Source organism: Blautia coccoides (assembly GCF_034355335.1).
Classification (GTDB): domain Bacteria; phylum Bacillota; class Clostridia; order Lachnospirales; family Lachnospiraceae; genus Blautia; species Blautia producta.
In genome coordinates this window covers 303,358-418,700 of record NZ_CP136422.1, presented here as the reverse complement: position 1 = coordinate 418,700, position 115,343 = coordinate 303,358, and the positions used below count along the sequence as shown (strand labels likewise).

The window sequence follows — 115,343 nt, the reverse complement described above, 5'->3', positions numbered from 1 at the left end:
CCTTTCTTCAGAAAAAAGTCCAAAGCTTTTTTCACAGCCTGTTTGAAATCATTCACCACACAGTCGGCTTCCAGCTTCTCGTCTTTTAGCTGAAAGTCAGCACATACTACAGGAAGTCCTGAATCCAGCACAGCTCTGCGGAAGGTCTTCTTCTGGTACCAGAGGGTGGAGTAGCCTACAAAGACAAGTCCCTGATAACCGGCGATCCTGGACGCGTTGGCATCCAGCATGGGCTCAAACACCTCTTTTACCTTGAAACCGTTCTTCTCCAGCTCCATTTTAATGTTCATACGGATCACCTGGTAAAAACTGTCCTCCACTTCCTCTTCCTCACCGTACAGGAGCATGACACCAATGGTACCTCTTGTTCCCTGAATGGCAGAGTATTCAAAACACCGATTGTATCCCAGCTCGCCTGCTGCTTCCAGGATTCTTTCCTTTGTCTTCTGCGACACAGAAAATGTACTGTCATTCTTCAAAACCCTGGATACGGATGCGGCAGATACTCCGGCTCTCTGTGCAACATCCCGTATTGTAGCCATATCCCACCTCTTATTTACTTAATGCCTTTAGTTTAGTTACTATATTTATTATTTAGTAAATTTATTTGTATTCCTTACATCCTCACAATACTCGAAACAATGGAATTTGTCAACAATACATTTGGTTTTTTTCCGTTTTTATTGTGCATATCTGATATTTTTATTACTTTTACATAAATACATCCCCCGTATATTTAGTAAATATATATAAAAGAAATAGGCTGCTTATGGTTAAAAGCAGCCCATTTTTATTTAACTAGTAAATTTATTTACTATATCAATACTCCACCACACCGTAATATCTCCGGTCATCGGGATTGTGGTCTCTCACCACAGAAAAATAGTAGCAGAACCACTCCAGAGGCACGAACATGACAAAGGGTGCCAAATCCGCATGAAGCCCCATGGCAAAATCCGCGTAGTCCAGTACGATGGCTGTGCCTTTCCACCGCTCTACAAACTGCAGTGCCCTCTGCGTAATTGCTCTGGATGAATCTGTGGGCACTAAAAATAAAAACGGAACGCCTGATTCCACAATCTCCAGAGGACCGTGACGGAATTCACCGGCCTGTATTACCGCACCGTGGGACCAGAGAAACTCCATTCCGGTGATAACACCTTCTTTATAGGCAAGGGGTACCATGGAACTGGCTGATACTGTGTAAAAGCCTTTCAGATTCCGCAGAGGTTTTGTCATTTCCAGAGCCTTCTCCTCAAATGTTTCAATGTGGTGTCCCAGCACTTCCGGAAGGCGCTTCATATCAGACAGTATCTGCTCCATGACTTCTGTACTCTCCCCGCGTTCCAGGGACAGCCGGGCGATCAGGGTGTAAAGGGCAACGAGCTGACATTCCCACATGGCTTCCGCGTGATAATCTACCACGTAATCCGCTTCCTGACCCAGTGGATTATCCTCCCGGCGGTCACAGACTCCAACTGTGGTGATCCCCTGTTCTTTGGCTTTTCTGAGGCCTTTTACAATCTCCTCTGTTGTACCTGACTGGGAGATGAACACTGCCAGCATTTTTCTGCCTCCATAGACCGGCATGGAATCTATGAATTCCCATCCGGTGTAGGCATTTACTGCCAGTGTTGTGTATTTGTCCGCCAGGTATTTTGCCGTGCTGCCCGCAGCACTGGAGCTGCCGCAGCCTGCAAAACAGATGCGCTCCACCTGGTTCTCCCTAATATATGTCAGAATGGGGGCTATTTTAGCATCCACTGTCTCCAAAAAATCTGCCACCTCTTTTTTCATATCCGCTGTTACTAAAAAGTGTACCTCTTCTTTGTTTAAATTTAACATGTTCTTTTTCCTGTAACTATTCAGTGCATTTCCTAGTTACTTTTCCTTTCTTTCTCATATTTTTTATCTTGTCCGGAGTAAGGCAAATAGTTGAACACTGCCTTTTGCCATGGAACCTTACTGGCAGTGCAGCATTTTGCTATAACTGCTTCAGTTCTATTTCCAGTTTCACTCTATCTGTTCTCATATAGGCTCTGCAGTATTCCACCACCCTTCCCTGCCTGTCATATGTTTGGAACGTAAAGAGAAAAACACTGCTCCCCTCCGGTATTTCAAGCCATTTTGCTTCTTTTTTTCCTGCTTTTATAATAGTCACTTCCTGTCTGGACTCATGGAGCTGCACACCTCTCTGTTCCATGATCTCATAGAGAGAGGAAGCTTCCGGATTACAGGAGTGCACATCTCCCAGAATATCTGCCGGGACATACGTATATTCCACGGACACAGGAAGATCATCGCCCAGACGGAGACGAACGATCTCATGCACACCTCTGCCCTCTGTCTGTTCCTCCATCCGGGAATACACAGGCGCACAGGACAGCATTCTCCATGTCAGTATCCTGCTGCCCGCCTTTCTGCCCTGCTCCCTCATTGTCTGTGTAAAACCGCAGAGCCGGCACACATCTCCTTTTCTCGGCACAGAGGAAGCAAAAGTGCCGGATCCCCGCTTTCTCTGTATCAGTCCTTCGCTCTCCAGTATGGAAAGTGCCCTGCGTACCGTCATACGGTTTACATAAAACTCTGCCGCCAATTCCCTCTCTGAAGGTATTTTACTGCCCAGAGGGTATTCCCTGTCTTCTATTTTCTTTCGGATAGCCCCTGCTATACGGGGGTACACGAAACGGTCACTGCTCCCCATATTACCAGGCTCCGAAATGGCCGATGGTGAGGGCGGCTTTTTTCGCCCCGGCCTCCATGCAGTTTTTCAGCGGTTCGCCCTTTAGTGCTTTGCTTAAAAATCCGGCAATATAGGAATCCCCCGCTCCAAGGGTATCCACCACTTTTGTACCCGCAATTCCGCTGGTGACAAATTCTTTTCCGTCATAGGCCACGCTGCCGTTTTCCCCAAGTGTGGCGGTTACACAGCCTGCTCCCAGCTCCTTCACCCGTTTCAAAAGCTCCCTGGTAGAGGTATTGTCCTCCCCACAGGAGAAAAAGGCATAATCGATATAGGGAGCCAGTTTTTCTATTTTGGGTTCCCCGTACTTGTTTGAAAAATCATAGGAAATCTTCACTTTATGCGGAATCCTGCCAAGGCAGGTGTCGCATTGTCCCCAGACCGCCATGTGTACGCAGTCAAAATCTGCCAGATACTGCAAGTCTTCATCAGACAACTGAAACCCTTCCAGAACATTCAGGAAATCTTCCCCGAACTTTCTGTCACCATCCAAAAGCTCTATGTATGTGACTGCTGTTTTTCCCTCTTTTCTCTGCATACGGACCGTTTCCACGTCCTGCTCCTTCAGCTTTTCCTGCATCATATCTCCAAAATTGTCTGTTCCGATCCATCCCAGATACGCAGTATCCATACCAAGCTGCCGTCCGTAGACAGCCACATTTACTGCATTTCCGCCGGGATAGGCCCATCCCTGTCTCTCATAGAAATCCACGCAGTTGTCACCGATCGCTGCCAATCTCATATCCTTTCACCCTCCTCCATCCTTAAAATACTGGTAAACCTACACCTGTCGCCTCTTGTGAGGGAGCAGGCATACTCCACCTTTTGTCCATCCTGGTCAAATGCCCGCATTTCCATCACTGCCAGCGCGTCTCCCTGACTGCATTTCAAAAGCTTTGCCTCCTTCTCGTCGGCTGCCCTGACCGTCATGGTCTGTTTCCCCTGTGTCAGGCGGATTCTGTATTCCTGTTCCAAAATACCGTACAGGGAACCGGCCAGGGGCTTGCTTTCCAGTTCGGGAACAAGATACGCGGGGATATGGGAGATTTCCAGGGCTGCCGTCTCCTCGTCTACCTTTCGGAGACGGATGATCTCTGTGATATCCGCCCAGGGAGGCAGGTTAAATTCCTCTGCCAGTGTATATCCCGCTGTGATCACCCGGCAGGACAGCAATTTCGTGGCCACTGTGCTTCCATTTTGTTGTGCCATCTGGGAAAAAGATTCAAAACGTTCCATGTTTCTGAGTATCTTCTTTTTTGCCGCAAATGTCCCGACGCCTTTTACGCTGTACACGATCCCTTCCTCTTTCAGCCGTTCCAGCGCAACACGCACAGTTCCCTTCTGCACGCCAAACTGCTCTGCCAGCTTCTCATTAGAGGGAAGCTGCTGGTCTTCTTTTATATGGGCACTTTCCAGGTATTCCCTGATCCTATCCGACAGGTAAAACTTATCCCGGCGCATGATATCCCTCCTCTCTTTGTATACCAATCATGTGTTTTTCTATACCGCAGACTATACACACAAAAGAGGGGAAGAGCAAGAGCAGATGAAAAATATGGTGAATATGCATAGTAAATGAGATTTTACTTTCCTATATAATATGGGTTGGGGATTTTAGATAATATTTTGTGAGGTGGTAAAAGAATTTACTTATTGAATTGAGTATACCAAAACTGTATACGACAAAAAATCTTGAATTAATTATAATAATTTGTTATGATATAAATATAAAAGAAACAACCGCCCACAAGGGGTTGGCTGAATATGAAGATAGAAACTCCACCCTCTCAACTGCCAAGTATCAGGGTGGTTTTTCTATGTAGCTACTTACAAAACGTAAAAACGAATGTAAGCAATGCCAAAAGGAATAGGCCAAAGGTCATAATATATTCTTTACTTGTTTTATCCGCAAAATGAGTATCACTATTGGCAGTACCAATTCTAGCAGCATTAAAACCGCAGGAAAATTGTACTCCCAGGTCATCTCCCAGTATTGAAAAATATCCCAAAATCTAAAAATCCAGATTCCTGCTCCAAGGATTCCCAAAGCAGAAGCGATCACCGGCAATATCAGACTGGATCTTCTCCTGCTTTTGCTTTTCATGTATAGATAAGCATCAATACACCCCAGCGTGAATCCGCCTGACATCATCCAGTTTCCAATCATGGGAATGTTATAAGCCACAAAAACTGAAGTTGGCCCATCAGCACCTCCTATTATTGTAACATGACTTCTTAAATGCCTATCTATGAAGTCATTAATATATATATCTGTTACAAATCCATATGCTGTATAGACAGCTACTACGACTGCCAAAACCAAAAACAGAAACCGTATTCTGCCCGTCTCTGTCCGTTCCTCTGCATTCCCGTACTTTTTCTTAACCACTCCTGCCGCCAGAAACAAAACCAAGCCCGGCAAAAGAAATTCAAGGCCCCGCATGATCACGTAAATATAAAACGGCGCAGAATTGCTTACATTATACTCAAAAAAATCCGCCCCCACCCTTACGCAGAACCCTAAGACCAAAAGCAGCACAGCACCATAGAACAGTTTATAAATATTTTTCCTGTCCATACCTTTTCCCCTCCACTCAATCCTCTTTCATATATGGAGTATAACAAACCTTTAAATAAAAAGATATATTTTCTTCGTGATGCACAGATATGGAACATCCGCCACAACGCAAAACGGCTGACAGGCAGCCCGCCGTATCAGCCGTTTTTCATTATTCTAAATATTCACCTGTATGGTAAGTATTATATTGTTTTCTGATCTTCACAGTAATAACACCATGACTGTTATCCTGGAAATCATCAATTACATACTTTGTATTCTTGGCATCCAGCTTCTTCAGGTACAAATCGTACTCCGCCTTCACCTCCTGGGGTGTAAATGCCTCAAACCTAATGGTCTGAGATAAACATGCGCTCGTAATCCTCTTCATGGTAAATGACTTCCTTTTCTTTGAATTAATGTAACTGCTCAGTGTACTCTAACAGTGATGAGCTAAACTTCTGAGTCGTTACGATTTAATTTAATTTTACCACTTTAAAAAATTTCATGTAAGCATTTTTCGTCAGTTACTACAATTTCAGCACATGTAATAACTATATTTTGGTCATTATTTGTGTATTTTGTACAATTACGTTTTACTTCACCGAGCTGTACCTCCGAATAAATAATATGCAGTATATGAAATCCATCCTCTGTCAGACCGCTTTCTTAGTAGGTATCTCCGCCTTAGGCAGGACTTTATCATGCCTGTGCATATGAAGGAATGTGCCCACAAGAATATAATAGACATAGACCGCACAACCGTTACTGTATCTGTTCACAGAGAAAAACGGAAAAAACACCTGATCTGTATCGCCAAATCCCATCATAGCCAGTACCGAGTTCAAAACCATCATAACAAACGCGATCAGCACGCCGATACACAGAATATTACAATACTGGTTGGTCAGTTTTTTAATATCATGCAGCATCCACAGGAAAACACCTGCTATAAGCAGTATCATAAAAAATATCCCCCAAATCCCCGCACTGCCAAACATCCGCATCAGGATTCCCGGTGTGTCATCCAGTTCCAGGTATGCCCGGATACTGCGCATTACCAGATGCTCTCTGAAGCCTTTATATATCATTCCCGCTCCAATGAGAGACAGCACCACCGGAACACTCCAGATTTTTATGAGGAATTCCCGTCTCCTGATGTGAAACCATCCTCTTCGCACTGCTATCGTGAGTATCAATACATGGGTCAATATGATCAAAAATGTATAAAAGAACTCCCCTGAGATCAAGCTTAAGAGACATACAAGCCCGGCAATTCCCAATAGCCGGTGTACTTCGCCATATCCCCCTTTCCGGTAATAGAAAGTCAGAACACAAAAACCTGCGGCTGTGCTGAACAGCATACTCTGATATGCCGTATCTGTAACATGAAATCCTGTGCCCTCGAAGGGGCCGCTGAAAATACTCAGTACCAAGAATACGCCGCTGATTATAAAAAAAAGCATCCAAAGCTGATACGGCCTGGAAAAATATTCTCCCCTGTACTTTCCGAAAGAAAACATCAGCAGAAAGAAAATCCCCAGCCCCCGCCACATGATCAGATTTCTTCCCATCTCATCACTCAAACCGAATCCAAAATATATGATCATCAGAACCTGTATCAGCAGATCGATCCCTATAAAAAACAGCAGAAGCTTCACATCCAGCCGAGTCCTGTGCACTTTGTCAAGCTCAATCCCTGTCTCCACCGGATCTCCCATTTCCTCCACTGCTCTTTCCACTGCCTCTTCCTGGCTCAAACCCTTTTTCCGGAAATATTCTGTATCCTCCTCAATATGGCCCAGCAGTTCCAGCCTGATATCCTCCCAAATACTTTTACAGTGGATCTGCGCTTCCACTAGTTTCAGATATTCATGAACCTTCATAGGCCGGCCCTCCCAGTACACGTCTGACTGCCGTCTCGTACGTCTCCCACTCTTCCTTTTTTCCATCCAAATGCCTGTGGCCTTTTTTTGTGATCCTGTAGTATTTTCTGGTCTTTCCGCCTGCTTCCTTCTCATAGGATTCCAGAAATCCCTTTTCCTCCAGCCCGTGCAGAAGGGGATAGAGCGTTCCCGCCTTCAGTTCAAACACATTCTGAGATCTGTCTCTCAGTGTCTCTATCATCTCATATCCATACATTTCCCGCTCTGAGAGAAGCTGAAGAAGCAGAAGCGTTGTGCTGCCTGACAACAGACTCTTGTCCAGTTTGTTTGATTCCATCGCTGTTCCTCCTTTCTGATCATGCTGCTGTAGTTTTCTGTTCCGAATCTCTATTTTTTAAACAAGGTACTGATCAAAGCGATCACAAATATAGGGACCCACATAAAACAGATACCGCATAATACCCGCATTCCGAAAGTCAAACCGGAATCCGCCAGTAACCCCATCCCTATGGAGGCCGACAAAATACTGAAACATAAAGCAGCAATGCTCAATATTATTTTTCCTCTCCTGGTTCTCATAAACATCAGTCCCCCTTTTAAACTTTCTGACAAACTTCTTATGAAACAAAAACTTGTTTCTTTTTCCTTTTCTGTTCAATTTAAATATATAGATTATCTATATATCGTCCATCTATATAATACTACGATATACTCCCTCTGTAAAGGCTTTCTGTCATTTTTTCAGCTTTCATTATTTCAGCCTGTTCTTCCTGTATCCAAGCGGTGTATCTCCCATTTTCTTTTTAAATGCAGTAATATAGTAACTGACTGTGCTGAACCCGGTCATCTCCGCAATCTCCGAAATACTCAAATCTTTCTTATCCAAAAGCTCCAGACTCCGTGAGAGCCGGTATTCAAGCAGGTATTCCCATGGTGTCATATGTATCATCTTTTTAAAGAACCGGCAGCATTCCCCTTTACTGATATGCGCAGAGGCAGCAAGCTGATCCAGCGTAAATTTCTCCCTGTAATGTTCGTGGAGAAAGTTAAGCAGCACAGTTGTACGCTGCTGCTCCTGTATGCTGTAGTCTACATCTCCCCGGTTGTCAAACAAATTCCGGCACATGGTAAGCCACAGCCTTTGCAGCCGTTCACAGATCAACAGCTCCCTGTGATGGGAGGCATCTCCGAAATGGGCAAAGAGCCAGGACAGATCCTCCACCGCTTCCCTCTCCCATGACTTTCCCGTATCTGCAAAATGATAAAATGGCTGCGCCGACGCAAATGTCCGGTAGTATTTCTCATAATAAAAACTGCCTTTATATCCATACAGCATCACAGGGTCAAAAATAATCGTCCGGTATCTGGCACTCTTACCATCACCCTTTTTCAGCGTATGGAGCGCGTCGGGAAATACCAGAAAAGCCTCACCTGCTCCCACTTTGATTTTTCTCTCCAACACCTGTACCCAGGCCTCGCCTTCCAGGATCAGCGATATCTCCACCTGTTTCTGCTGATGCCAGTTCACAAAATTATTGGCATACTCATCCAGATCATCATGGAAAATCTCTGCGGGAAAGGAATATGTGCCAATAGAAAGCGTGGAATACAGCTCCTTGTCCACAGGAACACTTTTTTCCGACATAGGTTTCTCCCTTCTCGTCAATATTTTATAATATTTGATAGATATTTTTAAAGTTTTACACAATAAAAGTTAATATAATTATATCTATAAATATATTTTTTCACAAGGAGCCAATATTGAAAATAAAAGATGATTTTCTTAAATCCCTGCTTTTTATCACATTTCCCATAGTTCTGCAGAGCCTTCTCACTACGGCTGTGGGTTCGGCTGATGTGCTTATGTTGAGTTATGTCAACCAAACATCTCTTTCCGCCGTTTCCCTGGCCAACCAGGTGCAGTTTGTGCTGAATCTGGTCTATGTGGGACTGCGGACAGGCACCACAGCCATGTCATCCCAGTATTGGGGTAAAAATGACACAGCCTCCATCCGTCGTCTCACCCTGGTTGTACTTCGCTTTTCCATGGGAGTCTCTCTGCTCTTCTTTGTTCTGGCCTTCTGCATGCCCAGACAGCTTATGCATATCTTCACGTCAGAACCGGATTTGATCACCACAGGAGCAGAGTATCTGCGTATTATCGCTTTCTCCTATCTCTTTATGGGAGTGTCACAGATTTACCTGTGTATCCTCAAATCCATCCAGCAGGTCGGCAGAAGCGCGGCCATCGGTTCTGTAACGCTGGCGGCCAATGTGATCCTGAATGCTGTATTTATCTTTGGCCTCCTGGGTTTTCCAAAGCTTGGCGTGACCGGGGTTGCCATAGCCACTGTCATTTCCAGAGCAGCGGAGCTTTGCTTGTGCGGACTGGATGCCGGCATCATAAAAAAAATACGCCTCTCCCGGGAGGATTTTCACGACGCCGGAGGTATCCTCAGCAGAAACTTTTTGAAGTATTCCCTCCCCGTTACCGCCGAGGGCTTTGTCTGGGGCGGCGCTACCGCCGTTCTCTCTGCCATAATGGGGCATCTTGGCTCTGACATTGTGGCGGCCAACTCTGTGGCCTCTGTGGTACAGGGACTGGCTACGGTAGTATGTTTCGGGTTTGCCGAGGGCGGCGCTGTCCTGCTTGGCAAGGAACTGGGAAGGAGTAATTACAGTAAAGCTCAAAAAGACGCATCAAAGCTTATGAAGGCAGCTCTCATAAGCGGCCTGGCAGGTGCTGTTGTCATGCTTCTTCTAAAACCTGTGGTGACGGATATTGTCCGTCTCTCCCCTCAGGCCCTGCTGGATCTAAACAGTATGTATCTGCTGCTGGCCTTAAACGCAGTGCTTGCTTCCTTTACAAACACTGCCATCTGCGGCATTTTCTGCGCCGGGGGAGATACACGCTTTGGTCTGTACTGTGATTTTCTGGTAATGTGGGGTTACTCTGTGCTGATAGGACTCTTTCTGGGATTTGTCTGGAAACTCCCCCCGGTTACGGTTTACATAATTATGAATCTGCACGAACTGGTAAAGACGCCGTTTGTCCTGAAACATTATAAGGGGAAAAAATGGCTGAAAAATATAACCATTTAATTTTAAGGAGGAACACTAACTATGACAATGGAAGAAAGAAAAGCAAAAGGACTGCTCTGGACAGACACACCTGAGGCTATGGCAGCCCAGGTTAAGGCTAGGGGGCTGGTTTATGATTTTAACCATACAAGACCTGAGGAAAAAGAAAAAAGAATGGCTCTGCTGCCCCAAATCTTTGGTTCCCTGGGAAAAGATGTATGGATCGAGCCGCCGCTAACACTGGCATTCGGCAAAACGGTCTCCATTGGTGACAATACATATATCAACTCCAATTTAACCTTGGTGGATGATTATATTATAAATATAGGCAGCGGTGTTCTCATGGCCCCTAATGTTACCATCAGCGCTACCGGGCATCCTGTGCACTATAAACTGCGCCCTCACGGGGAGATGTATTCCTTCCCTGTGACCATCGGCGACAATGTGTGGATCGGAAGCGGTACCATCATCATGCCGGGAGTGACCATTGGCAGCAATTCCGTCATCGGAGCCGGTAGTATCGTGACAAAAGATATTCCCGCAGACTGCATTGCTGTGGGAAACCCATGCAAAGTGCTGCGGGAAATTACGGATGATGATTTAATTTATTATTACAAAAACCGACGGGTGGACGGCGAAAACGATTAAGACAGTTCCGTCTGCCTGTACTGTTACAACGGGGAAACTTCAGAATGATCACAGAACATGCACTGCCTGCAAGCATACACCCTGCGGTCCATACCAGCATATCCCTGTCCCGGTAGTCAAGGGCCTGGGTCATGAGCACCCTCACGTCCTCTGCCTTCTCTAATGCCAGTCTGGAAAAAAAGGAGAAATCCGACCAGGCACCCGGGATATAATCATCTGAAAAGTGAAAGCTGATAAGCACCAGTATGCCGATTCCGCCTATCACCGCCACCGGAAAACAAATACTGCAGACTTCCTTCACCCAATTCTTCCATCCGGAGTCCCGGTAAAAACGGTGCAGCCTGACTGCTGACATTACAAATAAAACCCATAGGGGGGCCATAAGGAACAGGCCCCCCAGTCCCCGGAACAAATCTCCCTCTGACTTCACATCCGCATTTCCCGGAAGCAGTCCCGAGAGCATCCGCTCCGCGCCAGATGCCGGCATATTTCTAAACTGTACCTGTACCCTGTTGTATAAGGTTCCGCTCTCCCCCTGTATGACGCAGACAGTATCCCTGCTGTCCAGGATTCCCCTGACCAGATACTGTTTTCCCGCTACTTGTATACTTCCCCCTGTTTCGTCTATATTAAGCGCCTGCGCAAGTTTCCTGCTGATCACACATCCGGCATTGTCACCATCGCTCACCAGACTTCCCCGGCACAGTTTACCGGGCATGATCAAATTCATATTCCCGGCTGCCCTGATCAACTGTGCCTTTGCACTCCGGCCCAGAGACGTATGAACCGCGTTTACCTCCTCCGGCGATTTCCACAGTGTCATATCTTTTATATACTTTCTTTCATCTTCTCCGGCATTCTGCCACCAGGTTTCCATCTGTTCCCTGGTCACAGATGGGCTGCGGTACACAAATCCCAGCTCCCCTGCAGCTTGTTTTTTCAGACTGCTGTAACAGGAAATTCCCATTCCTGCAAAAAGTGCCATGATAACTGCCGCCAGTGTAAGCTTTATTTCATTTTTTCTCACTCTAACCGTACCTGATTTCCCTCCTCCACATATTTACTGGATTCTACTATGATAAGGCTCTTATTGTTTAAAGCCGACTTCACAGCAGCAGATTTATCATCCTTATCCAAAACGGTTACCGGAACAGAAATCGCGGTGTACACCTGTCCCAAAATACCGTCTCTTGCCTCTGCCGTCAGTACAAATGTCTGTCCCTGTACCTGATGCAGGGCGCTCAAAGGTATTACCTGTTCATAAGAACCTGATTCTTTACTTGCCTCATAGGTAAAAGATGTACCTGTTTTCAGCTCTTTTTCACCGGCCTGTCCATACCAGACCATTCCGCCCGATCCTGCCTGTCCCTCCTCTTCCTTAGATGATGTTTCCTGGGCAGATGCCTGTTCAAATCTCTCTGCCTTAACTTCCAGAGTGTCTGTATTTCCTGAAAACTTTATGTTTATTTTATCGCCTTCCTGTATTTTCCCCACGTCCACCTGGTCAATGAGTCCTTTTGCCTCTGCGGCCTGCGATGCGATGATGATCTGCTCTGTCCCTGCAGTCACATCACCTTCTGTCACACCTGCGGATTGGAAAATGCCGGAGGATGCCGCACTTACGATGCCCTCCGCATTTTGGATATCTGTCAGTTTCTTAAGCGCTGCCTGGGCGCCTTCTATATCTACCTGTATCCCCTCCACTGTGAGGGTGTTTGATTTTTTCTTTTTTTCTTCGTTCTGCCTGGCGTTTGCCTCATTTTGGCTTGCCAGCTCATACTGCTCCACTGCCTGATTATAAGAGATGGCCTGGCTGTTTAATGTGTCTGCGGCACTCTGCATTTTATCCTTTGCAGCCTGTACCTCCTGCTCCCACTTTTCATATTCCCCGGCTCCGGAAGAGTTTCCGCCCTGGGATGTTTGCCCCGCTGTATCGGGGCCTTCGCCCTGGTCAACATCCTGACCGCTGTCCTGTGTCTGGCCGCTGTCCTGTGTCTGGCCGCTGTCCTGTGTCTGGCCGCTGTCTGCTGCCGGAGGATCATTTGCCAGGTTTTCATACTCTGCTGCTGCCTGATCATAATCCGCCTGGGCCTGTTCCAATAGTATTTCCGCGTTGTTCAAAGCAATCTGTGCCTGTGCCGTCTCCGGCGTGCGGGCATCCTCCTGGCCTGCCAGCTTCTGCTGCTCCAACTGCAGGTTCAGCTTTTCTATCTCTCTGCTCTTTTCCTCTATCTTCTCTGCCAGGTAATCCATATCCAGTTGAATCAGGGCCTGCCCCGCCTCCACTGTGGTCTGGGGTTTCACAAGGACCTTCTTCACTTTCTGTCCCTCCGGCAGAGACTGGCTGTACTGCTCTTTTGCCGTTACGGTACCGCTGCCTGTCACAAGCTGGGTCAGCACCCCCTTCCCCACCTTGGCCGTCTTTACCTTGGCAACCGTTATAGAGGAGGCTGCCCTTGCAGCCACAGTACAGCACAGCATCAGCACTAAAAAATATATCACTGCTTTTCCCGCTTTTTTTCTCATAACTACTCCTTTAATCCTGATGCCACGATCCCCTGCTCCAAATACTCCTGTCCCCATAAAAAAATAAGCACTGCCGGCAGCATCATCACGATGGACGCCGCAAAGGAACTCCCCACCTGATCCGTAGTGATCTGCGGCAGGTAGAGGGAAAGGGGCAGTTTTGATTTTGTCTTCAGAAATGTCATGGGTGCCTCAATGGCATTCCAGTATTCCAAAAAATTAAGGAGCACTGACGCCATAATGCCGGGCAGCCCCAGCGGCACTCCCACATGCAGAAATATTTTAAACTGTCCGGCTCCGTCCACCATGGCTGCCTCCACAAGGGCATCGGGGATGGAGCGGAAGAACTTCTGCATGATAAATACGGGAAATGCCGAGAAGATCCCGGGCAGAATGATTGCCAAATGGGTATCCATAAGAGAAAGCTCAGAAAGTACCAGATAACTGGATACCATGGTAACCTGGAATGGCATGATCATCAAGATCATATATAATAAAAATAATATCCTGCGTCCCCGAAAGCGGTACCTTCCAAACGCCCACGCTGCCGGCATTCCTATCAGCACCTGCCCAATCAGAACAGGTACCACCTGCTTAACGGAATTCCAGAACATAACAAAGAAATCCGGTGAATCCAGCAGCAGCTCCACATACGGCTTCAGCGTGGGATAGACCGGAAGCAGTTCCAGACGGACTGCCTGCGTGCCTCCTCCCAATACCCCGCCGTAGGATGCCTGGAGCTCCTCAGTCCCCATAAATGAATTGGGGAACATGACAAACACCGGCACCCAGAACAGAAGGCAGAATATGGTAAGCACTGCTGTTCGCACTGTCTTTTTCTTATTCACGATCTTCCTGCCTTTCATTCCACCATTCTACCAACACCAGGATCACACTCACTGCAATTGCCATTAAAACTGCCGCAGCACTCATCTTTTGTATGTCCAGTTTTGTAAACCAGTTGTTGAACAAATGCTGCAGCATATAAATACTTTCATGGGGATAGTCCCCCGCAATCAGATATGCCTCCCGGAATACCCGGAACGCATTTACAAAAGACAGGACTCCGATGAGGAAAACACTGCTTTTCATCTGCGGCAGTGTAATATACCGAAAACACTGAAATGCACCGGCACCGCTGACTCTGGCTGCCTCATACTGCTCCTCCCCAATAGCGGACAGGGCTGCGATCCACAACACAATGTCATACCCCATATTCTTCCATAAGTAGGAACCTACCAGGATCCAAAAAGCGTACCCCGTATTCATCCAATCCTGCCCTGTCAGATGCAGCATTTCCAAAATCTGATTGACTACGCCCTTCTGGTCAAACAGAAGTTTCCAAAAGACCACAACCGATGCCACAGGAATTGCCATGGGCAGGAGAAAACCCGCCCGCAGTATCCTGGCAAACCCGGTAATACTGTTCAGAAAAACAGCGGCCAGAAATGACAGGCTCAAAAGCAAAGGGAGACAGATGCAGAGAAACTGCAGCGTATTGCCAAGGGCCTGCCGGAAGGCACTGTTTTCCAGTACCTCCCTGTAATTATCAAGCCCTACAAACAGTCCTCCCACTGCCTGAAAAAAGGAACGGCGTATCACATCCCCAAAAGGCAGAAGGACAAATGCCAGCAGCCCCAGCAGGCTGGGCATCAGAAACGCGTATGCTGTTTTATTCTGACAGGTAGGTGTCCATTTTCTGTCCAATTGCCTTTGCCGCTTCCGCAGATGTCTCGGTCCCCTCATAACATTTCTCCATTTCCTCCAGGACAGTGTCAAACAGTGTCTGGTTGGGAATAAACGGCTTATCCAGCGTGCGTATCAAGTCCAGATAGATCTGAAGAGTCTGTCCGTCAGCATTCCCATACTCTTCCATAATTTCTTCCCCTGTCTTGAAATCTTTATAGGAGCTGACTATCTGTTCCTTCTGTGCTGTGTCTGTATCCGCATATGCCAACAAATTGCTGAATGCACTCTCCGTAACAGGATAACCGTCCCGTGTGTCACTGCCCTGCACATCGTCGGACATCAGCGCTTTGATAAACAGTTCAGCCGTTTCCTGCTGTTTGGATGACGCATTGATCCCTGCTATTGTATATGGTACATAGCTGCTGTTGACTGCCTTTGGCTGGATTCCCGCTGTATTGATACTATAGGCAGGGTACATCATACTGCTGTATCCCTGAAGCTCATATAAGGATACTGTCCCTTCTTTATATCTGCTAAAATAGCCTGTTGAGAAATATATGTTCCGGTCCCCTGTATCTTCGGGATCATACCCCACGGATTCTTCCAGAAGCTTTGTATCTATATTTTCGCAGATCTGCAGATAGTCATCAATAAACTCTGCCATCTTCTCTTCATCAATACTTCCGTCATCTTTTACAAGTTCCTGGTACATGACAGCAAGCAAAGTCTCTGCAGCATAGGTGTGTACAGCGTCTCCCAACACCTGGACCTGGGGATTCTCACGCAGATAAGAGGTCAGGGCCTCAATGCTCTCAAGTGCCTTGTCAGTGTCATCCTTTGAGGCCATGACAGGTACCCCGATGCGGGCCGGCAGTCCGTAAACCTTGCCGTCTCTTTCCAGTGCTCCCGCCACATTCTCCAGCATACCGCTGTCTTTTACCAGTTCATCCCTCAGACTGCTGATATCCGCCAGAACACCTTTTTCTATATAGGAATCCACAGGCAGACGGTCTAAGATCAGCACATCGGCCCCGTTTCCGCCCAAAAGTTCTGTGTTCAGATTGCGGATATCATCAGAGGTTGGTTTTTCGTGTTCTCCCACTGCATAGCTGTAATCCACCTTTACATCAGGGTTCTGGGTCTGGAACAGGCTGATCGCCTGCTGTACTGTCTTATTTTCTTTTAGCCCATAGACCGTAAGGGTGTCATCCGCTGAAACCGGCATATCCTTTTTATAAGTATAGCGGGCCATGAACAGACCGCCTTTGTCATACTCATTATATAAAGTATAAAAATCATCATCATCCCCACAGAAGAATGACACAACGCTGACTCCCGTTGCTCCCATCTTTCCATAGGAGCCGTCAAGCAGCGTCTCCATAAGATCCCCTGTTTCCTGGAAACGTACGATCCCGCTTCCCGTCAGACAGTACCATGTTCCGTCGGTACCCGGGGTAAGGTTAAAGGATTCTCCTTTTTTTGTAAGCGACGCGCTGCCTGCCTTTGAAAAATCGTCTGTGTTATAAAAAGTAACACTTTTTCCATCCTTTGCCGTCACAGCAAGCCGGTTCGGCGAGGCGCTGATGGTGTTCTGGAAGTTTGACATCATTGGTTCCATATCAACAGAGAAAACCTTTTCTCCGTCTTTATAGATTTCAGCTTGTCCTGTACTGCCGTTTGCTACACACAAACTCCCATCCGCCAGTGCATCCACATCCGTCATGTTTGCAGCAATACCATTTTTATCAGCCTTTGTAAGATTCTCAGGAGTGACATCTTCCCATGTATCTCCGCCCTGGGTATTTTTAAATATATGCCATCCGTAGGGTATCTCATCCGTTGGGTTAATCGGTGCCCCCATTGCGTACACATTTCCGTCCTGTCCATACCCCAGATAATTCATCCAAAAATCAGATGCCACATTAGTCAGGGCGGTTTCCTCCTGCGCATCTGACCATTGTCCATCCTTATATTGATAAGAATAGTATTTTACATCTGAATCCTGGCTGCCTCCTGAAGTATACAAATAGAGGATTCCATCCTTTTTATATGCGCCCAGAGGGGTTTCTCCATCCTGTACAGGCGGCTTTAAGTCCTCCTCCACATAGCGGCCCATGGCCTTTTCCTGATTATCTTTCTTTCCGTTACCTGTTTCCTTTTTTTGGCCTCCGCATCCTGATATCAGCCCTGCTGCCAATACAAGACCCATCCCTGCGGCCAGTATTTTTCTCCATTTCATTTATGATAACTCCTCTCTGCCGGTGCTTCCGGCCCCTTCATCTATCAGCATATCAGGAAAATCTCAAAAAAACTTTTAAGAACTCCATGAATTTTTAAAGATTTTTTTGAGAAATGAATGGTATAATAATACTATTATTCGCAGAACTGCGCTTTGGAGTGTGTTGCACCCTTTTGGTATGAAATGCAATGAATTAAATTTTGGTGCCGGCCGACTCCGGATTTTGCTGCGCATCGCACAGCGTCCCCTTGAGAAATCACCTCCCGGGACAGCAGCCCGTAAATAGTAATTATATAATAACTGCAGGAAGACAAAACACCTTTGATAATAAAAAAATCATTATCACAATATGGAAAGGAATTATTATTAATGCGGATTTTATTGATAGAGGATGACCAGGAACTTTGCCATGTGCTGAAAATTTCCTTAGAAAAAGCGGGATATCAGACAGATATCTGCCTGACCGGAACAGATGCGCTCTATTATGCCCTACAGCCTGTCTACAATCTGATCATTTTAGACCGCATGCTGCCGGGGATGGATGGGCTGTCTCTTTTAAAACTCATAAGAAGTAATGAGATCACAACCCCTGTTATCCTGGCAACCGCCATAGACGCGGTGCCGGAGAGGATTGCCGGGTTGGACTGCGGAGCTGATGACTATATTGTAAAGCCATACGACATTGAAGAACTGATGGCCCGTATCCGAGCACTGATACGGCGCCCCCAGCCTATTGAGGACCACCAAAATATGGAATACGGCGACCTGGTATACAATACCACAACACTGAAGCTGACCTGCGGACCCAATACCCAGCAGCTTTCCCGCAGGGAATCCATGCTGATGGAGTATTTTATGCAGAACCCGGACCAGACCATTTCCAGGCAAATGCTGTATTCCAGAGTATGGGGGCCTGACGGGGAAGTGGAGGACGGCAATCTGGATACCTATATTTATTATCTCCGCAAAATACTGAAAAAACTGAAAAGCCGTGTCCGGGTCTCAACCGCGCATGGCATCGGCTACCGATTGGAGTGTCCGCCATGCTGACTACCTTCCGAAGACGTCTGACCCTGCTCTTTGCAGGAACCACCAGCCTGATCCTGACTGTCATTTTTCTGATCGTCTGGATATACCAGAACCATCTGTATCAGGTTCAGCAGGAAAACCTGTTCCAGAACTATCTGCTGGAACTCTCCAATAAACTGGAGGCAGATATCTATTTTTCAGATAACTGGCTTGCCGTAATGGAGGCAGACAACAAGCTCATCATTCATATAGAAGAAAACAGGACTCCCCTTTTCTTTCCCGGCTCCTGGGAACCGGCTACCAACCGTGATACCCTGATCAAAAAGGCAAAAAAACAGGCGCTCGAGGAAAATGTGGATATCACCCGCTCTCCGCTTTCCAACTCTATGCAGAAAACTTCCGTCATGCATATTCGGGGGGAAGAGGGGGATACCTACCAGGCAGTCGTGATCCAGATGCCCGGCGGCAGCGTTTACAAATCTCTGGTACTGTTGCAGGATATCACGGAACTTGGTGAAAAGAGTCTTTCGCTTGGAGTCTTCTTTTTGTTGCTGGATCTGGCCGGATTCGCGGCCCTTTATCTGGCTGCCCGGCTGATCCTTGGACGTGCCATGAAGCCCATTGCAGAATACCAGCAGAGACAGACGGATTTTATATCTGCCGCCTCCCATGAACTGCGTTCTCCCCTGTCTGTCATCCAGACCAGTGCCTCTGTCATAGAAGAGAATCCGGAACAGACTGCCCCCATGTCACAAATCATACGACGGGAATGCAGCCGTGCGGGAAAACTCATCCGTGACCTGCTGCTTCTGGCCTCCTCAGATTCGGGAACTCTCACAAAAAAACTGGAGGAAGTAGAGGCCGATGCCCTGCTGCTCAGACTCTTTGAATCCTTTGAGACAGTATGCCGGCAGAAGGGGATTTCCCTGCAGCTTCATATGCCGGATGACATCCTTCCCCCTGTTCTCTCTGATTCGGCGTATTTATATCAGCTCTTATCCATTCTGTTGGAAAATGCCATGACTTACGGAAAGCCTCAGTCAGGAGAAAAACAATTAATAGAGCTGGCAGCCTGCCAGTCCGGGCGCCATATTATCTTGTCCGTCACAGACCATGGGCCGGGAATCCCGGATGACCAAAAAGAGGCCGTATTCCGACGCTTTTACAAAGCAGATCCCTCCCGGAGCAAGAAAGAACACTTCGGACTTGGTCTGTCCATTGCCAGTGAACTGGCTCATCAGTTAAAATGCCGTCTGATCCTGGTGGATACTCCTGGCGGTGGCGCATGTTTCCAGATAGAACTGACAAAAACGGGAACCGGCAATTCCTGAAGTGTGTCTTAACTGTCTTCCGGCAGATACTTGGCACACTGGGATATGCTGGTTCCCGTTTTTTGCAGCCCGCTTTATGTATTTCAACAAATAAAAGCTCACATTCATTGCCGACAGATACATCATCACCTTCAACGCTGCCTTCCAATTGAAGCGGCTGGACAGCAGGTCTCTGAATCCCTGATCCCGGAGCATTGTTCTGGCACATCCGAAATCATTGTCCGTCAGCGCAGCCCTCAATCTTTATATTCTACCGGATAATTGTCACATATCTCACGGTACAAAAAGCATTCCCGGTTATGGTCATTTATCATCCCGCAGGCCTGCAGATGAGAATATACGGTGATAGAGCCCAGATATTTAAAACCTCTTTTCTTTAAATCCGTGCTCACTGCGTCGGATAATTCATTTTTCGCTGCCCCTTCATACTGGTGACTCCTGTATATAAGGGCCTTTCCTTCTGTCCAGGACCACAGATATGTATCGAAACTGCCGAACTCTTGGATGATCTGCAGGAATCTGCCGGCATTGTGGATCACTGCCTGAATCTTCCTCATAGAACGGATCATTCCCGGTGTTTCCATGATCTCCTGTATTTTATTGTCATCATATGCAGCAATTTTTTTATAATCAAAATCATCAAAACACTGGCGGAAAATGTGGCGCTTTTTCAGCATCATATTCCAGTTCAGTCCACACTGCATAACCTCCATCATTAAAAATTCAAACTGCTTTTTGTCATCATGAAGGGGAATTCCCCATTCCTCATCATGGTATTTTTGTAACATGCCGTTATCCTCACACCAGGTGCATCTTTCACTCATACTTTCTCCTTCTATCTATCCTTTCCCTGCTTATCTACCCAACAAGCCGGAAAGCGGCTTGAGCGCTTCACTCAATCTTTGGATTGTTTCATTCAAGCTGTCCATATCCAGATTCTCCAATGCGGGAAGAACAGTGTCATTTAACGTCTTTAATGTCTGCTCCACTTCGTTCACCAGGCCGGATAAATTTGTAACTAACACCACACCAACGATGATCAATACAATTGCTATGATTCCAAGCAGCACAGCGATCATTTTTGATACAAGTAATTGTTTTCTGAGAAGATGTATCTGTTCCTCCTCAAATGAAAATTTATTATCATCCATGATATCCCTCCTATCTATACTTCGTTCGCACCCATTCAGCATACCCGTCATTTATCATTCCCGCCGAAAATATCCGCATATCAGACAAACCCGCCAAAAACGATTTTGCATGGTTTTTGCCCGTAACTGTAAAGGCTGTGCACAACTGTCTCTATTAAAATATTTTATCACATTTTATATATACGATGTATACATATGCAGCATTTAAACAAGTTTATTTCTTCCCATATACTGAAAAATATCACCGTCAGTACCCCGCCGGTGATATTTTCCATGGTATTTCACATTACTGAGCATTCTCTTCTGCCAGCTTTTTTAAGGAAATCCGCTCTGTCTTATCCCTATATTTCACTGTGAGCATTTCCTGCCCTGTCAGTTCCATCGGTTCTCCGTCAGCACCCAGAAGGGTACTGCTGTCCAAAAATGTATAGCCGCAGGATACACCCCTGTTGTCCGGAAGATTCCCGGTCTCGTCATAGTGCTCTATGATTTCTATTTCATAATCCCCTTTCCTTTCGGCTGTCAGGGTAAGTCCCGCAAGTTTGGGCTGAAAATCAACAGATACAATGCCATTATCCATCCTTTTATATGTCATTTCCACATTCTCAGAGGACGCCAGCTTCTCCCTGCACGCCTCCTCAGCCAGTTCTTTCAGACTATATTCCTCTGCCTTATCCCCGTACTGTATCTTCAGAACATCCCCCTCTGCAATCTGTTCTTTCTTTCCCTCCGGTGTGAGAACTGTCTCTTCATCCACAAAAGTGTAGCCGCAGTATGCATTTCTGTGGATTGGCTTATTCAGCGGATTCACCCGGGTGGCCCTGACTGTTATCACATTGGTGTCCTGGGATTCTGCCTCTGCGTAGAGACGTATATTTTTATCCTTCGGGACAAAACGAATTGTCACGATCTTACCCACAAATTCCTTGGAAATCTTTACATCACCGGATTTCACGTTCCAGCTCTTTCCATAATAGACACTGAGGCCTCCGAAGATAAGCGCGCATATGAGAACTGTCAGCCCCACAGCCTTCCAGATGGCCTTTTTTATTTTCTTAAAGGGCCTGATCGCTTTCTTGTTTGCCTGGATCATCTCCGGCTTCTGCACTTCCTGTTTCATCTCCTCCAGATACTCCCTGCAGTCCCCGCAGTCCCTCAGATGTTCCTCTATCGCCCTGTCACTCTCCCCGCTGGTGAGTCCGTCCACATAGCTCGGGAGCAAATCCCTGATAATTTCACACTTCATAGCCTTACCTTCCTTTCACAATTTTCTGCTTTGCCCTGTAAAAAGTCACACGGGCCCAGTTTTCATTTTTACCGAATATCTCTCCTATTTCTTTGAAGGAAAACGCACCTGTTATGCGCAGAAGCATCACTTCCTTTGCATTCTCGTCCAATATATGAACTTTTTTAAACACATCCATTTTCTCTTCTCTGATACAAAGCTCATCCTCCGGCCCGGCCTTGTGGGAAACCATACTTTCCTCCAGCATGGATGTGCCCTTCCTCTTTCTCTTGTCCAGTTCCTGATACCACAGATGCTTTGCGATCTGACAGAGCCAGGTAGACACTTTGCAGGTCCCGTCATACTTATGGGCTGAGCGCACTGCCTGATAAAAAGTTTCCTGAGTCAGCTCCTCTGCAGTACACTCCTCACGGCACAGGGTCATCAGAAAACGAAATACCGAGTCTGCATATTCCCTGTATATAACATCCATGTCTAACATCTTTTCCTCACCTCTCTTTACTCATATATCCGGGAAACGGAATATTCGTTACACAGAAAATGTGAAATTTTTCGTAACTATTCAGCAGGTCTGCGCATTTACTGCGCTGACCGTAAGAAAACGTTCAGCAGCCAGGCAAAAATCCCATGGAAAAAGGCAATTTGCATGGATTTTTGCTCGTAACTGTAAAGGTATGAACAGTTACAATTTTTCTTTTTAGATTATATCATACTTTGCGCACGTAAAAAGTACCTTGTATCTTTTGATACAAAGCACTTTTTACCCTGCAATTCTTATGCAGCATTTTATTCTATTTTTACTTCAGAACTGTACAGACTCCTCTCCCAATACCAGGTGATAACCGGTTAAAATACAATCTTCTCCATTCGGCGCAGGGACACCCTGTACATAACATACATAAACACCGCCACACCCAGAATCAGTCCCAGTTCCATGACAAATAACCGCAGTTCGGCCGCGTCCAGATGCATGTCATTGAAATAGATTAACAGCATGGAAAACACCAGCACGATAATACTCCCCGCCGCAGTTGGATACGTGAAAATTCTGCGAAGCTGTCTGCATATGACTCTTTCTATATAAGCTCTGTTCGCCCCCAGTTTCCCCAGGTCGGCGAAAAGCTGCCTGTTGTCCATTGCAATGGTCACACTCCTCACATAAGTCATAACGCCCACAGCGGCCAGAGAGATCACTGCAATGTACACACTCAGAAGCACAAACACAGCCACCATCTGCATGGCATCAGCCTTTGTCAGCACTTTGAAAAAAGGGGCATATTTCCAGTCACTCATCAGCTCCGGGTTATCTTCTGAAAGTCCTGCTTTTCCACTGTAATCATATTCCCTCCCATCTTTCACGGCACAAGCCTCCTCATATGCATCATATAGTGCAAGATGATCGGAAAGCTCCCCCGCATGGTCAATGTATTCCTTTTTCAGCTCTACGGCAAAATCGTATGTGTTATTTACATCCTCTGTACAAAAGAAAACCAGTTTTTCTCTGTCGGATCCTGCTGCTGTCTCCTTAAAGCTCCGGTAATCCTCATCGGAAAGGATAAAGGCAAAAGGATCACTGGTCTCTGTCAGATTATCAAACTCCTCTGTTCCCTGATAAATCAGTTTTCTGTTATCCACTGCCAGCAGACAGTCGGGCTTTACCCATATGGTGGGATGATATCCGCTGGAAACAATTGTTTTATATTCTCCCGGTTCTAGCACAATCTCCCGCCCCGCGATCCTGGAAAAATCAGAGGCCGACACAAAAGAAGCCAATTTTCTGGAATTTAAATCCACATATTTTCCACTGTCCGTCAAATCACGCATTTTATAATCCACCGGCAGCACAACTGCCTCAGCCTCCTCGTATTCCTCTATCTGCACTTGATACTTTTGGGCAAGGCTGAATATTTCTTCCCTTGTGATCTGCTTTTCCTCGGAAGGATAATGCATGGAATAATCGTATGGCGCCCCTTCTCCCCCTGCATAAGCAGAACGGTAATACATTGCTCCCCAGAATGCCGACAAAAGGAGCACGAAGACCAGCAGTGTGATCACACACATATTTTTCGTGGTCTGCCTAGCTGTAAAACGCATCAGATCAGCGGAAACAATATTTTTATAATACTTCTCAGGATTTTTCCCTCTGCCTGTGCGCCCCACTGCGCTCAGCATAAAAAGATAAAGACCCACAGCACTGATACCATAAGTGACATTCCAAAATGAGGGCATAACGAACAAAAATACTCTCATGCAGACTGCAGGTACTGCCATAGCCAGCACAAGTCCTGTAAGTATAAGTAAAACCCCGACTTTTCCTGTCCATGACTTTACCTCCCTTACCATCTCTGTCTTTCTCTGTTCATTCAATATCTCTATAATATTGACCCGCCGGATAAAACGTATCCCCAGAAAAAAGATACAGATGACCAGGAAAAGGGCAAATACAATACCGACTGCCAGTCCCGCTGCACCCACCCGGTATTTCATCCCCACTGAAGTAATAATAAGTGACTCAAACCCTTTCCATATAAGGTAAGAAACAGGCACCGCCAGAACAATCCCGAAGACTGCGTATTTTATGATCACTGCCGCCACTTCCAGGGCAAGGCATCCTCCGAGTTTTCCCTTTCGCTCACCCAATGCCAAAAGTACGCCAATCTCCCTGCTTTTATTCCTGAAAAACAGGTTCGTCCCATAGAAGGTAAATACCGTACATCCCAAAAACGTAACTCCCATCATGAGCCACGATAACTTTCTTGTATCTCCCCCCTGGGGCAGAAGTTCCTGTACCGTGGGAGAAAAATACATAAGTGTAAAGGACGTCACCAGCAGCACAGAAAGAAACATACATATTCCTAAAAGGGTGTACTGGTTCTTATTTTTACGCCGCAGTTTTCCCATAATTTTATTCATTGTCATTAGAATCCCCTCCCAGTACCCGGATCGTGTCCAGAAGCTCATCCATAAATGCTTTCCTGCTGCCCTTATTTTCCAAAATCCCATTCACCTGCCCGTCCTTCAGGACTATCACTCTGTCGCAGAATGAGGCTGCATAGCTGTCATGTGTTACCATAAATATAGTTGCCTGCATAGTATCCCTGGCTTTCAGAAACGCGTCGATCACCGCCCTGCAGGATTTGCTGTCCAGATTTCCCGTAGGCTCATCTGCCAGGATCACCAGAGGGTGGTTCATAAGTGCCCTTGCCACTGCAGTCCTCTGTTTTTCGCCGCCGGATATCTCAGCGGGATACTTCTGCATGATCTTATCAATGCCAAAGATCTGACAGATATTCTCTGCCTTGGACTCCATCTGAGCCACAGGCCGCTCATCAATTATCTGGGGAAGACAGATGTTCTCAAACACAGTGAGACCGTCAAGCAGCATAAAATCCTGGAACACAAATCCCATCTTCCTGTTTCTGACCTCTGCCAGTTCCTCCTCCCTAAGCGCAGATATATCCTGTCCTCCAAGAAGAACTGCCCCCTCATCAAAGGGAACAAATCTTGAAATACAGTTGAGGAGGGTAGTCTTTCCACTGCCGGAAGGCCCCATGACAGCCACAAATTCCCCTCTCTCCACGTCAATTGATATATCCCGGAGAACGGGATACACCTGGTTCCCGGTTCTGTAACTCTTTGATAAATGTTCTACCTGCAGCATAATATTCTCCTTTCGCTGATAAACGCTTTGTCCCATTCAGCATCTCTGCGGTTACGGACAGATGACGTTATATATTTACACCATAAATGGTAATACAAAAGAGAAAAGACTGCATTTGACTCCTTGTAAAGTTTGACATTGATTTTGTAAAGTTCGCAGAAAGAATCGACAACCGCGCCGGCATCCTGTAAAATGCAGATAGACAGAACAAAAGATTTACACAGCAGCTTAGGATTTCAAAGGAGTGGGTCAACATGATCAAAATAGGAATCTGTGATGATGAACAACAGATGAGAAAAACGCTCAGACAGATACTGGAACAGGTCTTACAGCTCCGGGGAACGGATCATCAGATATCTGAATATGGATCCGGTGAGGAACTCACTGCCGGAATCTCTTATCTGGATACGGACATTCTTTTTTTAGATATTGAAATGAAAAACCTAGACGGCATTGAGACAGCAAAACTGCTGCGAAAAAAGGGGATGAAAGGCATTATCATATTTGTGACTGCATATCCTGATTTCGTTTTCCAGGGCTATGAAGTCCATGCCTTTCATTATATTCTGAAACCTTATAGAAAAGAAAAAATACAAGAGGTTCTGAACCAGGCCTTGAATGAACTGGAGTTGTCTAAAGAACAGTATTTTGTGATAGAGCAAAAGGCAAGAATCATCCGCATTCCCCTCACGCAGACAATTGCCTTTTCAAGTGACCGCAGGAAGGTACTGGCCCTTTTGAAGGAAGAGACTATTGATTTTTACGGTAAGATAGATGAGATATACCGGGAACTTCCCACCTGCTTTATACGGACCCATAACCGGTATATTGTAAATCTGAATTATGTGACTACTCTGGAAAAGGACCGCTGCATACTGGGCGCACACTCTTTTCCAATCAGCAGAACCTTTCGGCAGGAACTGGAAACAGCCTTTGCCCGTGCTATGCTGAAATAGCGCAGTTGTGGGGGAGACCCAATAGTTACCACTGAAAAAGAACAGATCAAAACACAGGGAGGAAGAACACATGGACAGTAAAATCATCATAGAAAATGCAGTGCGGCTGGCAAGCATGATCCTGTATGTAATGACCTCAGTCTTCTTCAGCCGAATGCTCTGCTGTCTCCTTCCAAAAAAGCAGGGACGTCACTTTAATATTCTCATTTTTATATCCAGCATTTTCATCCCCGGCATGGTCATTGATCCCAAGGACATGTTCAACGTTACGCTGGCGTTGATCTGGCTTCTGCTGTTAATGCTGTTTTGCTTTCAAGGTTCTGTAATCTCCAAGTTCTCCGTGACTGCCGTCATCTACCCTCTGATCATTGCACTGAATTTTTTATCCTCAGATGTCTCCTTAAGTATCTGGCTTGCCAGTGGGAAGAGTCACCTGGTAGATATGACAGTCAATATCATGGACGGCTGCATTCATGTTCTTTTCTGGTATATTATTTACAAGACATTTTTCAACAGGGTCCGTCAGGCCAGCCGGCTGTACAGTCAGAATACCTGGATCCTTCTGGGGATCATATGCCTGGCCTCCCTTGTGAGCATTACGGTATACATTTATTACCCTCCTGAAGAAACCTATAAAATATGGCCCTGTGCCATTGCCTGTATGGCAACCAATATAGGCAGCCTCTATCTGGCAGGATACTTTGTGAACACCCTTCAGCGGGAGATGGAGCAGGACAATCTGAGGCTTCAACGCGATTATTATGAAGAACTGGAGAGAAACCAAACAGAGATACGCAGATTCCGCCATGATATGAACCATCATCTTCTGGTTATCCGTGATCTGTTTGACCAGGGTGATAAAGAGGCTGCCCATATCTACTTTCAGGAATTAGAATCCCGGATAACACCAAAAAACCGGTGTTTCTGCAAAAACAGCGTCCTAAATGCCGTGTTAAACGCCAAATACACCAAAGCGGAAGACAGCAGTATCGACTGCTTTTTCCACATCGACCTGCCGGAGGTGACAGCCATGGACCAGATCAGTCTGTGCTCCATATTTGCCAACACTCTGGACAACGCCATAGAAGCCTGCCTGAAAATACCTGAGCCGGGAAAGCGAAGCATCTCCGTCAAAGCCAGAATAGCCGAAAATGGTTTTTTCAGTTATGAGATCAAAAATACAAAGATAAATAAAATTACTGTGGAAAAAGGAAGATATATCTCAGATAAAAAACAGAAATCAGAACATGGCCTTGGTCTCACCAATGTACAGAAGTCGGTTGAGAAATACGGGGGAACGCTGAGCCTAACCTATGACGAAACGTCCTTCACAGCAGTCATACTGATCCGGAATGCGCTGTAGCAAACCTTTAAAAATACCGGGCAGTTCTCAACAGGCTGCGGACCATTGCCCCGCAGCCTTTCCTACGAATAGGAATCTCCAAATCTGTTATTCCATATCTCTTCGCAGTCTCTCGATCACAGTTTCCTTCTGCGTCATTCGGTAAATAACAGGCGGAACTATGACACAAACTGCAATAATGACTGCAAACAGGGTCAGGTTGTAAAGGACCGGCATAGAATAGCCCATATTATATACTTTTACACTTTGAAAGACCATATAACTAAGAGGCAGTCCCGCTGCCATGGAAAGTAAGATTGACAATATGCCATAGCCAAGTCCTTCCTGGATCAAAACTTTTTTTACCTGTCCTGAGGTCATCCCAAGGCTCTCCAGAGTAGCAAATTCCCTGGCTCGGTTCTGGATTCCTGCTGCCATCATATTAATATAATTGAGGATAGAAAGCACTGCCAGAATAACCCCCATCCCCACTCCCAGGATTTTTACCTGCTGTTCTGATGCCTTCATCTCCTGATACCTGGACAATTTAGATTCAAAGGATATCTGTTCCTCTCCTCGAAAGACATTTTTAACTGCTTTCTCCGTGTCCCTGTCATACGGTTCCTTATACTCTACCCTTACCAGTTCCGTCAGTATCCCATTCCCCATAAGTTTCTCTGCCAAAGCATTACTCACCAGCAGATTGGGGGAATAGCCTCCTGCAAAGGATGACGGATCGATGGCACGCCCTCCCTCCATCCTGCTCTTTCCTGCTGCCGCAATGGTTATCCTATGCTCCTTTTCCGGCTCCTGGCTGTCCGGAAGGATAAAACGAAGTTCTTTTCCTTCCATCTCCTCCGCTGATACCCAGTAAGGTTCTGTCACAGCTATTTCTCCCTTTTCAAAAGCCTCCTCATCTAAATCTTTCCCCAGGATTTCCTCTATCTTCCGGAATTCCTTCAGACTGATCCCCACAAATCGTCCGTCGAATAAATCGTTCTGTGTATAGGCGTCCTTTTTATATTCTGCCATATCCTTCTCATAATCCCCAGGCGAATATCTGGTCTGATACAGCCTTTTATAATATGCGCCCAACAGCTCCTCCTGGTATGGCACGATCATCTGTGCCGTGGTCACAGGCCTTATCTCCTTCACACCCTTTATAGCACGGATCTCTTCCAGCTTCTCTTTTGTAATAAGAGGGAGCTTCTCCTCCAGAGTTGTCTGGTTTTTAACTGTAATATCACATGAACTGATCTGATTCAGAATATTTTTAGCATCATTTCCCCTGACCACTGCGTTGACACAGAGAAATACGGTCAGCACCACGAAAAAAGATCCAAGGATCACAACTGCCTGTTTCCTGTCCCGGAACATATTCCTGCGGGCCATGTCCTTTAACCCCTTCTCCCTCTCCTTTTCTTTTTTTCTTCCTTCTGTCAGGCCCGTATACCTGACTGCCTCAATGGGAGAGCATTCGCCTGTGATAATGGCAGGTTTCCGGCAGCCTGCTATTACCGTGGCCGCTGAAAACAAAGCCGCTCCTATGTAAATAAGAGGGTGCACAGTGACAATTTTCATTTCTGACATGGAAGGGTCCATTAATCTTACTGCCATAGGAACAATTCCTGCCGACACCAAAACGCCAAGCACCATTCCCACCGGTATGCCGATACAGGAATTCCAAAGCGCCTGGAGATAAACCATCCGTTTTAGCTGTACAGAGGTCATACCCACGGTCTTAAGCTGCCCATAATACCGGATATCTTTGGACACCGATATATACAGCGTATTGTAAACAAAAAGATACCCGCTTATAAGGATCATGAGGAGCAGTCCCCCAAGGCCCGCTGCCATTTTAATAAAATTTTGTATTATCTGATCATCCGCAATGAGCACCTGCCTGTCCTTCATGTTCAGGGAGGTCTGTATGTTCATAATATCTTTTGTGGAATAAAGAGATTTCTTTAAGGTGATCTTTAGTGCGCCCTGGGTAAAATCTGTCTGTCTCACACCGCTTGTCTTGTAAAATGCCTGTGACACATATCCATACTGCTTCCCGGAATAGTCCCTGTAATATCCGCTCAATATAAAGGTTTTCGTCATAATCTGCTGTCCTGGAGCGGCATCTTCCAAATCTGTTCTCTCCGGGTCTTCCGCTAAAGAATAATAGGTAAGAGGCAGTTTCATTCCTATTTTCGGATCTTTGATCCCCATGTCTTTCAATGCTGTAGTGGAAAGTACCAGTTCCTCCTCCTCTTTCGGGTAATTTCCTTTAAAAAATTCATACGCCGGAATGCACTGCTTCTCCCAGCAGGTATCATCCACCCAGTAAAGCCTTGTCTTATCAAGAGATTTGTCTTGGTATTCTTCTGCGATAGCACATTTAACAGCAACTCCTGCATACTTCACAGCATCCATACTTCCTACCATCTCCACCTGCTCTGCACGAGGCTCTGTCAACTCTATGTCATAGTCCATCCCATTCATACGAATGGATCGCTCTGATACTGCGTCCCAGTAACTGATGCCAATCCCCAGCACTGCTGTTATCAAAAAAGTAGTGAGGATAACAGCAAAAACGGTGAGGGCATTCCGTTTCTTATTGGCTCTGTAAGTGATCATTGCCACAGAGGTAATGACTTTCCGACTGTTCACCTTCATCATACAGCATCACCTCCGCAGATTCTACCATCTTCAAGGCGTATGATACGGCCTGCCATCTGAGCGATCTCCTCATTATGGGTGATCATGGCCACAGTCTGCCCTAACTGTTCACTGGACACCTTGATCAGTCCCAGTACATCCTGGCTGGTACTGCTGTCCAGATTCCCGGTGGGTTCATCTGCCAAAATAATGGCAGGCTTTGCCGCCAATGCTCTGGCAAGTGCCACTCTCTGCTGCTGTCCCCCGGAGAGCTGATTGGGCATGGCGAACTTCTTCTCTGTCAAGCCCAGCATCTCCATAATATGTTCCACAAACTTCCTGTCCGGTTTTAAACCATCGAGCTGAATGGGGAGTATAATATTCTCATATACATTCATCAGGGGGAGCAAATTATAATTCTGGAATACAAACCCTATTTTCCTGCGTCTGAATATGGTCAGTTCATCCTTAGTCATACCCGATATATCCCTGCCGTCCACGATCACTTTTCCCGATGTAGGCACATCCAGGCCGCCAAGCATATGGAGCAGCGTGGATTTTCCGCTCCCTGACCTGCCCACAATGGCTATAAATTCACCCTGTTCCACCATTAGGTTGATTCCGTCCAGCGCCCTGACTGTGGCATCTCCCAGCCGGTAATATTTTCTCAGTTCCTCTGTAACCAGTATTTCCATATGAAAAGTCCTCCTTTTGCGGCTGTTCAGCCTGCTGCTGTATCCCCGGATATTTCCCTTAGATCCAAGGCATTCTTGGACAGCCGCTCTCTTGATTCCTTTATAATATAACAGAGAAACCTTTCCACACTCTTTCTCAAATATGACATTTTTGACAGATTCTTAATCCCTTCTCAAGTAAACAAAAAGCTCTGCCCCCACACCCGGCTCTGCTTTTACTTTGACATAGCCGGCCTGTTTTTTTATAATTTCCCGCACAAGGTACAGACCGATTCCTAACCCTTTTTCTCCGGAAACACTGGGAGAGCGGTAAAATCTCCGGAAGATCATCCCCTGTTCTTCCTCTCTGATGCCTATTCCCTCATCCTTCACACGGATACAAAGAAAAGATTCATAGGGGATTGCACAAATACGCACAACAGACCCCACCGGCGAATATTTCACTGCATTGTCCAGAAGGTTTACCAGTGCTTCCACTGTCCATTTCATATCAAAAAACGCCTGCTCTGAAGAAGGTGCCGCTTCTATGACGATCTCCTTTTTCAATGCCTGCATCTCTACAGCCTGGCACGCTCTGGCTATCAACTCGTCAACAGAAGATTTCTCCACATGTACCGTGATCATATCCGTCTCCAGATAAGAGGAGCGCACCAATTCTTTCATAAAAAAATCCAGTTTATCCGCCTGCCTGTGAATCCGGGATGCCATTTCTCCTGCATTTTCAGAAAGCTCCTGTTCCTCCAGAAGTCCTGCGTAGAGCATAATATTAGTCAAAGGAGTACGCACCTGATGGGAAATATCCGAAATCAGCGCTTTCACCAGATTTCTTTCCTTATCCGCCCGGTCGCAGTTCAGCCTGGACATCTCTACCAGTTGATTGAGCCTCTGTGTGACGGCGGACTCTATGGACTCATCATAAGTGTTCTCCTGTATGGTACCTCCGATTGCCCGGTCAAGCCTCTCTAAAACAGTGTCCATCTGTCTTCTGATACGTCTTTGATACCAAAAGGCAAAGCCGGCAGCCCCCGCAAGTGCAGCGCATGCCAGAACAATGGCAAATACTAGTAATCCGCTCATAAGTCATTCTCCCACTGGTACCCTTTTCCATAAACCGTCCTTATATGCTTTGGCTTGGAAGGGCTGTCCTCCAGCTTATCCCTGAGGCGGCGGATTCCCACAGAAAGGGCATTGTCTTCCACATACTCTGTTCCGTCCGGCCATACCCATTCCATCAGACGTTCCCGGGTCAGTATCTGTCCCGGATTAAAAACCAAGAGATACAAAATACGCTGCTCTGTTCTGCTTAAATCTATGGATACCCCGTCTTTCAAAAATTCCATGGCTGCAAACCGAAAACGAAATGGTCCCTGAGCATAGTCAGCCTCCTGTTCCGGAGCTGTTCTGCGAAGCAGGGCACGTATCCTTGCCCGCAGAACCATAGCAGAAAATGGTTTTGTGATATAATCATCTGCACCGCATTCCAATCCCCGTACAATATCCAGCTCCATATCCCTAGCCGTAAGCAGGATGATAGATACTTTGCTGTTCTTCCTTATTTTCCGGCACAACTCAAAACCGCTGCCATCCGGCAGGTTCACATCTAATATGAGCAGGTCAAAAGCCTGTTGGCGCAGCCTTTCTTCCGCCTCTTTTATACTTCCGCAGACCGTGAAGACAAAATCATCGCCCATGAGGGCCATCTCCATACCTGCTGCCAAATCCCCATCATCTTCTAATATCAGAATATATTTCAAGCTGCCTTACTCCTCTCTTGTCTGAAATACCTGCTGTTTCAGCAGCTTCATCGGGCTATAACCTTTTTATGATCCTGGAAATCTCCTCCCGGCTTTCCTCCAATTCTTCCGCGATCGTATCTACGGATTTTCCCTTTTCCAGTTTCCGTTTTACCTGTTCCTGCAGTTTCTCCTTCTGCCCCTCCTCTCTTCCTTCCTGTCTTCCTTCTTCCTTTCCCGCCGCATAAGCTTCCTCACGCTGTACTTCCACATCCAGATCATAATCATATTCCGCTATCAGCATATTTACCACCTCACTGCCTTTCTTCTTCAGATAATCGGCCAGTATTCCTGCTTTCATACATTCTTCTATGGCATTTTTATATGCATCCGAGCTGTCCGTCTGCTGATGTTTCCTGAGGATCTCCACAAACTCACTGTACTCTCTCAGTATTCCGCACCTGTCAAGGATCTCATGCCCTTCCTCCGGATTGATATTGATGACCTTCACACACAGTTCCAGCATGGGAGCTTCCTCCTTCCTGGCATATGTATCCGACAGGTACAGGGTCTTCTCCCTGGACCATGGCTCCTTCCCATTATAAAAAGTATAAAACTCCGGAGTTGGAAGCCTTACTGCTTTTTTCCTGTACCGGTCACGCACCGGGACGATCTGCTCCAATGCACGGCCGATATACAGAAGATCCCTCAGCGGCATATTTTCATTGATTGTCGACTGATGTTCTCCGAACACCATGACCTTATCTTCGATGCCAAAAGATATATCATTGCAGAAATTCATGTAGAGTACATCATCCACTCTGATCTTCCGGACCTTTGTTCCCGCCGGAAGCGGCTCCTCATGCAGTGCGTTGTAAAATGATATCTCATTTTTCTCTGCGGACTCATCCTCAAAAAACAGATCTACAAACACACTGTTTTTGTACTTCAGGTTCTCTTTTGCTGCCATAAACGCCCTCCTTTTGCAGATCATATGACAAAAGGAAGACTTTTTGAAACCATTCAGCAGGCCTTCACGTTTTTGTAAAGGAACTGAACCGTAACGGCCCTTTCTATATCTAAGTATAGAAAAGAACTATAGATTATTCAAGACTTTCCCTTGAAATATGACCACTTATTTAATTGGTTTTGATTTGGTAAAATCGGGGGAATTCCCCAGTTGACAGCCTTTCGGCCGAAAAGCAGAAATCATGATATTATAAACTAAAAATAAACCTATTCTCCATCCGGGCGGCGGTCACACTGCCAAAAACGCTTTAATAGTTCCCGGCTGGATAGATTAACAGTATAACACAGAGAGGTTTTCATTTCAACAGGCAGAACGCAGATATGGAGTGTTTTGGTAACAGTTCAGCCTTCCACTATCCCGCGAGGTGTTGCCTTGCATTTGCAAGGCAATCCCGAGGCAGCCACGCGCCAGACTGCGGTTTTTGCAGTCTGTGTGCATGCTTTTGTTGCTATGAAGCCGGAAGGCTGAATAGTAACGCGTTTTGCTCCATACCTGACTGAATGCCCGTGTATTTTGCCTCATATCTGCGCAAAGACATCTCATACCCTTTAAACAGAAAAGAACTCCGGCGCATACATTACCATTCCATGAAGCGGCTCTGCTTCTCCCTGTAAACTGAGCGCCATAAAATTCTCCCTGGGCACATCAAACGGCGGTTCTATTCCGTAAACATCTGCCGGAACATACCCGGCCTTTGGATAATATCCGCTGCTTCCCAGAACAACAGAAAACTCATATCCCATCTGCGCTGCCAGCTTATGTCCTTCTCTCATTAGAGCCTGTCCCACACCTCGTCTCTGGTATCCCGGAAGGACTGACAGAGGTGCAAGGGCAAGCTGTACGGTACTGTTTATTCTGACCTCAGTAAATAAAATATGCCCTATGATCCTGTTATCGTCCACTGCCACCAAGGAAAGCTCCGGTACGAACGCACTGCTTTTACGCAGTGCCTGTACCAAATCCTGTTCGTTGCCGTCCGCATGCTCAGCACCTGAAAAGGAAGCCTGGATCAGTTTATATACTTCCTGGTGGTCACACGCTCTTTCTCTTCTTATTTCCATTTTCATTCCTCCACTTCTATCTCCAGACCTTCCATGTGGTGTTTTGCCATCTGGTGCCTGGCTTTTCTGATCTCCACTGTATCAAATATAATAGAAAAATCATAGTCCTCTGGATAAAGTTCCGCTGCCGCCACCTTCAGTCTCAGGCGTTTGTGACTGATCAACTGCTTTTCATTTCTGAACTGTACCAGCACACTTCCATTTTTATCCGCTGGTTTTACTACAATTCCAATCTTCCCATCCGGAAGTATACTCACACTGTCTCCTCTGCTAAACTTCCTGACTGTTTCCATGCTGTCTTTTATCTCCACCGCCCTTTTTATGCGGGGGACATGGATTTTCTCCAGCCTTCGGCCATGCTCCTGAATCTCCATAGACTGAATAAATGCGCTGCTCTTATCCCCGTAAGCTTCCCGGGCTGCTGCTGCCAGCATTCCATCCGGAAATCCCAGACGCTTTGCTATATAAAGCGCGCAGCTCTCTCCGGCCTCTCCTACCCGCAGCCTGTACAGCGGCCTTAAACTGTCCCTGTCAAACTCCATCCTTGCATTCTGCACCTCCTCATATCCGTCAGCATACTCTTTTACTTCCGGATAATGGGTGGTAACCAGGAACAGGGCACCGCTTTTTCTCAGCTCCTCCAATATAGATATGGCAATCCCCATTCCCTCCTGGGGGTCTGTGCCCGACCCGAGTTCATCCATGATCACAAGACTCTCAGGCCTCACCCGCTTCAAAATATTCAGCACATTCTTTATATGAGCTGAGAAGGTGGACAGATTGTCTGAAATATTCTGTCCGTCCCCGATATCACATAAAATCTGGTTCTGCATACAAATATCCGCCTCATTACACGGCACATGCAGACCTGAACAAGCCATTGCGCTCATCAGAGCCACGGTCTTAATAGCAACCGTCTTACCTCCGGTATTTGGACCCGTAATGATAACTCCCCTGATTCCTTTACCGATCTGAAAATCCAGAGGGACGCAGCTTGCCTTATCCAGCATAGGATGTCTGGCGCCTTTCAGCTCCATGTACTGTTCCAGATTGATCTTCGGTTCCGTCCCATCCATTTCCAGACTCAGCTTTCCTTTTGCAAATATAAAATCCAGTTTTTCAATGACCCGGATATCTTCCATCAGCTCTGCTTCCCTCTCAGCAGTCATATTGGTGATGGTATATAGTATTTTACGCTCCTCAGCGTCCTCCTCGATCCTGTATATTTCCAGATCCTCCCTGAGATTGGCGACTGTCTCCGGCTCAATGAACAAGGTAGCGCCTGTGGAAGACTGTTCCACCACAGTGCCCGGAACCAGGGACCTGCATTCTTTTTTCACCGGAATACAGAATCTTCCGTTTCTTTTCACTACAAAAGAGTCATTTAAATACTGTCTGTTGGTCTTTAATGCACGCTCTGCCCTCTCACTTACTTTCTCCTCCAGAAATTGTATCTGTTTTCTGATGTCTTTTAAATAAGCAGAGGCATGGTCATCTACCCTTCCGCTCCTGATGCAGCGCTCTATCTCCTCTTGCAGTTCCTCCGGGAAAATAAGATTCCGATTATAGAATGCAAGGCTGATCCGTCCTTCCTCCCCTCTCTGCAGATAAGATTTCAGCCGCCGCACAGCACTCAGGAACATGCCTATCTCCTCGAGCTGCTCAGGCATGAGCATATTTCCTTTTACTGCCTTCTGCAGGTACTCCTCCACATGCTCCATAGCCGGAATAGGCGGAGTCCCTGACAGTTCCAGCATGGCTCTGGCCTGCGTGGTATCACGAAGCTGCTTTCTCAGATCCGTCTCTGACAGGATAGGCTGCATTTCCAAAATCCTTTCTCCCGCCTTTTCCGTAGATGTACATTCTCTTAATTTTTCTAATATATTATAATATCCTATTGTTTCTAATGATTTATTACTCATGACTTTCCTCTCTAAAAAAATAACCACAGATACATACGCCCGAACGGGTATACGACTTCTGTGGCCTTCCATGAGAAGAAAAGAAACGGAGATACAGAAACAATCCCCCTGCCAAAGGCAGCGGATAACCGTATTCTTCCATTCATCCCAATATATTTGAAGTGTATGATAAGGGTTCGTAAGCGAATGTATCAGCCATCAGGGTACACTGATACAAGGATAGGGTATCTGAAAAAACGATATACTATCCCTACAGATTATTCGATTATTCTGTAATCTCCACTACGGAAACCCTCAGCACAAAGACACCTCATTTCTTATCTGTTATTTACTCTTCTTGCATTATAACCGCCACACGCAGTTTTGTCAAACATGAAACCGGTCATAAGCGCTGTAACAATCCCGGCACAGAATCTCCTCTCCCTGCAGATGCATCATATTCTCCGCAGCTGTCTCGCCGCAGCGGGAGCAGACAATAGATTTAAAGATCCTGGCTTTTTCCGGCAGAGTAATCCTTGTCTCCTTAACATCAAACATTTCCCCAGGACTGCACGCCTGATAATACCGAAAGGATTCTCCTTTGTCAAGCCCCTCAGGGCGAGGCTTCAAAACAAGACGCACGGATTTCCCTGTACTCCTTCTGTAAAAAGAAAATGCCTGCTTTCCACACATATGAAAAAGTAAATTTCCTTTCCCCACACTACAGCCCAGGATCACCTGAATGGCGTCCACACCGCAGGCATCATTTTCCGAAATACACACAATCTGTTCATCCTCAGATACACAAAGTCCGTCCTCTGTCTTGATCTCTAAAAGCTCAATAGCATAAAGTGCCGCCTTGTAACCAATAGTCAGACCCCCGCATTCATGGCCATGAAACTCCACGCATTTTTTCCAAATTTTATCCTTCATCTTTACCCCTTTCTCTGTGACGCTCCTTATTTTCCGCCCTATTGTCTTCTATCTGGAGTATCCTGCGCCTCGGCCCCGCATCCTCCACCTTCACTCTCTGTGTAATTAAAAATCCCACTGCCGCAAATATCACACAAAGCCCCAGCGTAGTTTTCAATCCAATCCTGTCCATGAGAAAACCACCTGCCAGATTACCTACACAGCTTCCCACACCCACTGTCACCATACCGAATATTGTCTGCCCCACGACTCTGTCCTTCTCCTTCAGTTCCTGATTGATAAAGAACACAGACACAGGTGTAAAGATTCCAAAAGAAAGGGACTGGAGTGCAAATCCCAGAAAAGCCACCGCCAGATTCGGGGCCAGAAAAATCACCAGTGGACGCAGGACAAAGAATACACTGCTCAGCTTCAGCAGCTTCTTGCAGGATACCTTACGTATCAAATAATTGCACAAAAACATTGCCGGCATCTCACTGGCTGCGCAGAAAAATGCCGCTATCCCGAAGGTCCCGTCTGTACCGCCCAGTTCCCGTACAATATTGATCATATAGGTACCCAGGATGGAACTGGTCATATAGCAGATTCCAAATCCCGCCACAAACAACAGCAGCGGCCTGTTTCCCTTGAGTATTTCAATAACACTGCTGGATGGCTCCTGTTCTTCCTTCACCGCAGATGACTCCGGTTCCTGCATGGATACAACTACTGCAAACAGCAGAAGCTCCATGCCCGCAAAGGCAAAGGTAAGGATTCCCGGAAAAAAGTGTTCCACAAGCTGCCCTAAGACTACAGCACTGACTGCATAGCTCACTGACCCAAGCCCTCTGGAAATACAGAAATTCACCTCATAGCCCTGGTTCATATACTCCATTCCCATGGCAGTGATCAGAGGGGTAATGGAGTTATACAGGGTATTCAGCACAAGATACAGCCCCACTATTGCCATTTTGGGAAGGGGGACTGTTCCAAGGACCAGATATCCCGACGTAACTGCCAGAATAATCAGAAGAATCATCTTCTTCAAACTCAGTCCCCGGACCTTTCCCACCAGACCGGCCAGGAACGGCTGCATCCATATGCTGATAAATGCCGCTCCGCCTACGGACATGCCTACAAGCGTGTTGGACAATCCCTTGTACTGAAGAAACACAGTTGCAAATCCCATGATCGCGCAGCTTGAAACCCAGTAAAAACACTGAAGCAGTGTATATTGATGACGCACCTGCACACTTTTTATCCGTCTCATCTCTTCTTTATCCTTCCGAATATCATGCATCGCTCATAACTGTCTGGTACCCTGACAGTCATGAATAAAAATCTATCTTTCACCTTTTATATACCAAATGCAATCAATCGTCAATAGAAAAAAGAACTAAAGAAATAGAGAAATCTTTGGTAGTTTAACGAAGAGAATCTGTCAGCAGAAATCAAGACAGCTCCTCTTCGTTCATCAAAATTACCTTGGCCGTATTATATAAAGCAGTCGCCTGTTTTTCCATCAGTTTCTGGAATGCGGCTTTGTCGTGCTTTTTAACTCTTTTTATCAGTAATAGGTTCATATTCATCCCCCTTTGCGGAGTCCGGATTTCCTGTTTGTTTGTGCACTGATTAGATGAGGAAGAAAGCTTTTTTCTCCGGCTGGGTACGCTGTTTTTTTTAATGGCTCTATGTCAATAGTTGGGGTGGGATTCTTTGAATCCCGCTCCTTTACTACATTTAGGGCCATTTTAATGTTTGGGTCTATAATTCATGTTTTTGGGCATGCCAAATAAGCCTCTTGCCAGTCGTCCGTTTTTTAGATAGAGCAGTGTATAATTCTTGTACGGAATCTATTAAAGTTACGTATTCCGAAAGATAGTCTTTTTAGCACCTTGATTTTATTATTGTAACCTTCAGTAGGACCATTTGTATATTTGTATTTAAAAGCATTTAAAATACCTTCTGACCAGTTTCTATAAGTTTTTGCACAGTTCTCAAACTCGGGTATTCCTGATTTCTCTGCAGACTTAACCCACTCCCAGAAAGCTGTTCGCTGATAGGAGTACTTCTCGCTCTGGCATATCTCATAAAACCATTCCTTAAGAGTATGAGCCAATCTCAAGTCATCGTTATAAAGTAGCATAAGATCGCACGCTTTCTTGTTTTCATCCTTAAGCTTAGCATATCGAGTAAGAATTAACTTTCGGCTGCGTTTATAGTATCTTCTGAGGTTTACAGGCATTGTTTTCTGGAGCCTTTTCCTCACATTTTCAATTGCCCAAGTTACATACCGGATGAAATGATATTTGTCTATAATGATTGTGGCATTAGGGAAGTAAGCTCTTGCTAAGTCTACGTAGGGCTGCCACATATCACAGACAAAGAACTTCACACGGTGGCGCTCAGCTCGGTTTGTTTCTCTGAAATAGGAAATCAAATGGCTCTGCGTTCTGTCCGGTAGGATATCAAGAATACGGTGTTTCTTGGCATCTAAAAGAATACATTGGTACTTTCCGGCGTCTGTATTACCCTTAAATTCATCAATTGATATACACTCTGGAAGAGAGGGTGTAGAATAATTAATGGTGTCCAAAAGTCGGGTAACGGTGTTAACTGAAACATTTGTTGTATCTGCAACGGACTTTATACTCACAAGATTTCTAAGTAGGTCAATTATCTTGTAGGATAAACGTAAAGTCTGCCGTTGATAGGAAGGTAGAAAATGATATTTCTCCATAAATCGTTTACCGCATTTACAGACATATCGCCTTTTCTTAAGTATTAAATATGTATGTTTCATTTGGAACGGTAGATCCTTAATCTTTTGATACCGATAATCATGAATGCGTTTGGTTTGGTTGCCGCACTCAGGACAAGTCTGTAAGGAAGGATCTGTTTGAATAAAAATCTTTACATAATGATCCGCATGCACAACTTTTTTTATTATAACCCCTTCTAAATCTAAGAGATTTTTGGTACAATTAGAGTGCATTTTTGAAACCTCCTTTAAAATGTTAGTTTTGGATGACCGGCATTTTGGGGAGGCTTCTTTTATTTTATAACAAAAAATGAATGTTGAAAATACGTTATTCACATACCCCAACATTCATTATAGAACCTTTTTAATAACAGAAAAACCCCGGAAACCTTACGGTTCCGGGGCATCTTATGCTTGGACACAATGTACCTTACGGTACTCTATATTTATATATTCGTACTACTCAGTGATTACTCGATGATTGTAGCAACACGGCCTGAACCAACAGTACGTCCACCTTCACGGATAGCGAAAGTAAGACCCTGGTCCATAGCGATCGGGTGGATCAGCTCGATTGTCATCTCTACGTTATCACCAGGCATGCACATCTCAACACCTTCCGGTAAGTTGCAGACACCTGTTACGTCTGTTGTTCTGAAGTAGAACTGCGGACGATAGTTGTTGAAGAACGGTGTATGACGGCCACCCTCGTCTTTTGTCAGAACGTAAACCTGAGCTGTGAATTTTGTATGGCATTTGATTGTTCCCGGTTTAGCAAGAACCTGTCCTCTTTCGATTTCAGTTCTCTGAACACCACGAAGCAGTGCACCGATGTTGTCACCAGCCTGAGCCTCGTCTAACAGTTTACGGAACATCTCGATACCTGTTACAACTACTTTACGTGTCTCTTCTTTCAGACCAACGATTTCAACTTCTTCAGATACGTGAAGAACACCAGCCTCTACTCTACCAGTAGCAACTGTACCACGACCTGTGATAGAGAATACATCCTCTACAGGCATGATGAACGGTTTGTCTGTGTCACGCTGAGGATCCGGAATCCAGCTGTCAACTGCAGCCATCAGTTCCATGATCTTGTCGCCCCACTCGCTGCTTGGATCTTCCAGAGCTTTCAGAGCAGAACCCTGGATGATCGGTGTGTCATCGCCTGGGAAGTCATACTCGCTTAACAGCTCACGGATTTCCATGTCTACCAGCTCAAGCAGCTCTTCATCGTCAACCATATCACATTTGTTCATGAATACAACGATGTAAGGAACACCTACCTGACGAGACAGCAGGATGTGCTCTTTTGTCTGAGCCATAACACCATCAGTTGCAGCAACAACCAGGATAGCGCCATCCATCTGAGCAGCACCAGTGATCATGTTCTTTACATAGTCAGCATGGCCTGGGCAGTCAACGTGTGCGTAATGTCTGTTCTCTGTTTCATATTCAACGTGAGCAGTAGAGATTGTGATACCACGTTCTCTCTCCTCCGGAGCTTTATCGATATTAGCGAAATCTACTGCTGCGTTTCCTTCTACTCTCTCAGAAAGAGTTTTTGTGATAGCAGCTGTCAGAGTTGTTTTACCATGGTCAACGTGTCCGATGGTACCAATGTTACAATGCGGTTTGCTTCTTTCAAATTTAGCTTTTGCCATTTTGAATTTCCTCCTTATTCACATGCGCCCCGTCTGGGCAATTTTATGATTTTTTGTTGCCTCATAACGAGGCGGTTGGAATATCAATATATTCAACCTGCTATCCTTGATTATATTGCAAATCAAGGATATTTGCAAGTTTTTAATTATTATTTTCCTGTTTTTACTGAAAGTACCTTTTCCTGTACGGATTTCGGAACCGGCTCATATTTCTCGAAGAACATGGAGTAGTTACCACGGCCCTGTGTTCTGGAACGCAGGTCTGTTGCGTAACCGAACATCTCAGCCAGAGGAACGAATCCGCGGATCATCTTGCCTCCGCCAATATCATCCATACCTTCGATACGTCCACGACGGGAGTTGATATCACCGATAACATCACCCATGTAGTCTTCCGGAGTAGTAACCTCTACTCTCATGATAGGCTCCAGGAGAACCGGAGCTGCCTTCGCCATAGCTTCCTTGAATGCAAGAGAACCTGCAATATGGAATGCCATCTCGGAGGAATCGACCTCATGGTAAGAACCGTCATAAACGTTTGCGTAAATACCTACAACCGGGAATCCACCCAGAATACCAGCTCTCATAGCTTCTTCGATACCCTGTCCTACAGGCTGGATGTATTCCTTCGGAATAGCACCGCCCACAACTGTGCTCTCGAACTTGAACAGTTCTTCGCCGTTGGCGTCCATAGGCTCGAATCTAACTTTACAGTGACCGTACTGTCCACGACCACCGGACTGTTTTGCGTATTTACTGTCAACATCAGCATTCTTGGTAAAGGTCTCTTTGTAAGCAACCTGAGGAGCGCCAACGTTAGCCTCTACTTTGAATTCACGAAGCAGACGGTCTACGATGATCTCCAGATGCAGCTCGCCCATACCAGCGATGATAGTCTGACCTGTTTCTTTATCTGTGTGAGCACGGAAGGTCGGATCTTCTTCGGCAAGTTTTGCCAGAGCTTCACCAAGTTTGCCCTGTCCGGCTTTTGTCTTAGGCTCAATAGCCAGCTCGATAACTGGTTCCGGGAATTCCATGGATTCCAGGATAACCGGGTGCTGTTCATCGCAGATTGTATCACCTGTTGTGGTGAATTTGAATCCGATCGCTGCAGCGATATCACCGGCATATACTTTATCCAGTTCCTGTCTCTTGTTGGCATGCATCTGAAGGATACGTCCAACACGCTCTTTTTTGCCTTTTGTCGCATTCAGTACATAAGAACCGGAGTTCATAGTACCAGAGTAAACTCTGAAGAATGCCAGCTTACCAACGAACGGGTCAGTCATGATCTTAAATGCCAGAGCTGCGAACGGTTCGTCGTCGGAAGAATGCTTCTCAACTTCGTTTCCGTCCATATCCTGACCTTTGATAGCCGGGATATCTGTAGGAGCAGGCATAAATTCAAGAATAGCATCCAGTAATTTCTGAACACCTTTATTTCTGTAAGCAGTACCACAGCATACCGGGATTGCTGCACACTCGCAGGTTCCTTTTCTCAGGGCTGCTTTCAGAGCTTCAACGGTAGGTTCTTCACCTTCCAGATACTCCATCATTAAATCATCATCTAACTCGCAGATCTTCTCAACTAACTCTGTGTGATACAGTTCTGCGTCATCAGCCATATCCTCCGGGATATCTGTGATGGAAATGTCCTCGCCCTTTTCATCATTGTAGATGTAGGCTTTCATTTCAAACAGGTCGATGATTCCTTTGAATTCATCTTCTTTACCGATGGGCAGCTGAAGACAAATTGCATTTTTACCTAAACGAGTCTTGATCTGTTCTACGGCACCGTAGAAATCTGCACCCAGGATATCCATCTTGTTGATGAATGCCATACGGGGTACATTGTAGGTATCTGCCTGACGCCATACATTTTCAGACTGAGGCTCAACGCCGCCTTTTGCACAGAAGACACCAACCGCACCGTCAAGTACACGTAAGGAACGCTCTACTTCTACAGTAAAGTCAACGTGACCTGGGGTATCAATAATATTGATACGATGTTCCAGTGCGCCTGGTTTGCTTTTACAGTTTTCCTGTAAAGTCCAGTGACAGGTGGTAGCGGCGGAAGTAATTGTGATACCTCTCTCCTGTTCCTGCTCCATCCAGTCCATGGTAGCAGTTCCTTCGTGAGTATCGCCAATTTTATAGTTAACACCGGTATAATATAAGATACGCTCTGTAAGAGTGGTCTTACCGGCATCAATATGTGCCATAATACCAATGTTTCTGGTTCTATCTAACGGATATTCTCTTCCAGCCAATGGATTTTCCTCCTCTAGAATCGATAGTGAGCAAATGCTTTATTTGCCTCAGCCATCTTATGCATGTCTTCTTTCTTCTTAACAGATGCACCTGTATTGTTGGAAGCATCTAATAATTCATTAGCCAGTCTGTCTTCCATTGTCTTCTCTCCTCTTTTACGAGAATACAGAGTGATCCAACGAAGAGCTAATGCCTGACGTCTTTCAGGTCTTACTTCGATAGGTACCTGATAGGTAGCACCACCGATACGTCTGGCTTTAACTTCCAGAACCGGCATGATGTTGTTCATTGCTTCTTCAAAAACTTCGATTGCCGGTTTACCGGCTTTTTCCTCCATTTTAGCGAACGCACCGTATACGATCTTCTGAGCTACACCCTTCTTACCATCTAACATAATGTTATTGACAAGTTTGGTAACCACTTTGTTTCCGTATAACGGATCTGCTAAAACGTCTCTTTTTTGAGTATGTCCTTTACGTGGCACGTTACTTCCCTCCTTAATCATTATCAAAATTACGGACAAACGTTTTGCCCTTAACGATTAGATCATCGGTACTCACACAACTATTTTGTATGTCCGTACTCGGTAAATCCTATATAGAAACCCGCAGCCACAACCTGGGTCTATGGAATCCCGGTACAAAATCAGTCTTAATAGTTATATCTGTGACTTCAAATGATTCTAATTAATTATTTTTTCGGTCTCTTAGCACCGTATTTAGAACGGGCCTGACGTCTGTTGGCAACGCCTGCAGTATCAAGTGTACCACGGATAATGTGGTATCTTGTACCTGGTAAGTCTTTTACCCTGCCGCCACGGATAAGAACAACACTATGCTCCTGAAGGTTATGTCCTTCACCTGGAATGTAGCTTGTTACCTCGATTCCGTTGGAAAGACGAACTCTGGCGATTTTTCTAAGAGCAGAGTTAGGCTTTTTCGGTGTAGCAGTTTTAACCGCTGTACACACACCTCTCTTCTGCGGAGAAGACATATCTGTGGTCTTCTTCTGTAAAGAGTTAAAACTCTTCTGAAGCGCCGGAGCTGTGGACTTCTTTACGGAAGTCTGACGTCCTTTTCTTACTAACTGATTGAATGTTGGCATTCCATTTCACCTCCTGTATTATTTCTCTTCTACATTATTATAGAAGAAATGAGTGGCTGCCAGTTATTCATTGTCATGAATAAATGTTTTTACGCGCAAAAAAATTGCGTTTTATGCACGCTCTCTCATTATATCCATGTAAAATGGTGCTGTCAAGGAAATTTTTCAAAAAAATACAATTTTATAGGTATTTCCCGCATAATCTCTGCACCGTCACCGTCCTTTCGGGTGTTTTACAAAATAAAATACACAGAACAGCCAATACAGGATCATGGATAGTCATATTTTTTCATTTTTAACCGCAGTATGCGCTCCACAGAGGCATCGATCCTCTCCTGGCTCAAATCGCCACTCCTGACAGCATCCAGCACACCACGGTAGGCAGCCTTGAAATCTTCGGGCATCAGGAGCATGTCCGCACCGGCCTGGAGTGCCTTTACAGAAGCCTCGGCAGGACTGTACACTCCGGAAACAGCCTTCATATCCAGGGCATCTGTGATAATGAGGCCGTCATATCCATACTTGTCCCGGAGCAGGCCGGTCAGCACTTTTTCCGAGAGAGACGCCGGGGTATCATCTCCCAGGGATTTGGGTATGGAGATATGGCCTGCCATGATAAGATCCGACTCTGCCTTTATCCCTTCTATAAAAGGAATCATCTCTTTCTGCTCCATCTCCTCCAGGGTCTTGTCCGTATAGGCGCGTTCTTCATGGCTGTCCTCCACAGTACCTCCCAGTCCCGGGAAGTGTTTCAGACAGGCTGACACTCCGTTGTCCTGCAGTCCTCTGACCACCTGCGCCGCCATATCAGCAGTCAACTGGGGGTCTTCCCCAAAAGAACGGTCTCCTATAACAGTATTGCCAGAATTGGTAATTACATCCGCATCCGGTGCAAAATCTATATTAAATCCTATTTCTTTCAAATAGGATGCTAAGTTTTTTCCCACATCATAGGCCCGGGAAGTATCCCTACTGTCCCCTATGGCTCGCATACTCTCATATCTGGTAACGGAGAAATTCTTATTCCCTGCTACCCGGGACACCTCTCCGCCCTCCTCATCTACACCCAGAAACACAGGGACACCTGCAATTTCCTTTGCATAGTTCTGGGTTTTGGACAACATTTCTTTAAGCTGGTCCGGCCCCTGGATATTCCGGGAAAAATATATGATCCCTCCTACAGGGTACTGCTCATAAGCTTTCTTCGTATCCTCACCGGCAACGGTGGCTGCATCTACCTGGGTGATAGCCTCAGGTGTTACGAAAAAAAGCTGTGCCGCTTTCTCCTCAAGGCTCATGGATTTCACCTTATCCTTAACCTTCTGCGGCACATCCGGCGATACATAAACCTGGGCCGGCCCTGTATCCGCCGCCTCAGGTTCCGCCTGTACTGAACCTGCCGCGTCCACGCTCTCTTCCGCCTTTTCCCCGCCGGGGGTCCCATGTGCGGATGCTGTCTCTGTTCTCTGGCTTTCTGATTTTAAGGTAATGACGATCAAGACAATAGATAAAACTACGATGATGACTCCCATGGGAACCAGCATCCATAAAGGTGACTTTCTTTTTTTGTTCATACTTGTCCTCCTTTAAAAGACTGCATAACCTGAATACAAAAACCGCCCCTCCGGTCATTTTCCGGAAAAGCGGTCTTTTGTATGTTTTGCAAGTAACTGTAAAGGTACTAAACGGTTACATCCTGCTTTATTCTTCTGTCAATTCGGCTTCTTCTTCCTCCTCGGAAAGTTCCACCTCATCCACCTCATCTGTCAACTGGAGAACTTCCTCTTCATCCTCAGCCGGAAGTACATCCAGTGCTTCCGCCAGTTCGAGTTCATCCTCATCATAATCTTCTTCATCCTCAGCCAAATCTGTATCCAGCTTGATGTTGGAGTAGCACTTCATTCCTGTTCCCGCAGGAATCAGTTTACCGATGATAACATTCTCTTTCAGACCGATCAGTGGATCGATCTTGCCCTTGATGGCTGCTTCAGTCAGAACCTTTGTGGTCTCCTGGAAGGAAGCTGCGGACAAGAAGGAGTTGGTTGCCAGAGATGCTTTGGTGATACCCAGCATTACCTGTTTTCCGTCTGCCGGTTCTTTGCCCTCTTCTATGAGCTTCTCGTTCTCTTCCTCGTAGTCCAGAACGTCAACCAGGGTACCCGGCAGGAATTCTGTATCTCCGTTGTCCTCGATGCGGATCTTCTTCAGCATCTGGCGAACGATAACCTCGATATGCTTATCATTGATCTCAACACCCTGCAGACGGTATACACGCTGTACTTCCTGGATCATATAATCCTGAACAGCACGAACGCCCTTGATCTTCAGAATGTCATGAGGATTGACACTACCCTCTGTCAGCTCATCACCGGCCTCCAGATACTGTCCGTCCTGAACCTTGATACGAGAGCCGTAAGGAATCAGGTAAGTCTTGGAGTTACCGTCCTCATTATCTGTAACGATGATTTCACGTTTCTTCTTTGTATCCTTCAGTGTTGCAATACCTTTGATCTCTGTGATGATTGCAAGACCTTTCGGCTTCCTTGCCTCAAAAAGCTCCTCCACACGGGGAAGACCCTGTGTGATATCGCCGCCGGCAACACCACCGGTATGGAAGGTACGCATGGTAAGCTGTGTACCTGGTTCACCGATAGACTGGGCTGCGATAATACCTACAGACTCACCTACCTGAACAGGCTCACCGGTTGCCATGTTGGCACCGTAGCATTTTGCACACACACCGATATGGCACTTACATGTGAGGATAGTACGGATCTTAACGGAATCATAAGATTTGCCATCCTCTTTCACTCCCTCATTGACCACACGTGCGGCGCGCTTTGGAGTGATCATATGGTTTGCCTTGACGATCACTTCGCCTTTGGCGTTCTTGATGGTCTCACAAGAGAAACGTCCTGTGATACGTTCCTGAAGACTTTCAATCTCTTCTTTTCCGTCCATGAAGGCTTTTACCCACATACCCGGAATCTCGCCTCTGTCTTCACAGCAGTCCACTTCCCGGACGATCAGATCCTGGGAAACGTCAACCAGACGTCTTGTCAGGTAACCGGAGTCAGCGGTACGCAGGGCTGTATCAGACAGACCTTTACGTGCACCATGAGCGGACATGAAGTATTCCAGTACGTCAAGACCCTCACGGAAGTTTGACTTGATGGGCAGCTCGATGGTGTGACCTGTCGTATCAGCCATCAGACCACGCATACCGGCAAGCTGTTTGATCTGCTTATCGGAACCACGGGCACCGGAGTCAGCCATCATAAAGATGTTGTTGTACTTATCAAGTCCTGTCAGCAGGGCTTTGGTAAGCTCATCATCGGTCTTCTTCCATGTCTCAACTACTTCTTTATATCTCTCTTCCTCCGTGATAAGACCACGTTTGAAGTTCTTGGTGATAAGGTCAACCGTATCCTGTGCCTTTTGGATCATCTCAGGTTTCTGAGGCGGCACTGTCATATCAGAGATAGATACGGTCATGGCAGCTCTGGTTGAGTATTTGTAACCTGTGGCTTTGATCTTATCCAGCACCTCTGCGGTTCTGGTAGCGCCGTGGGTATTGATTACTTTTTCCAGAATCTGTTTTAACTGTTTCTTGCCTACCAGGAAATCAACTTCCAGCTTCAGTTCATTGCCCGGTACAGACCGGTCCACAAAACCTAAATCCTGCGGAATGATTTCATTGAACAGGAAACGTCCCAGTGTGGAATCCACCATGTCTTCCATTACGGTGCCGTCCGGCTGTGTCTTGCTGCAAAGTACATGAATTCTGGTCTGCAGTGTAATATATCCGTTTTCATAAGCCAGGATGGCTTCATTTACGCTCTTGAAATATTTGCCTTCACCTTTAACGCCCGGTCTCTCCTGTGTCAGATAGTAGATACCAAGGACCATATCCTGTGAAGGAACAGCCACCGGACCACCGTCAGACGGTTTCAGCAGGTTGTTTGGAGACAGAAGCAGGAAACGGCACTCTGCCTGAGCCTCAACGGACAGGGGAAGATGAACAGCCATCTGGTCACCATCAAAGTCGGCGTTGAACGCGGTACATACAAGGGGATGCAGCTTGATCGCTTTACCCTCAACCAGAATAGGCTCAAATGCCTGGATACCCAGACGATGCAGTGTAGGAGCACGGTTTAACATGACAGGATGCTCTTTGATGACATCTTCCAGAACATCCCATACTTCAGGTTCCAGCTTCTCTACCATCTTCTTGGCATTCTTAATGTTATGGGCAGTGCCGTTGCTCACCAGCTCTTTCATAACAAAAGGCTTGAACAGCTCAATCGCCATCTCTTTTGGCAGACCGCACTGGAATATCTTCAATTCAGGTCCAACCACGATAACAGAACGGCCTGAGTAGTCAACTCGTTTACCCAGAAGGTTCTGACGGAAACGGCCTGATTTACCTTTCAGCATATCGGAAAGGGACTTCAGCGCACGGTTACCCGGTCCTGTGACCGGACGGCCCCGGCGTCCATTGTCAATCAGGGCATCAACAGCTTCCTGGAGCATTCTCTTCTCATTGCGGACAATGATATCAGGAGCGCCCAGTTCAAGCAGTCTTTTCAGACGGTTATTTCTGTTGATGATCCTTCTATATAAATCATTTAAGTCGGATGTGGCGAAACGTCCGCCGTCCAGCTGAACCATAGGACGAAGGTCCGGCGGAATTACAGGCACAACTGTCATGATCATCCACTCCGGACGGTTTCCGGATTCACGGAAAGCTTCCACAACCTCAAGACGCTTTACGATACGTGCGCGCTTCTGGCCTGTGGAATCCTTGAGGCCTGCTTTCAGCTCTTTGGATTCTCTTTCCAGGTCAATAGCCTCCAGCAGTTCCATAACAGACTCTGCTCCCATTCCTACACGGAATGCGCCGTCACCGTATTTTTCTCTGGCATCCTGGAACTCTTTCTCTGTCAGTACCTGTTTGTACTGCAGTTCCGTGGTGCCTGCGTCCAGTACGATATAGTTGGCAAAGTACAGGACTTTTTCCAGGGATCTCGGGGAAAGATCCAGGATCAGTCCCATTCTGGACGGAATACCCTTGAAGTACCAGATATGGGAGACCGGTGCTGCCAGTTCAATATGGCCCATGCGCTCCCTGCGGACGCTGGCTTTTGTCACCTCAACGCCGCATCGGTCACAGACAACGCCTTTATAACGGATTTTCTTGTATTTACCGCAGTGACATTCCCAGTCTTTGCTCGGTCCGAAAATCCTCTCGCAGAACAGGCCGTCTTTTTCCGGTTTCAGGGTTCTATAGTTAATGGTTTCCGGTTTTTTAACCTCGCCTCTGGACCAGTCCCGGATTTTCTCCGGGGACGCCAATCCGATTTTGATGGCATCAAAGGTCATCGGCTGATATGCCTCTTTATTTGCTGTTTCTGGCATTGTGGACTCCTTTCCTTACTCCTCGACAAGAGTATCATCATCTAAGCTCAAGAATGCTTCTTCATCCTCTTCCGGCTCATCCTCCACGTCTACTAATTCTTCACCCTCGAATTCCTGTTTTGAGAATCCGTAGTCTCCGTAATCTTCTTCGCCGCGGTGTTTGGAATCACCTTCAATGATGGAGCGCATATCTGTCTCGCCATAGTCGATATTCTCCATGATTTCCACTTCTGTCATGTCTTCTCTGAGGACTCTGACATCCAGACCCAAGGACTGCAGCTCCTTCAAAAGTACCTTGAAGGACTCCGGAATACCAGGCTCCGGAATATTGTCGCCCTTGATAATCGCTTCATAAGTTTTCACACGTCCGATCACATCATCGGATTTCACTGTCAGGATCTCCTGCAGTGTATAGGAAGCACCATATGCTTCCAGTGCCCAAACCTCCATCTCTCCGAAACGCTGACCGCCGAACTGGGCTTTACCACCCAGAGGCTGCTGTGTAACCAGGGAGTATGGGCCTGTGGAACGTGCGTGGATCTTATCATCTACCAAGTGATGCAGCTTCAGATAGTGCATGTGTCCGATGGTTACAGGGCTGTCAAAATATTCACCTGTACGTCCGTCACGAAGTCTTACCTTACCGTCACGGGAGATCGGCACGCCTTTCCACAGCTCTCTGTGAGCTCTGTTATCGTAAAGGAACTGTAAAACTTCAGGGCGCATTGTATCTTTATGCTTTGCCTCAAAGTCTTCCCATTCCATGTTCACATAATCATTTGCAAGATCCAGGGTATCCTGGATATCATTCTCATTGGCACCGTCAAATACCGGTGTAGCAATGTTAAATCCAAGGGCTTTTGCCGCAAGACTCAGATGGATCTCCAGCACCTGTCCGATATTCATACGGGAAGGCACACCCAGAGGGTTCAGTACAATGTCCAGCGCGCGTCCGTTTGGCAAGAACGGCATATCCTCAACAGGAAGCACACGGGAAACAACACCCTTGTTACCATGACGGCCGGCCATCTTATCACCCACAGAAATCTTTCTCTTCTGCGCAATATAGATGCGGACTGCCTGATTGACACCGGGAGACAGCTCATCGCCGTTCTCTCTTGTAAATACTTTTGCGTCTACAACGATACCGTACTCACCGTGAGGAACCTTCAGGGAAGTATCACGCACTTCACGGGCTTTTTCACCGAAAATAGCGCGGAGCAGTCTCTCCTCTGCAGTCAGCTCTGTCTCTCCCTTGGGAGTTACTTTACCAACCAGGATATCACCTGCGCGGACCTCAGCACCGATACGGATAATGCCGCGCTCGTCCAGATCTTTTAATGCATCGTCACCAACGCCCGGAACATCACGTGTGATCTCTTCCGGTCCTAACTTTGTATCTCTGGCTTCTGCCTCATATTCTTCAATATGCACAGAAGTATAGACATCATCCTGTACCAGTCTCTCACTTAACAGAACGGCATCCTCGTAATTGTAGCCCTCCCAGGTCATGAAACCGATCAGGGGGTTCTTGCCAAGAGCCAGCTCACCGTTTGCGGTGGAAGGTCCGTCAGCAATTACCTGTCCCTCTTCCACATGCTCTCCCTTGGTCACAATGGGTCTCTGGTTATAGCAGTTGCTCTGGTTACTTCTCATGAACTTAGTAAGACGGTAAGTATCTTTTGTACCATCATCATTGCGCATAACAATTTCTTTTGACGCCGCACACTCTATGGTACCGGCTTTTTTAGCCACTACACAGACACCGGAGTCAACGGCTGCCTTCACTTCCATACCGGTTCCTACAACAGGAGCCTCTGTGGTGAGAAGGGGCACAGCCTGGCGCTGCATGTTGGATCCCATCAGGGCACGGTTGGCATCATCGTTCTGCAGGAATGGGATGAGGGCTGTAGCTACTGAGAACACCATCTTCGGAGATACGTCCATGTAGTCAAACATATGGCGTTCATATTCCTGTGTTTCATCCAGATAACGTCCGGAAACGTTCTTATGGATAAAGTGTCCTTCTTCGTCCAGCGGCTCATTAGCCTGCGCAACATGGTAGTTATCCTCTTCATCTGCGGTCATATAGACAACCTCGTCTGTAACCCGCGGATTTTTAGGATCTGTTTTGTCGATCTTACGGTACGGAGCTTCCACAAAACCGTACTGATTGATCCTGGCGTAGGATGCCAGGGAGTTGATCAGACCGATGTTAGGACCCTCAGGAGTCTCGATAGGGCACATTCTTCCGTAATGGGAGTAATGTACATCTCGAACCTCGAAACCTGCACGGTCTCGTGACAGACCGCCGGGGCCTAATGCGGAAAGACGTCTCTTATGGGTCAGCTCACCCAGAGGGTTGTTCTGATCCATGAACTGTGACAACTGGGAGGAACCAAAGAATTCCTTCACGGCTGCTGTTACCGGTTTGATATTGATCAGGGACTGGGGAGAAATACCCTCCATATCCTGTGTTGTCATTCTCTCGCGAACCACACGCTCCAGTCTGGAAAGACCGATCCTGTACTGGTTCTGCAGCAGTTCACCTACTGCACGGATACGTCTGTTGCCCAGATGGTCGATATCGTCATCGTTGCCCAGACCATATTCCAGATGCATGTTATAGTTAATGGAAGCAAGGATATCTTCTTTTGTGATATGCTTCGGAATCAGCTCGTGGATCTCACGGCGGACTGCGTCCTTGATATCCTCAATATCCTCATTCTCTTCCAGTATCTTAGCCAGAACAGGATAGTACACAAGCTCTGTCACTCCCACCTCAGCGGGATCAACGTCCACATAATTGGTGATATCCACCATCATGCTGGAAAGGACTTTGATGTTGCGCTCTTCACCCTGGATCCATACATAGGGAACTGCCGCGTTCTGGATCTGGTCAGCCAGTTCTTTTGATACGACTGTGCCGGCCTCTGCCATGATCTCACCTGTTGTGGTATCCACAACCTCCTCAGCCAGTACATGGCCTGCGATGCGGTTTCTCAGCAGTAACTTTTTGTTGAATTTGTAACGGCCTACTTTTGCCAGGTCGTAACGTCTTGGGTCAAAGAACATACTGGTGATCAGGCTCTCTGCGCTTTCCACAGCCAGCGGCTCACCCGGACGGATCTTTTTGTATAACTCCAGAAGACCTTCCTGATAACTCTCAGCAGTGTCTTTTGTAAAGCTGGCTAATATCTTCGGTTCCTCACCGAATAACTCTATAATTTCTGCATTCGTGCCGATACCTAAAGCACGAATCAAAACTGTAATAGGGACTTTTCTAGTTCTGTCTACACGTACATAGAATACGTCATTGGAGTCGGTCTCATATTCCAGCCATGCACCCCTGTTCGGGATAACAGTACAGGAATAAAGGGTTTTGCCCAGTTTATCGTGAGCGATAGCGTAATAAATGCCCGGAGAACGCACAAGCTGGCTGACAATAACTCGTTCAGCGCCGTTGATCACGAAGGTACCGGTTGCAGTCATTAACGGCAGATCACCCATGAAAATTTCATGTTCACTGATCTCGTCATTCTCTCTGTTGTATAATTTTACCCTTACTTTCAGAGGAGCTGCAAAAGTAGCGTCCCTCTCCTTGCATTCCTCGATGGAGTATTTAACCTCATCTTCACACAAAGTAAAGTCAACAAATTCCAAGCTCAATTTACCGCTGTAGTCGGCGATTGGAGAGATATCTTCAAAAACTTCTTTTAGACCTTCGTCCAGAAACCACTGGTAAGAGTCTTTCTGTACTTCAATGAGGTTCGGCATTTCCAGTACCTCTTTCTGGCGCTGGTAGGTCATTCTCATGCTCTTACCGGTTGTAATGGGACGGATTCTATTTTTCTCCATTGACGTTTCACCCCTTGTATGTTTTAATTTTATTATGCTTATACCTGAGCCCTTGATCGAAAGTTTCCTATAATAAGGTTAATTTCATTCATAAATAGAACAACAGGCATAACTTGCCATAATAGTGCATTTCTCACTATAACACACCCTGTCAAGCCTGTCAACCATTTTTTGTTAAAATATTTTTAGGTGTTTTTACAGCATTTCCTGCAGTCTTTCCACATCTTTGATATGCATCTCCTGCCCCTGTATGCTGAAATATCCCTCTTTTCCCATCAGTTTTAATTCCTGGTTCAGCGATGACCGACTCACATGGAGCATATTTGCCATAACCGACTGAGAAACCGGCATCGGGATCACTTCCTCCACCACAATATCGTTCATTCCCACGATCCAGTAGGCTATCCTCTCACGGATAGTTTGATAATTCAGACAATTGAGATAGAGCTGGTCTTTCAGACCCCGCTGCGATATATAGAGCAGCAAAGAATACATCAGCAGGTTGTCCCGCTCCAGCATTTCCTCCAGAACCTCCACAGGGATCCAGGCCACTGTGGATTTTTTCGCAGCCACCAGGGTATAGGTGTAATATCTCTTTCCGGAAAAGTAGAGCAGCTCCGGAAAAATATCATTCTTTTCAAAATAGGCATTGCAAAGCTCATCCCCGTTGACTGTGTGGCTCACCGCCTTCAGGATGCCGTCCAGTACGATTCCAAAATAGTTGATCTTGCTCCCCTGTGGATATATGATCTCTGACCTCTGATATGTCTTGCGATTCATATACGGCCGATAAATGCAGCTTCCCATACAGAGATCAGCAAAAGGAAGCGGACAGCTTTTTTTCGTGTCCTCAAAAAACTTATGCATTTCTATCCCTCCCAACATTAGAGTATCCCAGAAAAAAAGAAACGCAAAGAGGGGCTGTCAAAACAGCTCCTCTCTGCGTTTTATTCTTCTTATTCCAATGGTCTGTCCAAAATATCACACAAATCATCATAATCCTTCTCGCCATTGAACCTCTGGACCTCTTCCCCGTTTTTGTAGATCACAACGACAGGAATTCCTCCGATATGGCACGCATCCAGCAGATCCTGATTGGAATCCACATCAACATAGCGTACCTCATACATTCCCTCATACTCTTCCATGAGGGCTTCCTCCAGAACAGGATGAAGTGCCTTGCAGTGTACACAGCGCTCTGCTCCGAACAGCACGAGAACCGGTCTTCCTTCTACTTTAAGTACATCATCATTCCAGTTTGACATAGTCACCGGTTTGAAAAAGTCTGTATTCACTTCAAAGACTTTTTCCCTCTGTGTCACATCTTCCTCGTCGTCTGTGGCCACACACAGTGCCACATCTTGATAATACGGCAAAGTTCCTTCAATATCAATGATTTTTTTCGCTCCGAAGGCTCCTGCTCCCGGTACCCTGTAGGTTATGTTGTCAATAGGCGCGATGGGAACCTCCGTGGGAACCGGTTCCTGGGGCACATAACTATAAGGGTAACGGTAAGCGCGGTAGATCATATTATTCTTAGGCCCTTTTTCATTATGTGTATAATATGGTGATATCCATTCCCACACGATCTCATGTTCCGGTGTCACTTCGATCACGCGGCCGTCTGAACCTTCCGTGACCATAGTATTTCCATTGGGCAGGCGCTGTGCGCTGCTGACATAGGGACTGTAAAATTTGCTGGCGTCAGTGGGAACCGCATGGCCCAGTTCCTTTGGAGTCAGTTTCCAGACCACCTCCAGTGTTACCGGGTTAAACTCCAGCACGCGGCTGTAATCACGCAGGGCATTTTTTACACCGATGGGAGCTGATGGGTTCGGCACCCCGTATCCGCCCCAGCCGCCATTGTCAAATACCATCAGGTTGCCTTCGCCTGGCAGACCCTTGGGGATCATGTGGAAATGATGCTGGCCAATGATCCAGCCCATTTTTTTAAGCTCCGGAGAAGCATTAAAATCAGGTCCGATACGCCATACGATCTTGCCGGTTTCCTTATCAAGGATTGCAAGGATGTTGGCCTCTCTGCAGTCAAAAATAATGTTTTCCGGTTTGAACCGCATATCTCCCTGGTCATACCATTTATTCGGTCCCAGGTAGCTCATGCAGTTTACATGCAGGTAGTCGCCTACGCCTCCGTCTGAGGAACGCATATTGGGGTCCCTGAAAAGTGCGTTTTTAGCCGCTTCATCAAATCCAAGCTCATCGAAGTGCTCGCTGATGGACCATTTCCACAGAATATTGCCCTCCCAGTCCACTTCGATCATAGCGTCATCCAAAAGCTTTTTATCAGATATTTTCGGGTTTCTGATCGTCTGGTGTACCAGGATCAGTGTATTGCCTTCCAGCGGTTTTGCATCCATCCCGGGAACATAGTATCCCACAGGATTTCCCTCTCTCTGATAGTCATGGTGCTGGCGTGCCATCCAGCGGTGATCCCTTCCCGGGTCATCAATATCTTCAAAATGATCAAATTCCCAGACAATATTTCCATCGTAATCAATCTCGATCAGGTTGACACCGTCCTGCATCCCGTAATCAGGATGACGGTACCCTGACAGACCCATCACATACCCGCCCGGAAGCAGTTTCGGCGGCATGGCATGCATATTCCAGCGTCTGATCTCATTTCCGTTCATGTCGAACAGCAGAACGCCGTCATTGATCAGCGGAACAATCGTATATCCGCTCCAGCATTTCTCCGGATTGTAAACAGTGACTCCGTGTGGAAAAACAAGTGGCTGACCCATAATCTATAACCTCCTGAAATCAATCATAATATTTTTTATAATAGGATAAAATCCGTTGACAGTTACACTACTTTACTTCCAATAATTTACCGTTTTCATAAAATGCAGTTGACACTGTGCGTTCTACCTTCAGGTTCTGATACAGAAGATTCTGACGGGTAATGTCCTGGCGGTAAACCTTCCATTCTCCCCGAAGCTGCTGTTCCAGATCTGACACTGCCTGAATCTCTTCATTACTATAAGGATTGTAGAACACAAATGCTATTTTACCTGAATCGGGGCTTAAAATACTTTCAATCTGGTTAAGCTCCTTAACATAGCGTTCAGAGGCCACGGCAGCCACTGCGCCGTCTGCCGCGGAGGTGACAACCTGACGCAAAAATGTCTGCCTGCAGTCTCCTACTGCATAAAGCCCCGGCACACTGGTCTCCATCTTATCGCTGACTTTGATATAGCCGCTCCTGTCACATGTGACCATCTCGCGCACCGGCTCTGTCTGCGGCACCATGCCCACAAAGAAAAACAGTCCGTCTGCTTTTACCTCATGTGCCTGACCTGTCTCAACATTTTTCAGTACAAGGGATTCCACATGGTCACTGCCTTTGATCTCCTGAACCGTGGAACTCCAACAGAAGTCAATCTTAGGATTCTTATAAGCATGTTCCGCTGATACCTCATTACAGTCGAGGTGCCCCTCTTCATGCAGTACTATGATCGTAACCTTAGAGGCAAATCCTGTCAGATAATCGGCTTCCTCAACCGCCTGGTCTCCTGCTCCCAGTACATAAATCTCTTTGCCTTTAAAGAATTCCGCATCGCAAGTAGCACAGTAAGCCACACCGTGTCCCACAAATTCTTTTTCTCCGGGAATCCCCAGCTCTCTCGGACGGGTACCCAGATCCAGGATTACACTGCGGGCCTTAAAGTCCCCTCTTCTCTTTGTGCTGACAATAAAAAGGTTCTCTTCCTTTTTAACCGCCGTTGCTGTAGTCCGCTTCAGCTCCACGGTGGGATGACTGGATGCATGTTCCCTGAACCGCTCCATCAGGTGCTGGCCGCTGTCCACCATAGTACCGGGATAATTGCGGACTTCATAGGTATCGTTGATCCTCCCGCCATAGCTTCCCTTTTCCAGAAGAAGGGTTTTCCGTTCGGATCTGCCTGCATATATAGCAGCCGCAAGACCGGCAGGACCGCCGCCCACGATGATCAGATCATAAATTGATTCCATACTTTCATCTCCTATTCTATTTTTCTATTGAATTGTTGCTTTCACTGTTTTATCCGAGGCCTCTCTTCCCACTCCCGTCGCCACCCAGAATATACAGATTCCGGTGAGGATCAGACAGTAAAAAGAGGAGCAGAAAATCTGGAACGGTGTCACTGCAGGCAGATAGCTGTGCTTCTGCACCATTTCATTGATGATCGTCACACTGCCCATTACAAAAGCACTGTTAATGGGAATGATGGAACTAAAGTTTGTCGCGTTAGCTGTCAGCAGGATACTCCGGCGCTCCGGCGAAATACCGCTCTCCTGGCCAATCCTGTCTGCCATGTCTCCAAACATCAGAATTGACGGCAGTACACATCCCGCAAGAAGAATGTTGATGATCACGATCCCTAAAGTGAGAACTGTCTCAGCTCCCCGTTTTGTCTTAGTAAACTTTCCGGACAGGATAAGGCTGCAGCATTTTTCAAGCATTCCTCCATCCACCGCCACCGCGATCAGTCCGTAAAGCAGGATCGTGGACACAGCCACATCCAAAATGCCATAAATACCTTCAAATATAATGCCGTTCAGCCCGGCAGTCTCATAGTCTATACTCACAATATCCGAAAATGTGAACAGACCTGCGATCAGCCCCACTGCAAGGCCTGTAACAATTGCAAAGGAAAGTCCTTCAAACAAGTTGCCCGTCTTAAAGCAGATACACAGCAGTACAGCAACAGGTACCAGCATCCAGAGGCCTCTTGCATCAGAGAACTGGGAGAGCTGAGTCATATCTCCCATGACTCCTCCTCCGGCGCCGAATATGAGATACAGCACTACCGTGACTGCTCCCGCAGCCAGAATATAAGGCGTTCTCTGTCTCAAAACAGAAAGCATTCCGGCCGGTCTTCCTGTTCCCTGTTCATGTTGTGTCATCACTGTGGTGTTGATCACCTGTGAACTGGGAGAAAGTGCATCTCCGAAAAAGATTCCGCTGATCAGCGCTCCGGTCAGCATGGCCGGGCTTGCCCCCATAAGAATTCCCGGGGGATAAAAAATAGGAAGCACTGCAAACAATGCCGCGATCGGGGCTCCTGCACCCATAGAGATCACTGCTGAGGCTAAGAAAGCGAAGACCACGAACCCGCTTTTCGTAATACCAAGCTGAAGGCTCAGCCAGATAAATCCGCCTCCAATATTTCCTGTCATCATGAGCTTAGAGAAAATGCCTATAATGAGGAAGATAAAGATAAGCCTTGAATTTCCGTACTGTGCCAATCCATGTACAATAGAATCCCAGTATTTCCCTTTGTTCCTGCACAGGAAGAAGCCTGCCAGAAGTGAGATGACCGCCGCGAAGATCAACCCTTTCATTGAATAATAATGAAGCCCTACCGAAAATATTCCGCCTATCAGTATGTACAGCGCAAACGGCATCATGGCAAATGCCTGACTGCCCCAAAAAACCAATTTGGGTTTTTCTGTTCCTATGCTGTCCACCCCCGTTTCCTTTAGATAGTTAAAAGTATAACACGCAAAAAAAACTTTACCTGTTCGCGCGCCAACACTTACACAATTTTTTTCAAAATGCCGCGGTTTTTTTGACAAAACCCACAAAAGACCGGCGGCATCAGGTTCTCTTTTCCTGATGCCGCCGGTCTTTTATTTAACAAGAAACCCTTCCCATATCGGAGGTTCCCGCCGCATCCTGTACCTTCCTTATGAGGTTATGCGGACTGGGGTTTATCTATGTTGAAAAAATCTTTTCTTGGATTCCCTGAACCTGAATATATATCTGCTTGTATAGATCACTGCTATTATAAGCATTCCGAAGGATATACCCGCACAGAGTGACGCAGCATTGCCGGTAATTCCCCTGTCAGCCAAACCCATTCCTTCCAATATAATAGAAACGATAAAACTCACAACACCGATCCATGAAAAGATATGCAGTTTTTTCATGAGCCTCATCTTCTCATCATTGCTGTAATCCGCAACCTTCAATACGGTTTCCTCTAAATCTTTATTCATCTTCTCATCCTTCCTTTCTCCATCCAGCAGTTCCCTGAGATCCACATCATAATAATCTGCCATCTCAACGAGAATATCCAAATCCGGCATATTGCTGCCTGTTTCCCATCGTGAAACAGTCCTCCCGGTAACATGGAAATACTCCGCCAACTGCTCCTGGGTCAGCCCTTTTTCTTTGCGAAGTTCTTTAAAAAAACTTCCTGTCTTTTTCTGATCCAATTCATTGCTCCTCCTTTCAACAATAGTATAGTTCAGAAACGATGTAATTTAACACGACATGAAGTGAGAAATACCGTATTTAAGCCCTGGACATACCGTGTCCGGCCATAAACATGTATCTCCTCTCCTTTTTTTGTGGGTATCTGGAGACAATGACAAACCCGAACGCAAAAACCCCCGGTATCATACAGACGCCAGGGGGCAAATCACATATTTTTTTATTATAACATATATAAATACAGTAAAACCGTAATTAAGATCATATATTTATGATCCGCCGGAACCTTTGCGTATCCACAACACAAGTCCTCCCGCAAAAATCAGGAACGCTGCGGCAGCTAACCCTACTATAATTCTGCTGCTGCCTTCTGATTTCTCCAAATCCGCCTCCTGGTTTGCCAACGGTGTTTCTTCATCTTTGATTTCTGTATTTTCCTCTGTCTCTCCATTGTTTTCCGTCACCTGTTCCGTTTCTGCTGTCTGGGCACCCGTCTGCCCATTGTCCCGGGCATTTTCCTGTACATCCTCCCCTGCTTCTGACCCAGCCGCGCCTGCTGTGCCTGACTGATTTCCTGCTGTATTATTTTCGGCTGTATTCTGCTGTACAATGTCCCGGTAATCCGTTACAGTATCCCCCGGCACTGTAACAGTCTCTGTCACAGGCTCTCTCAAACTGGTATACATAAACGCAATCCTGTTTTCTGTTTTCTTCTCCAAAACCATGGACTGCTGCTCCATACTGTCACACCGGTATCCGTCAACCGCGACAGCACGTGCAGTGATGCGCTGACCGTTATTTCCCTGCGCAATTACCGGGGAGGCAATGTCATCTCCGCTCTGGGAATCCACATAATGGATGCTGTATTCCGTCAAATCTACCACTGTACTGTAGTCAACCACGCAGTCCATACTCTCTATCACCTGCTCTGCGTCAGGCATCCAGTCTGTGTTCATTACGTATTTCCCCTCATACTCCTTCACAAATATAATGTCTCCGGCATTGGGCGGCTTTGGCAGCTCTCTATTTGCTTCCACTGTAATTTCTATACTTCCCGTACGGCTGCTCCTTACAACCGCATCCGTACCGTAAATTTCTTGGTAATTTCGGAATAAATCCTCTGTAAACCTTGCTGTTTTCCCCGGCCTGTAAGTCACCGTATAAAAATTCTGTTCCTCAGCCTGCACCGCTATGGCTGTACTGAAAACTAAAAGGACCACACAGAGAATTCCCCTGTATCTTTTAAACCATTTCATTCCGATTCCTCCGCTCCCCAATTGACCATCAACGTTTTGCGTCAGGCAGATTTCTCTTTCCTCTGCGTAAAAAAATGACACCTGCAACCCCTGCCGAAAGAATCAGAGCTGAAAGAAATATTTCCGCAGACGAATCATCACCTGTCTTGACAGTTCTCAGCAGTGTAATAATTTTATCTGTTCCCTTTTTCTGCACCTGAACAATCTGATCCTCCTCATAGCCTGCCCGGAACATAAACTGAAATCTGCCTGCTGCGTCCTGATAAGTATTATTATGGGATTCACCTTCTAATGAAACTTCAAGCCTGATATCAGCTTTCCCTTTTCCCGGAAGACTTGCGGCCAGAAACCACTCGTTTACATTGCCGTTTAAGTCTTTCAACCCCTCCTTGTCAACACCACCCACATTGGCGTCTGTACCTTCCTCATTTCCGTAAATAACTTTTTCCCGGCCATTCTGTACAGAAACCAGCCTGATATGATAAGCGCCTCCGGAAGCTTCCCGGATATCCTCAAACGACTGGATGACGGATGCTGACATAAAAAAGTCCACATCCCTGTCCGTAATGTTCTCAAGACATATTGTCTGCTCCCGTTCTTCACCGGGCAGCATGTCATAAAAACCGCTTCCGAAATCATCGGCGTCATAATTGTAGGAAATATCTGTTCTTCCGTCAAATGTAGCTGTTGGAGGCACATATGAATCTGCCCTGGCAGTTATGATCCCGCCGAATATAATTGACATAACCAGCCCTAATGCCAATATGCCCTTTTTCATAACTACCTCCTTTCCTGGCCGCCTTACTCTTCAATCCGGGCGATCCATCCCTTTTCGTCTATCACCGGGTATACGCCCCACTCTGAAAGCATGGCATCCTCATCTGTTTCCCGACTGCCCAGATACTGCACACCGTCTGCTGTCACCTGGAGTTCTATGTCTTTGCCGGCGTATTCATTTCCTATTTTATCAGATAACTCTATGCTGTTCATAAATGGATTTGTCGTATCTCCCGGCAATACCGGCTGTCTGCAGTAGAGAATGATCTCCTCTCTGTCTCCCTGGTCATCCGATTTTATCATCAGCCAGTCATCCGAGACCCTGATATCTATCAGGGAAGCGTCACTATCAAAATCCTTTTCAAAATCCTGTTTCTCGGAATATTCTCCCCAGCTTTTCTTTATGGTAATTCTTGTATATAATGCTGTGTCCGCTGTATTGCGCACACAGACCTCTTTTTCAAACTTTGTTCCCGGTATTCCGTAAGTATATAACTTTCCTCCCGGCAGTTCTGTATTCTCACCGTCTGTAAGCTGTATTTTTAAATTTCTGGTATTGATCCGCTGTTCCACCGGTTTTCCCTCTGCCCGAAAATAGGCAAGTGAGCCTCCGGCAAACGCCGCGGCAAGCAGCACTGCTGCTGATGCCATAAGTATATATTTCTTTTTCACTGCCCGCCCTCCTCTTTTTTCTTTAACCTCTCCGCACTCACCCAGCAGAAACACGACGCCGAAAAAAGCAAAAGAAGTTTTATTTTTCCCGCTGTGTTTTCAAAAAGCCCACACAGCCTTCCAAGTAAAGGAATCCTGCAGACCACTCTGCCCTTTAACCTTGAAAACACAACAGGGGTCATGTCTTCCGACTTGCCTGAGTCGCCTTTTGTTATAAACGAATGATTTTCTTTATCGGTCCGCAGAACCCGGTGACTGATCACAAACTCTGTGGCTGTCCCGGCAGTATAGGCGATAACATCTCCCGGTCTGATGGCATCAGCGGACACTTCTTTCACATATATCAAATCCCCCGGCCTGTAAGCCGGGTACATACTATCTGTCAGGATCCCATAAACCTGATATCCGAAAAATCTCGGAACCGCAAAGGGAGCTGTTATAAGGATCAGCGCAGACAGGATAAGAACACCTGACAGGTTCAGCAGCTTCCTCATCCTCCCGTACCTGCACTGTTTACCGCAGTATGAATTTCTCTGTCTGTATTTCTTTTCCATCTTTATCAACCCATGATACGGAAGTTATGGCATCTCCGTTTCGTTCATATACAGGCCGGAACCCGTCAGCCTGGACTGCCTCTGCAGATACGGTAACTTCCACTTCTGACGCATTGGCTTCCACTCCCCATTCGCCGGGAATTTTCACCTCTGTGAAAAGCTCTGCGGTATCTCCTGGATTCAGTATCCCTTCCCGCTCTCCGCCGACAAAATAACACGTCCAAACATAATCGGCAGCTTCATCCTTGATGCATACCCAGTTATCTTTGTCCAGATCAATACTGTCTATGGTCACCGGCGGAGTCACATTCCCGGGGTTCACTATGGCAATTGTCGCTCTTATATAAGAAGGGAGGGAATCTTCTGCCAGATGTATGAGGGGTATTTTGGATATTCTGTCACCCGGCAGTACATTTACCGGATCCCGGTAAGATATAGTTTCCTCCGGGTTTAAAGGATTCTGCATTTCCTCCGTAAGGGTAATATCCACATGACCCAGGGAAATGAAATTCTCCGCCTTATTCTTATCTGTGAAATACGCCAGCGAACCGCCGATCACAAGCAGGCCTGCAAGGGCAGTGATGCCAACGCCTTTTATTGCATTCTTTTTCGTCATAAGAGCCAACTCCTATTTACTGCAGAGTCCCTGCACATACTTTAATAAATCGGTAAATTTTGCCGGAACCATCTCATTATCCTCGGCCAGCTCACCGGCTATGGCCTCTCTCGTTGCCTGTACTGTTTTTGATTGGATATGAATACTATAGTGAGCGCTGTCATATCCATACTCAGACACATCATAAGAGAAGGATTGTACATTTTGCTGCGCTTCTTTGTCATAATATAAAATTTGATGTGACCGGGATACTGTGCTTTCCAGCAGCGGATTCATGGTGACGCTCTCCAGTATATAAGGCGAGTCTTCTTTTGCGGAAATAATACCCGCATACAGAAAATAGCAGACTACGTGTTTTCGGTCTGTCACATCTCTGAAACCAACCCACTTTCCCGCATAATCAGCCGGATCTGTGTTTTCCTCATAGAAAACAACCTGGCTGCCAAACTGTTTGACTCCTACCTCCTGCAAAATACCCTCTTCATCAGTAAAAACCACCGGAAGCTCTTCACCGGCTCTGGCAACCGTCACGTCTGTGAACGTGCCGTCTTCACTGTTGTACTGTCTGGATATCACATCATCTCTGCGTATGCAGTTCTCATCAAACCTGGCCGCTGCCACAAAATCTACAGTCCCTGTATTACTGATCTTCACTTTTTTCTCTGTCTTTACACCTGGCTGCCAGTTTTCCGGCGGAGCAAATACTTCATTCAGTTCCCCGTTATAGGTACCCATTGCAAATACATTCCCGACAGATTCCCGGTCGCTGAAATATGCAATCGTTCCCCCTATCAAGAATATACATAAGACAGCTGACAGGGAAACAAGCAGTTTAATCCTGTTCCTCTTCATGATTTTCAGTCCTTTCTTTTTTCCGTTTCTTTTCCGGAAAGAGACTGTCCAGAATAACACTGATAATAATGACCCCCGCCATACCGGCAATGACAACGGGTTTCTTTCCCCAGTCTATAAAATATCCCGCGAAGGGAATGGAGCGCGGAGACGCCACCCCGGCAACCTGGCTGTATTTCACAGGGCTGCCATCCTCCGTATCGTTGGCATCTCCCTTTGTGATAAAGGTCTTATCCGCCTCATCCTTTGCTGTAACCCGGTGGGTAACCAGAGTATCTTCCCCTGCTTGAAAGGTGATCACGTCTCCTTCTTTGATATCCTCGAATTCAGTACCCTTGTAATATAGGATACTGCCCACATGATAGGCAGGCTCCATGCTTCCGCTAAGTACCATAACCGGCCTGTATCCCAAAAGCATGGGAGCTGCTGTCAGCAGGTACATCACTATTATGATGTAAACCAATGCGGATAAAATGTTGAATAGTTTTTTCAGTAGTTTCATATGCCGCTCCATGATTGAAGAACTTCGGTTCTGAGAAAATTATATCTAGTTGTTTTCTGATGGTATAACTGCCCAGCCATTTGCTGCTTCTTTTACTGCCTGTACGAATTCCGTAGTTATGTTAAGTGTGTAATTGTCTTTTGCATACCCCTTCAAATTTTCATCCAGGGCAGTCACGGTATGGCTGTATACATATTTGCCTTTCATCTCGTCTTCTGTAGGTACAGTTGTTGTCCATGATTCGTCAAAATCCGGTTCACTGTCAGTATCTGTCACTTTATAATAAGTCTCAGAAGTATAAAGTCCCATGTCAGTATCCTTACAGAGTGTAACAGAATTCAGCAGCTTTTCTGTTGCCCCTCCCTTGGGAGCCAGTGTCCGGTTCCAATAAAAATATCCGTCTCCGCCGTCAACCCAGCCGTCTTTATTCCCTGCTTCCGCCTCTTCCAGAGTAAGCACATTTATATTCTTATAAACAACAGAACCTTGATCCTCCTCAGTCTCACCATCTTCCGGATCCACCTGATTTGCCTTGTCTACAGCAGGGAAAAAACCTTTGTCCGCTAATGAAGAAGCCAATTCTTTGTCCGCATTTTCCCATACCTCATCAAATTTAATTCTTACCCATAGAGCCGAATCCCCGGTGTTTCTGGCACCTACTTCCTTATCTACTTCTGCACCCGGCTGCCAGTCATCACCGTCTGTGGGGTTGAACTTCTCCACTGTGGTTCCTTCATAAGAACCGGTCTGGAAATCATTCTCCACTGTTGTGCTCTGACTGAAATAAGCCAATGTACCGCCAACTAATACTAAAGCCCCTAACCCGGCAACTGCTTTTTTATATTTTTTATTCATCATCTTATTATCCTCCATATGTATGATCATTTATAATTTATAATTATCCATCTGGTCTGCGCATTTACTGCACCGGCCGTAACTATGCGTATACCGAACAGCTGCAATTATTTTTTAAAGGTTCTCATTTTCCAGGTTCCATGCAGCTTTAATCTCTTCCGGCATACCTGCAAATACCGCATTCACAGCTTTATCTGTTGCCTGTACAGTCTGCATGGTAACCTTCAGTGTGTAATCTGCATCGCTATAACCCATGGCCTCAGGATTCATCTCTGTAATGGAAATATTGAATGTTGCATCATCCGGCAGGTCACCTTCATATGCCGTCCACTGTGACAGGTCATTTACATTCGGTTTTTCTTCTGCTGTTGTGTAATATTTTTTGTTTGTAAAGGCGCCCATATCCGTTTCCGGGGAAAGCTGAACACTGTCAAGGAACTTCTCGGATTCAGGATCATCCGGTGTGATCTGCACATTATAGTAATACCATCCGTCCTCTCCGGCTACCCAGTTCTCTCCAAGTTTTTTCACTACGACTGTACCATCATTTTCAATAATACCATCCAGTGCTCCGGCTACTGTATTTCCCTCTTCACCGGAATCCGGCTGTGAAACTTCTCCGTAAACCGCACCATCTTCTGCTTTATTCTCTTTAATAAGAACAGGCGTCTCGCCTCGATACCATGTTTCATCCAGTTTCACCCTTGCAACGATTGGCTGGTCCCCTGTATTTACCACGGTCACATCCTTATTAACTTCAGCGCCCGGTTTCCAGTCCTCTCCGTCACTTGGTTTGAAATCCTCCACGAGAGTGGAACCGTATTTTGCCGTGTCGAACTTGTTCTCCGCAACCATTGTCTGGTTAAAATAAGCAAATGTTCCTCCCAATACTAATACTGCCGCAAGACCTGCGCCTGCCAATGCTTTCTTGTTTTTCATACCCTTATCCTCCTGATTTTTATTGTTTTTATTTGTTATTTGAACCGAGATAACAACTTTAGTTTTCTGTTATCAGGGCTTTTCCCATGTCCTGGTCTTCCATGGTGCCGTCTATGAGCTTGATCAGCTCCAGCAGGCTTCTGAAATACCTTTTCTCATTTCTTTGTGCCCAGGTAACCTGTCCCTGCCATGTCCCATTTCTTCTGTACATTACATTGACCAGGAAAGTTTCCTCTTCTTTCTGACACATGAAAGCATCTCTCCTTTCCTAAGTGAACCATCCTATGTTTTCATTCTACTTTCAACTCCATTAACAGAACTCATTACAGCTTTGTCCATTTTATATCTGTTTCTTTTTGTATTTCCCTGTATCTTTAAATCCATTCTATCCTTATCCCCATTAACACCTCCCATTACATTTTTTACCTGTTTTCTAACAGACGTCCCTTACCGGTAACCATGCGGCATTACTATAAGATTGCTTTTTGTAATGTTCAGCGTTAATGGTCCATGTATTAGAATTTAGAGAGAATGTTTAGAATACTGGTTATATAAAACAGACAAAACAAATTTCCAAACACGTTCTAAAATATTAATTTACCGCAAAAGAAAAGGGGGCATTTCATGAACCAAAATTTTTCCGATAACAGTCTCCATAACACCCTATATACGGCTGCTATCAAATGCGCAGAACTTTTGTGTCAGCCAAACCAGGATGATGACCAGATCCTTACCAGGATACTGGAAACTGCAGGAGGCGCATTAAGCTCTGAGCAGGCCAGCATATTCAGGATTTGCTGCGGAGAAACTCAATGCATCAGTCAGTGGGGCAGAGACAGCAAAAAAAATATTGATTATGCCTTCTATACTCTTCTGTTCCATCTGCATGAAAAAAATGGGATGGCATTCACTGAAGCGTGCTCTATTTCCCTGAATAAAAAAGACCAATTAAAAGAACCTTTTATAAACTGCCGCAGTATGCTGGAATCTTCAGGCATCACATCTCTGGTTTTTGTACCTCTGCAGATAGATTCCCAGTTTACAGGCCTGCTGGTTTTTGAAAACCTTCCGGAAGGCCTGATTTCAAAAGCTGAAATTTTTGCCACACTGCTCAGTTATCTGGTCTGTTCTTTTTTATGGAAAAAGACCACACTTAACCAGCTGGATTTTTTAAGCCGCTACGACGGACTGACAGATTTAAAAAACAGGAATGCATTCATTATGGATTCCAACAATGGTTTTGCAGCACCTGTTGGTGTTATCTACCTGGATATGAATGGATTGAAAGAAGTAAACGACAAGTACGGGCACAGAAAAGGGGATGAATTCTTGATCAAAATGGCACAGACTGTACTTAAATCCTTTCCTGCAAATTCCTGTTACCGAATGGGCGGTGATGAATATGTGGTGGTCTGCCAGAATATCCCCCGTATTAAATTTGATGAAAGTCTGATCAACCTGACCAACGATTTTTCCAGGATAAAAGATTTTACAGTATCTGTTGGCGCACACTGGACTGACCAGGACCTTCATTTTGACAGAATACTGGGAATCGCGGATCAGCGTATGTATCAGGATAAAAAAGCCTTCTACAGAAATAAACCTGTATCGGAACGTTACCGCTGTCTGACGGATGATATACTAAATCTGAAAGATCCGGTTAAACTGGAAGAACTGATCCGCATAAATAATTTCCAGGTATTTTACCAGCCGAAATTCCGCACAAAAACCCGGGAACTGACAGGCGCGGAGGCACTGGTACGTTATTACAAAAATAAAAAGGTGGTGGAAACGCCTTCACAATTCGTACAGATCTTGGAAGAGTATCACCTCATAGCACAACTGGATCTTTTTGTGCTGGAATCTGTATGCCGGCATATCTCCAAATGGCAGGAAGAGGGAATTGAGCCTGTGCCCATTTCCGTAAACTTTTCCAAGGACACTCTGCGCAGGCCTAATATTGTGGAGAGAGTATCGTATTTTCTGGATAAATATAAAATACCGCTGAATCTTATTGAGATTGAAATCACAGAGACTCTGGAGGATACCAAAGAAGAAAGCTTTTACAATACGCTCAGAGAGCTGAAAGAACACGGACTTAATATAGCTATTGACGATTTCGGTATCCGTCATGCTAATCTGAACCTCCTGATCGATGTAGATTTCAACACGCTTAAAATAGACAAAAACATCACCGACAGTCTTTATAAAAGTGATAAAGCACGGCGTTTTCTCGCCTCCATCACAAGTATCTGCAGAGAGCTGAATATTTCCATTACAGTGGAGGGTGTAGAGACAGAAGAACAGATGGATGTGATCAACCGGCTGGAATGCAATAATGTCCAGGGTTTCCTTTTAAGCCGTCCGCTTCCGCTGCAAAGTTTTGAATCCCGGTTCCTGAAACAATAAATTCGTGTAACGGTTCAGCCGTCCGGCTTCATAAAAAACAGCCGCACCATGATTTCCCATCTATGGTGCGGCTGTTTTTTATTGCCATTGGATTTGATCATTTTCCGACAGTGTATAGGTTCTCCCGAAAAGAGTCTGTGCTGCTTCTGTGCTTACCTGTATCATTTCCGCTTTTACTTTAACATCTATTTGTTTCCCTGATACATCTGTGTCATGCGCTTTGTCATTACTCAGCTCTTTGTTAAAGCTGACAGATTCTAAGGTCACCTGTGTAGTCTCACCCGGCTCTGCCACCCGGGTAAAATAGTACCATGTATCAGATTCCAAAGTCACCCTGCCTTCTGCATTCTCTCCTCCGGGTGTCCAGAACTCCGGAAAATCTTCTGCTGCCCAAAGTATAATATCTTTTCCCTCCACTCCGGAATCTTTCGTATCCACTTCCAGTCTGAATCTCAAAAGGGCAGCACTCTGTCCTGAATTTTTAAACTTTACTTCTTTCAGTTTTTCTTCTCCAGGAAGCCACTTGTCTTCTCTATTAAAGTTTTCTTTTATCTGCATTTCAGGCGTCAGTGTGGAAAACCGATTCTGGATACTGTGATTTTCGGAAAAATAAGCCAGCGTGGCTCCTGCGGTAAACAGACACACAAAAACCGCTATTATTATTTTATACCTGTTTTTTAATTTCATCTGCTGTTTCCCTCCCCGCTGTTCCGGGGCGCAGCGCTGCTCCACGTCACACCGCTGCCGCCCGGGTCAACCGATACCGTCATGCCGAACACAGTCCGTGCCGCATCTGCATTCACTTCCGCAGCGTTAAGCGTTCCTGCCGTTGTGCTGGCCTGAACTACTTCTGCCCGGAAGACAAGATGATACTCTGCACCCCCGTAAATCTCATAATCACCTGTGAATGACGGAAACGTCACGCTTTCAAGTATGTCACCTGTTGTCTCTCCCGGAAGCAGTATCTTCTTGAAATAAAACCATCCGTCTTTTCCTTCAAACCACAGCTCATCATTCTCCACGCCCAGGTCTGTCCAATTTTTCTCTGCCACATCAATGCCGCCAACCTGATTGGAAAGCAGATAAACGCTTCCGCCTTCTCCCTTGGCCTCCCAGGTTTCCGCGCACGCAATTCTCAAAAGCACTGCCGAACTGCCGCTGTTTTTTAAAGCAGCATGTTTATCCTGTGTCGTATTACTCTCAACCTGGAATTCTGTTTCTTTTTCCTCAATTGTCACTTCCGTGGTATGAGACGCCAGTTCATTGTTTACTTCTGCTTCCTGCTTCAGCCAGCCATAAGTTCCGCCTGCCAGAAGCACAGTTAAAAACAGAAGCGCTGAGATTCCCAGTATCCCACTCCTTGCTTTCTTCTTATTCATTATCACCATGCTCCTTTACCGTTGAACTGATTTTGCAGTGAAATGATTGTCTTTATCCGCCCTTCCTTTAAAATACCCCTGGTGGCTAAAGGTATTATGGACTTCAATGATCAGATCATCATCAGGCTCCACACGCACGCGCCCATCACTTTCTACTCTGTCGTTCAGATATTTCTTTTCTGTCTCATCCCACACTTGAATACTGTCCAATTGATACTCATATGGGACAACTTCCTCTACTGACACCATCTGTGTGTCTTCAAATACTATGAAGCCGCTGATTTCCTTATCAGCCAGCATGACCGATGTGGTATAACCCTCATGTGACGCTTTTATTTCAAAATCCTGTTTTTCCTGTAGATTACCGCCATCTACTACTTTTTTCAGACGGAACTGCCCTTCTTTCGGCACATAGGTATTGGTGATGATAACTTTTATCTTATTTCCGGGATATATCCTGATATCAGAGCCGGTGCCCTTTTCTTCCGCACTGGCAGACCCTGCCGCATCACTGTTATCTTGCAGTGTTTCTATGACCGCTGACCTGAAAGTAAAATATTCGCTTATGTTATTTCCATCCACACTGATCTTATCCAATGCCTCTGTAATATTCAGGACTGCTCCTGAATATGATACTTTCAAATTAAACCTTGTGGTCTCCTCATGCACCAGTGCAAAGGAAAGCTCCGGGTTTCCAACTAATTCCGACTTCTCATCTGACCGGCTCAGCTCCATGGGAAATTTTACATCGTTCCCATATTTCCTGATCATCTTTTCCGGATTTTCAACAACCTTCTGCACTTCAATCTCGGCTGTTCCCCACGGCCGGTTCGTAATAATTCCCGCGCTTCCGATCACTGACGGTTTAAGTTTATAGTTCCCGCCGCTGTTTTCTTTCTCCAAATCATTCGGATCTGTTGTGTAGCAAAGTGTGTAATCTTTTGGCTCAACTGTGATATCATACCCCTCCGGTGCAGACAACTCACTCAGATTGTAAGTACCCCACGGATAATCCTTAAATCTGACTGTGCCGTTATTATCCGAGACTGCCTTCTCAGAATATTCCTTTTCGGACAGGCTGTAAATTCCTTTCAGCTGGAATTCAGTTCCTTCGATCGGTTGTCCGGTCTCGCTGTCCTTTTTTGTAAACTGCAGATTGTACAGGGTTCCCTTCACCTCCGGCACCGTGAAGGACAGCCGCGCATCAGAATCCGGCATTGCCACTCCGCCATCCGTCCTGTTGTAATACAATATGGTATCACCATTCGTTACATAAATGTTTCCAGATACAAAAGACGGACCTTCCACATCCAGCCGTATCTTATATACTGCCTGTGCAATATTCTGATAAAAACCGGTAATCTGCGACGCTGACCCCGAGCCTGTAACTATAGTGCTGCCTTCCACCAGCTCATTTTCAGCAATCTGCCAGTTTACTGCCGAACCAGTATCTGCTTCTATCTTTCCATCCGCATACTCTTCATTTTCATAAAGGATATTATTTCCCATTGGATCTGTTACATTGTTCAGGCTGATATCTCCAACAGAATAATCCATGTGTACTTTATCTAAATCAATTGTAAATTCCAGCATCTGTCCGCTGCCATTACCATCCTCATGCAAATTCGTTGATTCCGCAACGATTACCGCTTTTCCGGGCAGTCCCGGCAGTCCGGTTAAATATCCTGTGCAATTGCTGGCATTTGGTGTTGTCCCAAACATTGTTTGTTGATAGACGTACAAAACCATCCCATTTTTTACGATTGTTATTCGGGCTGTATACCTGCGGCCTGTTCCGTTTAGACTAATACTTCCTTTATTTCCTCCTATACTGGTCACATTGACCACATTCCCGAGTTCATCCCTGCCCCAGCTTCCCTGTGTGGTCAGGTTTACTGTGCTGGCATCCAGAATTTCTTTCCAGCTCATTTTTTTATCCATAGATATATATATATAGAACTCATTTTCTGTATCCGTCGGGATCACATTTTTCTGCACTTTTACATCACTGCCTGAGGACGGCTCCTTCTTGTCGGTTGTATTACCCAAATAACCCCCTGACACGATCTGCCACTGGTTGGCCTCCCCATGAGAAGGAATCACATTCGACGCTTCCCCTGCCCGCAGAGCCATAGTCTCTGCCGCACCGTACAGGGTAAAATGATCGGCATTTAATGTAAGGGTACCGTCATCCTCAATCGTGCCTGCTACATTTTCTACAGATTTTTTCTTTTCATCCAGTCTGATAATAAATTGTTCCAGTTCCCCGTCCAGATTTCTTTCTCGTCCCAGACCTGTGTTAAAAAAACTGACTTCCACCGGAACTCTGGGCTGAATCTCTTCACCCTGATACCATAATTTAATATCATACAGTACATATCCAAGAAAAACCTGGTTATCACCTGCCAAATTCTCACTAAGCAGCTCATTTGCCAGGTTCCGCTGCTTCTCACTCAGGAATTCTGCAGTCATAGAAACCTGTTCTGATGGAACATCAAACGCTCCCTCTGGCGCCGTCAACACAATTTTTGTATCTCCAACTTCTGCTTCCAATATTTTTGCCTCTGACGGAGCTGATAGTCCCTCCTGTACACCAGTCAGTCCGGGTTCCGTTTCCGCAGACTCATCTTCCGCATTCTGTTCTTCCGTTGTTTGTACCGTAACACCTGCTTGTTCCATACCATCTGTTCGTTCTGAACCATCTGTTTTTACTGTACAATCTATTTGTACTCTACCATCTGTTTGTGCCTTACCATCTATTTGTACCGCATCTTCTGTCTGTGCCCCATCTTCTGCTTGTATCAAATCATCTGTTTGTGCCCCATCATCTTCTATGTTCTGTACTTCTGATACCTTGTTCACTCCCGGTCCGCAAGGCTCCTGACTCTTTAATCCTGTCACCGCGCCTGCTGCTTCTTCAATAATTATATCCGCATCCGCTTTTAATATTGATGTAGGAACTGAAAATCCCATCAGCAAAGCCATACAAAGCGCGCCGCTTCTTTTTATCCATTTTTTCATTCTTCACCCACTCACTCTCTGCATGAATTTTCCAAGCTTATTCTTTTATCATCTGTTTTAGCAAAGTATAGCAAATGAACCATTAACATCTCCCATTACATGGAAATTCAAAAAAATGCTGAAAAGATATCAGCTGCGGTATAACTTCATATCAGAAAAATCCCACTCCAATTCCTCGGGATCTACAATAGATGAGACATAAAATTGAATACAATTTTTCCAGTATTTATGCTCTGCTGAAAACTTTTTTACTATACGGTCTTTGATAATGCTGCAGTTTTCCTCATTGATCCCCGGCAGCAAAACCATAAACTGGCTTGGACTGCATTTTGTATAGACATCTCCTCTGCGCAGGCTGTTCTTTATCACCTCATTCAATTCTCCTGACATAATTTTGAGCTTTTCCTTATTTTCCATAGGGTTTCCGTATCCGTCAGTGATCGAACACAGCATCAGGAAAATAGACTGTCCGTTCCTCTCCATCATCCTGCGCATAATGCGGAATCCATCTATAAAACTGGGCATTGTGCAATAATAAGCGCCAAAGGATTTTTTCTTCTCACGGATTTCCTGCTTAAAATCTGTAATCTCCTGAGGCTCATAATCCATTTGACGACTCATCTCACGGAACTGACACACCAGTTCTTCCGATGGCGGAATACCCAGTTCATCAAAATACAGATTAGATGCATCCCTGTATACCTTCAGAGCCTCCTGATATCTGCCCATTTTTGAAAGACATTCTATTTTCCATACCTGCCATTCATCCAAGGGATAGAGTTCACACGCCTTGATAACGTACGGCAGTAAATCTGTATATTTTTTCTGTTCTCTATAATACAGACATAATTTTTCCAGGGTTTGTTCATATAATTGCTTATAGTGCACAGCATTCACGACCACCCAGTCTTCTCCCCCCATAACAGAGAGGAAATCTCCATTGTAAAGGTCACAGGCCCGCTTTCTGCATACCGCAGCCTCATCTCCTTCACCTGCCTGTTCTGCCTCATCCGCGTAAAGGATCTGGCTGTTGAATGCCGTCACATCCACCCATACCGGAAAATCACTTTTCCAGTAAAACCGTTTCCCGTCATTGTATATCCATTCTCCACCCGGCAGTCCAAAGTCCTGAAGCATTTTTCTAAGCCTATGCAGCAATACTCTTAGATTATTGGAAGGGTCTGCCAAGACTTCGCCCCTCCCATACAGCCAATCCAGCAATTCCCGACGCTCAATTCCATCCGGATATTTATAAAAAAGGATTTGCAGAAGCTGCATTGCCTTGGTTGCCTTGTTCTTTCTGGATGCCAGTTGTTTTCCCTGAAATTCAATTGAAATATTGCCAAACAAATATACTTTCAGTACATTTTGCTTATCCATAGGTATATCCTTTCAAAACTTTACGTTATTCCGTTTCCATACCTTGTATAAACATTTTGTGCACTCAAATATTTACAACATATTATCAATTATGTTGTAATCTGTTCTTTTATAATATTTTCTTATGGACCATAGGGATTTTTACAGACTACGATTTGAAATGTAAATGGAAAAATAACCTCTGCTTTCTATACATGCATAGGTTATCTGTATTATACTGCGAAATCTTTATACCAAAAACCGCCAGTTGTATACGGTATATTGACAAATTTTTCCAAATGACGTAAACTGAATTATATTAAAAACAATTTATGTACTTTTTTAAACAACATAATTGATATTATGTGTAAATTGCTTCCGTTAAACTTTCTGTCAGTCCAAGGCTGTCTATAATATTTTGAAACTCTGAAGCAGAATCTGTTGTATATATTCTGGTCACTTCCAGACTGCTGTGCCCCAACAGATCAGCCAAGGCCGCCAAGTTCTTTGTCGCTTTATAAAAAGTCCTTGCAAAAAGGTGTCTCAGATTATGGGGGAAAACTTTTTGATGGCTCACGTTTGCTTCTTCCGCCAGTTCTTTCATTTCTCTCCATATATTACTTCTGTCTTTTATTTTTCCACTCCTTGTAATAAATACAGGTCCTGATTTAATATTACTTGTGACAACAGCAAAGTACAGAAGACGTTTTTTTAGTTGTTCCGGAAGAAGAACGGTTCTAATCTTCCCCTTATTATCTATAAGAATCCTTCCTTTTTTTAAGTTCTCCACTGTAAAGAATCTCAGTTCCGATATCCTTATACCAGTAGCACATATAGACTGCAGAATAAGGGATAACTGGATTTTTCCGCTGCTTTTTGCTGTCTTTACCATTTGGTTATATTCCCATAATTCCATTTTCTTATTTTGCTGGAGAAACATCTGCCGCTGTACCCTGAATCCCTTTATCTTTAATTCCGGTATTCCACAGAAATCCAAATAACAATTCAATGCCACAATCATAGAATTCGCACTGTTAACTGCGTAATTTTCCCGGAGCCAGTCTTTATACCGCAGCAGTCCTGTTTTATCAATTTCCCGTTCTGCCCCAAGAAACTTATAAAATGTCAAAATATCTGTCGTGTATTTTTTTACTGTCGCCTCTGCCTTTTCCTGTTCAAATAGATAATCCGCAAATTTATAAACCTTATACGCATTTTCATGTTCCATATTACCCCTGTTTTCCGTCATTAGCTACACCCCATCTTTTTAAATATTTTATTTTTCAGCACCAAATCTACTATTATACTTATTACCCCAGTATTGTATAATTATATCCATCTTCTTATAGCTTTTCCTGCCCCGGAGATTGTATTCAACCTGTCCGCATATATATTATCCATACTTAAAATATATTAATTTGTCTAATTATAGTTCAGCAGACTTAACACTTCAAAACATTATAAATACTCCGGAAAGTTCTGGGAATTGATCCATGACAAATGGTTTGCGGAAATGTAGAATGGGCGGGCAAATACCAATCAAAGAGAGATGCTTTCACAGGCAGTAAAAAATCCCCGAAAACACCTGATACACAGGCATTCCCGGGGATTCTTATAAGCGAAATTATTTAAGTGTAACTTTAGCGCCTTCGCCTTCAAGTTTAGTCTTGATCTCCTCAGCCTCAGCTTTGGAAGCAGCCTCTTTCAGGACTTTCGGAGCACCGTCTACAACTTCTTTAGCTTCTTTTAAGCCTAAGCCGGTAACTTCACGAACAACTTTGATAACTTTAACTTTGTTAGGACCAACTTCTGTCAGTTCTACATCAAACTCATCTTTCTCCTCTGCTGCTGCTGCACCATCACCTGCTGCTGCAACTACAACGCCTGCTGCTGCGGATACACCGAATTCTTCTTCGCAAGCTTTTACTAATTCATTTAATTCTAATACAGATAACTCTTTGATAGCTTCAATAAACTCAGCTGTTGTTAATTTTGCCATTTTTATTTACCTCCAATTTTTTGTTTTATTTTTCATTTGATAGTACGTCTGACTTTGTCAGCGTATTGACTTACTCTGCTGCTGCACCGCCCTGCTGTTCAGCAATCTGGTTAAGCACACGAGCGAAGTTTGTGATAGGAGACTGGATACTTCCAAGCAGTTTTCCAAGCAGTTCTTCTCTTGAAGGAACTTTGGAAAGTGCCTCGATTCCTGCCTTGTCGTAGTAAGCGTCTTCAACAACACCTGCTACCAATTCCAGAGTCGGAACTTCCTTTGCATATTTTGCAAGGATTCTTGCCGGAGCAGTTGCGTCTTCCATACATACTGCTAAAGCGTTTGTTCCCTCTAAATGCTGGCATAATTCTTCACAAGGAGTTCCTTTGAAAGCAAAGTTCATCATTGTGTTTTTGTAAACTTTGTAAGTAACACCAGCTTCTCTTAATTCCTTACGCATTTTTGTATCCTGCTCAACAGTGATACCTTTGTAGCTTACTAACACTACAGATGCGGCATCTTTAATACTGCTGGCAATCTCTTCTACGACCGGTTTTTTGAGTTCTACTTTTGCCATGAATTAGTGCACCTCCTTATTTTTTTAGGCTGCGCTGCTCATATATCGAAAGGTACTTCAACGATTAGTACGAAAAAAACCTCTCTGCATAGACAGAGAGGCTTCATCAATCCTAATAATTGCAAGAATGAATCTTTCCTCGGCAGGCGTTTTGTCCTTATGCCTCACGGCACCTGCTGTCTTCGGCAGCTATTCCTGTATTAAAATACCATGCAGGACAAGTAATGTCAAGCACTTTTTTAATAAATTTTATTTATCTGTCATTTCAATGCCGTACACAAGATAACCGCTGTACTGCGCTCCCTTTACCGGTGTCAGGCTTGGGGCAACAGAGAGCTGATAGTTCTGGCTTCCGTCTTCCGTGAACGCAGCCAGCTCCATACCCTTGATCTGATTTTCCAGTGCTCCCATTTTAGGCTCTCCATCTGTACCTGTTACATACAGGGTAAGGGTAAGCTGTTTTCCCTCCGGGTTCTCAGGATTCTCTGCGGTCAGGTAAAGTCTTCCAAACACACCGCTGCCCTTTGCCAGTGTTACGGATATTTTTTTGTCCTGGGGCAGATTTTTGACAGCTTCGGCCTTAACTGCCACATCCGTATTTCCCTGTGCGGCTACCTCAACGTTTTCCGGTACTGTGACAGTGTATGCCGGTTCGGCGGATTCAAATAATGTAAGATTTGTCACTGATGAACTGTCAGCCTGGGCTGCCATTGGAAACGCAGCACACACCGCCGCTGTCAAAATTGCCGTCATTATCTTTCTGCCTTTTATCATGACATTATCCTCCTCTTTTTCACATCTTATACAACATGCAGAATAGTCTTCACCTGGGCGCCGTTCATGGATTCCAGATCCTCATCTAAGGAATATGTACTTATATTTATATAAAGGTCATAATCGCCCTGCTCCGGCAGGTTTTCCACCGCAAACTCTGTTATGGCCTTGCCTGGTTCTATTAAATCAGAATTGTACAAAACCTCTGATGTCTCCGGAATCTCCAGGGTGTACTTAAAGTAGCAGGGATTGCCTTCAGGATTTACCAGGCTCATCTGAAACTTTTCCGCATTCCGGTCTATTGTCAGCTCTCCATATCCGGGTATTTTGATCCCCGGCGTATCGCCTGACTTGTCCTCCAGATTCTTGTCCCAGTCGGACACGTCTGAGGAAACCACCAGTCCCCGTCCGGCATCCTTACCCTGGGCTGTCTTTCTACCAAACAGAACCACGGACACCACAAGGCTCACAGCCAGAACGATCCCCAGCACAATAAAAGCTGCTTTCTTTATATTTCTACTCTGCATATTTCTCATCCTTTTTATCTACTCATTTTTCTGCAGATCCTGCCCACTTTTCTTTTGCCGGGCCGCAAGGTATATAACGCATCCCGCCGTCAGACACACAGCCAGCAGACCTGCTGTCCGGCTGTCATCTCCTGTCTTGGCTGCAGTGCCCGAGGTTATGCCTGTCCTGTTTTTCGCCGTGCTGTTTTTCGCCGCGCTCTTTTTTACAGTGTCAGCCGTCTTATCCTTCTCCGTATATAGATGAAGGCTGCTGGAGGACGCGTATACGCAGACGGGAGTGCACACCAGCAGAACAGAAAGTGCCAGAACCATCATCCGTTTTCCTTTTCCCATCATGTCAGCTCCTTTCCTGCCACATATAACAGGTGCTGCATGTTAGTTGTCAGCAAGCTGGATTCCGAAAGTGATACTTCCCGTATAAGCCACGCCGTATTCAAATCTTCCTGCGATCACAGGCTTGATCGTATATTGCTTTGTCTCGTTTCCGGTAAATGCCACAACTTCTCTTCCGTTTGCCTGATCTTTATCACCTGTGGTCTCAATGGTCTCCCCTGCTTCGGAGATGATCTGATAGCGGATAGATGTATTCGGTGATGTATCGCCCTCCAGCACCATCTGATTCCTGTAAGCACTTGTACCCGCAATAGTCACGGAAATTTTCCTGCCTTCCGGAATGTTTTCTACGTTTTCTGCTGTTACATCCACTGTGGTGCCTTCATTCCCCATGGATACAGAGGCCGGGATCGTCACAGTGTAGGAAGGATCTGCTGTCAGCACCGCGCTGATCTCCTGGTCCTGGGACACAGTATCTTCTGCCGCAAAGGCAGTCAAAGGCATGGCCATGCACATAGCTGCTGTTAAAATGGCTGCTGTAATTCTTTTTCTCATCATGTTTCCTCCTTGGGATCAATTATGATTTTTTATTACAGCACAAGTATACAGCGAACCGGGAAGATCCGTCTTCAAGAGCAAGTAAAATCCATCTTAAATATTTGTTACTGGGCAGAAGAGAAAAGCCCCGGAACAGCCTCTTTAAGAAGCCATTCCGGGACTCTTACTCGTCCTGCTGCTGTAAAAGAATTTCCTTTGCCGCTGCCTCCAGCCTGCCTCTTTTTTCTTTTACCTCTGCTTTCTTTACCTCATTTTCTATAACACTTGATGCCTTTTTTGTCTGCATTTGGCTCTTTAAGGTACCTTCTATCTGGTCAAAAGGCAGAACTCCATCATCCTCCCTTTTAAGGCACTTCATGACCAGGCTGTTTTGCCCTGCAGTGAAGAGCTGGCTTATTTCGCCCTCCCGCATGGCAGAGGCCAGTATCCACCGTATACTGTAGACACCACTCTTTCCCTCCTGTGTGTCCAAAGTGTTCATTTCCAGTTCGTAAAAACTTATATCCGGGAAAACCTCTGTGAGTTCCTCCCTGCTCTTCCCTTCTTCCATCGATTTCACAGCGTCCTGAAGAAGTGCAGCATTCTCAGATTTTGTCTCAGCTATAAGCATGGTCACACCCGTCTCATAACTGTAAGCATCCCTGCTTTCCTGATAGGCAGCCTCTAACTCCTCCCGGGTAATATCCTGCTCTTTTTTCAGCACTTCCATCAACTGCGCTTCCAGTTCAGTGTATACATACTGATAATAATCACCTTCTGTATAGGAAGAAAGGCCATACGTCACATTACCTGAATCTTCTTTTCCTGAGCGGGAGGTATTTTCCTTCTCCAGGGAGGCTTTTATGGAGGTATAGTCCATGTCCGCATCTATTCCCTTTTCCTTTGCCATGGACGCAGCCGTCTTCTTTTGTATTAAATCCTCTTCTGCCAGGCTCATAATAACCGCAAGAGGCGCCCCGCCATCTTTCTCTGTTGTCCAGAAATCCTTTTGATTGGCCTCTTCCGTGGAATATTGACTCTTTACCTGAGCCTGGTACCGCTTTATTACAAGCTGATACTCTTCCTTTGCAACCTCCTGTCCATTGATCTCCATCACTGTGCGCAGTTCCTCCGGTTTTCGTAACCTGAGATAAAAAATCAACCCTGCCAAAAGCAGGAGCACAATTCCAAAAACAATATTTACAATATATTTTTTCCGCATCCGTCACTCCTGAAAATGGGAGCTGCCAAGACAGCTCCCATACTTCTTTTTATTTCCCGTATTTACGTTTCTTTCCAATAGCTGCTGCTGTTCCTCCTGATAATACCAGAAGACCCATGAGCAGTGCAAGAGGTGTTTCATCTCCTGTCTTGGCACCTTTGGCTGTCTTCGTGCCGGATGAACCGGTATTCTTCTTAGGTGTAGAAGTGCCGGTTGTCTTTTTCTTCAGATTCTTCACTGCTTTTTCCAGAGAATCCACAGCCTTGTCTACATCTGCCTGTGACGCATCCTCATTATCCAGTACAACTTTGGCTGCTTCCATAGCACTTTGGAACTGCTTCCAACTGGCATCTGTATAGCTGCCCTGCTTATCATTTTTATGCTTGTCATAAAGCTTTTGAAGTTCACTCTTATCCGCCTTATCTTCCTCATCTGTCTTCTCCTTCATATTTGACAGGGCGCTGTTAAGAGCGGATACAGCTTTATTGATGTCTTCCTGGGATGCGGCGTCATCGTTTAATACCTTTTTCGCATTCTCTCTGGCCTTTGTAAATGCCTTCCAGCTCTCATCTGTATAATTGCCCTGTTTGTCATCTTTATGGGCATTATACAGTTTTTCCAGGGCACTCTTGTCTGTCTTTTCCTCCGGGTTTTCCTTAAGACCGCTAAGCGCCTCCTCGAGCATTGTCTTTGCCTCATTTACTTTCGCCTGATCGGTTCCGTTGTCCAGAACCTCCTTGGCATATGCCAGCGCATCCCTGAACGCTTTCCAGGATTCATCTGTAAAGTTCCCCTGCTTATCATCCTTATGGGCATCATATAATTCCTGCAGAGCCTTTTTGTCCAAGACAGGAACATCTGCTTTCTTTACCAGAGCACGGAATGCCGCCTCAAGAGCATTGGCTGCTTTGTCTAAGGACTGCTGTGTAGCTTCTACATTTACTTTTTCCAGTTTAGCTGCCAGCACCGCGTCCTGATAGCTTTTCCAGGATTCTTCTGTATAGGCCGTTTCTTCTTCCTCCGGCACCAGCTTCAGGGCCTTATCCACTGCTGATGTATCCAGATTTTCTTTTGTTATGGTATATCTCTCATACAGACTTACATCATCCAACTGAACAGATGCCAGGTCACTGTTAATGCTGATACTTATCTTATCGTAACCCTGTGTTGTAAATGCCAAACGTGCTTTTCTCCACTCTCCCCCCCTTGTCTCGGACTCAGGATGGGCGTTTCCAAGCTTAATGTCGCCTTTGCCGGTGACGTTGTTATGGTGTTTGGCCTCTACAGCAACTTTTCCAGTATCTGATGCACTGCACTTGATCCATGCTTCAAGGATATAATCTGTATTTGGTGTTACAGGTATTCCTCCCAGCTCCGAATAGGCAGTATTTCCCACACTTTTTTGGTCTACTTTCAGGCTGTATTCACCGCTGTGTGCATCACCTTTTACCACCGATACTATACTCTGCCAGTTTCCCCAGTCTCCTGGGCTTCCGGCCTCAAAATCCGCGTTTTTATTTTCCGAGTTATAAGATTCCAGAACATTGTCTGCGGTCTCAGCCGTATTTTCCTTGATATCCTCCTTTTTCACCAATGCCTGCACTGCCTTCTCCAGACTTCCAACATAACTGTCGATCATCTCCTGTGTGACGAGAGGGCGGTTCATGGCTGTTTTGGCTGCTGACAGCACTTTCTTCATTTCCGCAAATGTGGCAGCGTCAAATGCACCTTCATCATATTCCTCTGCCATAGTTATCAGCGCTTCCAGATAGGACTTGTCCACCTCAGGTCTCTGGGCTGTACTCTCACCCTGATACTCAAATGCCCCCATATCTACCAGTGCTGCTCCCGTTCCTTCTGAGTAAGGTGCAGGGTTTCCGGCATAGTCCTTATTTTCTATGGTGATCTGTGTCTTAACTAATTCGCTTTCCACTGCTTTTAAGGACTCCTGGGGTGGGTCCATATAGTCAATACCTGCGTCAATGCAGGGTGATGTGGATTTCAGCTTAAATCCTTCCGCACTTCCCAGAGTCACAGTTCCATCGGAGAAACTGCCGTCTGTATAATTTTCAGGATTTTCAAACTGAGGATCAGCGATGATAACACCCGCGTCCTCATCCTTTGGATAGACATCGGCAATGGTACCGTATATACAGTTGTTGCTGTATGTTACACCTTCATTATTCACAAAGGTATCGCTGTTTCCATAGATAATGTTATTGTAAATGTCTGTACCGCTGGAAGGAGCGGTTCCCCAGGTTGCCTGCTCTACAGCGTTGACTTTATAATCATGATCCCAGTAGATAGTATTGTTGTAAACCTGGTGCCCAATGCTTCCCCGCTCGCCGATACGCATAATGCGCGCGCCGTCAAACAGGCCGTCATTAACACTGATATTGTATCTGGCAACTGCATTTACTGTATAATATGGTCCCGGACATGCCATCCAGAATCCGCCTTTGTTGTCATGGCTGTAATTGTACTGGTACATTACGTTCTGGTTGCCGTAGTCAAAGTCAAAAGCCATACCATCCTGATAGCTCTCCGTATGGGCTGCCTCATTATACTGCATAGTCACATTATTGCAGTCCCACATCCAGATTGCCGCATGGGCAGGGTTTCTGCTGTAGTCCCAGTCCTCGCTGGAGCTTTTTACCACAAGGTTCTTCTCCGCAATACCGCCGTCTGCGTTAATAAGGACAATACCGTCACCAGCTACATCATAGACATAATTCTCTGCAACGTATACATTGGGCCATCCTACCCATTTTCCTTTTCCTGCATCCTGTGCTCCGCTGCCGCCAACCAACACTCTGGACGCCCAGGAACTTTCCATGTAAATTGCTTCGTGGCAGACATTCTCCACTTTATTGCCCACAATGGTCAGATCCGTATATTTTGATTCAACCGCATCTCCGGTGACAAGAGCGATCAGGCCTCCTGAACCTTTCTGTGCTCCGCCCTGCATGTAGCCGTTCACGTCATGTACATAGTTGTTTCTCACTACAACACCCGGCAGGTCTCCTGCGTCATGATTCTCAACAAGGATACCTGTGAGCAGATATCGGCTCTGTTTCTTTTTGGCATTGTCACTGACCAGGTCCGCTTCATCTTTTTCCGTATTGGTGACTTCCAGATCCTGGACCGTGATATATTTGGAATTGTAAACATGAACCGCTGCCACATCCTGCTTCGGGGCATTTTTATCGGTCTGCCACGGATTCCCTGCTCCGTTGATAATGGGATCATCTCCCTCTCCGTACCGGCCTAAAAGAACAGGATTTTCCGGGGTTCCTGCTGCCTCCCAAATACTGAGCTGCTCTCCGTTCCATGTGCAGCCGGCTTTAAGCAGAAGCTTTCCTCCTGCCTGAAGGCGCAGCCTTTTGGTATTGGCAAATGTCTTCCACGCTGTATCCGGGGAAGTTCCCTCATTCTCATCATTGCCGTTCTGGGCATCAATATAAAAGGTTTCGCTGCTGGTGATCAGAGAGTCATCTCCCGGTTTATCCGGACTGCCTGGGCCGTCTGTTTTTACAAGCCTGATATTTCTGGCCTTCGCTGTTCCCTTATCCAGCCAGATACTTATATTCTTTGATGTCTGGCCCGCAGGCATCTGGAATTTGAGAGATATCATTTCCCACTCATTGATCTTTTCATTAACAACAAAGGACTTATCTGTCTTGTCTGTCTGTGGTTTTTTCTGGGCAATGGAGATGGCTCCCTTGTTATCCGCATAAACCTCTCCGCTGAGTTCATACCACGCCTCCGGCTCCAGACCATCCACATTCCGGTTGATCCCGTTTGCCGCGGAGGCCGCATTAAAGGAGCTGTGGGTTACACCCTCCTCTTCATCTATGGTGATCACAGCACTCTCCGGCCATTTTCCCCAGCCGTTTAAGCCGTCTGAGAAATCTCCGTTTGTCAGAAGATTTGTCTGCTCCTGGGTGCCCTGCTGTTTTTCAAGACTGCTGACAGCCGTCTCCAATTCTCCTGCCATGGCATTGACATCTTCCTGTGTCTTCTGGGCCGCTCCATAGGAATGCGCATCTGTGTATGTTTCCGCTTCATCGGTCTTTTCCCGGAGCGCAGCCAGGGAATCCTCGGTGTAGACATCCGTCTGTCCCAGCTTTTCCCTGGCATTGGCGATCTGTTCCTCCAGAGAGGACAGATCCGGGGCCTCATACAGCTTTATATCATCCGCATACGCGGTTCCCGACTGGGCATTTAACCAGGTATAGAGATTTGGCTTTTGGGCATTCTCCCACATGGTAAAGCGTACAGCGACTTTAACCCATTGTTCCACCTCACTCTGAGGTTCAATGTAAAACTGCGGATCACCGTTTTTACCTTCATTCTCATGAAAACCAATGGAATAGGAACCGGATACTGTCTGATAAATCTGTGCGGTGAGCCAATAATCTTTTCCCGCCGTCAGCCCAATATCCTGGGTGACCTGGGAGCCGAATTGAGCCGGTTCCTCTTTCAGACAATAGTTTCCCTCGGCCGGTTGGATAGTGCTGCCATCGACCCTCTCCATGGATGCCCCTCCGCTCATACACCAATCGTTCTTTATCCATCCGTTTAAATTTTCTTCTTCAAATCCTCCGTTTACAAGCAGATCTGCTGCGGGTTCTGCTTTAACCGGCACAGCTGCAGAGATATTTCCCACGATCATAGCTGCTGCCATTAGCATGGAAACTCCTGCTTTCCATTTTTTCATCATTTTGACCTTTTCCTCCTTCATATTTGTCTATTTCTTATTCACTTCTTGTAATCCCCATTCCCCCTCCATTTCTATTTCCTGTCATTTGCACTATTAACTGGAAAATTTATTCCATTTTTTATATAGTATCACAATAGATGCACTGATTTTTTTCAAATCCAACCACATTTTTAACATTTTCAACCTTTTTACTAAAACTTTATTTTAGCTCTCATTTATATACCCAAACTGTTGCTTACACTGGACCTGCCTGCAAGTTTCCTGTGTCTTCAGCAGCCTGTCAGTTACCCTGTCAGAAAAGGTAAGTTAAACTTTTTTGATTCTGTACATAGACTAAAAGAAAAGGCTGTTTTTATGAGTATACATGTTGTTGCCCAAGGTGAAACCTTAAACTCCATCGCCGCAGAATATGCCGTATCGCCAAGCCGCCTCTCTTTTGATAACCAATTAAGCGAGCAGGACCACCTGGTCGTAGGCCAGGCCTTACTTGTCCTCCAGCCGGATGTTATCCACGAAACCATCTACGGTGATACCATACCTTCCATTGCAGACCGGTACGGAGTCTCCCCGCTGCAGATCTTACGGAATAATCCTTTTCTCACAGACCAGCCCTTTCTCCGGCAGGGACAATATCTGGTTATCGGTTATCAAAACCAGAGGGATAGGCCTTTGACTGCGGACGGTTATGCTTATCCTTTTATTAACAGGAGACTTCTCGGAGAAACCCTCCCCTATCTGGGATATCTGTCCATTTTCTCCTATGGCTTTACCGAGTATGGGGAATTGATCCCTATTGATGATGAACCTCTTCTGGCTGCAGCAAGGGTTTACGGCACAAAAGGTGTTTTTGTGCTAACGCCTTTTACAGAGGCCGGAACCTTTAACAGTAATCTGGTGACCATTGCTGCCCAGAACATGGAGGTTCAGGAAAATCTCATGGAAAATATACAGAGAACAGTGCAGAATAAAGGTTATTCTGAAGTAGATGTGGATTTTGAATATATCAGGGCTGAAGACCGCCTTGCCTATGTGGAATTTGTACGCAGGCTGACGCAGAGAATGAACGCCATCGGTATTACCGTCTCCGTGGCACTGGCGCCCAAAATCTCCGCGGATCAGCCGGGGCTTTTATATGAAGGAGTGGATTACAGACTTCTGGGGGAAGCAGCCAACTCTGTGCTGCTGATGACATATGAATGGGGTTACACCTATGGGCCGCCCATGGCCGTTGCCCCCATTCCATCTGTGAGACGTGTTCTTGAATATGCAGTTACAGAAATCCCCCCGGAAAAGATATCCATGGGCATACCAAACTACGGATATGACTGGCCTCTTCCTTTTGTCCGGGGCGAAACAGCCGCCAGAAGTATAGGTAACCAGGAGGCTGTGGCCATCGCTGCTGCCAACAATGCCGTCATACAGTACGATGAGACATCGCAGGCACCTTTTTTTGAATATATAAACCAGGGCACGCAGCATATTGTATGGTTCGAGGATGTGCGCAGTATCCTGGCAAAATTCCGCCTTGTAAAAGAATTCGGCTTTCCCAGAGTGGACTACTGGCAGCTCATGCGGCCGTTCCGCCAAAACTGGCTGCTCCTCTGTACTGAATTCTCGCTGTCAGAACCGTTTTAAACGAATGCAGAGATACTGGCGGGCTGCCTGGGCAGTTCTGAAGTGCGGAGTTTTCTCCCTCAGAATATAGCTTGATGCCTCTTCCCATTCTTCCAGAGGGTATTCTTCAGACGATATTTCACACACGGTTTCATAGATTTTTTTCCGGCTGATATAGCCATGCAGATCTGACAGCATTGCCGTACCGTTATCCCTTGCCAGTCTGTCCAGTAAACTATCTTTCACGCTCCGCACCTCCTTTATCCTGATTCCGCAAAACCACATAATGATGGTTATGTGGTAACGAATCTAAAAATCAGACTTCTTTAAGCTTCATATTGAAAAATTTTCTAAAAAAAGGTACAGGAAATAAACCGGTGCAATGATGTGAATGACCCCGGTTTACTTTCCGTGCCTTTTGTCATCTTCCCAGGTATAAAATGTTGTATTTTAAACGGAAGCGTGATAAAATTGCTATGTATTCAAGTATAAAACATCCGTACATTTGACCACATAACCATCATTATGTGGTATTTTTATATTCTCAGCACAACAAGACCCATCTTATCCACCTGTCTGGCATGCTCCACACCGCTCTCCATAGTATAAATACGGGTAGTTGTCACGTTGGAATGCCCCAGCAGGTCTGCAAGTCTGGATAGATCCTTTTCCATGCGGTAATAGGTTCTTGCAAACAAATGTCTCAGATTATGGGGGAAAACTTTTTCCGGGTCAACCCCTGCGCTGCTGCACAGTGTTTTCATGTCCCTCCATATATTAGAACGATCCAGCGGTTTCCCATTTTTTGTACAGAATATGATCCCCCCTTTGATCCCCTGCTCCCGGCAGTATGCCCGCAAAACCCGGCTCAGGGTTTCCGGAAAGAATATGGTACGTTTTTTTCCTTTACAGTCCACTACAGCGCGTCCGGACTTTATAGCGTCCAATGTGATAAACCGAAGCTCAGACACCCGGATTCCTGTTGAGCATATGGTCTGCAGAATGAGAGCCAGACGGCGGTTCTGTTTTTCTTCGGCAGCCTTTACCAGTCTGACATATTCCTCTTTTGACAATTCTTTTTCCGGCTTTGTAAATATCTCTCTCTGAATTTTCAGCGGCTTCACTCTGTACTGTGGATACCCTGCCCATTCCAAAAAACCATTGACCGCTGCCAGCATGGAATTAACACTGGCAGGAAGATAACTCTGTGCCAGCTTTTCCTTCCAGCACAGAATGCTTTCTTTTGTAACAGTTTCACCTTGAAGAAAAACAAAATATGATTTCAGGTCATGTATATATTTTGCGATCGTATTCCTGCTTCTCTCCTCTCCCACCAGATAGTTCTCATATCCTTTCATAAGACGAACCTCTTCCGTCATGAGCTTTCCCACTGCATCTCTGTCTTCCATAATTTACCAGCCTTTCTGTCACGTCTTAAACCTTGCATTCACTTCTGTTATCTGTTATTGTACCGAATATCCGCAAACTATATACATAATGCAGTGTAACATCATCAGCTTACAGTTATGAACAAAAATATAAGCAGAATTGCTTTTTGTGCTTATATTTTGCTTGTATATTAAAAAATCATATATGCAGTCAGCACAACAGACGCACAGACCCGCTGAATGGCTGCAACGCAGTAAACCCCATTAAACAGAGCACGAATTCGTACTTTGTTGTCGGAATGGTAAATACACACCAAGGGTTTACATGGTATAATAATAGTGGAGATTTATGTCTGGAGGTGTTTAATTTGAAAATTGCAATAATAGATGACGAGGAAAAGGACAGAGAAGAGGTAAAGGATGCCCTAATTCCTTATTTACATACACTTGACTTTAAAACGGAATTATGCGAGTACAAAAGTGCCGAAGAATTCTTGGAGGGTTTTGAAAAAGATGAATTTGACATTTGTTTCATGGACATTTATTTAAAAGAAATGGACGGAATGACAGCGGCCAGATACATAGCGAAAAAAGACCCCAACTGTTTTATTATCTTTCTCACAACCAGCCCTGACTATATGGCGGAGGGTTACGATGTACGGGCCTGGCGTTATATTGTGAAACCATTGAAGAAAGACGCAGTTAAAAAGATACTGGATCCATGTCTGGAACAGATCATACTGTCCCGGCGCTATCTCCACGTAAAGTCTGACAGGCAGGATCTGGATATTCCCTATTCCAAGATTTATTATATCATAACTTCATGCAGAAACACGATCATCCACATGCAGGATATCCAGGTAACCGTCTCCTCAAGAACCTCCTTCTCTGAGCTTACTCAGCCGCTGCTGAAGGACTACAGGTTCTTTTGCTGTAACAGAGGCATACTGGTCAACCTTTCAAAAATAAAAAGTATGGATAAAGATACGCTCACTCTGCTGAACGGAGAACAGATACCTGTGAGCAGAAACAAAATTCGAGATACCAAATCAGCCTATCTCCGGGTTGCCTTTGAAAGAATTTAGGAGAAAAATATGAGAGAGAAAATTCCAGCTATTTTTACATTCATTCTGCTTTTGACTGCTGTCCTGGTTGTACCGGTACAGGCCGAATCAACGGATATTATCCTTGGTTCTTTTGACCCCAATGAAAATTATGAAAGCTATATGGAATTTTCAGCTTTTTCAGGAGAAGACGAATATATCTCCGATATCATAGAAGACCTGTCCAATCTGACCGTAACCGCCTGCACGGAAAATAAATTTATACTCTCTGCGGATAAAGTATTTCTCCTGCGGATGGACTGGTATATTGAGGGACAGCCGCAGACAGAATCTGAATATGATAACATACACTTTTCCATTGACAATAATATACCCGGCAGGTATGAACTAATCGGAAAAGTTATTGTGCCCGACGGATTTCGGCTGGCAGAAGGACTGCAGCTCCCCACTGTACACGTCTTTCTCAATATTTTTCCCAAAGATGAGAAGAGAGAAATCGTGAATTTGAACGCAGTAACTCCACTAAATGCACTGATCGGCCCGGAGATCGTTTACAAAGACGACGAAGATTATATGGAAAATCTCAACTCCTCATTCTACAGCCATTGGATAGGAGTTACTTCTGATCTGATGCATTCAGCCATACTTGATCTGGACTGGGACTTCTCCTCTGTGGACATCAGCCGTGAGGGAACCTATAAAGTTCCGCTCACTATAAGGATCAACGAGAACTTTGCAGATCAATACTTTTTGGCAGATGAGCTGGCCCACTACGAAAAAACTTTATATGTCTCTGACAGAGAGAGCTGGAACTTCTACATAACTGCCGTTTTTTCCAATTCCTTTACAGCGGAACTATCCAGAGTCCCTTCCCCTTGGTCTGACCTGGACATTTACTACTTTGAAAGTGAGGTTCCCCTTGAAGAAGACGCAATCCCCTACAGTCAGTTTACGCACTGTGATGATACCAGCTTCATAAAAATATCGCCCGGAAGCATTTCTATCAGCCGCAGCAAACTGCATTTGAACAAATATTATTATTTTTACTTTAAGACACAGGGCGCTTACAGCAATATTATATGCGTCCTGGATGACGGCACGAATACAGAATACTCTTCCATAGAAGGCAACCGTGACGGCGGGGACTCCACAGAGACTCCCGAATCCCCGGAAATCAACCAGCCGGCGCCCCCTTCACATGAAAACGGAAATGCACCTTTAGAAAAGCCGCCTGCACAGCAGCCCGGTCAAGAGGCACCTTCCGAAGAATCCCCCACACAGCAGCCCGGCCAAGAGGCGCCTTCCCAAGGATCCTCCACACAGCAGCCGGGGGATAATTCACCTCCCGGCAGCACACAATCCGGCACTCCTGGTGGGGATATCCAAGCAAAACCGGAAGAACCTGCCACTGATGACGCAGCAAAGGACAGTGACACTCAAAACAAAAACAGTGTCCCAGGTACTCAGTCAGGTACTTCCGGGGAATCCTCTGAAAACGCAGAAAGCACCCCGGCAAGCAGCACCGCCTCTTTGGTTCCGGAAGAAAAAGTCAAAAAAGGTCTTACAGAAATATCAGGTACAAGATTATCTTATCTATATAAAACATACGGTGATTACATTCCCTTTACCGGTGAAAATATCACGATAAAGATACCCTCTTCATTTCTGAAAAAATTGGACCTCAAAGACTCGGACCTCCTGGCTGTTCAGATCACAAGATCAGATAAACTTTCTTTCCGGCTGCGTATACTGGTAAATAATATAGAAGTCTTTCCTGATTCCGGTATGAAGGTGACTGTGCCAATAAGCGGACACACACTGCCTGACACATTATATCTGGACGGCAAAAAGACAGATATCGAGATAACAGAAATAAATGGTTATGCGTCATTTGAAATACAGGCATCTGGTTTTTATGAACTGAAATACGAGGATGAGTCCGCACAAAGAAATCCCGTCAAAAGAAAAGTGGTCCCCGCTGCCTTACTGCTCATATCCGCTGCGGCGCTCCCTACCGTATATATTTTGCTGTCTAAAAGAAAGCGGGTGAAGAAGTAAAACATGAGACTGCATAAAAATTTGCTGCGAACCGTAATAGCTTTTTTCATCAGTACCGTTTGTTTCTCTTTGATCTTATTCTTTTTCTATAAGAAAGACAATAAGTACACTGACAACTGCCTTCAGCCCATCAGCGGAGTTCTCTGCCTTGACGAGAATTCCCTAAAGGATGACTTGTTTTATCTTACCAATCAGTGGCAGTTCTATCCCGAGGCCAGCCTCACCCCTGACGACTTTAAACAGGGACTCCCCGACATACCTATGGAATTCATTACCATAGGAAAATACAACGATTTTTCCATGGGAAATAAAGAAAAGTCCCCCTATGGGGAAGCAGCCTACAGACTGTGTATTGAACTGCCCGAAAAAAGCAGGGTGTATTCTCTGTATCTGCCTGAAATTTTCTCCTCCTACCGACTGTATGTCAACGACACGCTGCTTGCAGTCATGGGCGATCCTGACAATGGACAAAGAGAAACCGGAATAAAGACTATCTCCTTCCCTGCCAAAGGCCCCACAGAAATACTGATCCAAACTGCCAATCACAGCCACTTTTACAGCGGTATGACTTATCCGCCCATATTCGGTTTGGAGGAAAATGTGTGGGAATATCAGCATGTCAGGCTGTTCCTGCACAGTGCGGTGATTATTCTTGTGTTACTGCTGTGTGTATTTTCCGCCTATTTCTTTTTGAAGCTGCGGGATAAGAGGGCAGGGCTTTTTTCATTGATGTCTCTGTTGGTAACTGTCTACATATGCTATCCGGTATTTTATACTTTTTTCAGTACAGAAAAAACCATTTGGTACGGATTGGAGTTATTTACCACATACGCCATTTATTTCCTGTACGTTTATCTGCAGAACGTCTTTTTAAACTGCCGCGCAAAGGGGTACCGGGTATTTTCTATTTTTTTACTGCTTTTCAGCGCTGCGGCATTTATATACGGTACTTTCGGAAATGCCTCACCAATGGTACATTATATCTTTTCATGCTCTGTCACGGCTGTGAAAATTCTTGTCTCACTATATCTTACACTTAATCTTGTGTATGCCGCCGTCTGTAAGGAAGGATATTCCTCCTTTGTGCCGGTCCTCACAAGCATTGTATGTGTATGCCTCTGGTCCGACAGGATTTTCCCCCTGTACGAGCCAAAATATGGAGGATTCTTTCCGGAATACTGCAGCCTAATTGCGGTGACAGCCGGCGCCTTCTTCCTTTGGTCACAACTGACCGAAGCGTACAGGCTGAATCATTTTTATGAGGAAGAAAAAAAGAGACTGTCCACGCAGGTTGCGGTTCAGAAAGTCCACTACGATAAGCTGACAGAGAAGATAGCCGAATCTGCGCGTCAGAGGCACGATATGCGCCATCATCTCCGTACCCTGTATCAGTTTCTGGAAAACGGGGAGGCCGAGCAGGCTATGCGCTATCTGTCAAGCTGTGAGGTCAGCCAGACATCATACCACAGGGAAACCTACTGCCGCCACCCCATTGCCGATGCTCTGCTACAGTATTATAAGAGCCAATGCAGCGCTCATCATATATCCTTCCAGGTCACTCTGGAAATGCCCGCAGAGCTTTCCATGGAGGACACCGATATCTCTATCCTCTTCGGAAATCTACTGGAAAATGCCTATGAGGCCTGCAGGGAGTGTCAGACAGATCATCCCTTTATAAAAATATGGGGTACATACAGAGAATCCGGTTTTTTAGTCCGGTTTGAGAATACGTTTTCCAATCCGTTAAAAGAAAAAAATGGAAGCTTTCATTCGACCAAACATGACGGTCCGGGAATCGGTACGGAATCTGTGAAAAAAGTGGTCCAGCAGTACCATGGAACTGTGGAATTCACAAAAGAAGGACATATCTTTCAAGTCTCCATTATACTGCCCATATAAAAAGCGGCCTGCCGTATTGAGTGTTCAATACGGCAGGCCGCCTGTGTTTCATCTATTACTGAGCTAACTTAACCGGGTTAAGCTTAACGCTCGGTCCCATTGTGGAAGCGAGTGTTACACTCTTCAGGTACTGACCTTTCAGTGTGCTTGGCTTAGCCTTTGTGATAGCTCCCATGAGCGTCTGGAAGTTGTCCGCTAACTGCTCCTCTGTGAAAGAAGCTTTTCCGATTGGCACGTGAATGATGTTTGTTTTATCAAGACGATATTCAATCTTACCAGCTTTGATATCCTGAATAGCTTTTGTAACGTCCATTGTTACGGTTCCGGCTTTCGGGTTTGGCATTAAGCCTTTCGGTCCGAGTACACGACCCAGACGTCCAACAACACCCATCATATCCGGTGTAGCAACAACAACATCAAAATCTAACCAGCCTTCGTTCTGGATCTTCGGAATCAGTTCCTCAGCTCCAACATAGTCTGCACCTGCAGCCTGAGCCTCGTCAGCTTTGGCATTCTTTGCAAATACTAATACACGAACAGTTTTACCGGTTCCGTGAGGCAGTACAACTGCACCACGAATCTGCTGGTCTGCATGACGTCCGTCACAACCTGTTCTGATATGAGCTTCGATTGTTTCGTCAAATTTAGCTACTGCTGTTTTCTTAACTAAAGCGATAGCTTCTTCTGTATCATATAAGTTTGCGCGATCAACTGCTTTTGCAGCCTCTACATATTTCTTTCCGCGTTTCATATTAAATAACCTCCTAGTGGTAATTGCGGGAATGTCCCTCCCACGTTCGTTTCAATAGTTCAAAAGGCAAGGCCTGGCCTTATTCCTCTACAGTGATTCCCATACTTCTTGCAGTACCTGCAATCATGCTCATTGCTGCTTCTAAGGAACCTGCATTTAAGTCCGGCATTTTCATCTCTGCGATTTCCTGGATCTTAGCCTTGGAAATTGTAGCGACTTTAGTTTTGTTCGGAACACCTGAACCGGATTTCAGGTTGCAGGCTTTCTTCAACAGAACTGCTGCCGGCGGAGTTTTGGTTATAAAGCTGAAACTTCTGTCCGCATATACTGTGATAACAACCGGGATGATCAGATCACCCTTATCTGCTGTTCTCGCATTGAATTCCTTTGTAAACTGTACAATGTTTACACCGTGCTGACCCAGAGCAGGTCCAACCGGTGGTGCTGGTGTTGCCTTTCCAGCAGGAATCTGTAATTTAATATAGCCTGTTACTTTCTTTGCCATTTTCGGCACCTCCTAATTATGTGGTAATGTCGGGGATTTCCCTCCCACGAGCCATGTGACGTATGGCCCTTTCATCTTCGTTACATTTTCTTAACTTCTGCGAAACTGATTTCTACTGGCGTTTCGCGGCCAAACAGCTCAACATTTATTGTTACGATCTGCTTTGCTTCATTGATGCTCTGGACAACGCCCACAGTATCTTTCCAAACACCACCTGTAACAACAACACTGTCACCCTCTTCAAAGTCAACCTGGACGGTTACGTTCCGGATGCCCAGACGGTCCATCTCTTCCTCTGTCAAGGGAACCGGTTTTGACCCCGGACCAACGAATCCTGTAACACCACGTGTATTTCTTACGACATACCAGGTGTCATCATTCATCACCATGTTAATAAGGACATAGCCCGGAAACATCTTCTTCTGCACCAGTTTTTTCTGGCCGTTTTTCATTTCCTCAACGTCCTCCATGGGAACACGGACTTCCAAAATCTGATCTTCCAGGTGTCTGTTTTCAATTGTCTTGTCAATGTTGGCTTTTACCTTGTTCTCATACCCTGAATAGGTATGCACAACATACCAATTTGTCTCTGACATAAATTCACCTTGTCCTTATTTGATTAATAGATTCAGAATCTGCAGGGCTCCGCTGTCAATCACGGCAATGAGCACTCCCAGAATGGCAGTGATCACTACAACCGCAACGGTCTGCTTTACCAGCGTCGGCCTGTCAGGCCAGATGATCTTCTTGAATTCAGCCTGAAGTCCTTTGGTCCAGTTCTTCTTAGGAGCTTTTACTTTCTTTTCTGCATCCATAGCTTCACCTCTCGAGCCCAATTATTTGGTTTCTTTGTGCATAGTGTGAGCCTTGCAGAACTTACAGTATTTTTTTGTCTCCATACGTTCCGGATGGTTCTTTTTTTCCTTTGTCATGTTGTAATTACGCTGTTTACATTCAGTACATGCCAATGTTATTTTTACGCGCACGACTTCTCCACCTCCATGTGTCTTTTATCTCCGGCAGATTCACGTCTCTGCCGCATGCAACGTTTCGGTTTCCTGCGACAAGATCTCTTTTACTCCTGAAAATTAGGCACAAAAAAAAGACCTACTTCCACTGTCGCTTGTCCAGTTTAGCACAGAAATAGGTCTTTGTCAATTTTTTTAAGTGTTTTTGTTTATACTTTTTACCCCTTAGTCCCTGTAGTTGCAATTCCCTCTACGAACTGCTTCTGAAAAAGAAGAAACAGAATCACCATGGGGATAATTGCAATCACAGATCCTGCCATAAGCTGTGGGTAATTCGTTGTATATTGCCCCTGAAGCATGGCCAGCCCAGAGGAAAGCGGCATCTTTTCCACCGATGTATTGACTACCAAAGGCCACAGCAGATCTTTATAAGCAAAAAGTGCCGTAAAAATAGCCAGTGAAGCTATCCCTGATTTTGCCAGCGGCAGCATGACCTTCAAAAAAATCTGTCCCGGATTACATCCGTCCAGCACAGCCGCCTCTTCCAGCTCCCTGGGAATTCCCATGAAAAACTGCCTCAACAGAAAAATACCGAAGGTACTGGCCATTCCCGGAATTACCAGGGCCTTTATTGTATTCTGCCAGCCCAAGTCCGACACGATTAGGTACTGAGGCAGTATAAAGATCTGAGACGGCACCATCATAGGCATAAGTACAAGAACAAACAGCAGATTCTTAAACGGAAATTCCATCCGCGCAAATGCATAAGCAGCTAGGGCACTTAAAATTGTTGAAAATAAGATTCTAAACACGATCATGAGCGCCGTATTGGCAAAAAAACTTCCAAAAGGCAGCGCGCTCCACACATCCCTGTAATTCATAACATTCCAGCCTTCAGGAAAAATGGCGGGAGGTACCTTTAATGATTCAGAAAGCGATTTAAAAGAAGTCAGTACACTCCACACAAAGGGAAATACCATAGCAATAGCCCCTATTGTCAGCAGCAGATATATAGCCAGATGACTTCCAACTGATTTTTTCTTCACGATTTTCACTCCTTCCTAAAGCAGCTTTCAAGCCATGTGCTGCTAACCGATTCTGTCTTCATCATATACAATTCCACCCAGTTTGAACGTTTTAACCAGTCCGTCGTGAAATCTAGACTCATAACGCTCACCCCGCCATTCACCCTCAATAATTTTTGTGATCCCCTCCAGATAAATATTGATGATTTCAGGGCAGAGCCGGAACTGGCTGCACCCTTCGGGACTCTCTCTCCTGCCGTGAGACGGAAAGATGATCGTTGTTTTATCCACATACCTTTTCAGCTTTCTGAGGCTTTCCCTATATTCACACAAGGTCACTGACGGGCTTAACATTCCTATGCCCAAATGTCCCCACACTTCCCATGTCAACAATACGTCACCGGTAAACAGCCATGATTTTTCTTCTTCCAGTAACGCAATAGAACCAATGCTGTGGCTTGGTATCTCAAGAACTCTAAAGATATAACCGCCTATATCCAGTTTATCCCCATCCCTCAGTGTCCTGACTTTGGGTGCTGTACCGGGCATCCACTTTTTTCTGTCTATGTCACCTTCTGCAGCACCATCAAAATACATCTCCTCTATTACCCTGCGCTCCCGCTCTCCCACTGAAGTATGGGAAAAAGGTTCATCAAACCTGCCCACGTATACTGTCTGGAATTGATTATTTCCCGAGTTGTGGTCCAAATGCGCATGTGTATTAACAACCGTCACCGGTTTATCCCCGCATTTCTCCCGAATTACTTTCTTTAAATCAGTGATTCCCAGGCCTGTATCTATCAAAAGTGCGGATTCTGTCCCATTAATCAGATACATTGTTATTTTATCCAGCTCATTGACAGCCCAGATATCCCTGCAGATTTCCGTAATTACTGTTGTCTCCATTCTTCTCCTCCCGTCACTGATAATGAACCCATTTTTTCTGCACCTTCATCTGAATCACTGTCAGCAGCATAACAAGGAACAGAAGAACAGTGGCAATGGCTGAACCGTAGCCTTTATTATTATTTGCAAAGGTATATTTATAAAACAGATATACAATAGACTCCCCGGATTTCAATGCTGGATTGGTACTGTCAAGCATCATGTAGATATGGTCGAATACCTGAAGAGAGCTGATCATTGTGGTCAGTACCACAAAAAATAGTGTGGGCGACACCAGAGGCACCGTAATATGTAGAAACTGTTTCAAAGAATCTGCGCCGTCAATCTGAGCCGCTTCATAGTAAGACCCAGGAATATCCTGGAGACCTGCAAGAAGAATAACCATATTATATCCCACCAAGGACCAGATCCCCACTATCATCACCGATCCCAGAACAACCCGGGAATCCGCGATCCAGTTTGGTCCCTGAATGTGTAATACGGACAGTATATAGTTAATGAGTCCAAAATCCGAATTATACAGCCACCGCCAGACCATAGCCACAGCAGCAGGCGCTGAGATCACCGGAAGGAAATACAGTACCCTGAAAAAGGACTTTCCCTTAATGGAAGCATTTAGGAATACAGCAGTGATCAAGGACAGAATCACCCCTACAGGCACTGTAACAACAGTATAAATGCAGGTATTCACAAGTGACTTCCAGAATTCCTCATCCCCAAACAAGGTCATATAATTGGACAGCCCCACAAATACCGGGCTTTGAAATCCCCTGACCTCATTCAAACTGAAATAGAACGTCTGTAGAATCGGCCATAAATTCAACACACAAATCAGAATGAGACTGGGAGCAATAAATCCATATGCCCACATATATCTCTTTATCTGTTTTCTTTTCATATTTTGCCTCCCCTGACCGGCAGGAAGTCCCACCGGCCATATTTTCTTCCTCTTATAGTCTTATAAGTTTTACTGTTACTGTAAAATCTCATCTACTTTCCCGGCAAGAGTTTTGCATCCTTCCTCCACGGGAAGTGTACCGGAAAAAATCTGTGTCATGTAATCCTCTTCTATATTTACCCACTCGCTTCTGGTGGCACAATACTGGCTGGAAAATCCATATTCGGATGCATCTACGAACACCTGGGCATGGATGTCAGGAAAGCGCTCCAGCCATGGTTTCTGTGTTCCTTTATAGGCAGATATTGCCGCACCTGATTCTGACTGTATAGTGTTCGCCTTCTCACCAGACAAAAACTCCACGAATTTCCAGGCTTCCTCAGGATTCTTTGTATTAGCAGCAATACTGTATCCCATACCTCCGCAGAGGTCTGCCCTGATCTTCCCCTTGGCTAAAGGCGCCACGTCACAGTTCAGTCCGTCTATCCCCAGATATTCACTTGCCATCCATGACCCACCGATATGCATTGCTGCCTTTCCGGATTCAAAATACTGGTCTGCAGTGGTATTTGCGTAATCTGTCATGGTCGGAGAGTATCCCTTCTCGATAAAATCCACCATATACTCAATGGCTTCTATTGTATTTTTGTCATCATACAGCGATTTTGTCTCCTCCTCATTGATGATATCCCCTTCATTCTGCCAGATATAATGATATGCAGCATCATTTGTATTATACTGGACCAACATTCCATAAACGCCGTTTTCCTTGTCAGTCAGCTGTGCAGCGGCCTCTTTCAGTTTATTCCAATCCCAGGTATCATCCGGATATGCCATACCACGAGCATCAAAAAGATCCTTGTTATACCATAATCCAAAGGTGGAATAATCTTTCGGAATCGCATACTGTCTGCCGTCCACATTAAAATCATCGTTAATATTCTGAGGGAATTTGCTCAGGTCTGTCACAGAACTTTCCTCAATTTTACTGCTCATATCAAGCAGCTTGCCCCCTTCTGCATATGTATATACTTGTTCCGGGTGCATCCAGAAGACATCCGGAAGACTGTCACTTGTCCCTGACGCCTGAAGTTTTGTCCAATATTGCTCCCAGGGAGTATATTCTACCTTAACATGAATATTCGGATTCTCCTTTTCAAAAGCATCCACCATATTCTGCATCCCCTCCTGCTGAAGCTTATCCCATATAGAAAAGGTAAGCGTAACTTTACTGTTCTGTTCTTCTCCTGCTTCTTTCCCTTTACCGCTTCCGCATCCTGCCAATATCGCAGTACCAAGTATAAGGCTTGTCCCCAAGGCCAGCATTTTTACCATTTTTTTCTTATACATTTTTACATTCTCCTTTTTTTATTATTAATATTTTTTCTTGTTTTGATTGTACATGTACATTTTTCTTTTTTAATATCCGCTGTTTATAGCTAATATTATAATTGTTTTTATTTATTATTATCATCAACAAATCTATTATTTCATTATACATTTCTTGCATTCTTAGTTTAACAGGAATATACTGGTACAGAGGAACAGGACAGATAGATCATCGCATATATACAGACAGGCTAATGGAGGATTATCATGTTTACCAATGATTTTTTTCTGGAAGAGAAAGATATGGCGCAGGACTTGGATATTGTCATAAAAAATGTGGGATTTTCCAGGAATTCTGCCGGCTATACTTATGGATATGACTGGAGAGAGTATTACATTTTTCACTATATCGTGTCCGGCTCAGGGATATATCAGGTCAATGGACGCACATACCATCTCCACGACAAAGACGGATTTCTCGTTCCGCCCCGGACCACCGTTATCTATCAAGCTGACAAAGAGGATCCCTGGAGTGTATACTGGATCGGATTTTCGGGCAGGAAAGCCGAGTATTTTCTCAAACGCATGAACCTTCACGAAGACAGCCTGACATTTCACTATGACAAAGACGATTGCCTGCTGTCTCACATGGAAACCATGTTCAAGGAAGTACGATATCCTCAGAGGGCACAGGAAACTCTTTTAGGTCATTTTTATCAGGTGGCTGCCTGCATTATCAACTATATGGATGCTGACAAGAGTCCTGTCACGCAGAATTACATTACCATTGCCACCCGCTTTATAGAACACAATTTCCGTATCCCGCTGCAGGTACAGGATTTAGCCGAGGAATGCAATATCAGCGCCTCTCAATTGTATCGCTGTTTTATGAAAAAACTGGGATTATCCCCCCATCAGTATATTGAAAAACTAAAAATGGAAAAAGCGGTTGAATTTATTACGCAGACGGATATGCCCTACAAGGAAATTGCGTACCTGCTCGGATACGAATACGAATCACACTTTTTCAAAGTCTTTAAAAGGACTCTGGGACATAGTCCGTCATATTACAGAAATCAATAAAATACATTGTATAAATTATCCTTTCTTAAAACCGTTTTATTAACTAAAAACTGCCGTGATGGTTATCTGCTTTATAATACAGAAAATCATCACGGCAGTTTTTTCGTTTCCCGGTGCTTCTTTTCACGTCAATGTTCTATTCCACGTTATTGTTACGGCTCACCCTCATCATTTTTAATTTCCCAATGAATCAGGATCGTCAAAATGGCCCGCAGTACAATAATGCCGGCTACAATATAAATTTCCGACAGATCCCTGACAACAACAGTACGCAGAATCTCGCTCCCCAGTTTAAACTCCAATCCCATGGCAAGGCCTTTTGCAAGTAGCAATTTTGTATTGGGATCCCGTTTTATATAGTGAATAATCCCGCGGATACCGGCAAAGATAATAACCACTACACCGATATATTCAAACAATAGAATCGCCAGGCTGGCAATTTCTTTCAAAGTCTCCTCTAAAAACAGCATATTACCCCTTTCCTATTCATCCAGACCAGTCAATAGACTGCTGTCAACATTGTCTATATTAGAAATCAATTCTCTCTCGCTCTCCTTATCCCCATCAAAAGGATAGCGTCTGCTCACCTTATCAAAAAGCTCCAGACATTTTTGTGCCGCCTCCTCATCCGGGTCGAGTATTCGTTTGCAGGCGTACTGAAGACGTAGAACAGACAACATGTAGACTGAACGCTTCAGAAACTCCTGAAATCCTTTCTCCCTGTATTCTCTGCGAAGTTCTTCTCCCGGCCCATCCAGCATAAGTCTGCAGAAAATCATTTCCCCCTTCAGCGCATATCTTTGAATTCCTATAAGTCCGGCTGCTTTCTCCAATAGCTTTTCCCCCATTTTAAGGGCTGTGCCAAATTCTTTTTCATCAATGGCACGGCTGACTGCAAGGACTTCCGTAGAAGCACACATGGCATTACTCCACTTCTCCTCCGGTACAGGCGCAAACCACTCCCCGGGCATATCCCTGAGGCGCTTTCCCAGGGTAAGCTGTTCATTTATCTTGAGCTGCAGCCAGAAACAACTCACAGCTTCTTTATCTTTTCCCAGATATAAAGCATTGTATCCATCATTGTTCACGCCTCCCACCGGCAGAGGAACTGCATTCATCAACGAAAGAAAGATGCCTACAATAAAAAGTGCCATAAACAAAATCTGTAGATAACCATGCCCTTCCACTCCCAGACAAAGAAGCAGGGCAGCCAAGGCAAGGAGCAGATTAAAAAGGCTCCCTCCCAGATTATACAGGATATATGGCATCTTCCCATCCACTAACTCCGGCGGAGCCAGCAGACACTGTCCGCCGGTTCCCATCAGGGAATAACGTCCCCATCTTATTCCATCCTTTTTCTTTGCCGCAATGATCCTTCCCACACGGAAAGAAGAAAATTTATATCCGCTCAGAAGTCCGCAGACAAGATGTCCTGCCTCGTGTACAATAACGTGTAAAAAAGCCGCTGCATAAAGACAGATCACCAGCCAGATCAATCCTACGAGAATTTCCGCTGGTTTCAGAGATCCCCCGTGCATCTTCTCCACATACTTCATGCCAAAGTACCCACCGGCACCTCCCACCGCCATTCCTGCCAAACACTGAAGCAATTGTGTCCTTCTGTTTCTTTTACTACTTTTATTTTTTGTATTATTTTTCTTTGTATTCTTCTTCTTTGTATCACCCATGTTGTTATGCATATGCCTTTACTCACCCTCTGTCAGCAGCCTGTGAAGCAAATACTCCCGGCTGTTAATAAACATTTCCGTCACCTGATAACTCTCTGTTTCCTCATATCTGCATTCATGTATTATGCCGTCATCAAAGGACAGAATTTTTGCCTGTGGAATCCCCAGCAAAATGGGGGAGTGGCTTGCGATAATAAACTGGGAACCTTTCTGGGCCATTCTGTGAATATACAAAAGAAGGGTAAGCTGTCTCTGAGGAGACAGGGCTGCTTCCGGTTCATCCAGTATAAACATGCCTTCCTCTCCAAATGTCCCCTGTATCAAAGCCAGTAAACTCTCTCCATGGGACTGTTCATGCAGGGATTTTCCTCCATAACGGGCATAATAGACATTGGGATCTTCCCCAGGCTCCCTGTAATCCTCTGCCTTGGTGGCCACGTTATAAAAGCTCTCTGCCCGAAGAAAATAACTGCTCCTTGGACGTTTCGTCCCCTTTACAAGCGAAACTGCCCGGTAAAGCTCCGAATGGCTTTCAAAAGTAGAAAAATTGTAATTCTTTGTCCCACCTTCGGGGTTGAAACCGTAGGCTACTGCGACCGCCTCCAAAAGTGTGGATTTCCCGGTTCCATTCTCCCCGACAAAAAACACGATATTATTGTCAAATAAAACACTGTCTGTACTGCTGATAACAGGTATTCCCCTCAAATAGCTGTCCTCATCTATTTTATCCCAGTCAATCCTGGCCTCTTTAATAAATCTGTCATTCCTCAATCTCTATCACTCCCCCGCTTCTTCTGATATCCCGGCAATTCAGGCAAATGGTGTTCTTTCTCTGCCCTTTCATTATTTATGGTATATGCGGGCAAATTCTCTTACCTGACGTTCCAGTTCCCCAAGCCCTTCCTCCACATCGCAGTCCTGACTGTCGTATTTATTCAGAAGGAAAAATATAGGAGCGTAAAAATTAATTGCCATAGCCCTGGCATCCGCTTCTGCAAATACACCCTGACGTATCATCTCCTCAAACAAAACCGTCTGATAACGGATACTGTCCTCCATATAAATCTTCCTGTATACTGCTGCAATTTCTCTGTCCCGGTACTGTTCTATGGTCAACATTCTGCGAAACCTTCCCGCAAAGGAATCACGGAGGTAGAACAGAAAGACATTTTTGCTCAGCTCCACCAGTTCATCCTCGGTTATCCCTCCGTAAGCAAATGCTGCCGCCTCCACAGAGGTGTCATCCGGAAGGCCAAAGGTATGGCTCATGGCCTCCATCCTCTTAGCCATCTCCTCCACAATAGTCTCAAATATTTCTTTTTTGCTTTTAAAGTGCTTATACAGGGAACTGTCCCTGATTCCCACCGCATCCGCAATATTTTTCACACTGGTTCCCTGATACCCTCTGCTCGAAAAAAGAGTCAGGGCCTCCTCCACGATCCGCTCTTTCGTTGACATAACTTTATCATATCCCTTTCAGGTATTCTTTTACGGTCTGCTCCTGTTCAAACAATACGCAGCCCCCTTTATGTGTCTCTGCAAGATTTCCATTTTCTCTCAGTCTGCTAAACAGCGGTGAGTTCATGGCCTCCCTAAGGCTTATATCCTGCAGGCTGGTGTCCGAATAAGGAGAAAACGGACAAGGCTCTGCTCCCCCTTTGGCATTGATATGGAAAAAACCCCGCCCTGCTGCAAGGCAGCCTCCGGACGCTCTCTCATCCCCTGGAAAGGAGATCAGCAGCATATTCCTCTGCGTTTCTCGTAAAATATCAAGTCTGGCGGCCATAAATGTCCTGTCCTTATCGTCCGGGGCCAAATTCACCGTATCCCTGTCTACAGGCACATATTCCACATAGATGACCGCTTTGCAGCCAAGCAGAGAAAGCTTTTGAAGAAATACATCCGCAGTAACCTCCTCCATGTTCTCCTTTGTCACGGTTATGGACACCCCATACAAGATATTCCGTGCCTTCAGCTCCTCCATAGTCTGTATCAGACAATCATAAATTCCGGCACCTCTTCTGGTATCTGTCATCTGCCTGTCACCCTCAATGCTGAGGACCGGCAGGAGATTCCTGTTGTCCATAAACATCTGCAGATATGTATCCACATCCTCTGAGCCTGTCTGAGGTTCCCCAGAGTCCGGTTCAACATTCCTGCTGCCTGACAGAATCTCTTTACTAATCATAGTACCATTAGTAAAAACAGGGAACAAGATGTTTTTTCGCCTCCCCGCCATTTTAAGCACATCAGGCCTCATCAGAGGCTCTCCTCCTGCAAGCAGAATAAAATTCACTCCCATATCCTCCGCCTGACAAAAAATATCATCCCACTGTTCCGCGCGCAGACCGTCCTGCTTTGTTCCGCCGCCGCAGGTATGGTTTGCCCATGCATAACAGCCCTTGCAGCGAAGATTGCACTGGCTGGTAATACTGGCGATCAAAAAAGGAGGAATGTGTTCCCCGTTCTGTTTTGCAGCTCTGCGTTTCTCCGCTGCAGCCCCGGCCGCCTGGGCATATTTCATAAAAAACACTGCAGATTTAGGATTTGTGAGAAACGTCTTACTCATTCCTTTCATAATATTTTCAACCCCGTCGCTAAGATACTGCTCCAACTGTGATTTCTCCATACTCTTCCCTATCCCTTTCTCCGTTCAGGTCATCTGTCGTTCAGCTAGCATTCACTAGCCCTTTACTTTATTGTAGCTAGTATATACTAGCCTGTCAAGTAAAATGAACAACTTTCCATTTACCGAGAGATAGAACTCTTTTCTAATGATATAAAAAACAGACAATCATCCCTAACCTGATGATTGTCTGCATAACAGATGCAATATTTTATTCACAGCTATTCATTGATAAATCCCGCAATTGTCTCCGTCACCTTATCAGGAATATGCTTTGCTCCCTGATAGCTGGCAGGACCTTCCTCATATTTTCCTTCCGTGAACATATGAGACAGGCCCGGGAAAGACACAAACTGCCAGTTATCCTTCCCCTCGTAGTTTTCCTCCCAAATCCGGAAATCATCCATTGTCACCTGATAATCTTCCTCACCCTGCAGGACAAGGACCGGCACTGTTATGTCTGCCGCCTCCGCTACTGCATCATAGTCCAGAATGCTTTTCATATATGTTTTTGTCTGTCCCATAATTCTTGCGTCATCGGGCAGAGAATCAATATTTTTCATCTGCTCCGCTGCCGCTAAGCCCTGCTCATAAACTGCCTTATCCTGCTCTGAAGGATCAGGATCCAGACTCTGAAGGAATTCATACTGCCTCTGAATCGTATCCGCAAATCCCCTGGCCGGACCTGCCATCATAATGCAGCCGTCCGGCTGACCTTCCCTGGCAATTGCACCCATCATCAGTGCACCCTGGCTGTGTCCAACCACATAAACTTTTGAAACGCCTTCCTGTTCACGCAGCATCTTAACCGCCGCAGCGGCATCATTAACGGTTTCATCATAGACTGTAAACTCTTTATCTTCCGCCAATTCTTTTCCGTACACATAAGAAATCTTATCGTAACGGTAAGATGCAATTCCCCTCTCAGCAAGCCCCCATGCCAAATCCTGAAATGGTTTGATCTGTCCTGCTGTCTCATTTCTGTCACTGCTGCCTGAACCATGTACAAATACAACAGCGGGATACTCTTTCAGATTTTTAGGAGCGGCAAATGTTCCCGGCAGTGTGCGGCCGCCTGCTATACTCAGGTTCATATCCGTCTCGGTGACATTTTCCGGTAAGGATACCGTCTCTTTTTGTTCCTGATAGACATCCGTATGAACGCCTCCTATCCTGCCATCCTGAAAAGCGACTACCATATTCAGGGGCTGTATAGAAAAATCACAGGGCACCTGAACCATATTGTACCCGGACTGTGGATCTGCTTCCCATGCCGACCGGATTTCTTTCACTTCCCCCACCGCTTTCAGGGTATCCTGAAAAGCTGTCAGAATCTGACCACTCTCCACTGCGGACTTCATCTGTTCTGTGTACTCATAGTCTGTCTTGATATTGTCTCCGCTGCCTTCCACTAAATCTTTTACAAAGGCCTCAGATATTGCCAAAAGTTCCTGATTTCCTGTGGATGCATCTGCTTTATCCTGATGTACATCCGATTTACCCTGTGCATCCGCTTCATCCTGTGCATCCGCAGTGCTATCCCCATTGTCCCCGTCACTGTCTTTTTTATCTGCGATGTCAGTGTTTTCACCTGCTGCTCCCGCATTTTTTTCCGTATTGTTGTTTTCCTTCCCGCTCCCTTTGCCAGAACAGCCTGAAAACGCAAGCATAACGGCAAGACTCAGTACAGTTATGATCATTTTCTTTTTCATAGTGTCCCTCCTTATTACAGTACAGACTACGTGTGCAAACCCTGCCTGCATTTTTTGCAGTCAGCGCAGTTTATGTGCAGACCTGCTGTATTCTTATGTTGGTTTCACTATAACACACTATTCCAAAATCACAACTGGCTTATCACAAAATACAGAAAACGAAGAATAAGGTATGCGCAAGTTTGCCTAATGAATATCTGCCAGGTTTGCGCCATTATTTTTGATTACTTCTGAATACCAATATGCGGAATCCTTTAAGATACGCTCCTGCGTCTCAAAATCCACATATACCATGCCAAACCTGTCTGAGTACCCCTTGGCCCATTCAAAGTTGTCCACCACTGACCAGGCAAAATAGGCATCTACTTTTACTCCGTCCTCAATTGCCCGGCCAAGTTCCCGCAGATATCTGTGATAAAAATCGATTCTGTTCGGATCATGGACCTTACCGTCCAGGGACACTACATCTGCGCAGCAGCACCCATTCTCCGTGATAACAATAGGCTTCTGATACCGCTCATAAAGGAACCGCGGCCCCCAGTAAAGAGATTCCGGTACCACAGGCCACCCGTTGCCCGTCCTGGGGTATCCCACAGGACGCTGAACAGTCTCCCATCCTCCCTTATGGTCACTCTTCACCTTATATCCGTTGTAAATATTCTGTCCATAGAAATCCAGGGGCTGATGCATCAGTTTCAAATCTTCCGGCTTAAAATCCGGCAAATCCTTTTCAAACAGCTTTAACCCATCCTCCGGATATCTTCCAAACATCACAGGATCACTCCACCAGCTCACAGACCACATATAATCCGGCTTATCCTCCACAGCAAAATATGCTTTTCTGGCAGCTTCAATATCTTCCGGGCTGTCTGTTGCAGGGATCACCGGATTGGAAGTGGGGGCGTATCCAATCTGTGCATCCGGTACCAGACTTCTTATGGCCTGTACAGCTTTTCCATGGGCCATCATTACGTGATGAGCCATTTCCAGCACACTGCGGCGCGACATAAGATTACCCGGTGCATGTTCTCCGGTCACGTGTCCCAGTCCCACAAAACACTGAGGTTCATTAAATGTCATAAAGAATTTGACTCTGTCCCCAAAGGCCTTTGCCGCCACAGCAGCGTACTCTGCAAACCAGTCCACGATCTCCGGATTCTGCCAGCCTCCCAGACGGTGCAGAGCAAAAGGAAGATCCCAGTGAAACAGTGTCAGACAAGGTTTAATATTATATTTTAAAAGTTCATCTATCAGCGCATTATAGAAGTCTATCCCGCTCTGGCTGACTTCCCCTTTTCCCTCCGGCAGTATTCTGGACCAGGCAATAGAGAAACGATAAGCCTGAATCCCCATATCCGCCATCATTTTCACATCCTCTTTATAGCGGTGGTAATGATCACAGGCCACATCCCCGTTATGCATGGAAAAGACTTTACCAGGAGTCCTGCAAAAGTCGTCCCATACCGTGTAACCCCTTCCGCCTTCAAAAGCACCACCCTCTATCTGGTAAGAAGCGGTGGCTGTTCCCCACAAAAAATTTTCTGAAAATCCCATAAAAATATCCTCCTCTTTATGCAGCTTTATATTTTCTTACGGCTCGCGCAGTAAATGCGCAGACCCGCTGAATCCTTGACTTTATTCTAATCTAAAATCTCTTTGTTTACAACTATAAGGGCAAAATATAACAAAAAGCCGGGGCAGCGGGATTCTGATTTCCCATCCGCTCCGGCTGTATATCTTATACCTCAATACCCGCCTCTCCAAAACGCTGTTTCACATAGGCAAGGCTTTCCAGATAGGCATTATCCCCATCCAAATGCTCAATGATCAGCGGCATATCCGGATCTGTCTCACGTGCCAATTGCGCATACTTTTCCAGATTCAGACATCCTCTGCCGCAGGCAGTCTCCCTGAACTGCAGGGTGAATTCCTGTTCCAGGATCACATCCTTCAGATGACAGCTTCTGATATGAGGTCCCAGCTTACGGAAGCACTCCTCCATAAAATCTTCATGATAAAAATATCTCTCCGGAGTAGTGATCCAGTTAAACACATCCATATGCACAGCAAACCGCTCCCTGTCCACGTCATGGATCAGCTTTAAATATTCATCCGGACCCATAGGGTACATCCATGGCATTGGCTCAATGGTATAATATGTATTTACCGGATTTGCTGTATCTATGATCTCCTGAATGCTTCTCACCATCAGTTTCCAGGTATCCTCAGTCAGATTTTCTTTATAAGGGCCGTCCCAGCGTTCCCCTCTGGAACCTGAGACATTCACACAGCATCTCGCACTGATCTGATCGGCCAGCTTTAGCTGCTCTACACATCTTGTAAACGCTGCTTCCCTGACTTTGTCATCCGGGGAAATGGGATTGCACCAGGCTCCCACTTCCGCGATCATCAGATCATATTTGCCGGCCGCCTCCACGTATTGTTCCAAAAGTGTCTGGTCACAGGTGTGATCCACAGGGAAATTCACAGAGCCGCAGCCCATCCGATGCATTTTTTCAGCCCATTCCCAGGGGCTTTTATGCTCCAGAGGGCTGGATAATCCCAGTCTCATCCGCGTCTCCTCCTGATCATCTATCACTTTCCAGCAGCTCAATGATACACTTCAGATCTTTATAACCATTCATGTATGTATATCTTCCGCTGCCATCTCCGTACTCACCCTTCTGCTCCAGAACCATGCCGAAATCTTCACAGCGTTTTACAGCCTCAGGCATTTTCATTCCCTTAATATTGAACGCTACATGATGAATTCCTTCTCCGTGCTCATTCAGATAATTTCTCCATGTGGAAGGTGCTTCATTAGGCTGGATCAATTCAAGCTGCAGACCCGGTCCCACATCAAAAAATGCAAGGTAGCTGTTAGCCTCCGGTGCAGGCTCACCTTTAAATTCCGTCTGGGTGATCTCATACTCACCACAGAGAGCTGCTTCCGGTTCCTCAACCCCCAAAAATTCTGCCCATTTCTTTTTTGTGGCATTGATGTCCTTTACGATAAATCCAACCTGACAAACTAAATCTGTACCAACTACTCCACTCATAATTCTTACCTCACTTTATATTTTATTATTTATATTCTGCCCGCTGGTATGCCGGTCCTTACAGGCTCCGGCTTTTCGCAGGTAGTTTCCATTTCATATACTTTTCTTTCGCGCGCTGACTCCATCATGCCTGTGATCGCTTCGATCACGTGGCAGGCCATCTCAGCATTTACTCTGGGCTTTCTTCCCTCGATCACTGCACAGGCCAGATCCAGCACGCCAATCCCCCTGGTGTATTCCCCAATATGGGGATACAGTTCAGGCAGCTCCACGCTGACGTTCTGCTTTGCTTTTGTCTCCTCGCTGTCGTCATACAGCACATCCAGCGTCCGTTCCTTTCTGTAGACCTTGGGCCGGCCTCCGGACATGTTGGGATCCGGCACCTCCAGTGTCCCCTCTGTCCCATATATTTCAAACATAGGCAGATTAGAATGCCAGATATCGAAACTGATATTCATACTCACAATGACTCCTGACGCAAGCTCTGCAATTCCCGAATAATGGGTAGGTGTCTCAACCTGTATCGCCTGCCCTTTCTGCGGCCCTGTATATATGTTCCGCGCAGGAAATCCGGTGCCTGAAAAAGCACTGACCCGTTTTACAGGCCCAAGCAGTGCTGCCAGGGCGGTAAAATAATATGGACCCATATCATACAGCGGACCTGCGCCCAGCCTGTAGAAATTCGCAGGTGCCGGATGCCATGTTTCCACACCGTTTGACATCATATTGGCAGTCACATAGAGAGGTTTTCCGATCCATCCGTCATCCAGGATCTTTCTGCAGGTCTGCAGGGAGGAGCCAAGGAACGTATCGGGAGCGCAGCCCACAAAAAGTCCTTTGCTATCCGCCAGCTCCATCACTTCCCGCCCTTCGGCCGGTGTGGGCGCAAAGGGTTTTTCGCAGAATACATGTTTTCCCGCCATTAATATTTTCTTATTCAGTTCTGTGTGAAGCTGAGGCGGAGTCAGGTTTACCACCAGCTCCACATCTTCCATGGCAAGCATCTCCTCCACAGAACAGCCTGCAGATATCTGATATTTCTCAGCATGGCTCTTTGCCAGTTCCACATTCACATCTGCGCAGGCTGCCAGATGCAGGGTGGGATAAAAGCGTTTGATATCCCGGATATAGGTATTGCTGATGACTCCGCATCCGAGTATCCCCACATTTACATTTCTCATATTCGATCCCTCACAGTATTCCATTTCCCGGTTCCGGCTGTTCAACAGCACCAGAATCTCTCTGCAGCATCACAGACGCTTTGCAGAATATTCTGTCTGCAGCCACATCCCCATCTCAGTATGGCATAGGTTCGCCCCTGTAGTTGATAAAGGGCACATCCATGTCAGCTATCTGTTTCTTCCTGTCCAGAATATCGAACAGTCCTGCCGCGGATTCAGAAGGAGGGATCTGGGCATTTTCTTTTCCCATAATGGTGTCCATACGGCCAGGATGGATCATGTAGATCCGCATGTGTTTTTCTGCCTTCTCCTCTGCCAGATAATTTCGTATCTTCTGGGTGTACATATTAGCGGCGTGTTTTGACACAGAGTATGCCAGATAGTTGTAGCCCTGGGGACTTAAATGTCCTGCCTCAGAAGTTATATTCATAATACAGGCATCCTTGGAAGCATACAACAGATCAATGAAATATTTCAGCACAATGGCTGTCCCTGTCACGTTTACATCCAGTGTTTTTCTGAACTTTTCCACATCCAGATCACCAATGGCGTCCCCGGGCATTACCATTTTTTCAAACAGTACCCCGGCATTGTTCACAAGAAAATCAATTTGTCCCAATTCCTGCTGTACCTGTTCTGCCGCATGTTTTACCATCTGTTCATCTGTTACATCCATCTCCAGAATCTTCAGATCATCTCCGTATTCTGCTTTCAGTTCCAGCAAATCGCCTGTATACCTTTCATCTGCGGCGTTTCTGCAGCCAGCCAGCATCGTGTGGCCCCTTCGCAGTCCTTCTTTTATCATCTCATAGCCCAACCCCCGGTTGGCGCCGGTCACTAATCCAATCATATTGCCTCCTAATAATCTGACTCCCCAAAACGGAAGACCTTAAACAGTACCAGAATGATGGCCAGAGCGATCAGAAGCAGGATCCAAGCCATAGCGGATGCATATCCCATTTTAAAGTAAGAGAATGCGTTCTGATACAAATACAGGGAATAGAACATAGTCTGATTGTCCGGGCCTCCGTTGGTCATAATGTACGGCTCTGCGAACCACTGGAACACTGCAATGATCAGTGTCACCACATTATAAAGTATGGTAGAGCGCAGAAGCGGAATGGTTACGGATATAGTCTGTCTGAAAAATCCCGCACCATCCAGAGCTGCCGACTCATAAAGACTGTCGGGTATATCCTGCAGGCCTGCCAGATAAATGATAATGGCATTGCCGCAGGTCCACACCATCATAATGATCAGCGCAGGCTTGGACCAGAACATACTGGAAAGCCATCCGGGGCCTTGAATTCCGATATAGCTGAGCAGACGGTTGATTATACCGGTCTCCGGCTGCATAACCCATATCCAGAGAAGACATGCCACAACTGTTGGCACCAGCGTAGGAATAAAAAATGCCACCCGGAACGGTCCAGTGTATTTTAACTTCTTGTTATTCATTATAATGGAGACAGCCACTGCAATAAATGTAGTTATGGGAACTCCAAAAATAATCATATAAACTGTATTACTCATTGCCTTCAGAAACGTTTTATCCTGAAACAGCATTTTGTAATTATCAAATCCGATAAAGACAGGATCTTTGATCACCTGGTAATCACATAGGGAATAATACAGGGAGGAACAAATCGGAAATAAGGTAAATACCAGAAATCCGATTATCCACGGGGAAACGAACAGCAGCCCATGAATGGCCTCTTTTTTTCTCATATTCATTTTCTTCATATTTTCCCCTCCTATCCCTTAATTCCTGACATTGCAATACCCTGGATAAAATACTTCTGCATAACAAAGAACAGGATCAATACCGGCAGGATCATAACCGCTCCCAGTGCCAACAGCATACTCCAGTTCGGATCCAGATTGGATTTCAGCATAGAAGCCGCCAATGACAGTGTGTACAGTTCATCTTTACCCAAAAATACAAGCGGTCCTAAGAAATCATTCCAAGAACGGATAAATGCAAAAATAGCCACAGTGGTCAATGCAGGTTTAGCCATTGGGATAACCAGCTTTGAAAAAATAGTAAACTCCCCGGCCCCGTCAATACGGGCTGCTTCTGAAATATCCTGGGGAATTCCCGTGAAAAACTGGCGCAGCAGGAAAATAAAAAACGGATTCCCGAAAAAGCAGGTAACTGTCAGGGGAAGGAATGTTCCGATCCATTTCATCTTGGTAAACATAAGGAACAAGGGCACCAGTGTTACCTGATATGGAAGGATCATCGTAACGAGCACTAAAATGAAAACCTTATCACGTCCCGGCCAGCGCAGCCTGGAAAATCCGTATGCCACCAGTGAACAGGATAAAAGAGAGCCGACAATATTGCAGA

104 protein-coding genes and 1 other annotated feature (2 of these 105 only partly in view) are annotated in these 115,343 nt (G+C 45.6%); of the genes, 12 read left to right on the top strand and 92 right to left on the bottom strand.

Annotation, left to right across the window (positions count from 1 at the left end; genetic code table 11):
* The 11 genes from BLCOC_RS01850 to BLCOC_RS01800 all read right to left on the bottom strand — a co-directional run.
* Positions 1-542, bottom strand: partial view of a LacI family DNA-binding transcriptional regulator gene (locus tag BLCOC_RS01850; protein ID WP_029470759.1) — the 5' portion only. Its footprint begins 484 nt before the window's first position; 542 of the gene's 1,026 nt are visible here — the first part of the coding sequence; it begins with the start codon at positions 540-542; its stop codon lies off the left edge, out of view.
* A 277-nt stretch (positions 543-819) separates the two neighbouring features.
* Positions 820-1,845, bottom strand: a complete 1,026-nt coding sequence (locus tag BLCOC_RS01845) for an SIS domain-containing protein (RefSeq protein WP_029470760.1) — start codon at positions 1,843-1,845, stop codon at positions 820-822.
* 139 nt (positions 1,846-1,984) lie between these two features.
* Positions 1,985-2,704 (bottom strand): GntR family transcriptional regulator, encoded by a 720-nt coding sequence (locus BLCOC_RS01840; RefSeq protein WP_115624190.1) that lies wholly within the window; start codon positions 2,702-2,704, stop codon positions 1,985-1,987.
* A gap of 1 nt (position 2,705) precedes the next feature.
* Positions 2,706-3,485: a fructoselysine 6-kinase gene (gene frlD / locus BLCOC_RS01835; RefSeq protein WP_115624189.1), complete on the bottom strand. Its 780-nt coding sequence runs from the start codon at positions 3,483-3,485 to the stop codon at positions 2,706-2,708.
* Complete coding sequence (locus tag BLCOC_RS01830; protein ID WP_115624188.1) at positions 3,482-4,204, bottom strand: GntR family transcriptional regulator; 723 nt, start codon at positions 4,202-4,204, stop codon at positions 3,482-3,484. Before BLCOC_RS01830 ends, frlD begins: the two co-directional genes overlap by 4 nt.
* A 418-nt stretch (positions 4,205-4,622) precedes the next feature.
* Positions 4,623-5,321 (bottom strand): hypothetical protein, encoded by a 699-nt coding sequence (locus BLCOC_RS01825; RefSeq protein ID WP_165907249.1) that lies wholly within the window; start codon positions 5,319-5,321, stop codon positions 4,623-4,625.
* Between the two features lie 151 nt (positions 5,322-5,472).
* Positions 5,473-5,691: a protein pyrBI gene (locus BLCOC_RS01820; protein ID WP_115624186.1), complete on the bottom strand. Its 219-nt coding sequence runs from the start codon at positions 5,689-5,691 to the stop codon at positions 5,473-5,475.
* 265 nt (positions 5,692-5,956) lie between these two features.
* Positions 5,957-7,186: a permease prefix domain 1-containing protein gene (locus BLCOC_RS01815; RefSeq protein ID WP_115624185.1), complete on the bottom strand. Its 1,230-nt coding sequence runs from the start codon at positions 7,184-7,186 to the stop codon at positions 5,957-5,959.
* Positions 7,173-7,523: a PadR family transcriptional regulator gene (locus BLCOC_RS01810; RefSeq protein WP_018594678.1), complete on the bottom strand. Its 351-nt coding sequence runs from the start codon at positions 7,521-7,523 to the stop codon at positions 7,173-7,175. The genes BLCOC_RS01815 and BLCOC_RS01810 overlap by 14 nt, the downstream gene beginning before the upstream one ends.
* A 50-nt stretch (positions 7,524-7,573) precedes the next feature.
* On the bottom strand, positions 7,574-7,765 hold the full coding sequence (locus BLCOC_RS01805; protein ID WP_131918347.1) for a hypothetical protein: 192 nt from the start codon (positions 7,763-7,765) through the stop codon (positions 7,574-7,576).
* A gap of 172 nt (positions 7,766-7,937) precedes the next feature.
* Positions 7,938-8,831 carry an AraC family transcriptional regulator gene (locus tag BLCOC_RS01800; protein WP_029470769.1) on the bottom strand — a complete coding sequence of 298 codons (894 nt, stop codon included), beginning with the start codon at positions 8,829-8,831 and terminating at the stop codon, positions 7,938-7,940.
* A gap of 116 nt (positions 8,832-8,947) precedes the next feature.
* Between BLCOC_RS01800 and BLCOC_RS01795 the strand changes: the two genes are divergently transcribed.
* Positions 8,948-10,288, top strand: coding sequence for an MATE family efflux transporter (locus tag BLCOC_RS01795; RefSeq protein ID WP_165907250.1), 1,341 nt, complete (start codon positions 8,948-8,950; stop codon positions 10,286-10,288).
* 21 nt (positions 10,289-10,309) lie between these two features.
* The gene (locus tag BLCOC_RS01790; protein WP_018594682.1) at positions 10,310-10,915 is read left to right on the top strand and encodes a maltose acetyltransferase domain-containing protein; all 606 of its coding nucleotides are present in this window, start codon (positions 10,310-10,312) and stop codon (positions 10,913-10,915) included.
* Here BLCOC_RS01790 and BLCOC_RS01785 read toward each other — a convergent pair.
* The 5 genes from BLCOC_RS01785 to BLCOC_RS01765 are packed head-to-tail and all read right to left on the bottom strand — an operon-like array spanning position 10,854 to position 17,369.
* Positions 10,854-11,942: an ABC transporter permease gene (locus tag BLCOC_RS01785; RefSeq protein WP_115624182.1), complete on the bottom strand. Its 1,089-nt coding sequence runs from the start codon at positions 11,940-11,942 to the stop codon at positions 10,854-10,856. The two genes, BLCOC_RS01790 and BLCOC_RS01785, sit on opposite strands and share 62 nt — an antisense overlap.
* Positions 11,939-13,441, bottom strand: a complete 1,503-nt coding sequence (locus BLCOC_RS01780; RefSeq protein ID WP_115624181.1) for an HlyD family secretion protein — start codon at positions 13,439-13,441, stop codon at positions 11,939-11,941. Before BLCOC_RS01780 ends, BLCOC_RS01785 begins: the two co-directional genes overlap by 4 nt.
* A gap of 2 nt (positions 13,442-13,443) precedes the next feature.
* Positions 13,444-14,307, bottom strand: a complete 864-nt coding sequence (locus tag BLCOC_RS01775) for a carbohydrate ABC transporter permease (RefSeq protein ID WP_115624180.1) — start codon at positions 14,305-14,307, stop codon at positions 13,444-13,446.
* Positions 14,282-15,148 carry a carbohydrate ABC transporter permease gene (locus BLCOC_RS01770; RefSeq protein ID WP_115624179.1) on the bottom strand — a complete coding sequence of 289 codons (867 nt, stop codon included), beginning with the start codon at positions 15,146-15,148 and terminating at the stop codon, positions 14,282-14,284. Before BLCOC_RS01770 ends, BLCOC_RS01775 begins: the two co-directional genes overlap by 26 nt.
* Positions 15,114-17,369, bottom strand: a complete 2,256-nt coding sequence (locus tag BLCOC_RS01765) for an ABC transporter substrate-binding protein (protein WP_115624178.1) — start codon at positions 17,367-17,369, stop codon at positions 15,114-15,116. Before BLCOC_RS01765 ends, BLCOC_RS01770 begins: the two co-directional genes overlap by 35 nt.
* 369 nt (positions 17,370-17,738) lie before the next feature.
* On the opposite strand from BLCOC_RS01765, the gene BLCOC_RS01760 reads away from it, so the two are divergent.
* Together BLCOC_RS01760 and BLCOC_RS01755 are read left to right on the top strand one after the other, a co-directional pair.
* Entirely contained in the window at positions 17,739-18,419 is a 681-nt protein-coding gene (locus tag BLCOC_RS01760) for a response regulator transcription factor (protein ID WP_029470777.1), read from the top strand.
* Positions 18,413-19,729: a sensor histidine kinase gene (locus BLCOC_RS01755; protein ID WP_115624177.1), complete on the top strand. Its 1,317-nt coding sequence runs from the start codon at positions 18,413-18,415 to the stop codon at positions 19,727-19,729. Before BLCOC_RS01760 ends, BLCOC_RS01755 begins: the two co-directional genes overlap by 7 nt.
* A 236-nt stretch (positions 19,730-19,965) precedes the next feature.
* Here the strand turns inward: BLCOC_RS01755 and BLCOC_RS01750 are convergent, their stop codons facing one another.
* The 6 genes from BLCOC_RS01750 to BLCOC_RS01725 form a co-directional block, all read right to left on the bottom strand.
* Positions 19,966-20,553: a DNA-3-methyladenine glycosylase I gene (locus BLCOC_RS01750; RefSeq protein ID WP_115624176.1), complete on the bottom strand. Its 588-nt coding sequence runs from the start codon at positions 20,551-20,553 to the stop codon at positions 19,966-19,968.
* Positions 20,554-20,583: 30 nt separating this feature from the next.
* The gene (locus tag BLCOC_RS01745) at positions 20,584-20,880 is read right to left on the bottom strand and encodes a hypothetical protein (protein ID WP_018594691.1); all 297 of its coding nucleotides are present in this window, start codon (positions 20,878-20,880) and stop codon (positions 20,584-20,586) included.
* A gap of 286 nt (positions 20,881-21,166) precedes the next feature.
* Positions 21,167-22,126 (bottom strand): zf-HC2 domain-containing protein, encoded by a 960-nt coding sequence (locus BLCOC_RS01740; protein WP_115624175.1) that lies wholly within the window; start codon positions 22,124-22,126, stop codon positions 21,167-21,169.
* A gap of 4 nt (positions 22,127-22,130) precedes the next feature.
* Positions 22,131-22,607 carry an RNA polymerase sigma factor gene (locus tag BLCOC_RS01735; RefSeq protein WP_018594694.1) on the bottom strand — a complete coding sequence of 159 codons (477 nt, stop codon included), beginning with the start codon at positions 22,605-22,607 and terminating at the stop codon, positions 22,131-22,133.
* Positions 22,608-22,972: 365 nt separating this feature from the next.
* Positions 22,973-25,045, bottom strand: a complete 2,073-nt coding sequence (locus BLCOC_RS01730) for an FtsX-like permease family protein (RefSeq protein WP_115624174.1) — start codon at positions 25,043-25,045, stop codon at positions 22,973-22,975.
* On the bottom strand, positions 25,032-25,787 hold the full coding sequence (locus tag BLCOC_RS01725; protein WP_018594695.1) for an ABC transporter ATP-binding protein: 756 nt from the start codon (positions 25,785-25,787) through the stop codon (positions 25,032-25,034). The genes BLCOC_RS01730 and BLCOC_RS01725 overlap by 14 nt, the downstream gene beginning before the upstream one ends.
* Positions 25,788-26,041: 254 nt before the next feature.
* Between BLCOC_RS01725 and BLCOC_RS01720 the strand changes: the two genes are divergently transcribed.
* Entirely contained in the window at positions 26,042-26,743 is a 702-nt protein-coding gene (locus BLCOC_RS01720) for a LytR/AlgR family response regulator transcription factor (protein ID WP_115624173.1), read from the top strand.
* 70 nt (positions 26,744-26,813) lie between these two features.
* Positions 26,814-28,106 (top strand): ATP-binding protein, encoded by a 1,293-nt coding sequence (locus BLCOC_RS01715; RefSeq protein WP_115624172.1) that lies wholly within the window; start codon positions 26,814-26,816, stop codon positions 28,104-28,106.
* 87 nt (positions 28,107-28,193) lie between these two features.
* On the opposite strand, the gene BLCOC_RS01710 is transcribed toward BLCOC_RS01715, so the two are convergent.
* The 33 genes from BLCOC_RS01710 to BLCOC_RS01550 form a co-directional block, all read right to left on the bottom strand.
* Complete coding sequence (locus BLCOC_RS01710) at positions 28,194-30,752, bottom strand: ABC transporter permease (protein ID WP_115624171.1); 2,559 nt, start codon at positions 30,750-30,752, stop codon at positions 28,194-28,196.
* Complete coding sequence (locus BLCOC_RS01705) at positions 30,749-31,426, bottom strand: ABC transporter ATP-binding protein (protein WP_018594700.1); 678 nt, start codon at positions 31,424-31,426, stop codon at positions 30,749-30,751. The genes BLCOC_RS01710 and BLCOC_RS01705 overlap by 4 nt, the downstream gene beginning before the upstream one ends.
* A gap of 162 nt (positions 31,427-31,588) precedes the next feature.
* Positions 31,589-32,503 (bottom strand): sensor histidine kinase, encoded by a 915-nt coding sequence (locus tag BLCOC_RS01700; RefSeq protein ID WP_115624170.1) that lies wholly within the window; start codon positions 32,501-32,503, stop codon positions 31,589-31,591.
* On the bottom strand, positions 32,500-33,180 hold the full coding sequence (locus BLCOC_RS01695) for a response regulator transcription factor (RefSeq protein ID WP_029470789.1): 681 nt from the start codon (positions 33,178-33,180) through the stop codon (positions 32,500-32,502). Before BLCOC_RS01695 ends, BLCOC_RS01700 begins: the two co-directional genes overlap by 4 nt.
* A 55-nt stretch (positions 33,181-33,235) precedes the next feature.
* Positions 33,236-34,129, bottom strand: coding sequence for a hypothetical protein (locus tag BLCOC_RS01690; protein ID WP_115624169.1), 894 nt, complete (start codon positions 34,127-34,129; stop codon positions 33,236-33,238).
* A 608-nt stretch (positions 34,130-34,737) separates the two neighbouring features.
* Positions 34,738-35,250 (bottom strand): GNAT family N-acetyltransferase, encoded by a 513-nt coding sequence (locus BLCOC_RS01685; RefSeq protein ID WP_029470791.1) that lies wholly within the window; start codon positions 35,248-35,250, stop codon positions 34,738-34,740.
* 2 nt (positions 35,251-35,252) lie between these two features.
* On the bottom strand, positions 35,253-37,172 hold the full coding sequence (locus tag BLCOC_RS01680; protein WP_115624168.1) for an endonuclease MutS2: 1,920 nt from the start codon (positions 37,170-37,172) through the stop codon (positions 35,253-35,255).
* A gap of 366 nt (positions 37,173-37,538) precedes the next feature.
* A complete protein-coding gene (locus BLCOC_RS01675) occupies positions 37,539-38,084 on the bottom strand; it encodes an FmdE family protein (RefSeq protein WP_018594707.1) in 546 nt (181 codons plus the stop codon).
* Complete coding sequence (locus BLCOC_RS01670) at positions 38,074-39,333, bottom strand: MFS transporter (RefSeq protein ID WP_162149874.1); 1,260 nt, start codon at positions 39,331-39,333, stop codon at positions 38,074-38,076. The genes BLCOC_RS01675 and BLCOC_RS01670 overlap by 11 nt, the downstream gene beginning before the upstream one ends.
* Before the next feature lie 181 nt (positions 39,334-39,514).
* Complete coding sequence (locus BLCOC_RS01665; protein WP_256161844.1) at positions 39,515-39,646, bottom strand: hypothetical protein; 132 nt, start codon at positions 39,644-39,646, stop codon at positions 39,515-39,517.
* Between the two features lie 236 nt (positions 39,647-39,882).
* Complete coding sequence (locus BLCOC_RS01660) at positions 39,883-41,058, bottom strand: ISL3 family transposase (RefSeq protein WP_115622724.1); 1,176 nt, start codon at positions 41,056-41,058, stop codon at positions 39,883-39,885.
* Positions 41,059-41,294: 236 nt separating this feature from the next.
* The gene (gene tuf, locus BLCOC_RS01655) at positions 41,295-42,488 is read right to left on the bottom strand and encodes an elongation factor Tu (protein WP_115624166.1); all 1,194 of its coding nucleotides are present in this window, start codon (positions 42,486-42,488) and stop codon (positions 41,295-41,297) included.
* 149 nt (positions 42,489-42,637) lie between these two features.
* The gene (gene fusA / locus BLCOC_RS01650; protein WP_018596935.1) at positions 42,638-44,758 is read right to left on the bottom strand and encodes an elongation factor G; all 2,121 of its coding nucleotides are present in this window, start codon (positions 44,756-44,758) and stop codon (positions 42,638-42,640) included.
* 14 nt (positions 44,759-44,772) lie between these two features.
* Positions 44,773-45,243, bottom strand: coding sequence for a 30S ribosomal protein S7 (rpsG, locus tag BLCOC_RS01645; RefSeq protein WP_029470823.1), 471 nt, complete (start codon positions 45,241-45,243; stop codon positions 44,773-44,775).
* Positions 45,244-45,449: 206 nt separating this feature from the next.
* Complete coding sequence (rpsL, locus tag BLCOC_RS01640) at positions 45,450-45,863, bottom strand: 30S ribosomal protein S12 (protein ID WP_018596937.1); 414 nt, start codon at positions 45,861-45,863, stop codon at positions 45,450-45,452.
* 269 nt (positions 45,864-46,132) lie between these two features.
* The gene (locus tag BLCOC_RS01635) at positions 46,133-47,437 is read right to left on the bottom strand and encodes a glycoside hydrolase family 3 protein (protein ID WP_115624165.1); all 1,305 of its coding nucleotides are present in this window, start codon (positions 47,435-47,437) and stop codon (positions 46,133-46,135) included.
* A gap of 127 nt (positions 47,438-47,564) precedes the next feature.
* Positions 47,565-51,281, bottom strand: coding sequence for a DNA-directed RNA polymerase subunit beta' (gene rpoC / locus BLCOC_RS01630; RefSeq protein ID WP_018596939.1), 3,717 nt, complete (start codon positions 51,279-51,281; stop codon positions 47,565-47,567).
* A 15-nt stretch (positions 51,282-51,296) separates the two neighbouring features.
* Positions 51,297-55,139, bottom strand: coding sequence for a DNA-directed RNA polymerase subunit beta (gene rpoB, locus BLCOC_RS01625; RefSeq protein ID WP_115624164.1), 3,843 nt, complete (start codon positions 55,137-55,139; stop codon positions 51,297-51,299).
* Between the two features lie 195 nt (positions 55,140-55,334).
* Positions 55,335-56,006 (bottom strand): Crp/Fnr family transcriptional regulator, encoded by a 672-nt coding sequence (locus tag BLCOC_RS01620; RefSeq protein ID WP_115624163.1) that lies wholly within the window; start codon positions 56,004-56,006, stop codon positions 55,335-55,337.
* An 89-nt stretch (positions 56,007-56,095) separates the two neighbouring features.
* Positions 56,096-57,904, bottom strand: a complete 1,809-nt coding sequence (locus BLCOC_RS01615; protein ID WP_115624162.1) for an aryl-sulfate sulfotransferase — start codon at positions 57,902-57,904, stop codon at positions 56,096-56,098.
* Positions 57,905-57,971: 67 nt separating this feature from the next.
* A complete protein-coding gene (locus BLCOC_RS01610) occupies positions 57,972-59,135 on the bottom strand; it encodes an NAD(P)/FAD-dependent oxidoreductase (RefSeq protein ID WP_115624161.1) in 1,164 nt (387 codons plus the stop codon).
* A 24-nt stretch (positions 59,136-59,159) separates the two neighbouring features.
* Positions 59,160-60,605: a Na+/H+ antiporter NhaC family protein gene (locus tag BLCOC_RS01605; protein WP_115625520.1), complete on the bottom strand. Its 1,446-nt coding sequence runs from the start codon at positions 60,603-60,605 to the stop codon at positions 59,160-59,162.
* Between the two features lie 252 nt (positions 60,606-60,857).
* On the bottom strand, positions 60,858-61,364 hold the full coding sequence (locus tag BLCOC_RS01600) for a helix-turn-helix domain-containing protein (protein WP_115624160.1): 507 nt from the start codon (positions 61,362-61,364) through the stop codon (positions 60,858-60,860).
* Between the two features lie 267 nt (positions 61,365-61,631).
* Positions 61,632-62,618, bottom strand: coding sequence for a MucBP domain-containing protein (locus BLCOC_RS01595; protein ID WP_115624159.1), 987 nt, complete (start codon positions 62,616-62,618; stop codon positions 61,632-61,634).
* A 28-nt stretch (positions 62,619-62,646) separates the two neighbouring features.
* The gene (locus BLCOC_RS01590) at positions 62,647-63,396 is read right to left on the bottom strand and encodes an LPXTG cell wall anchor domain-containing protein (protein WP_115624158.1); all 750 of its coding nucleotides are present in this window, start codon (positions 63,394-63,396) and stop codon (positions 62,647-62,649) included.
* A 23-nt stretch (positions 63,397-63,419) separates the two neighbouring features.
* A complete protein-coding gene (locus BLCOC_RS01585; RefSeq protein ID WP_115624157.1) occupies positions 63,420-64,067 on the bottom strand; it encodes a hypothetical protein in 648 nt (215 codons plus the stop codon).
* The gene (locus BLCOC_RS01580) at positions 64,064-64,561 is read right to left on the bottom strand and encodes a signal peptidase I (protein WP_165907189.1); all 498 of its coding nucleotides are present in this window, start codon (positions 64,559-64,561) and stop codon (positions 64,064-64,066) included. The genes BLCOC_RS01585 and BLCOC_RS01580 overlap by 4 nt, the downstream gene beginning before the upstream one ends.
* Positions 64,562-64,580: 19 nt before the next feature.
* A complete protein-coding gene (locus BLCOC_RS01575; RefSeq protein WP_115624155.1) occupies positions 64,581-65,237 on the bottom strand; it encodes a SipW-dependent-type signal peptide-containing protein in 657 nt (218 codons plus the stop codon).
* A gap of 12 nt (positions 65,238-65,249) precedes the next feature.
* The gene (locus BLCOC_RS01570) at positions 65,250-66,089 is read right to left on the bottom strand and encodes a BsaA family SipW-dependent biofilm matrix protein (protein WP_115624154.1); all 840 of its coding nucleotides are present in this window, start codon (positions 66,087-66,089) and stop codon (positions 65,250-65,252) included.
* Positions 66,070-66,591 carry a signal peptidase I gene (locus BLCOC_RS01565; protein WP_115624153.1) on the bottom strand — a complete coding sequence of 174 codons (522 nt, stop codon included), beginning with the start codon at positions 66,589-66,591 and terminating at the stop codon, positions 66,070-66,072. The genes BLCOC_RS01570 and BLCOC_RS01565 overlap by 20 nt, the downstream gene beginning before the upstream one ends.
* A gap of 45 nt (positions 66,592-66,636) precedes the next feature.
* Positions 66,637-67,449 (bottom strand): BsaA family SipW-dependent biofilm matrix protein, encoded by an 813-nt coding sequence (locus BLCOC_RS01560; protein ID WP_165907190.1) that lies wholly within the window; start codon positions 67,447-67,449, stop codon positions 66,637-66,639.
* 111 nt (positions 67,450-67,560) lie between these two features.
* Positions 67,561-68,385, bottom strand: a complete 825-nt coding sequence (locus BLCOC_RS01555; RefSeq protein ID WP_115624151.1) for a BsaA family SipW-dependent biofilm matrix protein — start codon at positions 68,383-68,385, stop codon at positions 67,561-67,563.
* Between the two features lie 58 nt (positions 68,386-68,443).
* Positions 68,444-68,635 carry a hypothetical protein gene (locus BLCOC_RS01550; RefSeq protein WP_115624150.1) on the bottom strand — a complete coding sequence of 64 codons (192 nt, stop codon included), beginning with the start codon at positions 68,633-68,635 and terminating at the stop codon, positions 68,444-68,446.
* Positions 68,636-69,009: 374 nt separating this feature from the next.
* Between BLCOC_RS01550 and BLCOC_RS01545 the strand changes: the two genes are divergently transcribed.
* Positions 69,010-70,794, top strand: a complete 1,785-nt coding sequence (locus tag BLCOC_RS01545) for a bifunctional diguanylate cyclase/phosphodiesterase (protein WP_115624149.1) — start codon at positions 69,010-69,012, stop codon at positions 70,792-70,794.
* Between the two features lie 78 nt (positions 70,795-70,872).
* Here BLCOC_RS01545 and BLCOC_RS01540 read toward each other — a convergent pair whose 3' ends face one another.
* From BLCOC_RS01540 to BLCOC_RS01480, 13 genes are all read right to left on the bottom strand, one after another.
* Positions 70,873-71,481 carry a BsaA family SipW-dependent biofilm matrix protein gene (locus tag BLCOC_RS01540; protein ID WP_115624148.1) on the bottom strand — a complete coding sequence of 203 codons (609 nt, stop codon included), beginning with the start codon at positions 71,479-71,481 and terminating at the stop codon, positions 70,873-70,875.
* On the bottom strand, positions 71,478-72,173 hold the full coding sequence (locus BLCOC_RS01535) for a hypothetical protein (RefSeq protein ID WP_115624147.1): 696 nt from the start codon (positions 72,171-72,173) through the stop codon (positions 71,478-71,480). Before BLCOC_RS01535 ends, BLCOC_RS01540 begins: the two co-directional genes overlap by 4 nt.
* 15 nt (positions 72,174-72,188) lie before the next feature.
* Positions 72,189-75,194 carry a prealbumin-like fold domain-containing protein gene (locus BLCOC_RS01530; RefSeq protein WP_115624146.1) on the bottom strand — a complete coding sequence of 1,002 codons (3,006 nt, stop codon included), beginning with the start codon at positions 75,192-75,194 and terminating at the stop codon, positions 72,189-72,191.
* Positions 75,195-75,323: 129 nt separating this feature from the next.
* Positions 75,324-76,574, bottom strand: coding sequence for an AfsR/SARP family transcriptional regulator (locus BLCOC_RS01525; RefSeq protein ID WP_115624145.1), 1,251 nt, complete (start codon positions 76,572-76,574; stop codon positions 75,324-75,326).
* A gap of 340 nt (positions 76,575-76,914) precedes the next feature.
* The gene (locus tag BLCOC_RS01520; RefSeq protein WP_115625519.1) at positions 76,915-77,781 is read right to left on the bottom strand and encodes a tyrosine-type recombinase/integrase; all 867 of its coding nucleotides are present in this window, start codon (positions 77,779-77,781) and stop codon (positions 76,915-76,917) included.
* Between the two features lie 396 nt (positions 77,782-78,177).
* Positions 78,178-78,552: a 50S ribosomal protein L7/L12 gene (gene rplL, locus BLCOC_RS01515; RefSeq protein ID WP_018596966.1), complete on the bottom strand. Its 375-nt coding sequence runs from the start codon at positions 78,550-78,552 to the stop codon at positions 78,178-78,180.
* Between the two features lie 70 nt (positions 78,553-78,622).
* A complete protein-coding gene (gene rplJ, locus BLCOC_RS01510; protein ID WP_115624144.1) occupies positions 78,623-79,123 on the bottom strand; it encodes a 50S ribosomal protein L10 in 501 nt (166 codons plus the stop codon).
* Positions 79,124-79,186: 63 nt separating this feature from the next.
* Positions 79,187-79,327, bottom strand: a sequence feature (ribosomal protein L10 leader region).
* A 45-nt stretch (positions 79,328-79,372) separates the two neighbouring features.
* Positions 79,373-79,897, bottom strand: coding sequence for a hypothetical protein (locus BLCOC_RS01505; RefSeq protein ID WP_115624143.1), 525 nt, complete (start codon positions 79,895-79,897; stop codon positions 79,373-79,375).
* Positions 79,898-79,923: 26 nt separating this feature from the next.
* On the bottom strand, positions 79,924-80,424 hold the full coding sequence (locus tag BLCOC_RS01500) for a hypothetical protein (protein ID WP_115624142.1): 501 nt from the start codon (positions 80,422-80,424) through the stop codon (positions 79,924-79,926).
* 18 nt (positions 80,425-80,442) lie between these two features.
* A complete protein-coding gene (locus BLCOC_RS01495) occupies positions 80,443-80,760 on the bottom strand; it encodes a hypothetical protein (RefSeq protein ID WP_131918306.1) in 318 nt (105 codons plus the stop codon).
* A gap of 39 nt (positions 80,761-80,799) precedes the next feature.
* Positions 80,800-81,315 (bottom strand): hypothetical protein, encoded by a 516-nt coding sequence (locus BLCOC_RS01490; RefSeq protein ID WP_131918308.1) that lies wholly within the window; start codon positions 81,313-81,315, stop codon positions 80,800-80,802.
* Positions 81,316-81,478: 163 nt separating this feature from the next.
* Positions 81,479-82,516, bottom strand: coding sequence for a peptidylprolyl isomerase (locus BLCOC_RS01485; protein WP_115624139.1), 1,038 nt, complete (start codon positions 82,514-82,516; stop codon positions 81,479-81,481).
* Between the two features lie 49 nt (positions 82,517-82,565).
* Positions 82,566-87,239, bottom strand: coding sequence for a carbohydrate binding domain-containing protein (locus BLCOC_RS01480; RefSeq protein ID WP_165907191.1), 4,674 nt, complete (start codon positions 87,237-87,239; stop codon positions 82,566-82,568).
* A gap of 354 nt (positions 87,240-87,593) precedes the next feature.
* Here BLCOC_RS01480 and BLCOC_RS01475 point away from each other — a divergent pair, with 354 nt between their 5' ends.
* Positions 87,594-88,874: a glycosyl hydrolase family 18 protein gene (locus tag BLCOC_RS01475; RefSeq protein WP_115624137.1), complete on the top strand. Its 1,281-nt coding sequence runs from the start codon at positions 87,594-87,596 to the stop codon at positions 88,872-88,874.
* Here BLCOC_RS01475 and BLCOC_RS01470 read toward each other — a convergent pair.
* Together BLCOC_RS01470 and BLCOC_RS01465 are read right to left on the bottom strand one after the other, a co-directional pair.
* Positions 88,860-89,099 carry a hypothetical protein gene (locus BLCOC_RS01470; protein ID WP_018597029.1) on the bottom strand — a complete coding sequence of 80 codons (240 nt, stop codon included), beginning with the start codon at positions 89,097-89,099 and terminating at the stop codon, positions 88,860-88,862. The two genes, BLCOC_RS01475 and BLCOC_RS01470, sit on opposite strands and share 15 nt — an antisense overlap.
* Positions 89,100-89,389: 290 nt before the next feature.
* Positions 89,390-90,262 carry a tyrosine-type recombinase/integrase gene (locus tag BLCOC_RS01465; RefSeq protein ID WP_115624136.1) on the bottom strand — a complete coding sequence of 291 codons (873 nt, stop codon included), beginning with the start codon at positions 90,260-90,262 and terminating at the stop codon, positions 89,390-89,392.
* Positions 90,263-90,609: 347 nt separating this feature from the next.
* Here BLCOC_RS01465 and BLCOC_RS01460 point away from each other — a divergent pair, with 347 nt between their 5' ends.
* The 3 genes from BLCOC_RS01460 to BLCOC_RS01450 are packed head-to-tail and all read left to right on the top strand — an operon-like array spanning position 90,610 to position 95,262.
* Positions 90,610-91,326, top strand: coding sequence for a LytR/AlgR family response regulator transcription factor (locus BLCOC_RS01460; RefSeq protein ID WP_165907192.1), 717 nt, complete (start codon positions 90,610-90,612; stop codon positions 91,324-91,326).
* 9 nt (positions 91,327-91,335) lie between these two features.
* A complete protein-coding gene (locus BLCOC_RS01455) occupies positions 91,336-93,363 on the top strand; it encodes an ICP22 family protein (RefSeq protein WP_115624134.1) in 2,028 nt (675 codons plus the stop codon).
* 3 nt (positions 93,364-93,366) lie between these two features.
* Positions 93,367-95,262, top strand: coding sequence for a GHKL domain-containing protein (locus BLCOC_RS01450; RefSeq protein ID WP_115624133.1), 1,896 nt, complete (start codon positions 93,367-93,369; stop codon positions 95,260-95,262).
* Positions 95,263-95,317: 55 nt separating this feature from the next.
* Here the strand turns inward: BLCOC_RS01450 and rplA are convergent, their stop codons facing one another.
* From rplA to BLCOC_RS01405, 9 genes are all read right to left on the bottom strand, one after another.
* Positions 95,318-96,013, bottom strand: a complete 696-nt coding sequence (gene rplA / locus BLCOC_RS01445) for a 50S ribosomal protein L1 (protein ID WP_065543580.1) — start codon at positions 96,011-96,013, stop codon at positions 95,318-95,320.
* Positions 96,014-96,092: 79 nt separating this feature from the next.
* A complete protein-coding gene (gene rplK, locus BLCOC_RS01440; protein WP_018597035.1) occupies positions 96,093-96,518 on the bottom strand; it encodes a 50S ribosomal protein L11 in 426 nt (141 codons plus the stop codon).
* Between the two features lie 80 nt (positions 96,519-96,598).
* Positions 96,599-97,114 carry a transcription termination/antitermination protein NusG gene (gene nusG, locus BLCOC_RS01435; protein WP_018597036.1) on the bottom strand — a complete coding sequence of 172 codons (516 nt, stop codon included), beginning with the start codon at positions 97,112-97,114 and terminating at the stop codon, positions 96,599-96,601.
* A gap of 15 nt (positions 97,115-97,129) precedes the next feature.
* Positions 97,130-97,333 (bottom strand): preprotein translocase subunit SecE, encoded by a 204-nt coding sequence (gene secE, locus BLCOC_RS01430; protein ID WP_033139663.1) that lies wholly within the window; start codon positions 97,331-97,333, stop codon positions 97,130-97,132.
* Between the two features lie 21 nt (positions 97,334-97,354).
* Positions 97,355-97,504: a 50S ribosomal protein L33 gene (rpmG, locus tag BLCOC_RS01425; RefSeq protein WP_018597038.1), complete on the bottom strand. Its 150-nt coding sequence runs from the start codon at positions 97,502-97,504 to the stop codon at positions 97,355-97,357.
* A gap of 200 nt (positions 97,505-97,704) precedes the next feature.
* Positions 97,705-98,532, bottom strand: a complete 828-nt coding sequence (locus tag BLCOC_RS01420) for a carbohydrate ABC transporter permease (protein ID WP_115624132.1) — start codon at positions 98,530-98,532, stop codon at positions 97,705-97,707.
* 42 nt (positions 98,533-98,574) lie between these two features.
* Positions 98,575-99,417: an MBL fold metallo-hydrolase gene (locus BLCOC_RS01415; RefSeq protein WP_029470855.1), complete on the bottom strand. Its 843-nt coding sequence runs from the start codon at positions 99,415-99,417 to the stop codon at positions 98,575-98,577.
* Positions 99,418-99,430: 13 nt separating this feature from the next.
* On the bottom strand, positions 99,431-100,315 hold the full coding sequence (locus BLCOC_RS01410; RefSeq protein ID WP_115624131.1) for a carbohydrate ABC transporter permease: 885 nt from the start codon (positions 100,313-100,315) through the stop codon (positions 99,431-99,433).
* 75 nt (positions 100,316-100,390) lie between these two features.
* Entirely contained in the window at positions 100,391-101,665 is a 1,275-nt protein-coding gene (locus tag BLCOC_RS01405; protein ID WP_115624130.1) for an ABC transporter substrate-binding protein, read from the bottom strand.
* 246 nt (positions 101,666-101,911) lie between these two features.
* Here BLCOC_RS01405 and BLCOC_RS01400 point away from each other — a divergent pair, with 246 nt between their 5' ends.
* Positions 101,912-102,727 (top strand): AraC family transcriptional regulator, encoded by an 816-nt coding sequence (locus BLCOC_RS01400; protein WP_029470857.1) that lies wholly within the window; start codon positions 101,912-101,914, stop codon positions 102,725-102,727.
* A 152-nt stretch (positions 102,728-102,879) separates the two neighbouring features.
* Here BLCOC_RS01400 and BLCOC_RS01395 read toward each other — a convergent pair whose 3' ends face one another.
* From BLCOC_RS01395 to BLCOC_RS01335, 13 genes are all read right to left on the bottom strand, one after another.
* Positions 102,880-103,197 (bottom strand): DUF1622 domain-containing protein, encoded by a 318-nt coding sequence (locus BLCOC_RS01395; protein ID WP_115624129.1) that lies wholly within the window; start codon positions 103,195-103,197, stop codon positions 102,880-102,882.
* Positions 103,198-103,209: 12 nt separating this feature from the next.
* Entirely contained in the window at positions 103,210-104,337 is a 1,128-nt protein-coding gene (locus BLCOC_RS01390) for a site-2 protease family protein (protein ID WP_131918312.1), read from the bottom strand.
* A 96-nt stretch (positions 104,338-104,433) separates the two neighbouring features.
* Positions 104,434-105,186: an AAA family ATPase gene (locus tag BLCOC_RS01385; RefSeq protein WP_115624127.1), complete on the bottom strand. Its 753-nt coding sequence runs from the start codon at positions 105,184-105,186 to the stop codon at positions 104,434-104,436.
* 72 nt (positions 105,187-105,258) lie between these two features.
* Positions 105,259-105,873 (bottom strand): TetR/AcrR family transcriptional regulator, encoded by a 615-nt coding sequence (locus BLCOC_RS01380; protein ID WP_018597049.1) that lies wholly within the window; start codon positions 105,871-105,873, stop codon positions 105,259-105,261.
* A 7-nt stretch (positions 105,874-105,880) separates the two neighbouring features.
* Positions 105,881-107,044 (bottom strand): radical SAM/SPASM domain-containing protein, encoded by a 1,164-nt coding sequence (locus BLCOC_RS01375; protein ID WP_115624126.1) that lies wholly within the window; start codon positions 107,042-107,044, stop codon positions 105,881-105,883.
* 218 nt (positions 107,045-107,262) lie between these two features.
* The gene (locus BLCOC_RS01370; RefSeq protein ID WP_165907193.1) at positions 107,263-108,753 is read right to left on the bottom strand and encodes an alpha/beta hydrolase family protein; all 1,491 of its coding nucleotides are present in this window, start codon (positions 108,751-108,753) and stop codon (positions 107,263-107,265) included.
* Positions 108,754-108,939: 186 nt separating this feature from the next.
* Positions 108,940-110,307 (bottom strand): GH1 family beta-glucosidase, encoded by a 1,368-nt coding sequence (locus BLCOC_RS01365; protein ID WP_018597052.1) that lies wholly within the window; start codon positions 110,305-110,307, stop codon positions 108,940-108,942.
* A 184-nt stretch (positions 110,308-110,491) separates the two neighbouring features.
* Positions 110,492-111,325 carry a sugar phosphate isomerase/epimerase family protein gene (locus BLCOC_RS01360; RefSeq protein ID WP_029470862.1) on the bottom strand — a complete coding sequence of 278 codons (834 nt, stop codon included), beginning with the start codon at positions 111,323-111,325 and terminating at the stop codon, positions 110,492-110,494.
* Positions 111,326-111,341: 16 nt separating this feature from the next.
* Positions 111,342-111,812, bottom strand: coding sequence for a VOC family protein (locus BLCOC_RS01355; protein WP_029470863.1), 471 nt, complete (start codon positions 111,810-111,812; stop codon positions 111,342-111,344).
* A 29-nt stretch (positions 111,813-111,841) separates the two neighbouring features.
* Positions 111,842-112,993, bottom strand: a complete 1,152-nt coding sequence (locus tag BLCOC_RS01350; protein WP_115624124.1) for a Gfo/Idh/MocA family protein — start codon at positions 112,991-112,993, stop codon at positions 111,842-111,844.
* A 115-nt stretch (positions 112,994-113,108) separates the two neighbouring features.
* Complete coding sequence (locus tag BLCOC_RS01345; RefSeq protein ID WP_115624123.1) at positions 113,109-113,843, bottom strand: SDR family NAD(P)-dependent oxidoreductase; 735 nt, start codon at positions 113,841-113,843, stop codon at positions 113,109-113,111.
* An 8-nt stretch (positions 113,844-113,851) separates the two neighbouring features.
* On the bottom strand, positions 113,852-114,736 hold the full coding sequence (locus tag BLCOC_RS01340; RefSeq protein ID WP_044954436.1) for a carbohydrate ABC transporter permease: 885 nt from the start codon (positions 114,734-114,736) through the stop codon (positions 113,852-113,854).
* An 11-nt stretch (positions 114,737-114,747) separates the two neighbouring features.
* A protein-coding gene (locus tag BLCOC_RS01335) for a carbohydrate ABC transporter permease (protein WP_018597059.1) crosses the window boundary here: on the bottom strand, positions 114,748-115,343 show its 3' portion. Its footprint extends 262 nt past the window's final position; 596 of the gene's 858 nt are visible here — the last part of the coding sequence; the start codon falls outside the window, past its right edge; it ends in the stop codon at positions 114,748-114,750.

Excerpts from the sequence above, each read along its gene's own strand:
- BLCOC_RS01845 (WP_029470760.1), bottom strand. The coding sequence starts at position 1,845 with ATGTTAAATTTAAACAAAGAAGAGGTACACTTTTTAGTAACAGCGGAT.
- BLCOC_RS01840 (WP_115624190.1), bottom strand. The coding sequence starts at position 2,704 with ATGGGGAGCAGTGACCGTTTCGTGTACCCCCGTATAGCAGGGGCTATC.
- frlD (WP_115624189.1), bottom strand. The coding sequence starts at position 3,485 with ATGAGATTGGCAGCGATCGGTGACAACTGCGTGGATTTCTATGAGAGA.
- BLCOC_RS01830 (WP_115624188.1), bottom strand. The coding sequence starts at position 4,204 with ATGCGCCGGGATAAGTTTTACCTGTCGGATAGGATCAGGGAATACCTG.
- BLCOC_RS01825 (WP_165907249.1), bottom strand. The coding sequence starts at position 5,321 with ATGGACAGGAAAAATATTTATAAACTGTTCTATGGTGCTGTGCTGCTT.
- BLCOC_RS01820 (WP_115624186.1), bottom strand. The coding sequence starts at position 5,691 with ATGAAGAGGATTACGAGCGCATGTTTATCTCAGACCATTAGGTTTGAG.
- BLCOC_RS01815 (WP_115624185.1), bottom strand. The coding sequence starts at position 7,186 with ATGAAGGTTCATGAATATCTGAAACTAGTGGAAGCGCAGATCCACTGT.
- BLCOC_RS01810 (WP_018594678.1), bottom strand. The coding sequence starts at position 7,523 with ATGGAATCAAACAAACTGGACAAGAGTCTGTTGTCAGGCAGCACAACG.
- BLCOC_RS01805 (WP_131918347.1), bottom strand. The coding sequence starts at position 7,765 with ATGAGAACCAGGAGAGGAAAAATAATATTGAGCATTGCTGCTTTATGT.
- BLCOC_RS01800 (WP_029470769.1), bottom strand. The coding sequence starts at position 8,831 with ATGTCGGAAAAAAGTGTTCCTGTGGACAAGGAGCTGTATTCCACGCTT.
- BLCOC_RS01790 (WP_018594682.1), top strand. The coding sequence starts at position 10,310 with ATGACAATGGAAGAAAGAAAAGCAAAAGGACTGCTCTGGACAGACACA.
- BLCOC_RS01780 (WP_115624181.1), bottom strand. The coding sequence starts at position 13,441 with ATGAGAAAAAAAGCGGGAAAAGCAGTGATATATTTTTTAGTGCTGATG.
- BLCOC_RS01775 (WP_115624180.1), bottom strand. The coding sequence starts at position 14,307 with ATGAAAGGCAGGAAGATCGTGAATAAGAAAAAGACAGTGCGAACAGCA.
- BLCOC_RS01765 (WP_115624178.1), bottom strand. The coding sequence starts at position 17,369 with ATGAAATGGAGAAAAATACTGGCCGCAGGGATGGGTCTTGTATTGGCA.
- BLCOC_RS01760 (WP_029470777.1), top strand. The coding sequence starts at position 17,739 with ATGCGGATTTTATTGATAGAGGATGACCAGGAACTTTGCCATGTGCTG.
- BLCOC_RS01755 (WP_115624177.1), top strand. The coding sequence starts at position 18,413 with ATGCTGACTACCTTCCGAAGACGTCTGACCCTGCTCTTTGCAGGAACC.
- BLCOC_RS01750 (WP_115624176.1), bottom strand. The coding sequence starts at position 20,553 with ATGAGTGAAAGATGCACCTGGTGTGAGGATAACGGCATGTTACAAAAA.
- BLCOC_RS01745 (WP_018594691.1), bottom strand. The coding sequence starts at position 20,880 with ATGGATGATAATAAATTTTCATTTGAGGAGGAACAGATACATCTTCTC.
- BLCOC_RS01740 (WP_115624175.1), bottom strand. The coding sequence starts at position 22,126 with ATGAAGTGTGAAATTATCAGGGATTTGCTCCCGAGCTATGTGGACGGA.
- BLCOC_RS01735 (WP_018594694.1), bottom strand. The coding sequence starts at position 22,607 with ATGTTAGACATGGATGTTATATACAGGGAATATGCAGACTCGGTATTT.
- BLCOC_RS01730 (WP_115624174.1), bottom strand. The coding sequence starts at position 25,045 with ATGACAATGAATAAAATTATGGGAAAACTGCGGCGTAAAAATAAGAAC.
- BLCOC_RS01725 (WP_018594695.1), bottom strand. The coding sequence starts at position 25,787 with ATGCTGCAGGTAGAACATTTATCAAAGAGTTACAGAACCGGGAACCAG.
- BLCOC_RS01720 (WP_115624173.1), top strand. The coding sequence starts at position 26,042 with ATGATCAAAATAGGAATCTGTGATGATGAACAACAGATGAGAAAAACG.
- BLCOC_RS01715 (WP_115624172.1), top strand. The coding sequence starts at position 26,814 with ATGGACAGTAAAATCATCATAGAAAATGCAGTGCGGCTGGCAAGCATG.
- BLCOC_RS01710 (WP_115624171.1), bottom strand. The coding sequence starts at position 30,752 with ATGATGAAGGTGAACAGTCGGAAAGTCATTACCTCTGTGGCAATGATC.
- BLCOC_RS01705 (WP_018594700.1), bottom strand. The coding sequence starts at position 31,426 with ATGGAAATACTGGTTACAGAGGAACTGAGAAAATATTACCGGCTGGGA.
- BLCOC_RS01700 (WP_115624170.1), bottom strand. The coding sequence starts at position 32,503 with ATGAGCGGATTACTAGTATTTGCCATTGTTCTGGCATGCGCTGCACTT.
- BLCOC_RS01690 (WP_115624169.1), bottom strand. The coding sequence starts at position 34,129 with ATGGCAGCAAAAGAGAACCTGAAGTACAAAAACAGTGTGTTTGTAGAT.
- BLCOC_RS01685 (WP_029470791.1), bottom strand. The coding sequence starts at position 35,250 with ATGGAAATAAGAAGAGAAAGAGCGTGTGACCACCAGGAAGTATATAAA.
- BLCOC_RS01680 (WP_115624168.1), bottom strand. The coding sequence starts at position 37,172 with ATGAGTAATAAATCATTAGAAACAATAGGATATTATAATATATTAGAA.
- BLCOC_RS01675 (WP_018594707.1), bottom strand. The coding sequence starts at position 38,084 with ATGAAGGATAAAATTTGGAAAAAATGCGTGGAGTTTCATGGCCATGAA.
- BLCOC_RS01670 (WP_162149874.1), bottom strand. The coding sequence starts at position 39,333 with ATGAGACGGATAAAAAGTGTGCAGGTGCGTCATCAATATACACTGCTT.
- BLCOC_RS01665 (WP_256161844.1), bottom strand. The coding sequence starts at position 39,646 with ATGAACCTATTACTGATAAAAAGAGTTAAAAAGCACGACAAAGCCGCA.
- BLCOC_RS01660 (WP_115622724.1), bottom strand. The coding sequence starts at position 41,058 with ATGCACTCTAATTGTACCAAAAATCTCTTAGATTTAGAAGGGGTTATA.
- tuf (WP_115624166.1), bottom strand. The coding sequence starts at position 42,488 with ATGGCAAAAGCTAAATTTGAAAGAAGCAAACCGCATTGTAACATTGGT.
- rpsL (WP_018596937.1), bottom strand. The coding sequence starts at position 45,863 with ATGCCAACATTCAATCAGTTAGTAAGAAAAGGACGTCAGACTTCCGTA.
- BLCOC_RS01635 (WP_115624165.1), bottom strand. The coding sequence starts at position 47,437 with ATGAACAAAAAAAGAAAGTCACCTTTATGGATGCTGGTTCCCATGGGA.
- rpoC (WP_018596939.1), bottom strand. The coding sequence starts at position 51,281 with ATGCCAGAAACAGCAAATAAAGAGGCATATCAGCCGATGACCTTTGAT.
- rpoB (WP_115624164.1), bottom strand. The coding sequence starts at position 55,139 with ATGGAGAAAAATAGAATCCGTCCCATTACAACCGGTAAGAGCATGAGA.
- BLCOC_RS01620 (WP_115624163.1), bottom strand. The coding sequence starts at position 56,006 with ATGCATAAGTTTTTTGAGGACACGAAAAAAAGCTGTCCGCTTCCTTTT.
- BLCOC_RS01615 (WP_115624162.1), bottom strand. The coding sequence starts at position 57,904 with ATGGGTCAGCCACTTGTTTTTCCACACGGAGTCACTGTTTACAATCCG.
- BLCOC_RS01610 (WP_115624161.1), bottom strand. The coding sequence starts at position 59,135 with ATGGAATCAATTTATGATCTGATCATCGTGGGCGGCGGTCCTGCCGGT.
- BLCOC_RS01595 (WP_115624159.1), bottom strand. The coding sequence starts at position 62,618 with ATGAAATGGTTTAAAAGATACAGGGGAATTCTCTGTGTGGTCCTTTTA.
- BLCOC_RS01590 (WP_115624158.1), bottom strand. The coding sequence starts at position 63,396 with ATGAAAAAGGGCATATTGGCATTAGGGCTGGTTATGTCAATTATATTC.
- BLCOC_RS01580 (WP_165907189.1), bottom strand. The coding sequence starts at position 64,561 with ATGAGGAAGCTGCTGAACCTGTCAGGTGTTCTTATCCTGTCTGCGCTG.
- BLCOC_RS01575 (WP_115624155.1), bottom strand. The coding sequence starts at position 65,237 with ATGACGAAAAAGAATGCAATAAAAGGCGTTGGCATCACTGCCCTTGCA.
- BLCOC_RS01570 (WP_115624154.1), bottom strand. The coding sequence starts at position 66,089 with ATGAAGAGGAACAGGATTAAACTGCTTGTTTCCCTGTCAGCTGTCTTA.
- BLCOC_RS01565 (WP_115624153.1), bottom strand. The coding sequence starts at position 66,591 with ATGAAACTACTGAAAAAACTATTCAACATTTTATCCGCATTGGTTTAC.
- BLCOC_RS01560 (WP_165907190.1), bottom strand. The coding sequence starts at position 67,449 with ATGATGAATAAAAAATATAAAAAAGCAGTTGCCGGGTTAGGGGCTTTA.
- BLCOC_RS01555 (WP_115624151.1), bottom strand. The coding sequence starts at position 68,385 with ATGAAAAACAAGAAAGCATTGGCAGGCGCAGGTCTTGCGGCAGTATTA.
- BLCOC_RS01550 (WP_115624150.1), bottom strand. The coding sequence starts at position 68,635 with ATGTGTCAGAAAGAAGAGGAAACTTTCCTGGTCAATGTAATGTACAGA.
- BLCOC_RS01545 (WP_115624149.1), top strand. The coding sequence starts at position 69,010 with ATGAACCAAAATTTTTCCGATAACAGTCTCCATAACACCCTATATACG.
- BLCOC_RS01540 (WP_115624148.1), bottom strand. The coding sequence starts at position 71,481 with ATGAAATTAAAAAACAGGTATAAAATAATAATAGCGGTTTTTGTGTGT.
- BLCOC_RS01535 (WP_115624147.1), bottom strand. The coding sequence starts at position 72,173 with ATGAATAAGAAGAAAGCAAGGAGTGGGATACTGGGAATCTCAGCGCTT.
- BLCOC_RS01530 (WP_115624146.1), bottom strand. The coding sequence starts at position 75,194 with ATGAAAAAATGGATAAAAAGAAGCGGCGCGCTTTGTATGGCTTTGCTG.
- BLCOC_RS01525 (WP_115624145.1), bottom strand. The coding sequence starts at position 76,574 with ATGGATAAGCAAAATGTACTGAAAGTATATTTGTTTGGCAATATTTCA.
- BLCOC_RS01520 (WP_115625519.1), bottom strand. The coding sequence starts at position 77,781 with ATGGAACATGAAAATGCGTATAAGGTTTATAAATTTGCGGATTATCTA.
- rplL (WP_018596966.1), bottom strand. The coding sequence starts at position 78,552 with ATGGCAAAATTAACAACAGCTGAGTTTATTGAAGCTATCAAAGAGTTA.
- rplJ (WP_115624144.1), bottom strand. The coding sequence starts at position 79,123 with ATGGCAAAAGTAGAACTCAAAAAACCGGTCGTAGAAGAGATTGCCAGC.
- BLCOC_RS01505 (WP_115624143.1), bottom strand. The coding sequence starts at position 79,897 with ATGATAAAAGGCAGAAAGATAATGACGGCAATTTTGACAGCGGCGGTG.
- BLCOC_RS01500 (WP_115624142.1), bottom strand. The coding sequence starts at position 80,424 with ATGCAGAGTAGAAATATAAAGAAAGCAGCTTTTATTGTGCTGGGGATC.
- BLCOC_RS01495 (WP_131918306.1), bottom strand. The coding sequence starts at position 80,760 with ATGATGGGAAAAGGAAAACGGATGATGGTTCTGGCACTTTCTGTTCTG.
- BLCOC_RS01490 (WP_131918308.1), bottom strand. The coding sequence starts at position 81,315 with ATGATGAGAAAAAGAATTACAGCAGCCATTTTAACAGCAGCTATGTGC.
- BLCOC_RS01485 (WP_115624139.1), bottom strand. The coding sequence starts at position 82,516 with ATGCGGAAAAAATATATTGTAAATATTGTTTTTGGAATTGTGCTCCTG.
- BLCOC_RS01480 (WP_165907191.1), bottom strand. The coding sequence starts at position 87,239 with ATGATGAAAAAATGGAAAGCAGGAGTTTCCATGCTAATGGCAGCAGCT.
- BLCOC_RS01475 (WP_115624137.1), top strand. The coding sequence starts at position 87,594 with ATGAGTATACATGTTGTTGCCCAAGGTGAAACCTTAAACTCCATCGCC.
- BLCOC_RS01465 (WP_115624136.1), bottom strand. The coding sequence starts at position 90,262 with ATGGAAGACAGAGATGCAGTGGGAAAGCTCATGACGGAAGAGGTTCGT.
- BLCOC_RS01455 (WP_115624134.1), top strand. The coding sequence starts at position 91,336 with ATGAGAGAGAAAATTCCAGCTATTTTTACATTCATTCTGCTTTTGACT.
- BLCOC_RS01450 (WP_115624133.1), top strand. The coding sequence starts at position 93,367 with ATGAGACTGCATAAAAATTTGCTGCGAACCGTAATAGCTTTTTTCATC.
- rplA (WP_065543580.1), bottom strand. The coding sequence starts at position 96,013 with ATGAAACGCGGAAAGAAATATGTAGAGGCTGCAAAAGCAGTTGATCGC.
- rplK (WP_018597035.1), bottom strand. The coding sequence starts at position 96,518 with ATGGCAAAGAAAGTAACAGGCTATATTAAATTACAGATTCCTGCTGGA.
- nusG (WP_018597036.1), bottom strand. The coding sequence starts at position 97,114 with ATGTCAGAGACAAATTGGTATGTTGTGCATACCTATTCAGGGTATGAG.
- secE (WP_033139663.1), bottom strand. The coding sequence starts at position 97,333 with ATGGATGCAGAAAAGAAAGTAAAAGCTCCTAAGAAGAACTGGACCAAA.
- BLCOC_RS01415 (WP_029470855.1), bottom strand. The coding sequence starts at position 99,417 with ATGGAGACAACAGTAATTACGGAAATCTGCAGGGATATCTGGGCTGTC.
- BLCOC_RS01410 (WP_115624131.1), bottom strand. The coding sequence starts at position 100,315 with ATGAAAAGAAAACAGATAAAGAGATATATGTGGGCATATGGATTTATT.
- BLCOC_RS01405 (WP_115624130.1), bottom strand. The coding sequence starts at position 101,665 with ATGTATAAGAAAAAAATGGTAAAAATGCTGGCCTTGGGGACAAGCCTT.
- BLCOC_RS01400 (WP_029470857.1), top strand. The coding sequence starts at position 101,912 with ATGTTTACCAATGATTTTTTTCTGGAAGAGAAAGATATGGCGCAGGAC.
- BLCOC_RS01395 (WP_115624129.1), bottom strand. The coding sequence starts at position 103,197 with ATGCTGTTTTTAGAGGAGACTTTGAAAGAAATTGCCAGCCTGGCGATT.
- BLCOC_RS01380 (WP_018597049.1), bottom strand. The coding sequence starts at position 105,873 with ATGTCAACGAAAGAGCGGATCGTGGAGGAGGCCCTGACTCTTTTTTCG.
- BLCOC_RS01375 (WP_115624126.1), bottom strand. The coding sequence starts at position 107,044 with ATGGAGAAATCACAGTTGGAGCAGTATCTTAGCGACGGGGTTGAAAAT.
- BLCOC_RS01370 (WP_165907193.1), bottom strand. The coding sequence starts at position 108,753 with ATGAAAAAGAAAATGATCATAACTGTACTGAGTCTTGCCGTTATGCTT.
- BLCOC_RS01365 (WP_018597052.1), bottom strand. The coding sequence starts at position 110,307 with ATGGGATTTTCAGAAAATTTTTTGTGGGGAACAGCCACCGCTTCTTAC.
- BLCOC_RS01360 (WP_029470862.1), bottom strand. The coding sequence starts at position 111,325 with ATGAGACTGGGATTATCCAGCCCTCTGGAGCATAAAAGCCCCTGGGAA.
- BLCOC_RS01355 (WP_029470863.1), bottom strand. The coding sequence starts at position 111,812 with ATGAGTGGAGTAGTTGGTACAGATTTAGTTTGTCAGGTTGGATTTATC.
- BLCOC_RS01350 (WP_115624124.1), bottom strand. The coding sequence starts at position 112,993 with ATGAGAAATGTAAATGTGGGGATACTCGGATGCGGAGTCATCAGCAAT.
- BLCOC_RS01345 (WP_115624123.1), bottom strand. The coding sequence starts at position 113,843 with ATGATTGGATTAGTGACCGGCGCCAACCGGGGGTTGGGCTATGAGATG.
- BLCOC_RS01340 (WP_044954436.1), bottom strand. The coding sequence starts at position 114,736 with ATGAAGAAAATGAATATGAGAAAAAAAGAGGCCATTCATGGGCTGCTG.